Annotated in this window: 97 protein-coding genes, 2 pseudogenes and 3 riboswitches; of the genes and pseudogenes, 76 read left to right on the top strand and 23 right to left on the bottom strand. The window is 27.7% G+C overall.

Features of this window, described 5'->3' with window-relative positions; translation table 11 throughout:
• Positions 1-257 precede the first annotated feature (257 nt).
• Positions 258-1,067, bottom strand: coding sequence for a TPM domain-containing protein (locus EJJ37_RS08225; protein WP_133015122.1), 810 nt, complete (start codon positions 1,065-1,067; stop codon positions 258-260).
• A 5-nt stretch (positions 1,068-1,072) separates the two neighbouring features.
• A complete protein-coding gene (locus EJJ37_RS08220) occupies positions 1,073-1,642 on the bottom strand; it encodes a LemA family protein (protein ID WP_133015121.1) in 570 nt (189 codons plus the stop codon).
• 143 nt (positions 1,643-1,785) lie between these two features.
• Here EJJ37_RS08220 and EJJ37_RS08215 point away from each other — a divergent pair, with 143 nt between their 5' ends.
• From EJJ37_RS08215 to EJJ37_RS08205, 3 genes are all read left to right on the top strand, one after another.
• Positions 1,786-4,341, top strand: coding sequence for a Helicase associated domain protein (locus tag EJJ37_RS08215; RefSeq protein WP_133015120.1), 2,556 nt, complete (start codon positions 1,786-1,788; stop codon positions 4,339-4,341).
• An 81-nt stretch (positions 4,342-4,422) separates the two neighbouring features.
• Positions 4,423-5,253, top strand: coding sequence for an aldo/keto reductase (locus EJJ37_RS08210; RefSeq protein WP_133015119.1), 831 nt, complete (start codon positions 4,423-4,425; stop codon positions 5,251-5,253).
• A gap of 139 nt (positions 5,254-5,392) precedes the next feature.
• Positions 5,393-5,848, top strand: coding sequence for a hypothetical protein (locus EJJ37_RS08205; RefSeq protein ID WP_133015118.1), 456 nt, complete (start codon positions 5,393-5,395; stop codon positions 5,846-5,848).
• A 48-nt stretch (positions 5,849-5,896) separates the two neighbouring features.
• On the opposite strand, the gene EJJ37_RS08200 is transcribed toward EJJ37_RS08205, so the two are convergent.
• The gene (locus EJJ37_RS08200) at positions 5,897-6,130 is read right to left on the bottom strand and encodes a hypothetical protein (protein WP_133015117.1); all 234 of its coding nucleotides are present in this window, start codon (positions 6,128-6,130) and stop codon (positions 5,897-5,899) included.
• A 79-nt stretch (positions 6,131-6,209) separates the two neighbouring features.
• Positions 6,210-7,268 carry a serine hydrolase gene (locus EJJ37_RS08195; protein ID WP_133015116.1) on the bottom strand — a complete coding sequence of 353 codons (1,059 nt, stop codon included), beginning with the start codon at positions 7,266-7,268 and terminating at the stop codon, positions 6,210-6,212.
• Between the two features lie 198 nt (positions 7,269-7,466).
• On the opposite strand from EJJ37_RS08195, the gene EJJ37_RS08190 reads away from it, so the two are divergent.
• Both EJJ37_RS08190 and EJJ37_RS08185 read left to right on the top strand, forming a co-directional pair.
• Complete coding sequence (locus tag EJJ37_RS08190) at positions 7,467-8,135, top strand: response regulator transcription factor (protein ID WP_133015115.1); 669 nt, start codon at positions 7,467-7,469, stop codon at positions 8,133-8,135.
• Positions 8,125-9,639, top strand: a complete 1,515-nt coding sequence (locus EJJ37_RS08185) for a sensor histidine kinase (RefSeq protein WP_166484711.1) — start codon at positions 8,125-8,127, stop codon at positions 9,637-9,639. Before EJJ37_RS08190 ends, EJJ37_RS08185 begins: the two co-directional genes overlap by 11 nt.
• Before the next feature lie 19 nt (positions 9,640-9,658).
• On the opposite strand, the gene EJJ37_RS08180 is transcribed toward EJJ37_RS08185, so the two are convergent.
• Positions 9,659-11,077, bottom strand: a complete 1,419-nt coding sequence (locus EJJ37_RS08180; protein ID WP_133015113.1) for a spore germination protein — start codon at positions 11,075-11,077, stop codon at positions 9,659-9,661.
• A 123-nt stretch (positions 11,078-11,200) separates the two neighbouring features.
• Positions 11,201-12,346, bottom strand: a complete 1,146-nt coding sequence (locus EJJ37_RS08175) for a DEAD/DEAH box helicase (RefSeq protein ID WP_133015112.1) — start codon at positions 12,344-12,346, stop codon at positions 11,201-11,203.
• Positions 12,347-12,715: 369 nt separating this feature from the next.
• On the opposite strand from EJJ37_RS08175, the gene EJJ37_RS08170 reads away from it, so the two are divergent.
• From EJJ37_RS08170 to EJJ37_RS08075, 21 genes are all read left to right on the top strand, one after another.
• A complete protein-coding gene (locus EJJ37_RS08170; RefSeq protein ID WP_133015111.1) occupies positions 12,716-14,863 on the top strand; it encodes a YhgE/Pip domain-containing protein in 2,148 nt (715 codons plus the stop codon).
• A gap of 212 nt (positions 14,864-15,075) precedes the next feature.
• Entirely contained in the window at positions 15,076-15,975 is a 900-nt protein-coding gene (locus EJJ37_RS08165; RefSeq protein ID WP_133015110.1) for a 3'-5' exoribonuclease YhaM family protein, read from the top strand.
• A gap of 12 nt (positions 15,976-15,987) precedes the next feature.
• Positions 15,988-16,908 carry a M15 family metallopeptidase gene (locus EJJ37_RS08160; RefSeq protein ID WP_133015109.1) on the top strand — a complete coding sequence of 307 codons (921 nt, stop codon included), beginning with the start codon at positions 15,988-15,990 and terminating at the stop codon, positions 16,906-16,908.
• Between the two features lie 10 nt (positions 16,909-16,918).
• Complete coding sequence (locus EJJ37_RS20200; protein WP_166484710.1) at positions 16,919-17,089, top strand: hypothetical protein; 171 nt, start codon at positions 16,919-16,921, stop codon at positions 17,087-17,089.
• A gap of 161 nt (positions 17,090-17,250) precedes the next feature.
• Positions 17,251-17,514, top strand: coding sequence for a hypothetical protein (locus tag EJJ37_RS08155; RefSeq protein WP_133015108.1), 264 nt, complete (start codon positions 17,251-17,253; stop codon positions 17,512-17,514).
• Between the two features lie 206 nt (positions 17,515-17,720).
• Positions 17,721-17,858 carry a six-cysteine ranthipeptide SCIFF gene (gene scfA, locus EJJ37_RS08150; protein WP_003371542.1) on the top strand — a complete coding sequence of 46 codons (138 nt, stop codon included), beginning with the start codon at positions 17,721-17,723 and terminating at the stop codon, positions 17,856-17,858.
• 140 nt (positions 17,859-17,998) lie between these two features.
• On the top strand, positions 17,999-19,351 hold the full coding sequence (gene scfB, locus EJJ37_RS08145) for a thioether cross-link-forming SCIFF peptide maturase (protein WP_133015107.1): 1,353 nt from the start codon (positions 17,999-18,001) through the stop codon (positions 19,349-19,351).
• Between the two features lie 197 nt (positions 19,352-19,548).
• Positions 19,549-20,490 carry an IS1 family transposase gene (locus EJJ37_RS08140; protein ID WP_133015106.1) on the top strand — a complete coding sequence of 314 codons (942 nt, stop codon included), beginning with the start codon at positions 19,549-19,551 and terminating at the stop codon, positions 20,488-20,490.
• Between the two features lie 357 nt (positions 20,491-20,847).
• Positions 20,848-22,065: a M16 family metallopeptidase gene (locus EJJ37_RS08135; RefSeq protein WP_133015105.1), complete on the top strand. Its 1,218-nt coding sequence runs from the start codon at positions 20,848-20,850 to the stop codon at positions 22,063-22,065.
• Between the two features lie 50 nt (positions 22,066-22,115).
• The gene (locus tag EJJ37_RS08130; protein WP_133015104.1) at positions 22,116-23,525 is read left to right on the top strand and encodes an aminotransferase class I/II-fold pyridoxal phosphate-dependent enzyme; all 1,410 of its coding nucleotides are present in this window, start codon (positions 22,116-22,118) and stop codon (positions 23,523-23,525) included.
• A 328-nt stretch (positions 23,526-23,853) separates the two neighbouring features.
• Positions 23,854-26,514 (top strand): N-acetylmuramoyl-L-alanine amidase, encoded by a 2,661-nt coding sequence (locus EJJ37_RS08125; protein ID WP_133015103.1) that lies wholly within the window; start codon positions 23,854-23,856, stop codon positions 26,512-26,514.
• A 182-nt stretch (positions 26,515-26,696) separates the two neighbouring features.
• The gene (locus tag EJJ37_RS08120; RefSeq protein ID WP_133015102.1) at positions 26,697-27,524 is read left to right on the top strand and encodes an HAD family hydrolase; all 828 of its coding nucleotides are present in this window, start codon (positions 26,697-26,699) and stop codon (positions 27,522-27,524) included.
• Between the two features lie 377 nt (positions 27,525-27,901).
• Positions 27,902-29,419 carry a sodium-dependent transporter gene (locus tag EJJ37_RS08115; protein ID WP_133015101.1) on the top strand — a complete coding sequence of 506 codons (1,518 nt, stop codon included), beginning with the start codon at positions 27,902-27,904 and terminating at the stop codon, positions 29,417-29,419.
• A gap of 1 nt (position 29,420) precedes the next feature.
• Entirely contained in the window at positions 29,421-29,528 is a 108-nt protein-coding gene (locus EJJ37_RS08110; RefSeq protein WP_133015100.1) for a MetS family NSS transporter small subunit, read from the top strand.
• A 197-nt stretch (positions 29,529-29,725) separates the two neighbouring features.
• The gene (gene asnB, locus EJJ37_RS08105) at positions 29,726-31,567 is read left to right on the top strand and encodes an asparagine synthase (glutamine-hydrolyzing) (RefSeq protein WP_133015099.1); all 1,842 of its coding nucleotides are present in this window, start codon (positions 29,726-29,728) and stop codon (positions 31,565-31,567) included.
• Between the two features lie 169 nt (positions 31,568-31,736).
• A riboswitch (purine riboswitch) is annotated at positions 31,737-31,834 on the top strand.
• A gap of 126 nt (positions 31,835-31,960) precedes the next feature.
• Positions 31,961-33,031, top strand: a complete 1,071-nt coding sequence (locus EJJ37_RS08100; RefSeq protein WP_133015098.1) for a BMP family lipoprotein — start codon at positions 31,961-31,963, stop codon at positions 33,029-33,031.
• Between the two features lie 196 nt (positions 33,032-33,227).
• Positions 33,228-33,325, top strand: a riboswitch (purine riboswitch).
• Positions 33,326-33,459: 134 nt separating this feature from the next.
• Positions 33,460-34,530 (top strand): BMP family lipoprotein, encoded by a 1,071-nt coding sequence (locus tag EJJ37_RS08095; RefSeq protein ID WP_133015097.1) that lies wholly within the window; start codon positions 33,460-33,462, stop codon positions 34,528-34,530.
• 437 nt (positions 34,531-34,967) lie between these two features.
• Positions 34,968-36,488, top strand: coding sequence for an ABC transporter ATP-binding protein (locus EJJ37_RS08090; protein WP_133015096.1), 1,521 nt, complete (start codon positions 34,968-34,970; stop codon positions 36,486-36,488).
• On the top strand, positions 36,488-37,567 hold the full coding sequence (locus EJJ37_RS08085) for an ABC transporter permease (RefSeq protein WP_133015095.1): 1,080 nt from the start codon (positions 36,488-36,490) through the stop codon (positions 37,565-37,567). Before EJJ37_RS08090 ends, EJJ37_RS08085 begins: the two co-directional genes overlap by 1 nt.
• Entirely contained in the window at positions 37,567-38,514 is a 948-nt protein-coding gene (locus EJJ37_RS08080) for an ABC transporter permease (RefSeq protein WP_133015094.1), read from the top strand. The genes EJJ37_RS08085 and EJJ37_RS08080 overlap by 1 nt, the downstream gene beginning before the upstream one ends.
• A 162-nt stretch (positions 38,515-38,676) precedes the next feature.
• Positions 38,677-39,978: a homoserine dehydrogenase gene (locus EJJ37_RS08075; RefSeq protein WP_133015093.1), complete on the top strand. Its 1,302-nt coding sequence runs from the start codon at positions 38,677-38,679 to the stop codon at positions 39,976-39,978.
• A 796-nt stretch (positions 39,979-40,774) separates the two neighbouring features.
• Here the strand turns inward: EJJ37_RS08075 and EJJ37_RS08070 are convergent.
• Both EJJ37_RS08070 and EJJ37_RS08065 read right to left on the bottom strand, forming a co-directional pair.
• On the bottom strand, positions 40,775-41,272 hold the full coding sequence (locus EJJ37_RS08070) for a ferritin-like domain-containing protein (RefSeq protein WP_133015092.1): 498 nt from the start codon (positions 41,270-41,272) through the stop codon (positions 40,775-40,777).
• Positions 41,273-41,385: 113 nt separating this feature from the next.
• Entirely contained in the window at positions 41,386-41,985 is a 600-nt protein-coding gene (locus EJJ37_RS08065) for a hypothetical protein (protein WP_133015091.1), read from the bottom strand.
• 183 nt (positions 41,986-42,168) lie between these two features.
• On the opposite strand from EJJ37_RS08065, the gene EJJ37_RS08060 reads away from it, so the two are divergent.
• From EJJ37_RS08060 to EJJ37_RS08055, 3 genes are all read left to right on the top strand, one after another.
• A complete protein-coding gene (locus EJJ37_RS08060; protein WP_133015090.1) occupies positions 42,169-42,585 on the top strand; it encodes a DUF3785 family protein in 417 nt (138 codons plus the stop codon).
• Between the two features lie 169 nt (positions 42,586-42,754).
• The gene (locus EJJ37_RS21020; protein ID WP_264319222.1) at positions 42,755-42,889 is read left to right on the top strand and encodes a clostri-philic family protein; all 135 of its coding nucleotides are present in this window, start codon (positions 42,755-42,757) and stop codon (positions 42,887-42,889) included.
• Between the two features lie 110 nt (positions 42,890-42,999).
• A complete protein-coding gene (locus tag EJJ37_RS08055) occupies positions 43,000-43,656 on the top strand; it encodes a peptidylprolyl isomerase (protein WP_133015089.1) in 657 nt (218 codons plus the stop codon).
• A 551-nt stretch (positions 43,657-44,207) separates the two neighbouring features.
• On the opposite strand, the gene EJJ37_RS08050 is transcribed toward EJJ37_RS08055, so the two are convergent.
• Positions 44,208-44,720, bottom strand: a complete 513-nt coding sequence (locus EJJ37_RS08050) for a L,D-transpeptidase (protein ID WP_133015088.1) — start codon at positions 44,718-44,720, stop codon at positions 44,208-44,210.
• Between the two features lie 253 nt (positions 44,721-44,973).
• On the opposite strand from EJJ37_RS08050, the gene EJJ37_RS08045 reads away from it, so the two are divergent.
• From EJJ37_RS08045 to yidA, 3 genes are all read left to right on the top strand, one after another.
• Positions 44,974-45,255, top strand: coding sequence for an ATP cone domain-containing protein (locus EJJ37_RS08045; RefSeq protein ID WP_133015087.1), 282 nt, complete (start codon positions 44,974-44,976; stop codon positions 45,253-45,255).
• Between the two features lie 96 nt (positions 45,256-45,351).
• On the top strand, positions 45,352-45,621 hold the full coding sequence (locus EJJ37_RS08040) for an ATP cone domain-containing protein (protein WP_133015086.1): 270 nt from the start codon (positions 45,352-45,354) through the stop codon (positions 45,619-45,621).
• A gap of 162 nt (positions 45,622-45,783) precedes the next feature.
• Positions 45,784-46,590, top strand: a complete 807-nt coding sequence (gene yidA, locus EJJ37_RS08035; protein ID WP_133015085.1) for a sugar-phosphatase — start codon at positions 45,784-45,786, stop codon at positions 46,588-46,590.
• Positions 46,591-46,648: 58 nt separating this feature from the next.
• Here yidA and ade read toward each other — a convergent pair whose 3' ends face one another.
• Entirely contained in the window at positions 46,649-48,388 is a 1,740-nt protein-coding gene (ade, locus tag EJJ37_RS08030) for an adenine deaminase (RefSeq protein ID WP_133015084.1), read from the bottom strand.
• 35 nt (positions 48,389-48,423) lie between these two features.
• A riboswitch (purine riboswitch) is annotated at positions 48,424-48,525 on the bottom strand.
• Positions 48,526-48,652: 127 nt separating this feature from the next.
• On the opposite strand from ade, the gene metA reads away from it, so the two are divergent.
• From metA to EJJ37_RS07970, 11 genes and pseudogenes are all read left to right on the top strand, one after another.
• Entirely contained in the window at positions 48,653-49,567 is a 915-nt protein-coding gene (metA, locus tag EJJ37_RS08025; protein WP_133015083.1) for a homoserine O-acetyltransferase MetA, read from the top strand.
• A 595-nt stretch (positions 49,568-50,162) separates the two neighbouring features.
• On the top strand, positions 50,163-51,035 hold the full coding sequence (gene nrdD / locus EJJ37_RS08020) for an anaerobic ribonucleoside-triphosphate reductase (RefSeq protein ID WP_332841508.1): 873 nt from the start codon (positions 50,163-50,165) through the stop codon (positions 51,033-51,035).
• A gap of 97 nt (positions 51,036-51,132) precedes the next feature.
• A complete protein-coding gene (locus EJJ37_RS08015) occupies positions 51,133-51,864 on the top strand; it encodes a GIY-YIG nuclease family protein (protein ID WP_133015082.1) in 732 nt (243 codons plus the stop codon).
• Positions 51,865-52,053: 189 nt separating this feature from the next.
• Positions 52,054-53,268 (top strand): annotated as a pseudogene (nrdD, locus tag EJJ37_RS08010) (anaerobic ribonucleoside-triphosphate reductase); the annotation flags it as partial.
• A gap of 512 nt (positions 53,269-53,780) precedes the next feature.
• Positions 53,781-54,278 (top strand): anaerobic ribonucleoside-triphosphate reductase activating protein, encoded by a 498-nt coding sequence (nrdG, locus tag EJJ37_RS08000; protein ID WP_133015081.1) that lies wholly within the window; start codon positions 53,781-53,783, stop codon positions 54,276-54,278.
• Between the two features lie 171 nt (positions 54,279-54,449).
• Positions 54,450-55,217, top strand: a complete 768-nt coding sequence (locus EJJ37_RS07995) for a hypothetical protein (RefSeq protein ID WP_133015080.1) — start codon at positions 54,450-54,452, stop codon at positions 55,215-55,217.
• Between the two features lie 339 nt (positions 55,218-55,556).
• Positions 55,557-55,838, top strand: coding sequence for a hypothetical protein (locus EJJ37_RS07990; RefSeq protein ID WP_133015079.1), 282 nt, complete (start codon positions 55,557-55,559; stop codon positions 55,836-55,838).
• Positions 55,839-56,192: 354 nt separating this feature from the next.
• The gene (locus EJJ37_RS07985) at positions 56,193-58,091 is read left to right on the top strand and encodes an FAD-dependent oxidoreductase (RefSeq protein WP_133015078.1); all 1,899 of its coding nucleotides are present in this window, start codon (positions 56,193-56,195) and stop codon (positions 58,089-58,091) included.
• A 156-nt stretch (positions 58,092-58,247) separates the two neighbouring features.
• Entirely contained in the window at positions 58,248-59,213 is a 966-nt protein-coding gene (locus EJJ37_RS07980; RefSeq protein WP_133015077.1) for a polyprenyl synthetase family protein, read from the top strand.
• A gap of 43 nt (positions 59,214-59,256) precedes the next feature.
• A complete protein-coding gene (locus EJJ37_RS07975; protein ID WP_133015076.1) occupies positions 59,257-61,182 on the top strand; it encodes a peptidase U32 family protein in 1,926 nt (641 codons plus the stop codon).
• Positions 61,183-61,195: 13 nt separating this feature from the next.
• On the top strand, positions 61,196-62,470 hold the full coding sequence (locus tag EJJ37_RS07970) for an aspartate aminotransferase family protein (protein WP_133015075.1): 1,275 nt from the start codon (positions 61,196-61,198) through the stop codon (positions 62,468-62,470).
• A gap of 39 nt (positions 62,471-62,509) precedes the next feature.
• Here the strand turns inward: EJJ37_RS07970 and EJJ37_RS07965 are convergent, their stop codons facing one another.
• Entirely contained in the window at positions 62,510-62,890 is a 381-nt protein-coding gene (locus EJJ37_RS07965) for a proteasome assembly chaperone 4 family protein (RefSeq protein ID WP_133015074.1), read from the bottom strand.
• A 134-nt stretch (positions 62,891-63,024) separates the two neighbouring features.
• Between EJJ37_RS07965 and EJJ37_RS07960 the strand changes: the two genes are divergently transcribed.
• The 6 genes from EJJ37_RS07960 to EJJ37_RS07935 are packed head-to-tail and all read left to right on the top strand — an operon-like array spanning position 63,025 to position 68,770.
• A complete protein-coding gene (locus tag EJJ37_RS07960) occupies positions 63,025-64,869 on the top strand; it encodes a menaquinone biosynthesis decarboxylase (protein WP_133015073.1) in 1,845 nt (614 codons plus the stop codon).
• Positions 64,853-65,716: a UbiA-like polyprenyltransferase gene (locus tag EJJ37_RS07955; RefSeq protein WP_133015072.1), complete on the top strand. Its 864-nt coding sequence runs from the start codon at positions 64,853-64,855 to the stop codon at positions 65,714-65,716. The genes EJJ37_RS07960 and EJJ37_RS07955 overlap by 17 nt, the downstream gene beginning before the upstream one ends.
• Before the next feature lie 12 nt (positions 65,717-65,728).
• Positions 65,729-66,319 carry a UbiX family flavin prenyltransferase gene (locus EJJ37_RS07950; protein ID WP_133015071.1) on the top strand — a complete coding sequence of 197 codons (591 nt, stop codon included), beginning with the start codon at positions 65,729-65,731 and terminating at the stop codon, positions 66,317-66,319.
• Positions 66,309-67,256, top strand: a complete 948-nt coding sequence (locus EJJ37_RS07945) for an ABC transporter substrate-binding protein (protein WP_133015070.1) — start codon at positions 66,309-66,311, stop codon at positions 67,254-67,256. Before EJJ37_RS07950 ends, EJJ37_RS07945 begins: the two co-directional genes overlap by 11 nt.
• 15 nt (positions 67,257-67,271) lie before the next feature.
• Complete coding sequence (locus EJJ37_RS07940; RefSeq protein WP_133015069.1) at positions 67,272-68,027, top strand: ABC transporter ATP-binding protein; 756 nt, start codon at positions 67,272-67,274, stop codon at positions 68,025-68,027.
• Positions 68,024-68,770: an ABC transporter permease gene (locus EJJ37_RS07935; RefSeq protein ID WP_133015068.1), complete on the top strand. Its 747-nt coding sequence runs from the start codon at positions 68,024-68,026 to the stop codon at positions 68,768-68,770. The genes EJJ37_RS07940 and EJJ37_RS07935 overlap by 4 nt, the downstream gene beginning before the upstream one ends.
• A gap of 56 nt (positions 68,771-68,826) precedes the next feature.
• On the opposite strand, the gene EJJ37_RS07930 is transcribed toward EJJ37_RS07935, so the two are convergent.
• On the bottom strand, positions 68,827-69,867 hold the full coding sequence (locus tag EJJ37_RS07930) for an FAD:protein FMN transferase (RefSeq protein ID WP_133015067.1): 1,041 nt from the start codon (positions 69,865-69,867) through the stop codon (positions 68,827-68,829).
• 212 nt (positions 69,868-70,079) lie between these two features.
• On the opposite strand from EJJ37_RS07930, the gene EJJ37_RS07925 reads away from it, so the two are divergent.
• The 3 genes from EJJ37_RS07925 to EJJ37_RS07915 all read left to right on the top strand — a co-directional run bounded on the left by EJJ37_RS07925 (position 70,080) and on the right by EJJ37_RS07915 (position 71,849).
• On the top strand, positions 70,080-70,466 hold the full coding sequence (locus EJJ37_RS07925) for a NusG domain II-containing protein (RefSeq protein WP_133015066.1): 387 nt from the start codon (positions 70,080-70,082) through the stop codon (positions 70,464-70,466).
• A gap of 11 nt (positions 70,467-70,477) precedes the next feature.
• Complete coding sequence (locus EJJ37_RS07920; protein WP_133015065.1) at positions 70,478-71,011, top strand: Gx transporter family protein; 534 nt, start codon at positions 70,478-70,480, stop codon at positions 71,009-71,011.
• 373 nt (positions 71,012-71,384) lie between these two features.
• Complete coding sequence (locus EJJ37_RS07915) at positions 71,385-71,849, top strand: hypothetical protein (RefSeq protein ID WP_133015064.1); 465 nt, start codon at positions 71,385-71,387, stop codon at positions 71,847-71,849.
• A gap of 170 nt (positions 71,850-72,019) precedes the next feature.
• Here EJJ37_RS07915 and EJJ37_RS07910 read toward each other — a convergent pair whose 3' ends face one another.
• On the bottom strand, positions 72,020-72,883 hold the full coding sequence (locus EJJ37_RS07910; RefSeq protein WP_133015063.1) for a LysR family transcriptional regulator: 864 nt from the start codon (positions 72,881-72,883) through the stop codon (positions 72,020-72,022).
• A 396-nt stretch (positions 72,884-73,279) separates the two neighbouring features.
• Between EJJ37_RS07910 and hemA the strand changes: the two genes are divergently transcribed.
• The 10 genes from hemA to EJJ37_RS07860 all read left to right on the top strand — a co-directional run bounded on the left by hemA (position 73,280) and on the right by EJJ37_RS07860 (position 82,152).
• Positions 73,280-74,482, top strand: a complete 1,203-nt coding sequence (hemA, locus tag EJJ37_RS07905; RefSeq protein ID WP_133015062.1) for a glutamyl-tRNA reductase — start codon at positions 73,280-73,282, stop codon at positions 74,480-74,482.
• A complete protein-coding gene (locus EJJ37_RS07900; RefSeq protein WP_133015061.1) occupies positions 74,443-75,123 on the top strand; it encodes an NAD(P)-dependent oxidoreductase in 681 nt (226 codons plus the stop codon). Before hemA ends, EJJ37_RS07900 begins: the two co-directional genes overlap by 40 nt.
• Before the next feature lie 3 nt (positions 75,124-75,126).
• Positions 75,127-75,999, top strand: a complete 873-nt coding sequence (gene hemC, locus EJJ37_RS07895; protein ID WP_133015060.1) for a hydroxymethylbilane synthase — start codon at positions 75,127-75,129, stop codon at positions 75,997-75,999.
• 42 nt (positions 76,000-76,041) lie between these two features.
• Positions 76,042-77,520 carry a uroporphyrinogen-III C-methyltransferase gene (gene cobA, locus EJJ37_RS07890; protein WP_133015059.1) on the top strand — a complete coding sequence of 493 codons (1,479 nt, stop codon included), beginning with the start codon at positions 76,042-76,044 and terminating at the stop codon, positions 77,518-77,520.
• Complete coding sequence (hemB, locus tag EJJ37_RS07885; protein ID WP_133015058.1) at positions 77,513-78,484, top strand: porphobilinogen synthase; 972 nt, start codon at positions 77,513-77,515, stop codon at positions 78,482-78,484. The genes cobA and hemB overlap by 8 nt, the downstream gene beginning before the upstream one ends.
• Position 78,485: 1 nt before the next feature.
• Positions 78,486-79,760: a glutamate-1-semialdehyde 2,1-aminomutase gene (hemL, locus tag EJJ37_RS07880; RefSeq protein WP_133015057.1), complete on the top strand. Its 1,275-nt coding sequence runs from the start codon at positions 78,486-78,488 to the stop codon at positions 79,758-79,760.
• 56 nt (positions 79,761-79,816) lie between these two features.
• Complete coding sequence (locus tag EJJ37_RS07875; protein ID WP_133015056.1) at positions 79,817-80,590, top strand: sirohydrochlorin cobaltochelatase; 774 nt, start codon at positions 79,817-79,819, stop codon at positions 80,588-80,590.
• Between the two features lie 207 nt (positions 80,591-80,797).
• Positions 80,798-81,583 (top strand): formate/nitrite transporter family protein, encoded by a 786-nt coding sequence (locus tag EJJ37_RS07870; RefSeq protein ID WP_133015055.1) that lies wholly within the window; start codon positions 80,798-80,800, stop codon positions 81,581-81,583.
• A gap of 174 nt (positions 81,584-81,757) precedes the next feature.
• Entirely contained in the window at positions 81,758-81,943 is a 186-nt protein-coding gene (locus tag EJJ37_RS07865; RefSeq protein ID WP_133015054.1) for a ferredoxin, read from the top strand.
• Positions 81,944-81,978: 35 nt separating this feature from the next.
• Positions 81,979-82,152 carry a (2Fe-2S)-binding protein gene (locus EJJ37_RS07860; RefSeq protein WP_133015053.1) on the top strand — a complete coding sequence of 58 codons (174 nt, stop codon included), beginning with the start codon at positions 81,979-81,981 and terminating at the stop codon, positions 82,150-82,152.
• A 52-nt stretch (positions 82,153-82,204) separates the two neighbouring features.
• Here EJJ37_RS07860 and EJJ37_RS07855 read toward each other — a convergent pair whose 3' ends face one another.
• Positions 82,205-83,140: a DMT family transporter gene (locus EJJ37_RS07855; protein ID WP_133015052.1), complete on the bottom strand. Its 936-nt coding sequence runs from the start codon at positions 83,138-83,140 to the stop codon at positions 82,205-82,207.
• Between the two features lie 111 nt (positions 83,141-83,251).
• Positions 83,252-84,277 carry a branched-chain amino acid aminotransferase gene (locus tag EJJ37_RS07850; protein WP_133015051.1) on the bottom strand — a complete coding sequence of 342 codons (1,026 nt, stop codon included), beginning with the start codon at positions 84,275-84,277 and terminating at the stop codon, positions 83,252-83,254.
• A gap of 284 nt (positions 84,278-84,561) precedes the next feature.
• Between EJJ37_RS07850 and EJJ37_RS07845 the strand changes: the two genes are divergently transcribed.
• The 5 genes from EJJ37_RS07845 to EJJ37_RS07825 all read left to right on the top strand — a co-directional run bounded on the left by EJJ37_RS07845 (position 84,562) and on the right by EJJ37_RS07825 (position 89,986).
• On the top strand, positions 84,562-84,939 hold the full coding sequence (locus EJJ37_RS07845) for a RidA family protein (protein WP_133015050.1): 378 nt from the start codon (positions 84,562-84,564) through the stop codon (positions 84,937-84,939).
• A gap of 170 nt (positions 84,940-85,109) precedes the next feature.
• On the top strand, positions 85,110-86,162 hold the full coding sequence (locus EJJ37_RS07840) for an ABC transporter substrate-binding protein (protein ID WP_133015049.1): 1,053 nt from the start codon (positions 85,110-85,112) through the stop codon (positions 86,160-86,162).
• Positions 86,163-86,292: 130 nt separating this feature from the next.
• Positions 86,293-86,850: a DUF3867 domain-containing protein gene (locus EJJ37_RS07835; protein WP_166484709.1), complete on the top strand. Its 558-nt coding sequence runs from the start codon at positions 86,293-86,295 to the stop codon at positions 86,848-86,850.
• Between the two features lie 102 nt (positions 86,851-86,952).
• On the top strand, positions 86,953-88,509 hold the full coding sequence (locus tag EJJ37_RS07830; protein WP_133015047.1) for an ABC-F family ATP-binding cassette domain-containing protein: 1,557 nt from the start codon (positions 86,953-86,955) through the stop codon (positions 88,507-88,509).
• A gap of 265 nt (positions 88,510-88,774) precedes the next feature.
• A complete protein-coding gene (locus EJJ37_RS07825) occupies positions 88,775-89,986 on the top strand; it encodes an amidohydrolase (RefSeq protein ID WP_133015046.1) in 1,212 nt (403 codons plus the stop codon).
• Between the two features lie 154 nt (positions 89,987-90,140).
• Here EJJ37_RS07825 and EJJ37_RS21125 read toward each other — a convergent pair whose 3' ends face one another.
• The 3 genes and pseudogenes from EJJ37_RS21125 to EJJ37_RS20825 all read right to left on the bottom strand — a co-directional run bounded on the left by EJJ37_RS21125 (position 90,141) and on the right by EJJ37_RS20825 (position 91,745).
• Positions 90,141-91,130 (bottom strand): multicopper oxidase family protein, encoded by a 990-nt coding sequence (locus EJJ37_RS21125; protein WP_338032258.1) that lies wholly within the window; start codon positions 91,128-91,130, stop codon positions 90,141-90,143.
• 30 nt (positions 91,131-91,160) lie between these two features.
• Positions 91,161-91,367: pseudogene (locus tag EJJ37_RS21120) on the bottom strand (multicopper oxidase domain-containing protein); the annotation flags it as partial.
• An 87-nt stretch (positions 91,368-91,454) separates the two neighbouring features.
• Complete coding sequence (locus EJJ37_RS20825; RefSeq protein WP_243124851.1) at positions 91,455-91,745, bottom strand: cupredoxin domain-containing protein; 291 nt, start codon at positions 91,743-91,745, stop codon at positions 91,455-91,457.
• Between the two features lie 220 nt (positions 91,746-91,965).
• Between EJJ37_RS20825 and EJJ37_RS07815 the strand changes: the two genes are divergently transcribed.
• Positions 91,966-92,775, top strand: coding sequence for a dimethylarginine dimethylaminohydrolase family protein (locus tag EJJ37_RS07815; protein ID WP_133015045.1), 810 nt, complete (start codon positions 91,966-91,968; stop codon positions 92,773-92,775).
• Between the two features lie 209 nt (positions 92,776-92,984).
• On the opposite strand, the gene EJJ37_RS07810 is transcribed toward EJJ37_RS07815, so the two are convergent.
• A complete protein-coding gene (locus tag EJJ37_RS07810) occupies positions 92,985-93,566 on the bottom strand; it encodes a hypothetical protein (RefSeq protein WP_133015044.1) in 582 nt (193 codons plus the stop codon).
• A 258-nt stretch (positions 93,567-93,824) separates the two neighbouring features.
• Between EJJ37_RS07810 and EJJ37_RS07805 the strand changes: the two genes are divergently transcribed.
• Positions 93,825-94,739, top strand: a complete 915-nt coding sequence (locus tag EJJ37_RS07805; RefSeq protein ID WP_133015043.1) for a DUF2935 domain-containing protein — start codon at positions 93,825-93,827, stop codon at positions 94,737-94,739.
• A 78-nt stretch (positions 94,740-94,817) separates the two neighbouring features.
• Here EJJ37_RS07805 and EJJ37_RS07800 read toward each other — a convergent pair whose 3' ends face one another.
• Positions 94,818-96,029 (bottom strand): MFS transporter, encoded by a 1,212-nt coding sequence (locus EJJ37_RS07800; RefSeq protein WP_133015042.1) that lies wholly within the window; start codon positions 96,027-96,029, stop codon positions 94,818-94,820.
• A gap of 205 nt (positions 96,030-96,234) precedes the next feature.
• Here EJJ37_RS07800 and EJJ37_RS07795 point away from each other — a divergent pair, with 205 nt between their 5' ends.
• The gene (locus EJJ37_RS07795) at positions 96,235-97,050 is read left to right on the top strand and encodes an alpha/beta fold hydrolase (protein ID WP_133015041.1); all 816 of its coding nucleotides are present in this window, start codon (positions 96,235-96,237) and stop codon (positions 97,048-97,050) included.
• A gap of 138 nt (positions 97,051-97,188) precedes the next feature.
• Here EJJ37_RS07795 and EJJ37_RS07790 read toward each other — a convergent pair whose 3' ends face one another.
• Positions 97,189-97,683, bottom strand: coding sequence for an HdeD family acid-resistance protein (locus tag EJJ37_RS07790; protein WP_133015040.1), 495 nt, complete (start codon positions 97,681-97,683; stop codon positions 97,189-97,191).
• Positions 97,684-97,854: 171 nt separating this feature from the next.
• Between EJJ37_RS07790 and EJJ37_RS07785 the strand changes: the two genes are divergently transcribed.
• From EJJ37_RS07785 to EJJ37_RS07765, 4 genes are all read left to right on the top strand, one after another.
• Positions 97,855-98,472 carry a zinc-ribbon domain containing protein gene (locus EJJ37_RS07785; RefSeq protein ID WP_133015039.1) on the top strand — a complete coding sequence of 206 codons (618 nt, stop codon included), beginning with the start codon at positions 97,855-97,857 and terminating at the stop codon, positions 98,470-98,472.
• Between the two features lie 340 nt (positions 98,473-98,812).
• Positions 98,813-99,583 carry a formate/nitrite transporter family protein gene (locus EJJ37_RS07775; protein WP_133015038.1) on the top strand — a complete coding sequence of 257 codons (771 nt, stop codon included), beginning with the start codon at positions 98,813-98,815 and terminating at the stop codon, positions 99,581-99,583.
• Positions 99,584-99,707: 124 nt separating this feature from the next.
• Positions 99,708-100,328 carry a superoxide dismutase gene (locus tag EJJ37_RS07770; protein WP_133015037.1) on the top strand — a complete coding sequence of 207 codons (621 nt, stop codon included), beginning with the start codon at positions 99,708-99,710 and terminating at the stop codon, positions 100,326-100,328.
• Between the two features lie 198 nt (positions 100,329-100,526).
• Entirely contained in the window at positions 100,527-101,801 is a 1,275-nt protein-coding gene (locus EJJ37_RS07765) for an HAD hydrolase family protein (protein WP_133015036.1), read from the top strand.
• Between the two features lie 48 nt (positions 101,802-101,849).
• Here EJJ37_RS07765 and EJJ37_RS07760 read toward each other — a convergent pair whose 3' ends face one another.
• Entirely contained in the window at positions 101,850-102,287 is a 438-nt protein-coding gene (locus tag EJJ37_RS07760; protein WP_133015035.1) for a hypothetical protein, read from the bottom strand.
• A 192-nt stretch (positions 102,288-102,479) separates the two neighbouring features.
• Here EJJ37_RS07760 and EJJ37_RS07755 point away from each other — a divergent pair, with 192 nt between their 5' ends.
• Both EJJ37_RS07755 and EJJ37_RS07750 read left to right on the top strand, forming a co-directional pair.
• Positions 102,480-102,815 (top strand): hypothetical protein, encoded by a 336-nt coding sequence (locus tag EJJ37_RS07755; protein WP_133015034.1) that lies wholly within the window; start codon positions 102,480-102,482, stop codon positions 102,813-102,815.
• Positions 102,816-103,129: 314 nt separating this feature from the next.
• On the top strand, positions 103,130-103,765 hold the full coding sequence (locus tag EJJ37_RS07750; protein ID WP_226891491.1) for a CAP domain-containing protein: 636 nt from the start codon (positions 103,130-103,132) through the stop codon (positions 103,763-103,765).
• 52 nt (positions 103,766-103,817) lie between these two features.
• On the opposite strand, the gene EJJ37_RS07745 is transcribed toward EJJ37_RS07750, so the two are convergent.
• A complete protein-coding gene (locus EJJ37_RS07745; RefSeq protein WP_133015032.1) occupies positions 103,818-105,044 on the bottom strand; it encodes a helix-turn-helix transcriptional regulator in 1,227 nt (408 codons plus the stop codon).
• Between the last annotated feature and the right edge of the window lie 211 nt (positions 105,045-105,255).

Here is a 105,255-nt window from a genome sequence, read left to right as displayed (position 1 = left end):
AGCTCATAATATAAATAAATTGCATAACAAAATACAGGCTAACCGAACTGGTAAGCATTTATTTGAATTAAAGAAAACTGCATAATTTAATTTTTTAAAGCCTTTTTTCATTAGGCTTATTTAAGTGCGTCTATTTTTATATTCAATTTGATTTTAATCGAAAATGTACAATTATTTTTTTGAAAATATAGAAAAAGAGCTATTGCTAGCGGATTTTTTTACCCGCTATTGCGACAGCTCCTTTATTTTATATTTATCTACCAATTTCCTGATGAGCCACCACCATTAGATGAGCCACCGCCAAATCCACCAAATCCGCCACCAGGGCCAGAACCACCACCAAATCCACCACCACCACGTCTTCCACCATTAAAGAAATTATTCCAAAATAGTAATTGTAATAGTGTTGACATAATACGACCTCTATTAAAAATTAGATCTAAAAATATTAAAATTAGAAATCCAATTCCAATAAAACCTAAATTTTTATTTTTAGAGGTGGTTGACTGTGTTTCAGAGGGTAGTTCAATATTTAATGATTTCTCTAATGTAACTCCATATTCTTCAGCGATATAATCACAAAATTTACTATAGCTATTTAAAAGACCTTCTCCATAATTTCCTTGGGAGAAGAGTGGTTTAGCTAAAGATTCCATAACTCTATTGCTTAAGGCATCAGGAATAGTACCTTCAAGTCCACGACCTACTTCAACTCTATATTGCCTATCATTAATGGCTAATAATATAAGAAGGCCATTGTCTTGTTCACTTTCTCCTATTCCCCAAGTTCTAAAAAGTTTATTGCTATAATCTTCAATAGGAATATTATTAGTGGAATCAATTACTACAATTACAGCTTGAGCGCCTGTTTTATCTTCTAGCTCTTTGCCTATTGAAACAATTTTTTTCTTATAATCATTATTAATTGTGTTAGTATAATCATTAATATATTTTAAATTGGTTGGGGTTGGATAATTACTGCTAGCATTAGGTATGTAATACACACTGCATAATAGTAATAATAAAAATAAAGTAAAAGCTTTAAGTTTACTTTTTAAATTTTTCATAATTTTTAACTTGAGAAGTTAACTTCAGGTACTTGTTGTGCACCTTCAGTAGCCTTATACAAAGGTTTTTCTTGAAAACCAAATAATGATGCAACTATTTTTGTAGGAAAACTTTTAACTTTTGTATTATATGTTGTAGCAGCAGTGTTATAATCTTGCCTTGCTATAGCAATTCTATTTTCAGTACCTTCTAGTTGTATGGAAAGGTCTTGAAAGTTTTGATTTGACTTTAAGTCAGGATAATTTTCAACAACTAATAATAATCTTGAAAGAGCACTACTTAATTCACTATCTGCATTAGCTTGTTCAGTAATATTATTAGCACCAGCTAATTTACTTCTTGCATCAGCAATTTCAGTAAAAATATCTTTTTCTTGAGAGGCATATCCTTTTACTGTATTTACTAAGTTTGGAATTAAATCAGAACGTCTTTGAAGTTGTGTGTCAATATTTGATTCAGCAACATTGACATCTTGTTCTAAGGTAACTAGATTGTTATAGCTTGATATCATAGGAATTGCAATTATTATCAGTATAATAATAACTACTATTAAAGATTTAACCCATGTCTTCATAGTTTCATCTCCTTTCTAATATTTAGTATGCGTATAAATTAAATTTTTAAATCATAGAAAAATGGCTTAAAGGCTATATTTATTAAGAATTATAATTTATATTTAATATATAATTAGCTGCATTTAGGAGTAAGACGTAGAAAATGAAAAATATTAAAAATATATTAAAAGAGTTAAAAGAATTAACATATGAGAAAAAGGTAGATTTAATAAAGAAAAAACTTAATTTTATAGATAAGCTTATAAAGGGAAGGGTATTTGAAGAGTATTTAGCATTTTTATTTGAAGGAAATGGATATATAGCAACTATAAATGGTGGCTCTCATGATGGTGGAGCAGATATAATACTATCTAGACCAGATAATCCTAATAAGACAGTTTGGATAATACAAGCAAAGAATACTATGAGACCTTTAGGTAATCACGATATTGTTGAAGAATTATTAAAATTTGAAAAAGAAAGTGGTAAAAAATATAAATGCAAATACTTTATGATAATTTCTTTAAATGGATATGTAGAAAATGCAAATATGTTTAACAGGACAAGCATGTCATTAGAGGATTTTGATTATGTAAAAGAATTGATAAATAACTATACTGAAAAAAGTAAGACTGGAATACTATTACCTGATTTAAAGCCTCATAATAGATATACCTATAAAGAAGTTAAAGCTATTTTAGAAAATAATAATAGAGTAGCAGTTCCGAATGCAACAGGAACAGGAAAAAGTTTTATTATACTTCAACTTTTATTTGATTATAGAGAGAAAAAATCTATTGTTTTAGCACCTACTAACGAAATATTAGATAGATTAAAATTAATAGCACCATGGAGTATTACTAATTGTAAATTTTATACTTATAGTAAATTTTCTTCTTTATATTCAAAAGGAAAATTAGAAAACTTAGATGTTGATTTAGTTATTTTAGATGAATTACATAGAGCTGGAGCAGTAAGTTGGGGAAAAGCTGTTAAATATGTATTGCATGCAAATAATACTGCTAAGGTTGTAGGGCTCTCAGCAACTCCAATTAGATTCTTAGATAATAATAGAGATATGATTAATGAGTTGTTTTATGGAAATTCAACTACTCCAATAAGTCTTTCTGAAGCAATAGTTAGAAAGATTTTACCTATGCCTATTTATGTTTCGGCAATGTATGATTTAGATAAGGAAATTGATAAAAAGCTTAAATTAATGAAGAAGTTGAACATATCATTGGCAGATAAGAAAAGATATATAGAAGAGCTTAATATATATATAAGTAAATGGGAAAAGGAAAGTAGAGTTGAAAGTATAATAAAAAAACATTTACCTAATAGCAAAAAATTAAAGTTCATAGTTTTTTGCGAAAATAATAAGCATTTGAAAGAAATGAAAGATGAAGTTATTCAGTGGTTTAAAAGTGCATTAAATGAGAACTTCAAAGTAAATGATTTTATTATAACTTCAACTAATACAAAAAATAAAGAAAATTTATCTGCTTTTGAATGTGAAAATAGTGAAAATGAACTTAAGCTCCTTTTTGCTATAAGTAAACTTAATGAGGGTATACACATTAACAATATAACTGGAATAGTTATGCTTAGAAATACTAAATCTCCAAGTGTATATTATCAACAGTTAGGACGTTGTCTTACAGCAGATGCAATAGATAAAAATCCTATTGTATTTGATTTTGTAGACAATATAGATAATTTAGAACTTGTTAACTTTAGAAAGAAGCTAGAAGAAGCAAATGAAAGGAATAATCTTTATAGAAGACAAATAGGATTATATGATGAAGAGATACGTCTTTCATTATATGAAGAGCACGAAGATGTTATTTTACAGTTAAAAAATATAGAAAGAAAAATTACTTATAATTGGGACGAATCCTTTGAAAGTCTATTAAAATTTAAAGAAATTAATGGTCATTTAAATGTTCCTAAAGATGATGAATATTCAAGATTATATAGTTGGGTTAGCCTTCAAAGAACTCTTTATAATAAGAATATATTAAATGAGGAATTCATTAATAAGCTTGATTCTATAGGATTTATTTGGAATATTAATATTTATAAGTATAAAGAAAACTATAGGAAATATGAAAAGTTAATTATTGATTCTCATGAGAAAGAAATAAGTTATTATAAGATTTTAAATGAGAAATATTATATTCCTATATATAAACAAGAGTCATTAATATCAGAATATGAAGATGGATGTATTTTACCAGAAAAAGAATTCATTATGAGATGGTGGGACAAGCAATTAAAAGATTTTCAGAATAATAAATTAGATGATGAAAGAAAATCAATAATAATCAATGAATTTAGAGAAATGTCTAGGTTTCAAGAAAATAAGTGGATGGTTAGCCTATATAAAATAATTAACTTTTATAATAGGATTAAAGAAAATTATGAAATAGATTGTTACTTAAATAGAATAGCTCCAGATAAGAGAAGGTTTATAAGTTTTGTAACCTCAATATATCACAGTAAAAGAATAATAGAAAACACTATAGAAAGAAATTTGCCTAACTCTTGGAAGGATAGAGAGATTAAACTTGATAATGAAGAGTGTAGGTGTAGAGACTTCATAATATCATTATTATTAGAAAATAAATTTATTTTTGACATAGAAGAATTTATAGATGATATAAATTATATTTATTTTGAAGATATGATTAATATTAATAAAAAAAGCATTAAATAATGTTTTAATTAATAAGTATTATAGTAGTAATAGATTATTATATAATAATATCAAAATATTTGGTAAATAGGGAGAGCGTTTATGGATAGCTATAGGGTTTTATTAAATGGTATTACTATACCTAGTATAGGATTTGGGACTTATAAATTGGGAGATGAAAGTGAAACTATAGATGCTATTAAATGTGCATTAAAGATAGGATATAGGTTTATAGATACGGCATCTTTTTATGGAAATGAAGAGGGGATAGGTAAAGGAATTAAAGAAAGTGGAGTTAACAGAGAAGATATATTTTTATCCACAAAAGTTTGGAATGATAGTCATGGATATGATAAAGCAATAAAATCATTTGAGGAGTCCATGAGAAAATTAGATATTGATTATTTAGATTTGCTATTAATACATTGGCCAACAGAATTGAATAGCGAAACTTGGAGAGCATTTGAAGATCTTTATGAATTAGGTAAAATTAGAGCCATTGGAGTAAGTAACTTTAAAATAGGACATTTAGAAGCCTTGAAAAAAACAGCAAGAATAATGCCTATGGTTAATCAAATTGAGATACATCCATGTTTTTCTCAAAAGGAATTAGTTAATTATTGCAATAATTATAAGATACAAGTTATAGGATGGAGTCCAATTATGAAGGGACAATTATTAGAGGTTCCTTTAATGATGGATTTAGCTGAAAAATATAACAAGAGTATTGCTCAAATAGCTTTAAGATGGCATATACAAAAAGGTATTATTCCTATTCCAAAGTCATCACACTGTGGAAGAATGACTGATAATATTGATATTTTTAATTTTGAGTTATCAGAGGAAGATATAAGAAAAATTGATAACTTAGATAGAAATGAAAAAGTATCAGATACTCCTCCAAATACAACATATGATAATTTTAAATGGTAAGCTAGAGTTTTTTGAAATACTTATATTATGTAGAAGGAGATATGAGTTTTAAAGGAGTATTTAAAAATAAAAGTATCACTTCTCAACATAATTGCATTTATTGATAGTATGGAGAGAAGTAGTGGGAGATGATTAATATATGGAAATAACTAATTTTGTAACTGAAAATTTCCTTTCATCATTTGCAGGGACGTTACTGGCTGTAGAGTTAGTAGTATTTACAACAAAGAGTTTACCTTTAATAAAAAGAATACCTACAAAGTTGTATACTTTTATTCTAGCAGTTATACATCTCATTATTGTACAAGTTTCAAGTGGAAAGGCTGATATAACAGTAGAATTTGTGTATATATTATTTATAAATTCATTAATAGTAGAAGTGATTTTATGTGGTGGATATGATACTTTAATGGGTAAATTTAAGAATATAAAAGATACTTTAAATCAAGCATCTGAGGATATCAGTCAGATCAATAATGAAATTAGTAACGGTACTAGTATTAATACTAAAGGTATAGCTTCAAATGCTGCAGCTGAAGTAGAGAAAACTACTAATACTGAAGTTGAGAAAACCGCTAATATAACAAATAAATAGTATATGTAAGTGTAGAAGGTGATTATTTTTAAGTAATCACCTTTTTCATTAAGAATGTTTTTTTGATGATTTTATCTTTTTACTTAGATATGAGCCAATTCCTAAGCCAACAAATAATAATATTATGGGAGCTAATGCCATCCAGAACATATTATCAGTTAATAAGAATGCTATAATTCCAATAACTAGACCAATAACTAAACCAATAAGTGAACCATATGATAAGTATTTTTCAGCTTTTTCATCTGCAAGAGTTTTTTTATTTTTCTTCTTGTTACTCATTTATTAGCCTCCTAATAGAAAGAATTAATGGTTATATATAGAAATTATATAACAAAATTTTACATATTGTAAAGCTGGATTAATTAGCAGTTTCATAAATAGCTTTAGATATTTGAGCAATTTTTTCTTCTGCATTTTCTAAATCATAAGTATAAATTACTAGAATGTATGGAGAATCATCAAGTATTATTCCAACATCATGTATATAGGAGTCATAGCTACCTACTTTATGTGCAACTATTTCTTGGGGAATATATTTATCTAATCTATCGTGAAATTCAGTTTTAGTTAATATATCTATTAAGTGAGAAAAATTAATATCACTTTTATGTTTGTATATGTACTTTAATATTTTGAATTCTAAATCAGCAGTTATATAATTACCTTTTGCAGAAAAATCTATGTCTAATAAATCATAAAGTTTTTGTCTTACAACAGCATGTCCACCTAAGTAGCGTCCAAGCATATTTGTAGCTATATTATCTGAATAAACTATTGATAAATCAAGTAGTTCTTGTATTGTATATGAACCAATAGATGAATAAGTATATAAGATTCCAGTTCCCTCTTCATAGTCAGATGAATTATAAGAAATATATGTATTAAGATCAATCTCACCTTGAGATGCAAGATAGTAAAATAAAAGATTTAATCCAACCTTATATGTACTAGCTGCAGTAAACTCTAAATCTTCATTTATTTTTATTGTTTCATCAGAGGATAAATCATAATATACTAGTCCAACATTGTCTATTTCACTACCTAGAAAAGCAGTAATTCTATCAGATAATGAGTATGAAGTATTAAAAAGAAAGCTTAAACGCTCTTCATAGGATAAGGATGAAAAGTAAGAAAGTTCATCTTCGCTTAATTCAATGGTTTTAATAGTAGCCTTATAAGTAGTAATTTTATTAATGAGCTCTTCTGATGAAGAGGTGAAATAACTTACTGATCTACTATTAGAAGTAGAGATAGAAGTAGGGATTTTTTCTAGAGTGTTAAAATAGATTGAATTCCAGTTATTATAAAATTTCCAAATTAAGAATATTGCTATTAGTATAGTTAGAAAATAAAATAATAAATATTTTTTTAAGAAATTTAATTTGTTATTTTTTCTATTCATAATATTCAATTTCAATAGTTCTCCTTAAGTAGTATAAATATAAAAGTATTCTAATATATAAACCTTAAAATAAACTTAATAGATAAGGTAGGATAGTATATTGTTGTTTTATATAAAAAAATTAAATATAAGAAACTGAAGTTTAAATGAATTCAATATGTAAAAGTAAGTATTATGGTAAAATTAAATATATATAACTTATTGGAGGAAAATATGAATTACAAAATTTTAGTGGTAGAAGATGATAATCAAATACAAGAATTAATAGTAGAGTTTCTATCCTCACAAGATTACATAGTAGATACAGCAAATGATGGGGTAGAAGGATATGAAAAATTTAAATCAGGAGAATATGACTTAGTAATTTTAGATGTAATGATGCCAAGGCTTGATGGACATTCGTTATGCAAAATGATAAAGAGTATAGATAAGGAAGTCTCAGTAATATTTTTAACAGCACTAGGTGATGAAGAAAGTGAAATAAAAGGTTTTGACTTAAAGGCAGATGATTATATTAGTAAGCCATTTTCATTTAACATATTAATTAAAAGGGTAGAGGCTGTTTTAAGAAGAAAGAATAAGGAAAAATCTGAAGATGAAGTTTTAAAGTTTGAGGGACTAAGGCTTGAGTTACAAACATTTAAATCTTATGTTGAGGAAGAGGAAATTGAATTAACTTTAAAGGAGTTTAATATATTAAAGTTAATGATAAGTAGTTATCCAACAGTAGTTTCTAGAGAAAAGTTAATTGAAAAAATATGGGGTTATGATTACTTTGGAGATACTAGAGTTATAGATGCACATATGAAAAATATAAGAAAGAAGATAAAAAAGGATTATATTAAAACTATTAAAGGTGTAGGATATGTTCTTGAAAAATAAATGGAAAAACTTAAGTATAAAGAAAAAGCTATTTATATGGAGTAGTTTAATAATAATATTAGCATTTACACTCCTATACATATGCATATATTTCTTTATGCCAAGAGTCTATGAGATTTATAAGGTTAAGAGCGTTAAATCAGGAATCCAAGAATTAAAGGTTAAGCTAGCAGATGATAAGGATATAGATATAGATGATTTATTAGATGATTTTTCTTATAATAATAATATAGATATTATTTTAGTAAGTAAGGATAAAAATAATTTAATTGATGATATATTATATTCATCATTTAGAGAAGGAGCAAATTCTCCTAACAATATACCATTTTTATATAATAATAAGTATGAAATATTTCAGGAATTTGGCAAATATGGGTTGCAATTTAGGATAGATGGAAGTTTAGATACAGCAAAATTTGTATATCAATTAATTAATAAAACTGGAAGTCTAAATATAGATGAAGCTGTTTATATAAAAAGCTTAAATAAAATATATCATATGATAGTACACTTTCCTATAAGCCCAGAAAATGAAGCGGCAGATAGTATTGTTTTATTTTTCCCATTTGCTATTATAGCAATTATAATTATTGCTTTTACAATAGCTAGTTTTTATGCTCTTTTAATAAGTAGACCATTGATTAAGATTAATAAGGTTGCTAAGAAAATGGCAAATTTAGATTTTGACAATATTATTGAAATAAATGGTGAAGATGAAATAGGTGAATTATCTAATAGTCTAAACTTAATGAATAGGAACTTAAAAGAGTCTTTTGATAAGCTAGAAAGAATGAATTCACAGCTTACAGAAGAAATAGAAATGGAAAGAAAATTGGAAAAGGAAAGAAGAGAATTTATTGCAACAATTTCCCATGAGTTAAAATCACCTATTACTATAATTAATGGACAATTAGAAGGGATGATTTATAATATTGGAAAGTATAAGGATAGGGATAAGTATTTAAAAGAATCCTATGATGTTATACAAAAAATGAGTGAGCTAGTACAGGAAATACTACATTTAAGTGAAAGGGAGAATGGTGAGTTTAAATATAATTTTACAAATGTAAATATAAGTAAAGTTACTAATTGTGTAGTTAAGGAGTTAAGATATTTTATTGATGAAAAGAGTTTAAATTTAGAAACTCATATTAATGAAGAGATTTTTGTAATTGCAGATGAAAAGCTAATAAAAAAAGTAATTACTAATATAGTTAAAAATGCAATTACTCATTCACCTGTTAAGGAGAACATTATTGTAAAGTTAACTAGTGATGAATTAACTGTTGAAAACACAGGTGTATCAATTCCTAATGACCAAATTGACAATATATTTAATGCTTTCTATAGGGTTGATAAATCTAGAAATAGGAAAACAGGAGGGACTGGATTAGGACTTTATATAGTAAGAACTATATTAGATAAGCATGAAAATATTAGTTATAAGATTATATCTAAAGATAATTCAGTAGTATTTAAAATAATATTTGATAAAAAATAGATAATACAAATTGTATTATCTATTTTTTTGAATTTACTTCTTTTCGACATCTAAATATTACATGTTTAAGAGCATTCCAATTAAATGGTATTAAAGGGTAAAGATATTTTTCCCCTGTAATTGTTTTAGTTGTAACTAGAAGAATTAAGTTAATAACTAAACCAAATATAAATCCCCATGTACTAAATAATCCAGTGAAAAATAGCAATATGATACGACAAAACTTTAAAGCAAATCCTAACTCTATGCTAGTTTGAACGAAACTTGATAAAGCTACTATTGACATATAAAGGATTGTTTGGGGAGTAAACCATCCAGTTTGCACAGTATAATCACCTAATATCAAACCGCCTATAATAGAAAGAGATGTTCCTAAGGAGTTAGGCGTATTAAGTGATGCAAGTTTTAATCCATCTATAGCAAATTCAGCTAATATAAATTGAATAAATATAGGCAATATATAAGGATCTTTAGGTAATAAAAAGCTGAGTTTACCTGTTAGCCATTGAGGATTATCTGTTAATAATACATAAACAGGAGTTAAAAACATATTAACAAATAAAACTGCAAATCTTAAAAGCTTTAAGTAGTTACCAGTTAAAAAAGGTAAGTAATAATCATCTATAGATTGAATAAAATCAAATATACTAGATGGTAGTATTAAAACGGATGGAGTATTATCAATTAATATTACTATTTTTCCTTCAATTATTTCAGAGGCTGCTACATCAGGTCTTTCTGTATATCTAGCTTTGGGAAATGGATTAAACTTATCTTTAGGACATAAAGATTCTATAAAGCTTTCATCACCTAATGTTAAAGACTTTAAATCAATATTCTCAATTAGCTCTCTTACTTTATTTAATGTTTTTCTATCAACGGTACTATCTAAATATCCAATAGCTATATCAGTTTGAGAAATAGAGCCTATACTATGCATTTCAAAAACTAATTTTGGATCTCTAATTCTTCTTCTAATAAGGGCAGTGTTAAAAACTATTGTTTCAACAAAACCATCATGAGATCCACGAAGAACTTTTTCCTTATCAGGTTCATCTACACCTCTTGAGGGATAAGTCCTATAGTCAAGTACTATTGCTTCAGGGAATTTTTCACATAACATAATAGATTGACCTGAAAGTACAGCTTTTATGATATTATCTAAATCAGTATCTGTACTAGCTTCTATAGAACTAAGAGCTTTTTCAATAAGATCATTAGCTGAAGTTATTTCTTTAAAATCGTCAGCTTTTAAGTTGTACATATCTCTACGTACATATTCCATGTTTGTATCTTTTACAAAGCCATCCATATAGTAGCAATAAAATTTTGTGTTATGAACATCAATAATTCTTTCAAGTATATCGAAAGTTTTTCCAACATTGAGTTCTTTTCTTATTGTTTCTAAGTTAGTTTTAAAGTCACTTGTTAATTTCATATTTTTCTCCTTAGTAAATAAATAATACCTTTAGTTTTTACATTTTTTTATAAAGTATGCAAAAATTAAAGGTATTAATATTAAGGATAGTTATATGTAATTATAAGAATTAAATATTTTTTATTATTTAACTGGTATTAAGTTACCACCATATAATTTCATTTCAGTAAATTTAATTTTAAAAGCTTTTTGGTATGATTTTATAGACTCTAAATCACGTCTTGTACCTATACAAATTGAAGATCCTGAAAGGTTTCCACGTGCTGTTCTTCCTGCTCTGTGTAAGTATTCATCAGGATTTTCTGGGAAATCCATGCTTATAATATGAGTTACTTCTGGAATATCTAAGCCTCTAGCTGATACGTCAGAAGAAACTAAAACATTAAATTTTCCATTTCTAAAGGCTTCTATTGATCTTTGTCTTTGTTCTTTTGAAGCATTTCCGAAGATAGCTGTAGATTTAACTTTATGATAATCTAATTTTTCATTAATATTTTGAAGTTCTGTACTATTGTTAATAAATACTATAGCTCTTTCAGGGCTTTCAGCTGCTAATAGTTTTCTTAAAGTTTCAAATCTATCTCTAAATTCACAAGTAATAAACATATGAGAAATATTTGGGTTTAGAACTGACTTAGATTCAGATTTTACTATATGAACTTCTTTAACTAATGATTTAGAAATTTCTAAGGCTGTATTATTCATACTTGCAGAGAAGAACATAAGCTGTCTATCTTTCATAGTAGCCTTGATTATATCTTTTATTATTGTAGATTTATTTTTAGCTAATAAACTATCAGCTTCATCCATAACTATAGTTTTTATAGTATGGGCAGATATTTTCTTCTTTTTAATTAAATCAAGAACTCTTCCAGCTGAACCTACTATTATATGAGGTTTTACTTCCTTAAGTTTTTTTATTTGTTTTTCAATATTAGATTCACCCATTATAGTAAGTGAAGTTACATTCATATTTGAGTTCTTTGCAAGCAGTTTTATTTGTGCATCAATTTGCATAACTAACTCGTGAGTTGGAGCAAGTATAATAGCTTGCATTTCTTTTTTTTCTGTATTTATTTTTTGAAAAATAGGACATATGTAAGCTAAAGTTTTTCCACTACCAGTATGTGATTCGGCGATAATATCTAAGTTTTCCAATGCTTTTGGAATAGTTAGGCTTTGTACTTCAGTTGGAGAAGTGATTCCTTGAAGTTTTAAACCTTCTATTATATTTGAATTTAAATTAAGTTCATTAAATGACATATTCATTATTTTCTCCTCGGTATTTTTTAGTATCTATATTAGTATACACTAAAAATAATTTTAGTATAGAAATTTATACATAGAAATTAAAAATTATTGGGAAATTAATAAAATTAATATAGTATATTAATTTAAAAAAAGCAAAAAACAAAAATGAAATATAAAATAGAAAAATGAATAAAATGTTAATAGCATGTTTAAATTTTATTAAAAAAATTTTTTGTTTAAATATAGAAAAAACGTTTAACTATATAGAAAATTAACGATTGACAGGGAAAATAGTAAAAAAATCATAGAAAACTAAAACTTGAATTTTAGTACCAAAGTGCTAAAATGTACTCTATTAGTAAGTAAATATCAAAGGAGTAGGACGAAATGAAAGGCGCATTTGAAATTTTTAGAAGAGATTTAAAAAACATCTTTAAAAATTATGGGGCAATTATTGTTGTTATAGCATTATGTATTTTACCTTCTTTATATGCTTGGTTTAATATCAAGGCATCCTGGGATCCATATGCAGAATCAGCAACAAGTGGTATAAAAATAGGAGTTGTTAATAAGGATGCAGGAACAACTTTAAATGGTAAAGATATTAATTTAGGAAATGATGTTGTAGAGCAGTTAAAAGATAATAAACAAATGGGATGGCAATTTGTTAGTGAAGAGGAAGCAACTCAAATGGTTGAAGAAGGAAAGTATTATGCAATGATAACTATTCCTGAAGATTTCTCTAAAAATTTAACATCTATTATTACACAAGATATTCAAAAGGGAAATATAATTTATACAGTAAATGAGAAAATAAATGCAATAGCACCTAAACTTACAGATAAGGGAGCAAGTGCCATACAAGAAAATGTAAGTAAAGCAGTAGTTTCAACTGTAAGTGATACAATATTTGGATTAGGAAATGAGATTGGGATAGAACTTGAAAATCAAATACCTAAGATTAGTACAATTTACAATTCACTAGTAGAAGTACAAAGTCATTTTGGAAATATAAATGATGTAGTTAATTTAGCAGGAAGTGGTGCTGAACAACTAAAAACATTAGTAGGTGAAGTTCAACAAGATATTCCTAAAATAAAAGAAACTATTGAGAATGCACAAACTTTAAGTGGTGAGGTTAAAGATTTCTTAAATTCTTCAAAAGAAAGTTTAAATAATATAGCACCAGTAATTAAAAATGATATTAAGTTATTAAATGAAATAGCTAATGATGTTTCTAAATATACTAGTGCATTAATAGATGCAATAAATGCTGGTTCAGAAAACGCTCCAGCAATGATAGATAGTTTAATTGATAAATTAAGTAGTATAAATAAGAGTGCTGATTCATTAATAAGTATTCTTGAAACTATGAATAAGTTTAATCCTGGAAAATTTGATGATATAATTAGTAATTTACAAAATGTAAATAATAAGGTGAGTTCTGCTATAACTGCTTTAAACACAGTAAAAGATAATTTAGCAAATGGACAAAAACCAGATTTAAATTTATTAAATAATGTTGTATCTTTTGCAAATGATATTAGTAGTATATCAGGAAACTTATATGATAATTTTGATTCTAATATATCAGCAAAGATAAATAGTATTTTTGATCAGGCATATACTACAGCGGATAACGCAGCATCTGTATTAAGTGCAGCAGAGGAAAAGTTACCACAAGTTTCTGACTTATTAAGTACTGTTTATGAAGGTGCAGATAAAGGTATTGAAGGAATTGAATTTGTCAAGGAAAAGCTTCCAGAAGCTGAAAATATGATTAATGATTTAGTTAGTAAGGTTAGTAGTATTAATAATAGTGCGGACTTACAAGAAATAGTAGATTTATTAAAGAGCGATGTTCAAAAAAGAAGTGACTTTTTAGCCAATCCAGTAAATATAGTAGAAAATAAATTATTCCCAATGGGTAACTATGGTACAGGAATGACACCATTTTATACAGTATTATCATTATGGGTAGGATTATTATTGTTAGCTTCAATGTTAACAGTTGAGGCTGAAGGTGAATATTCAGCTATGTCACAATATTTTGGAAAGATGTTATTATTTATGAGTATAGCAATAATTCAAGCTATAATAGTTGCTGTAGGAGATTTATATATATTAAAGATATATTGTGTAAATCCGTTATTATTCGTATTAGGTAGTGTATTTACAAGTATTATATTTACATTAATTTTATATTCACTTTGCTCTGTGCTTGGAAATATAGGTAAAGTTTTAGGTATTGTATTATTAGTAATACAAATTGGTGGATCAGGAGGAACATTCCCTATTCAATTAACACCAAAGTTCTTCCAAGTTATTAATCCATTTTTACCATTTACTTATGCTATCTCATTTGCAAGAGAAGCAATTGGTGGAGTTGTTCAAAATGTATTAATTAAGGATATAGTAGTACTTTTAATATATGGAGCAATATTTATACTTATCTCATTATTCCTTAAGAAACCAATAAATAAATTAACACATGGTTTCACAGAAAGTTTTGAAAAGAGTGGAATTGGAGAATAGATTAATAATTATTAAATATTAATTTAGTGGAGTATTTAAAGTTTAAAAGATATTTAGGCTTTAAATACTCTTTATTATTTTTATAAATATTTAGGAATATTAATAATAATGAGATGAAAATAGTGATAAATTGAAAGTAATTAAGAAAATATTTTAACATTATTTAGGTTAAACTAAATTATAATATAGTATAGGCTTTGGAGGAAGTATAAATGAAGAAGGATATATTTTTAGCAAATGTTAAAAATGGAAGTGAAATAAAAACCTCACTAATGGTTATGAGAGTCATGTTTAGAGATACTACTAAGGTAGTATGTATATTAGCGGATAAAACTGGAGAAATAAAGGCAACAATACAAAATAAAGCCGGAGATATTCTTGAAGGGAAAGTTATTGAAATAGAGGGTAAAAAAGATACTAATTTAGAAGTGAAAAAATATACTTTTGTAGATGAATATAATTCTATAGATTATTTACCTACAGTCAAAAGAGATATAGAAGATATTATGGAGGAAATTGAATTATATACAGATGAATATATAATATCCAGAGAAGGAAAAGCGTTAAATGATTACTTCTTTAAAGATGAAGATTTTTTAGATAAGTTTAAAAGAGGCATTGGTGGCGTTTCTATGCATCATAATTATATAGGAGGGTTGGCAGAGCATACATTAGGTGTTATGTATTTAACTATTATGCTTTGTGAAAGATATGATTGTAGAAATAAGGAAATTGCAATTCTTGCAGCAAAACTTCATGATATAGGGAAAATATATGAGTTATATTATGATGGGCCTTTTAAGTATACACTTAGAGGTGAAATGGAAGGGCATATAGTAATTGGAACAGAAATGCTTGATAAAGCCTTTAATGATAATCCAGGATTTTATTCAGAAGATTTTATTACAAGAATGAAGGGGTGTATAGTACAACATCATGGAAAACTTGAATATGGTTCACCAAGAGAAATGAGAATGGAGGAAGCATTTATTCTTAATTCGGCAGATTCTATAGATGCAACCATGAATAAAATATCTCAAATAAAAGAAAAAACAGAACCAGGAAGTTGGTCAGAATATGATAGAAGAATTGAAACGAAATTGTATCTATAAGAGGTGAAGCAGATGAAAAATAGAATCAAAATAATATGTTTTGTAATGATACTATTAGTTATACCATATAAGGTTTATGGAATTACTATAGAAGACAGTAATTATATTACTCATGTAAAACAAGATTTATTAGTTCTTATGTTAGCTTATCCTGAGCAAATAATAGATATAGAAAAAGATTCTAATGATTCTATTTATATTGTAATGAAAAATGGTAAGAAAATATTATACGATGATAAAAAAGAAAAAACTTATGATCAAAAGTTTTTTAATGCTGATTTAGAAGATACATTAAGTGATATTTATCCGCTAAATATGATTGATAAAGTAATGGATAATAATTATGATCCAGGTAGAATAAGAAATTATGGATTTTTAGGAGCCATGTATGGAGAAAGTAAAAGTGAAATTGAGAAAAACTTAAGTTCAATATCAACTTATTATGGAACAGTAATGTTTAGTACTGTTAATAAAGCTAGTGAAGAGCTGAAAGCTGCATTAAATGATATTTCAAATACACTTCAAAGAGGGTCAAGAGATGAATCTTATGTAGCTCCATTAAGTGGTGGATATAATTATAGACATATACAAGATACTGGACTTTTAAGTGCACATGCATATGGAATTTCAATTGATTTAAATAGAAATGATTCAGATTATTGGAAGTGGGTATCTAAGGAGGAAGGAAGTAAAAGAATAGCTTCTTATCCACAGGCAATTGTTGAGGCTTTTGAGAATCATGGATTTGTTTGGGGAGGAAAGTGGGCTCATTTTGATATTCTACATTTTGAATATAGACCAGAAATAATACTTAAGGCAAAATATTTTGGGGATAATAAACAGGAGGATTTAGAAAATTGGTATGGTGATATAGAGGTAAATGAAAATATTGAGGGAATTATTAATTTAATAAATAAGAAGTTAGGAGAGTAAGGATAAAATTATGAATAAATTTGAAAATAAATTAACTGAAGAAGATATATTTGTAGAAAGTCAAAGTAGCAATACTTCTATTGTAAATGTTGAAGATATAGTTAAATCTCATAATAAAAGTAATTTTAATTATATAAAAGAGAATATAGATATAGAGAGGGAGAATTTTAGTAAAAAATAATAAGCGGTATTGTAAGAAAAATATAAATAATGTCAATATTAAAAATAGATAAACTTAACTAAAAACTTAAGATTCTAATATGTAATAAAAATTTAACTATTTTGTAAATTGACTAAAATAGTTAATCTGTATATAATTTTTATAACAGCGAGGTGGAGAATATGAGTATTAAAAATAATAAAAAGTTAATTTTTGGAGCATTATCAGCGGTTGTAGCTTCAGTTGCCGCAGGTGTTTTAGTAAAAAATAATATAGATAAAAAAACTAAGAATGTTGAGGAAGAGAATAAAAATAATAAAAAAGAAAAGAAAAGTAAGAATGTATATTATACAGTACATTTAAATGATATCTATAGTCCATATGATGATAAAACTTTATCAGAAGATGATATGATAGAAGAAATAAAAAAAGAGACTTCCTTATAGAAGAAAAACAGTATTTGCTATTAATGTAAATACTGTTTTCTTTTTCTAAAAATAAAATTTTAATGAAAGTAATAATATAAATGTTTTTTTAATATATATTTTACTGTAAAGGTAAGAGAGGACAGTGTTCCAAAATAAATACTTTATTACCATGAAAAACTGTGCTATAATTACCAATGTTATATTTGAAATATGGAGGATTCGACATGAAACACATAAAAACAATCAACAAAACAAACATCAAAAATAGCTTATGCAAACCAGGATGCAAGGAATGTGCAAACTCATGCCAATCAGCTTGCAAAACTTCTTGCACAGTTGCTAACTTAGAGTGTGAAAACTAATTAAAGACAAGCAGTAACTTGAAAAAAGTTGCTGCTTAACTTTATTTGTTAGTAGAAGTTGATTTATCAAATTGACATTAGGATTAAATAAGATATTGTTTCAAGATATAGGGGAAAAATATTACTAGGAGGAAAGTGAAATGGCTTTAATACACAAATTTAAACAAGGAGATAATTTCTTTGTTTTAGACGTTAATACAGGCGCTGTACATATTGTAGATGAATTAGTTTATGATTTAGTAGATGATAATAAACTAAGAGATAAAGAAGAACTTATAAAAGAATTCGGAGCTAAATATGGTGAAGAAACTATATCAGAAGCTTATGAAGAAATATTAGAGCTTATTGATGAAGATATATTATATTCAAGAGATCAATACGAAGATATAGCACATTCATCAATGGATGACAGAGATTATATTAAGGCAGTATGTTTAAATATAATTCATGGATGTAATCTAAGATGTAAATATTGTTTTGCAGATGAAGGTGAATACAATGGACATAAGGGTGTAATGTCTGTTGAAACTGCTAAAAAGGCAATAGATTATGTAGTTAAGAGAAGTGGTCCAAGAAGAAACATTGAAATTGATTTATTTGGTGGAGAACCAACAATGATCATGGACAAGGTTAAAGAAATAATAGCTTATGCTAGAGAAAATGAAAAGGCTTGGAAGAAGAACATTAGATTTACTATGACTACTAATGCTACTCTTTTAACTGAAGAGATGATGGATTTTATGGATAAAGAAATGGGCAACATAATCCTTTCATTAGATGGTAGAAAAGAAGTTAATGATAATGTAAGAATTAAAGTAGATGGAAGTGGTTCTTATGATGATATACTTCCAAACATTAAGAGAATGATTGAAAAGAGAGATAAATCTAAGCATTACTATGTAAGAGGAACATTTACAGGAGCTAATACTGACTTCTATGAAGATGTTAAGGCTATGGTAAATGAAGGATTTAGAGAAATTTCAATTGAACCAGTAGTTTTAGAAAAAGGACATTTCTTAGAACTTAAGGAAGAACACTTACCAGAAATATTTGAAAACTATGATAAATTATATAATGAAATGGTTAGAAGAAAGAAAGAAGGAGATGAATTCAACTTCTATCACTTCAACATTGATTTAAATGGTGGACCATGTGTTTATAAGAGAATTTCAGGATGTGGTGCAGGATTTGAATATGTTGCAATAACTCCACAAGGAGAAGTTTATCCATGTCACCAATTTGTAGGTAAGGAAGAATTTAAACTAGGAAGCATTTATGATGATACATATGATGCTGAATTAGGTAAGAAGTTTAAGAAAGCTCACATCTATAACAAGCCGAAATGTAGAGAATGTTGGGCAAGATTCTACTGTAGTGGTGGATGTCAATCAAATAACTTTGCATTTAATGGAGATATGCATATCCCTTATGAAATAGGATGTAAAATGCAAAAGAAGAGAATTGAATGTGCAATAGCACTTAAAGCTGAATAAATTATTAAATAGCAAGAACACGAGAATATCTCTGTTCTCGCTATTTTTTTATAATTTTAAATGAAATGTATATAAAATAAATTTTTGAATATAAATATGAATATTATAAGTTAAGATTTTAGAAGAAGTTACAAAATGTAAATAAAATAGTTTATTAGTATAGATATAAGTTAAGAATTACAATTGGTGATGTAATTATGATTAATGTCTATAAAATTTTAATGAATAATAAATCTAATGATAAGGATATAAAAAAATATAAAAAATCAAATACTAGTTGTCAAAAGTGTAATAAGAACAAGAAAAATTTATGTCCATATTGTGAGGGAGACAAAGTTATTAAGTATGGTTTTTATAAGGGAATTCAAAGATATAAATGCAAGAATGAAGAATGTGGAAAAACATTCAATAATGATATAAATAATCCCTTTAGATATTGTAAAAAATTTAAAGAGATGTGGAAAAAGTATTTTGAAGTTTTTCTTGAAGGGCGATCTTTAAGGGAATGTGCTCTTAGGATGAATATTACATTGGTAACAGCATTTTTCTGGAGGCATAGATTTTTACATGATTTGTGTGAAAAAAGTTATATTGAAAAAATAGGTTCATACGTTGAATTAACAAAACTAGTTTTGAATGAGAATTTTAAGGGTGATAGAAAATATCATAAAGAAAAAAGAGATAAGATTATAATAGTGAATGCAGTCAATGATTATATAGATATTCTTCCAATCTTTGCTGCTAGAAATTTTATTGGGCTTTTTGATATAAGAGATAATATTATTCCGCGCTTAGATAGGAAAGCTTATGTTGTAGGTCTTTTAGATGGTAGATTAAAAGTTTTTGCAAAAGGGTTTAATGAAATTAATAAAATTAAGTTAAAAGAAAGTAAAATTTCAAATATAGATATATCATATTCCAATAAAATCAAAACATGGCTTACTAAATTTAATGGAGTAGCTAGTAAATATTTAGAACATTACTTAAGCTGGAGAGCTTTTGAGTATAAAAATAGTATAGAATATAATAAAAAAGATAAACCAGTTCTAGAAAAAATAAATTTTAAAGTTAATGCCAAAGCAGAAATAAACACATATATATCTTGGAAGAAAATAAAGGCAAAGGTAATACCAATATAATTGTATAAGAGTGATTAAGAGTTTTACAGATATATAATATTATAAGGCGATTATCAATTTTGATAATGGCTTGTTTTTGTTTAACAAAGTTTAAAATAAGTAAATTTAAGCAGAATAAATTTATTATATAATCGATAAACTGGCTATTTAAATAGTAATATATAATAATAAATATTTAATTATATTCACTAATGTTATATAAAAGTGTTGCTAACAACATTTTTATATAACAAGATACTATATAAAGATAGAGGTTATCATAACTTTAAATTAGATATAAAAGCATAATATTAAAAAAACAGCCAAGAATAATAAAAATCAAAAAAATGATATAATAAAAAAAGAGGTGATACATAAATGAAGGATTTTATTTTTGATAATGGATTAAAATTTATTTATAAAAAGAGTAATAGTGAATTAAGCTCAATATGTATATCATTAGATGCAGGAGCAGCTCGTGATGGGGAAATGTTAGGAGTGGCACATGTAACAGAACATATGGTATATAAAGGAACAGAGACAAGAAGTGAAAAGGAAATAAACACAGAATTAAGCAGTATATTTGGTTTCCAAAATGCCATGACTAATTATCCTTATGTTGTATTCTATGGCACTTTATTAAGCGAGGATTTAAAGCAGGGATTAGATTTATTTTCAGATATTCTTTTAGCTCCAGTATTTACTGAAGAAGGCTTTAAGGAGGAGATGGAAGTAATAAAGCAAGAACTTAAAGAATGGGATGAAGACTTAGAGCAATATACAGAAGATAAGCTTTATTATAATTGTATGGAAAATAGAAGAATTAAGTATCCTATTATAGGTACTGAAGAATCATTAAATAGTATGACAATAGATGATGCAATAGATTTTTTTAATAACTATTATTGTGCCAATAATGCAACTATTACTATTATTTCAGATTTAGAGTTTGAAGAAGTAAGAGATATGGTAGAAGAGTATTTTATAGATTGGAGAAGTGAAAAACTACCTGAAACGGAAAAAGTTATTACTATTCCTAAGAGTGGAGTATTTATAGATAGCAAGGAAGAGATTAATAGTGCTAAAGTTCAAATTATATTCCCTATTGATGAGTTAAATCAGTGGGAAATAAAAGCATTAAGAATTTTTAATCAATATTTTGGAGAAGGAGTAAATTCTGTTCTATTTGATACATTAAGAACAAAAAATGCTTTAGTTTATGATGTATTAACAAGAGTGGCTAATGAAGAACATATAAAGGTTTATAAAATTACTTATAGTACTGCACATGAACATGTAGAAAAGTCCATAGAAATAGTCAATGAATTGATAAAAAATATTAATGGATATAGATTTATATTACAAAAGAATGATATTGAAGCTTTAATAAAGAGTTTTAGGTTAAAAAGATTATTTGCAAATGAGCAAAGTGTAAGATTAGCAATGGGAATATCTACATATGATACTATGTTTGGAGATGGAATGTTATATATTGATGAAACTGAAAATTTAGATAAAATACCTGTAGATTATATTATTGATACAGCTAATAAAGTGTTGAAAAATATGACAGTTCAAGTGATAAGTAATAAATAGTTAAGTTGATTTTCATAAAGATTAAAGCAATTTGTTAAGAAGAGGAAGAGATGAGTAAAAGAATACCGTTACTAGATGAAGTTTTAAAATATAGAAAAGAGAATAACCTTATTCTTTCAATGCCAGGAAATAAAAGTGGGATTGGCTTTTTAAGAGATGATATAGGAAAAGAATTTGTAAATAATATGGGGTTCTTAGATATTACAGAAGTTGATCCATTGGATAATCTTCACTGTCCAGAGGGAGTAATAAAAGAAGCTCAAGAATTATTAGCAAAAACTTATGATGTTAAAAAAGCGTATTTTGTTGTTAATGGTAGTACTGCTGGTAATCTAGCTTCTATTTTTGATGCTTTTAATGAGGGGGATGAAATTTTAGTAGAGCGAAATTGTCATAAATCAGTTTATAATGGACTTATTTTAAGAAAATTAAAGGTTAGATATATTGAACCTGTAATTCATAAAGATAATGGTATATTCCTACCACCTACAGAAAAAGAGATATATAAGGCCTTAGATGAATGTAAAGATGCAAAGGGAATAATATTAACTTATCCAAATTATTTTGGAATTGGTTATGATAGATTTGATACTTTAATAGAATTAAAGAAAAAAGGATTGAAAATAATTATAGATGGAGCCCATGGAGCACATTATGGAATAACTGAAAAATTACCTAAATCTATAGTTAAATATGCAGATTATATAGTTTTAAGTGCACATAAGACATTACCAAGTTTAACTCAGGGTTCATATCTTTTAGTTAACAATGATACTAATGTTGATTTTTATTTAAAAGTATTTATGACTACATCACCATCATATTTAATAATGTCATCATTAGATTATTCTAGATATTATTTAGATAATTATGGAAAAGAAGATTATGATAGATTAATTGATTTAGCAAATAAATGGAGTATTAAAATTAATAAGTTAAATAAAGTAAGTGTTTTAAATGAAGAAAACTTACTGGATGGATATAGTTTAGATTCAAGTAGATATATATTGATATTACCAAAAGGTTATAGTGGACATAAGTTGTTAGATTATTTAAGAAATATGAATATACAATGTGAAATGAGCTTTGCAGGTGGAGTAGTTTTGATTTTATCACCATTTAATTTAGAAAAAGATTTTGAAAAAATATATGATTCACTTGAAAAATTAGATTTATCATTATTAGTAGATGTACAATATCAAAATTATTATAGTGTAATTCCTAAGAAAGTATTAGAGCCGTATGAGGTATTTAATATGGAATTTGAATATGTAGATATTTATGAAAGTATAGGTAGAATTTCCAAGGAAGCATTAACTCCATATCCACCTGGAATTCCATTAATTTGTGCAGGTGAAGTTATATCTAAAGAAGCAATTGAGATTATAAGTGGATATATTAGAAATAATAAGACAGTAATAGGGTTAGATGGAGAGCTAGTTAAAGTAATAAAAATCTAGAAAATATAGCAATGAATTGGAGTGAAAATACTAGAAATAAAATCACAATATAAATCAATATATTGTGATTTTATTTCTTTATATTCCTAAATTTACGAGGATAATGGGAAAAATAATAATATTAATTTAAATTACACCAAAATTTTCATTAAATTTGGTTTATTTTGCCGTAAAATTATGTATAATGTAATATAGGGATCTAATTGAAAAAAATAATGAGTGTAGTATGTGTGACTTAAACTGGATAAATTAAAATTTAGAGTTTAAGTCAAATTTTATTAAGAAAATTAAAATTTTAAATCTCACTTATAAGTAAATAGAAAGCAAGGTGGTTAATATTAATAAGTTAAAGATATTAAGTCTATTAATAATTTCAGGAATGTTAATAACTCCTTCTAGCATAGCGCGAGCAGGAGAAATCTATAATGTCTCAGAAAGTGATTTAATTAAATTATTAGAAAAATATAAAAACGAAGAAGTTGTATTAGAAGACGGATTAGTTTTAACTGTTGGTGAAGCCATAAACTTACCTATAAATGAAGGTTGGACTGTTTATAATGAAAATGTAGCAGAGATAGTTGATGGAGAATTAGTAGGAAAAGCTGTTGGAAGCACATTTGTATCTCAACAAACAGACGATACAGTATATATTTTAGAAGTATGTATAACAGAAAATGGAGTATCTGCAGCTAGTTATTCAAGAAGCATAACTAAAAATGTTGATAGAAATTATTATAAAGTATTCATTGATCCAGGTCATGGGGGATATGATAATGGAGCAGTGCAGAACGGAGTACTTGAAGATGAGATAAACCTACAAATATCTCAAAAGATAGAGGCTAAGTTAAAAGCAAAAGGTGTACAAGTTAAAATGAGTAGATATGATGATACATATTTATCATTGACAGAGCGAACGACAATGGCAAATAGTTGGGGTTCTGATATCTTTGTTTCTATACATCAAAATTCTGCAGCAAGCTCTAGTGGTAATGGAATAGAAACTTACTATCATCCAACAAGACAAGATGGTAGAGAATTAGCAAGTGAAATACAAGAGGATTTAATAAAATCTACTAATGCTGTTAATAGAGGTGTTAAGAGTGCTAATTATGCTGTAATTAGAACTTCAAGTATGTCTTCAAGTTTAGTTGAGTGTGGGTTTGTATCAAATCCAACAGAAGCTAAGAATTTAAGCTCTAGCAGTTATCAAGATAAAGTTGCAGAGGGTATTGTTAATGGAATAATGGATTACTTAGAGTCAAATGTTATATTAAATAACGCTGGAAGTAATAATAGTGGAAGTAGCAATACAACAACACAAAGTGGAACAATAAAAGTAAGCGGTGCACTAAACGTAAGAAGCGGAGCAGGAACAGGCTATTCAGTAATAGGTTCATTAAGTAATGGAGCAAATGTAGAAATAGTAGGAACAAGCGGAAGCTGGTATAAAATAAAATATGGAAGTGGATATGGTTATGTAAGCAAAGATTATGTGACAGTATCAACAAGTAGTAATGGTGGAGGTACTAGTAATAGTGGAAATAGTACAACTACAACAACACAAAGTGGAACAATAAAAGTAAGCGGTGCACTAAACGTAAGAAGCGGAGCAGGAACAGGCTATTCAGTAATAGGCTCATTAAGTAATGGAGCAAAAGTAGAAATAGTAGAAACAAGCGGAAGCTGGTACAAGATAAAATACGGAAGTGGATATGGTTATGTAAGTAAAGATTATGTAACAGTATCATCAAGTAATAATAGTGGAAGCAATAATAGTGGAAGTAGTAATAGCGGAAGCACTAGTAATAGTGGAAGTAGCAATACTGCAACAACACAAAGCGGAACAATAAAAGTAAGCGGAGCATTAAATGTAAGAAGCGGAGCAGGAACAAATTATTCAGTAATAGGTTCATTAAGTAATGGAGCAAAAGTAGAAATAGTAGAAACAAGCGGAAGCTGGTACAAGATAAAATACGGAAGTGGATATGGTTATGTAAGTAAAGATTATGTAACAGTATCATCAAGTAATAATAGTGGAAGCAATAATAGTGGAAGTAGTAATAGCGGAAGCACTAGTAATAGTGGAAGTAGCAATACTGCAACAACACAAAGCGGAACAATAAAAGTAAGTGGTGCACTAAACGTAAGAAGCGGAGCAGGAACAGGCTATTCAGTAATAGGCTCATTAAGTAACGGAGCAAAAGTAGAAATAGTAGAAACAAGCGGAAGCTGGTACAAGATAAAATACGGAAGTGGATATGGTTATGTAAGCAAAGATTATGTAACAGTATCATCAAGTAGCAACAGTAATAATGGAAGCACTAGCAATAGTGGAAGTAGCAATACTACAACAACGCAAAGTGGAACAATAAAAGTAAGCGGTTCACTAAACGTAAGAAGCGGAGCAGGAACAAGCTATTCAGTAATAGGTTCATTAAGTAACGGAGCAAAAGTAGAAATAGTAGAAACAAGCGGAAGCTGGTACAAGATAAAATACGGAAGTGGATACGGTTATGTGAGCAAAGACTATGTAACAGTATCATCAAGTAGTAGCAATAGTGGAAGTAGTAGCTCTACAACACAAAGTGGAACAATAAAAGTAAGTGGTGCACTAAACGTAAGAAGTGGAGCAGGAACGAGCTATTCAGTAATAGGTTCATTAAGTAATGGAGCAAATGTAGAAATAGTAGAAACAAGCGGAAGTTGGTACAAGATAAAATACGGAAGTGGATATGGTTATGTATCAAAAGATTATGTTACAATAAATACAAGAAGTATAGCAGAAAATACAGTTCTAAGAGAGGGGACAGCTGTCACTTTAGCATTAAAAGTAAGAAATGAGTCAAATTATGAATCAACTGTTATGGGAACAATAGCTATGGGAGAAAAAGTTTCTGTATTAGAAGATAATGGTGAATGGAGCAAAATAGAATATAATGGTAAAATGGGCTATATATTAAATGAATATGTAGATTTTAATATAGCATAGTTTAAATTTAATATTTTAATTATTGATTAATTAGTTATGTTAGTTTGATTTATGGATATAGTAAATATATGAATAAAAATCAGATTAACATAACTCTTTTAATTTTTATGTAGCATAAACTAAAGTTATGTGTTAAACTAAATAACCCTATATAAATAATATACAAAAGAGGAGAGTAAAAAATGGAATTATTTGTAACGGATTTAGATGGAACATTAATTAATAGTAAGAGAGAAGTTCCTAAAAGATCTTTAGAAATTTTAAATAAATTAATTGAAAGAGGCGTTAATTTTACAGTAGCTACTGCTAGAACTCCAGCAACAGCAGTTGAAATATTACAAAATTTAAATTTAAAATTACCAGTTGCTTTAATGAATGGAGTATTAATATATGATACTAAAGAATTAAAGTATATAGACATTAAAGGAATAGAGAAAGAAGCAGTAAATAAAGTATTAGATATTTTTAAAACACATAAGAAGAGTCCATTAGTATATGGGGTTAAAGATAATCATTTATGGGTCTATCATAAGGAATTTGAAAATGTTTATGAATATAATTTTTATAAAGAGAGAGTTGATAAAAAGTTAAAAACTTTTGTGAAAGTTGAAGATTATAATGGTTCATTAAGAGACTCTAATATAATTAATTTCGTAGCTTTTGATAATTATGAAAAGATAAAGGCTATTGCTGAAGAAATTAAATCTATTGAAGGAATAACAGTAAATTATTATAAAGATGTATATGAAGATTGTTATTTCCTAGAAGCATATAGTAGTGAAGCATCTAAGGCTAATGGTATAAAATATTTATCAAAATATATAGGATATAGCAAAGTTATTTGTTTTGGAGATAACTTAAATGATATACCTATGTTTGAGTTAGCTGATGAAGCATATGCCACTGCAAATGCAGCAGAAGAAATTAAGAAAATAGCTACTGATGTAATAGGTAGTTGTGAAGAAAATGGAGTTGCGGAGTTTTTAGAAAATAGGTTTAAAAATAAATAATAAATTAAAACAGAAAGCGGTATATTATTGATAAAATGATATAATGTTTTCTGTTTTATTACTTTATTTATAAAAAAAATTAAATATATATCTAAAAGGAATAAATGAAAACGATTCAAAAAGGATATATTAAGAATTTCTCTAAAAAAATTAACAAATTGTAAATTGAATTGAATTAAGATATATCAATAGTTTTAAGTGTATAAAAAATGTAAATATAAAATAAATTATAAAATGGTTAATAAATTAATAAGAAAAACTAGATAAAAATTGATGATTTCCCATAATTTACTTGAAGAGAATAATAAAATCATATACTATGATAATAAGGAATAATTGGAAATACATATAAAGATAATTAAAAAGGGGGAGTAACAATGGATAATAAAAGAGATCAGTGGGGAACAAAAGTTGGTTTTATAGTAGCAGCAATAGGCTCAGCAGTTGGATTAGGAAATATATGGAGGTTTCCGTATTTAGTGTATGAAAATGGAGGGGGAGCATTCTTAGTTCCGTATTTCTTTGCCATATTCACAGCTGGTATACCACTATTAATTTTAGAGTATGGAATGGGACATAAATTTAAAGGGTCTACTCCGTTAGCTATGGCAAGGGCAAATAAAAAATGGGAATGGCTTGGATGGTGGCCAAGTATTACTGCATTTTTTATATTAGGATATTATTCAATGATTTTAAGTTGGGCTATGAAGTACTTTACACTAAGTTTTTCAAAAGGCTGGGGTAGTGATCCAAATTCATATTTCTATAATGATTTCTTAAAACTTACAGACTCACCATTTCAATTTGGAACAGTTGTTTGGTCTATATTAATTGGAATAGTATTAGTTTGGGGAATTAGTTGGTTTATATGTTATAAAGGGGTTAAAGGTGGTATAGAAAAGTTAAATAAAGTTTTATTGCCTGCATTAGTTATTATAATGATAGTAATTGTTTTAAAAGGTATAACTTTAGAAGGTGCTACTTTAGGATTAAATAAATTATTCACTCCTGATTGGAGTAAGGTAATGGAACCAAAGGTTTGGATAGCTGCATATGGACAAGTATTTTATTCTTTAAGTTTAGCTATGGGAATAATGATGACATATTCAAGTTATTTGCCTAAAAAGACAGATATAAATAATAGTGCATTTATGACTGCTTTTGCAAACTGTGGATTTGAGTTCTTATGTTCAATTGGGGTATTTGCAATTTTAGGATTTATGGCAACAAGTCAAGGAGTTGGAATTGAAGAAGTTGTTTCAAGTGGTATTGGGTTAGCCTTTATAGTTTTTCCTAAGGTATTTTCAGTTATGGGATCATGGGGAACTATACTAGGATGTTTATTCTTTGCTTGTTTATTCTTTGCAGGATTGACTTCTTGTGTATCCTTAGTTGAAGCTGTATCATCAGCAATAATTGATAAGACAGGTTGGGAGCGTAAAAAGGTAGTTTCTGGTATAGCTTTATTAGGACTTGTTATGAGTTCAATATTTGCATCAGGAGCGGGATTATATATATTAGATATAATGGATAATTTCATTAATTGTTATGGAATTGTAGTTGTAGGATTATTAGAAGCCATTGTTATAGGATGGATAATCAAGGCTGAAACAATTAGAAATCATACAAATAAAATGTCATATTTTAGAATTGGAAAGTGGTGGAATTTTACTGTTAAATTTATAACACCAATAATGCTGGCAATAATGTTAATTAGTAATTTTGTAACAGAAATAAAAACACCTTATGGTGGTTATAATTTAACAGAATTATTAGCATATGGCTGGTCTGTTGTTGGCTTAGGTATAATAGGAGCCATATTATTTTCAAGAAGACCATGGAAAAATAAAGAAATAGAAAAGTTTGAAGAGGTAAGTAAAGAGGAGGTAGTTTAATATGACAGCAACAGCATTAACTTATTTTGCAATTGGTGCAATAGTGTTATGGGGAGGCTTAATAACCACTTTAGCTATCTCTATTAAAAAAGGAAAAGAAATAAATTAGTTAAATCCAAATTAACAATATAAGACATTTAGCAAGTAAAAGGGAGTACTATAGGGGACTCCCTTTTATATTATCTAAATTATTAAAAAAATTATGATTACCGGAAAACAAATATTTAAATTTTTTCTATTCAATGTGGTGCGCAATATCAAAGTTTGTCATATTCTATACTATGAATTTAATGAGAAGGTGAAATTATGTGTGGAATAGCTGGAATAGTAGACTTTAATAAGAGTTTAAAAGGAAAAAGAGATATACTTTGTAAAATGGTAAAAACATTAGAAAGAAGAGGGCCAGATAGTGAGGGATTATATGACACTAACAACGTATTGTTTGGACATAGAAGATTAATAGTTGTTGATCCTGAAGGTGGTAAGCAACCAATGATTAAAATTGTAGGGGGAAAAAAATACGTTATAGTATATAATGGGGAACTTTATAATACAGAAGACTTAAGAAAAGAGTTGTTAGAGGAAAAATTTACTTTTGACTCTTATTCAGATACAGAAGTATTATTGACATCATATATTGCTTGGGGAATAGATGCTATTAAGAAATTAAATGGAATATTTACATTTGCTATATATGATGAAGATAAGCAACAAGTATTTTTAGCTAGGGATCCTATGGGGGTTAAACCATTATTTTATTCTAAAAAGGGGAGTACACTAATTTTTGGATCTGAAATTAAGACAGTACTTGCACATCCTGAAGTAAAGGCAGAAATTGATAGGGATGGATTAACAGAGCTTTTTGCCTTAGGGCCAGCGGTATCACCAGGAAGTGCAGTATATAAGGGGATAAATGAAATAGCACCAGCAAATTGTATGTTAGTGACAAAAGATAATATGAAGATATGGGAATATTGGAAAGTTGAAGCTAGAGAGCTAAATGAAACAACTGATGAATCAGTAAGTCATGTTAGACAACTATTAATTGATGCTATAAAAAGGCAATTAGTAGGGGATGTACCAGTGTGTACATTCTTATCAGGAGGATTAGATTCATCAGCAATATCAGCAATAGCAGCTGCTGATTTTAAAGAAAAAGGAAAAAGGCTAACAACTTATTCAATAGATTATGAAGGTAATGATAAGTATTTTAAAGCATCATTATTTCAACCAACTTCAGATCAATATTTTGCCGAACGAATGGCAAAATTTATAGATAGCGATCATAGAACTGTTTTATTGAAACAAGAAGATTTGGCTCATGCTTTGAGAGAATCTACTTTTAGTAGAGATTTACCTGGTATGGCAGATGTAGACTCATCACTTCTGTTGTTCTGTAAGGAGATTAGAAAGGATTTTGTTGTTGGATTATCAGGAGAATGTGCTGATGAATTATTTGCTGGATATCCTTGGTTCACAAATGAGGAAATGATAAATGCTAATACTTTTCCATGGTCAAGATCTGTAGGAGAAAGAAAAACAATTTTAAATGATAATCTTAAAAATATAAAGATTGAAGAGCTTACAAATGAAGAGTACTTGAAAACTTTAAAACAAGTACCACATTTAGATAATGAAGATAAAAAAACTTATAGAATGAGAGAGTTATTTTATCTAAATTTAAAATGGTTTATGGTTAATTTGTTAAACAGAAAAGATAGGTCAAGTATGTATAATAGTTTAGAAGTTAGAGTTCCTTTTGCAGATTATAGAATTGTAGATTATGCTTTTAATTTACCAGTAGATGTAAAACTTTTAGATGGAAGAGAAAAGGGATTGTTAAGGAAAGCATTAGTAGGTATACTTCCAGATGAAATAATATATAGAAAAAAGAGTCCATATCCAAAGACTCATAACCCTATATATACTAATATTGTTTGTAGTATGATGAATGAAATATTAAATGATAAAACTTCACCTATACTTCAAATAATAAACAAAGATAAGGTTCAAGAAATAGTGGATACAAAGGGACAATCATATAAGACACCTTGGTTTGGACAACTTATGACAGGACCACAAATGATTGCGTATTTAATTCAAGTTGATACTTGGTTAAGAGAGTACAATGTTAATATATTAGTATAAGTAAATTAGAGTTTTAAATTTATAATATTATAGAAAGAGGGTTGAAACTTAATAGGTTTTAATCTTCTTTTTATTTTAAGCTAATTAAAATAAAAAGAAGATTAAAAATAATGAATTTTTATTACAAAATAAATCAAATATTGACAATGTAAAGTATATAAATTATAATAATACGGATAATTACAGGGCTCATATAAATCTCAGATATGGTGAGATGTTTCTACTGAAAACCTTAAATTTTCAACTATGAGTGAGCTTGATATATTTTAACTCTATACGAATTATATATGAGTTATAGTGTATTAAATTCACTATAGTAATTTATGTGTTTTTGAATATAGAGTAAATATTATAAAGCTTATAAAAAATAGAATACTTAGGAGGCGTCTACTTATGAAGAAAAAAGTTATTGCATTAGCACTTTCAGCGCTAATGGTAACAGGATTAGTTGGTTGTGGAAGCGATAACAACTCATCAACATCAGAAGGAAGTACATTAAAGGTTGGTATGGTTACTGATACAGGAACAATTGATGATAAATCATTCAACCAAGGTACATGGGAAGGAATTGAAAAGGCTGAAAAGGAATTTGGACTTGAAACAACATTTATGCAACCAAATGGAGAGTCAGAATCAAGTTACTTAACAGAAATTCAAAACCTTTATGATTCAGGTTATAAGTTTATAGTAACTCCAGGTTACAAATTTGAAACAGCTATCTATAAAGCTCAAAGTCAATATGAAGATGCAAAATTCGTTTTAATCGATGGAGAACCAAATGATGGTAACGATAATTATGTTGTAGCAGACAATACAGTTGCAATATACTTTGCTGAAGAGCAAAGCGGATTTATAGCAGGTGTTGCAGCAGCAGTTGAATTACAAACTGGTGATTTTGGATTTATTGGCGGAATGGAAGTACCATCAGTTAAGAAGTTTAACTATGGATTCCAACAAGGTGTAGCTTATGCTAATGAGCATTATGGAACAAATATTAGCTTAAAGGCTGAAAATATAGTTTACTCAGGTTCATTCTCTGATACTGCATTAGGACAACAGTTAGCAGCTCAAATGTATGATAGTGGAGTTAAGGCAATATTCACTGCTGCAGCAGGAGTTAATATAGGTGTTATTACAGAAGCTAAGTCAAGAGTTGTTAATGGTGAAGAAGCATGGGTTATAGGTGTTGATTCAGACCAATACGATGATGGTATTTATGAAGGAAATAAATCAGTAGTGTTAACTTCAGCTATTAAAAAGATTCAAGAAGCAGCATATGAAATAATAGAAAATGAAATAAATGGTGAATTCCCAGGTGGACAAGTATTAAGATTTGATGCTACTCATGATGCAGTGGGTATTCCAAGTGAAAATCCAAACTTAAGTGAAGATACAATCACAAAAGTTAATGAAGTTACAGATGCTATTAAATCAGGTGAAATAGAAGTTAAAACTGAATTATAGAATTAATATAAAGTTGGGGCTATGCTAATTGATATTAACATAGTCCCTTTTGAATTTAAATTCTATAAAAAATAGATAATTAGTAAATAACAACCAATAAATTTTATAAAAAGATATAAAATGTAACAAAAAAATAAAAAAATATTATTTAAAATAAAACTTATGTTGACAAGCATAAATGTATAAATTATAATAAAACACGAACAATAGAACAACTCATATAAGTCCCAGATATGGTGGGATGTTTCTACCGGAAGCCACAAATTTCCGACTATGAGTGAACTTAATGTATACTAACTCTATACGAACTATAAAAGAGTTTTTAACGTATTAATTTCACTTTAGGAATTGATACGTTTTTTTGTGTGTATAAGAGTAAGTATTATAAGTTTATCAAAAAAATATAAACCATTTAGGAGGAGATTTTCATGAAAAAAAGAGTTATAGCATTAGCACTTTCAGCACTAATGGTAACAGGATTAGTTAGTTGTGGAACTAACAGTGATTCAGGCAATTCAGCAGAAACAACATTAAAGGTTGGTATGGTTACTGACGCAGGAACAATTGATGATAAGTCATTTAACCAAGGTACGTGGGAAGGAATTCAAGCGGCTGAAAAAGAACTTGGAATTGAAAAGAACTACATGCAACCAGCAGGAGAAACAGAGGCGAATTATTTAACAGAAATACAAAATCTTTATGATGCAGGATATAAATTTATTGTAACTCCAGGTTATAAGTTCGAAAGTGCTATATATAAGGCACAAGATCAATATAAAGATGCAAAATTTGTTATAATTGATGGTGCTCCACATGATGGAAATGATAACTATGTTGTAGGGGAAAATACAGTTGCTATATACTTTGCTGAAGAACAAAGTGGATTTGCAGCAGGTGTTGCAGCAGCAGTTGAGTTACAAACAGGTGAATTAGGATTTATTGGTGGAATGGAAATACCTTCAGTTCAAAAATTCAACTATGGATTCCAACAAGGGGTAGCTTATGCTAATGAAAATTATGGAACAAATGTTAGCTTAAAAGCTGAAAATATAGTTTATTCAGGATCATTCTCTGATTCAGCTTTAGGACAACAATTAGCAGCTCAAATGTATGACAATGGTGTTAAGGCAATATTTGCTGCAGCTGGTGGAGTTGGTACTGGAGTTATAACAGAAGCAAAAACAAGAGTTGTTAATGGAGAAGAAGTATGGGTTATAGGTGTTGACTCAGATCAATATTCTGATGGTATATATGAAGGAAATAAATCTGTAATTTTAACTTCAGCTATTAAGAAGATTGATGAAGCTGCTTATCAAATGATTGAAGATCAATTAAATGATAAATTCCCAGGTGGAGAAACATTAACATTTGATGCATCTAATGATGGTGTTGGTATACCAGCAGAAAATCCAAACTTAAGTGATGATACGGTAAGTAAAGTTAATGAAGTTTTAGAAGCTATTAAGAATGGTGAAATAGAAGTTAAAACTGAATTATAAAATATTATAATAAAAAGGGCTATGCTAAATAATTTACATAGCTCTTTTTATATGAAAAAGTATAATTAAAAATGTTAAATAGTATACACTAATTTAAATTTATACATTTTGTGGAAAAAATAATAACCAATAATTATATTATATGGAAATAAAGGAATAAATATAATTGGGTTAAATAGAAAATAATGTTACATTATTAGGATAAATGCAGATAAAATGTATATATTTTGAAAAAATATATAAATATAATTAATATAGTATACTATATTATAAAAAATAGAGAAAAAAATGTTGAAAATGCGAATTATATAAATTATACTTAGAAGGAAGTTTCGTGCGTAATTATGAAATTACTATATAAGCATATCAATTTATAAGTTGAATAAGTTAATTAGTAATATGTATTAATAAAATAATTATATAAGAGGAGGATATCCATGGAATATGTAGTTGAGATGCTAAATATCCGCAAAGAGTTTCCTGGAATAGTAGCAAATGATAATATTACACTGCAACTAAAAGAGGGAGAAATTCATGCTCTTTTAGGCGAAAATGGTGCAGGAAAATCAACATTAATGGGAATGTTATTTGGAATGTACAAGCCAGATAGAGGTTCCATAAAGGTTAGAGGAAAAGAAGTAAAAATATCTAATCCTAATGTTGCAAATGATTTAGGAATTGGTATGGTTCATCAGCACTTTAAATTAGTAGATAACTTTACAGTTACAGAAAATATAATTTTAGGGTGTGAACCTAGAAAAGGATTGACAGTAGACATTAAAAAAGCTGCAAAAAAAATTGAAGAGTTATCTAAAAAATATGGTTTAAATGTTGACCCTTATGCAAAAATCGAAGATATATCTGTGGGAATGCAACAAAGAGTAGAAATATTAAAAATGCTTTATAGAGATGCCAATGTTTTAATATTTGACGAACCAACAGCTGTATTAACTCCAAACGAAATTGATGAGTTAATTTCAATTATGAAGAACATGACTAAAGAAGGAAAATCTATTATCTTAATTACTCATAAATTAAGAGAAATTAAAGAATCAGCTAATAGATGTACAGTTATTAGAAGAGGGAAATATATAGGAACTGTTGATGTAAAAGACGCTACAGAAGCTGATATGGCTAAAATGATGGTTGGAAGAGAAGTATCATTTAAAGTTGAAAAAGTTGAAGCAAAACCAAAGGATGTAGTTGTAAAAATAGAAAACTTATCTGTTAATAATAATAAAAAAGTACTTGGCTTAAAGAATTTTTCTTTAGATATTAGAGCTGGAGAAATAGTTGGTATTGCTGGTGTTGAAGGTAATGGACAAACTGAATTAGTTGAAGCATTAACTGGTATGAGAAATGTTGAGTCAGGAAACATAATATTTAAAGGGAAAAATATAGTTAAAGAATCAATACGTCAAAGAATAGATGATGGTATGGCACATATTCCAGAAGATAGACATAAAAGAGGGTTAATTCTTGATTATACAATGGAAGATAATATGGTACTTAAAGCCTATAGAAATAAGCCATTTTCTAAGAATGGTTTAATTAATAGAGCAAAGATTTCTGAATATGCAAAAAAAATTATTGAAACATTTGATGTTAGATCAGGTGAAGGTGGAAAATCTATAGCAAGATCATTATCAGGTGGTAACCAACAAAAAGGTGTAATTGGACGTGAAATAGAATCTGATCCAGATTTCTTAATTGCAGTTCAACCAACTAGAGGATTAGATGTTGGATCAATAGAATATATTCATAAAAGATTAGTAGAACAAAGAGATTTAGGAAAAGCAGTTTTATTAGTATCTCTTGAGTTAGATGAAGTTTTAAATGTATCTGATAGAATAGCTGTTGTAAATAACGGTGAATTAATAGGAATAGTAAATGCTAATGAAACAAATGAAAATGAAGTTGGTTTAATGATGGCCGGCATAAAGAAGGAGGAAGCTTAGTGCATAAGAATCAATTATTAAAATCTATTATGGCAGTAGTTTTAGGATTACTTGCTGGATTTTTACTAATGCTAGCAATGGGATTTAATCCAATAGATGGTTATACTTATTTATTTAAGGGCGGATTAATGAATCCTCAAAGAATAGGTAACTCCATTGCAACTGCAACACCATTAATTCTTACTGGATTATCTTTTGCTTTTGCAAATAGAACTGGGTTGTTCAATATAGGTACGCCAGGTCAAATGTTAGCTGGTGGTTTTACTGTAACAGCTATAGGATTATTAGTTGATTTACCATCTCCTATATTAGTACCATTAATGATTATTTGCGGTATTTTAGCAGGGGCTATTTGGGCAGCTGTACCAGGACTTTTAAAAGCATTATTTAATGTTAATGAAGTTGTTTCAGCTATTATGATGAACTGGACTGCATATTGGATAGTTTATTATATGGTTCCACAATATTTAAAAGGAACTACTGAAACAGAATCAGCTAGATTAGCAGATTCAGCAACTTTAAAGGCAGATTGGTTATCAAATATATTTGGTGGTTCGTACATAAACTATGGAATATTCCTAGCTATATTTTCTGTATTAGTTATATGGTTTATTTTAAATAAGACTGTTTTAGGATATGAATTAAAAGCTGTTGGATACAATAGATTTGGTGCTGAATATGCAGGTATGCCTGTAAATAGAAATATAGTAATTTCAATGATGATAGCAGGTGGACTAGCTGGATTAGCTGGTGTTGCTCAATATATGGGTAACTCTGCAGTACTTCAAATTGGTGTAATGCCAGCTCAAGGTTTTGATGGAATAGCTGTTGCTTTATTAGGTAATAACAGTCCATTTGGAGTATTATTATCAGCATTATTCTTTGGTGTATTATATGTTGGTAAAGGATTTATGAATGCCAATGTTAAGGTACCACCAGAATTAGCAGATACAATAATAGCTACAATTATTTATTTTGCTGCAACAAGCGTAGTTATGGACAAGGTAATTAAGAGTATAAAGAAAAAAAGAGCTGATAAAAAATTAGTAACATCTGGTGAAAGGGCGGTGGAAAAATAATGTGGGATATAGTTGTACAAATTTTTCCTTATGCAATAGCGTATACTATACCTATGCTAATTACTGCTTTAGGGGCGCTTTATTGTGAAAGAAGTGGTATTGTAAATATAGGGTTAGATGGATTTATGATAGTAGGTTCTTTTGCTGGAGCATTAACAATATCTCAACTTCAAGCAGCAGGTGTTAGTGGAGCATTATGGATAGGGCTTTTAGTTGCTGCAATAGTTGGAGCTTTATTCTCACTTTTACATGCATTTGCAAGTATTAATTTAAATGCAGATCAGGTTATAAGTGGTACAGCAATTAATATGATGGCTGGAGCTTTAACAGTATTCTTAGCAAGAAACATGACTGGTAGTGGTAATATAAGAATAACTTTAGGATTCTTACCAAAAAGTATTCCAGTATTAAAGGATATTCCAATAATAGGACCATTACTATTTACAAAGACTTATATTACAACATGGTTAGTATTAGCAATATTAATAATAAGTGTATTCTTACTATATAAGACTTCATTTGGATTAAGATTAAGATCTTGTGGAGAAAACCCACAAGCTTCTCAAGCAGCTGGTATTAATGTAATGAGAACTAGATATATTGGTGTTATGATATCAGGTGCATTAGCTGCATTAGGTGGATGTATAATATTAGTAACATATTCTGGTGAGTTTAATGGAAGTGTTGCAGGATTAGGATTCCTTTCATTAGCAGCATTAATATTTGGACAATGGAGACCTTTAGGAATATTAGCATCTACTTTCTTCTTCGGATTTGCATCAACATTAGCAAATGTTGCACAAGTAATTCCAGAGTTAGCAAGTATACCATTAGTAGTATTAAAGGTATTCCCTTATGTAGTTACATTAATTGCATTAATTATATTCTCTAAATCTTCACAAGCACCAAAGGCTGCTGGTGAAATATTTGATGCAGGAAAAAGATAGATTTAAATTAAATAAAAGAGGCTTTTTAAAGCTTCTTTTATTTTTTTACTTATTTTTAAAAAATTATTATATGGAAAATTTAAGAAATGTATTATAATTAATATATTATAATATTTATAATACATATACATTGGGGATATAAATATAAAGGGGGATTACTTAATGAAAAAAGTAAAAATAGCCTTGTTAGGTTTAGGAAATGTAGGTAGAGGTGTATATATAATATTACATCAGAATAAAGAAGAAATTATGAAAAGATCAGGTTATGAAATTGAAATTTCTAAGATCTTAGTGAGAGATTTAAATAAAAATAGGGGAGTTGAAGTACCAGAAGATATTTTAACTACTGATTTTGAAGAGATATTAAATGATGACTCTATAAAACTTGTAGTTGAAGTTATGGGTGGTATAGAACCGGCTAGAGAATATATGTTAAGAGCTATGGAAGCAAAAAAACATATAGTTACTGCTAATAAAATGCTACTTGCAACAGAAGGTGATGAAGTCTTTGAAAAGGCTGAAGAAATGGGAGTTATGTTCCAATATGAAGCAAGTGTTGCTGGGGGAATACCTATAATTAATGGTATAAATGAAAATTTAACTGCAAATAAAGTAAATGAACTATATGGAATAGTTAATGGAACAACAAATTATATATTAAGCAAAATGGAACTAGAGCAACTAGATTTTGATTCAGTATTACAAGAAGCTAAAGAAAAAGGATATGCAGAAGCAGATCCTACATCAGATATTGAAGGATATGATGCTCAATATAAACTTGCCATTCTTGCTTCCTTAGCCTTTGGTACTAAAGTTGATATTAATGATGTATATAGAGAAGGAATAACTAAGATAAAACCAATAGATATGAAATATGCCAGTGATTTTGGAATGTCAATAAAATTACTAGCTATTGCTAAAGATGATAATGGAAGAATAGAGTTAAGGGTACATCCTACTATGATACCAGAGACTCATCCACTTGCTAATGTATATGATTCATTTAATGCAATATTTATAAATGGAAATGCTGTAGGAGATTTAATGTTCTATGGTAGAGGAGCAGGTGATTTGCCTACAGGTAGTGCAGTTGTAAGTGATATAATTGCTATTTTAAGAAAAAATATAGAAGTGGAAAATCAAAATCCAATTATCAGAAATAATTTATGGGAAAAGCAAGTTAAAAATATAGATGAAGTTGAAAGTAGATATTATATAAGAGTAACTGTTGAAGACAAGCCAGGTGTATTAGGACAAATAACTACTATTTTTGGTTCTAATAGAGTAAGTTTAAAATCAGTTATTCAAAAAGGCAGAAAGAATGATGAAAGTCATGAAGTAGCTTTAGTTTTAATAACACATAAAACTAAAGAAGCTTTAATAAATGATTCTATAGAAAAGTTATATGACTTAAGAACAGTAAAAGATATAGAAAACATAATAAGAATAGAAGACTTTAACTAAATTGTTCTTTAGGGCTTGAATGCCGTGATGACGAAAATTAATGATATTATCTCCAGGAATTAGTGTAATTTGCGTTAAGAATTTATATTATTTTTTCCGGAAAAGGGGCTAAAGCTTCGAAAGTCACTTTGTTCCCTCAGCTTCTTAACGCCCCTTTTCCTCCAAAAATAATTAAATTCTAAAACTTAATTACAATATTCCTTCCGATAATATCATTAATTTTTCTCTATCACTGGTTCTTAAGCTAAAAGATATAATTTCCTGCGTAATCACCTTAAGAGTTAACGACTTCTGCTATATTTTATATAATAAATTGTTAACTTATAAATATATATATTTTTAAATAAACTAAGAATATTAATATACAAATTAACTATTTTATCAAAATAATATGTAGCACAAAACATTAACTATAAAGGGAGTGTGTTATAAGCATATACATGAAAAAAGAAAAAATGAAATATTAATTTGGAGGGATGATTGAAATTAAGCCGTAGAATTTAATAATTGATGGAGTAAAGTTGAGTAAAGTGAAGCTCTAAATCTTGATTTAGTTAGCTGAACTTACTCCTCTGAGCGATAGTGAAGAGTGAGTTTCCTTTTAAAAGGAAGCACCTTCTCCTTACGTCGAATGTGTAAGTTCGATTTACAAAATTGAAATTTTGAATCTCACTTAAGTTTAAAAACTTTAGCAAACTTTACGGAATCAATTATATAAATTCTAGGTGAAAATTTCACCATTACCGGAAAATAAATATTTCATTTTTTCGCTTCCATGTGGTGCGTAATATATTTTTTATTTTACGTATTTGGTGTAAAGGTTGACTAGGAGTTGGATGTGGAATTCTTCGTCTAGGATAATTCTTTTAAGTACGGCATTTATATATTTATCATCAATTTGAGTTATAGTTTCTTTATATTGCTTAATAGCTGCTTTTTCATCTTGAATATCAATAGTAAGAATATCTTTAATTGATGATAAATCATAATTTACTAATTTACTGGACCAATAATTTTTCTTTTTATTATTAATCCAGTAACCTGGCTCTCCACCAAGTAGAATTATTATTTTACCAAGCATTTCTAAATGATGCATTTCAACAATAGATATACCGCATAGAGTGTCTGATATTTCTTTATTACTATAGGTTAATGCAATTTGATGATAAGTATATTGTGCTATAGCGTCAAACTCGGAAATAGCACTAGAGTAATTAAGTAAGATTAAGTCAATATATTTTGAATTTTTTTCTTTTACTTTAATTTCTGGATATGGAAGATCAATTGAATACATTTATATACTCCTTAAATTAATTATAGTGTATCAGTATATTTTATGAATAGATATAGATAAATGTTAAGAAATAGAAAAACTCTAAAGTAGACTAAATCTACTTTAGAGTTTTTTTAAGACATTAATCTAGAAATTACTCTAGATATTCTTTGAGAGTTATATAGAATGAAATTATTTCTAATAGCTCTATCTTCATTTATAAATCCTTCATAAAAAAGAGTTTTATTTTCTATTTCTAGTAAATCCATAGGCTTGATTACCTCAGGAAGCTTGTCCGTTTTATAGATACCACTATTGATTAATAGCTCTGCTACAAATTGAGAACAGAAATAATAGTACTCTCTTTTATGAGGTTTATTAAAGTAAGCAGTTACTGTTCCAAGAACACTATATTTATACTCGTCTTTATTTTCAAAAAATTTATTAATTTCATTTTGTAAAAAATTGAATTGCTCAGAAGTAATATTGACTTTATATACTAAGCACCTACTGTTAGGGTACATAGCAAATACACCATCATATAGATTTTCCTCAACAAGGCCAGCTGGTAAAACTCTGCTTGGAATTTTGCGGCCGAAGGAAAACATTTGAGTGAAGGAGCTATCAAGAGATAAAGAAACATGAGAGTATTCTTTTTGTGTAAAAAGAGCAATTATATTAGAAAACATAGTTCCAGTTCTAGACAAAACTATGTATATATCTCTATTATTCAAATTAAATCCCCTCCTTTTATTTTATAGTCTATATTGTACACTAAAAATATGTAACTGTTAATAATTTTTTTACAAAATTCACACAAACTTTTATTAAATAACTTTATTTATGAATACTGGTATGTTATTATGTACAATAAAGTAATGCAAAGAAAACTTAAAAAAGAAAGGAAGGTAATTTAAATGGAATTTAAATTTACTTTTGATGATAAAGAATATATTTTAAATGAAGATAATCTTGAGTATTTTGTAAATGATGAAGAGAATCCAATTAAAGATATAGATGAGAAAAAAATAATAGAGATATTACATAATAGTGAGAATGTTGAATTTACAAAGGCATTTTTTGATTTCCCTTGTGAAAACTGTAATGAAGGAGTTGCTGAGAAAAAGAAGTTTTTTGATTTCTTAGGGTTTAATTTTTATATATATACGAAAAATGAGGAGTATGTAATAAGTACTTTAGATAAAGAGTATGAAGGTTTATCTTTTAAAAGATTAATGAAAAGTGGAAAAGTAGATAATAGTTATATTGTAATGATAAATGTTTGTAAGCATTGTGGAAGTTATTCTATAGAAATTGAAGAGTTTGAAGTTTAGTTTAAAAAGGTTGGTATGTATTATAATTTAATTCATATCAACCTTAAAATTTTTATAAGCTCAAGTAATATAGGTTATTTTTTTTTATTTATATTAAAATTCTTAGTGTTTTTTGAATTATATATAGAAGTTTTGTAGAAAATAATATAGAAGGGAGCGTGTCTTACAAATGAGTACTGATAAATTTAAAGATAAAAAGTATCAAAAGGGAGAAAGAAGACAAAAACTTCATCAAAATCAAAATAATGTAGGAAATGATAAAAATCCTAGTGAATATAAAAGCTTTGATGGAGAACCTCTTTAGTAAATTTTTAGAAAAATAGCATATAGGTCTAGATGAAAAAAGCTTAACTTGAGGGTTAAGCTTTTTTTTGATATCATAAAAAATGACAAAGTTTTTTGTGGAGGGTATTTATGAATAAAGTTATTAAAAAGGGCGTAATTTTAGTAGGAATAAGCGCTATGTTAATTGGATTAGTAGGATGTACAAATAATACTTCAAATCAAAATAATACTGAAGAAAGTGTAGTAACAATTGAATCAACAGGAGAGTTACCAATAGCAATAATTAAAGTTAAAGACTTTGGAACAATAAAAGCAGAATTATATCCAGATAAAGCACCTAATACAGTCAATAATTTTATATCATTAGCTAATTCTGGATTTTACGATGGATTAATATTTCACAGAGTAATTAAAGATTTTATGAATCAAGGTGGAGATCCAGATGGAATTGGTACAGGAGGTCCAGGGTACTCAATTAAAGGAGAATTTAGTAGTAATGGATATACAAATAATGATTTAAAACATACAGCAGGTGTTTTATCAATGGCAAGATCAAATAATCCTGACTCAGCAGGAAGTCAATTTTTTATAATGGCTAAAGAAGCATCACATCTTGATGGTGATTATGCTGCTTTTGGAAAAGTAACTGAGGGAATGGATGTAGTAGAAGCTATTAATTCAGTTGAAACTGATAGAAATGATAAACCATTAAAAGATGTAGTTATTGAAAGTATTACAGTAGATACAAAGGGAATAAATTACAAGGAACCAGAAAAAGTAGAATAATAACTAAATTGTTCGTTACGTGGAAGCGAAAAAATGAAATAGTTATTTTCTACGGCTTAATTTCAATGGCCCTTCCAAATTAATATTTCATTTTTTCTTTTTTCACATAACTACCTATACATAAAACCTTGCAGTTAATTTCTTCTACTACATACTGTATGACAAGTCGTTAACTAAAAGTATTTTAATATCTTGATAAAATAAGGGTCATTAAATTAAAAGATAATTATTCTATCAAAATAATTTATAGCACAAAACATTAACTTTATAGTATTTCTCTTTTAAATTGCAGACCTAGGCTTTAAAGCTAGTGATAGAGAAAAATTAATGATATAACCGGAAGAAAGTATTATATAATAAGCTTTAGAATTTAATTATTATTGTAATAAAATTAGCGTTAAGAAGCTGAGGTAAGCGATAGCGAACTTCGAAGCTTTAGCTAATTTTATGGAAATAATAATATAAATTCTTAGCGAAATTATATGACTTAATGGAGGTTATATCATTAATTTTCGGCATCACGGCATTAATGCTTTAGTTCGCAATATTTTTCAAGTTATATATATAGTTGTTCCGGATGGAACGTTGTAATAAATCCATTTTGCATGCTTAGTAGCAAGTCTTACACAACCGTCTGTTAATTGCATACCTAAACGAGAATCCCTTATGGAGCCATCTAGATTATAGGGGATTGAATGAAATAAATAATTATCTTTTATTTGGGTGTAATATAAGCATCTAAATCCACGTGCTTCACCAAAGGAATAACCTTTAGGTCCTGCATAAAAAGTGCCTTTTATTGTAGGGGAGCTAGGTCTTCCTACAGTGCAAAGAAAGCTATTCTCTAATACCCAATAATGTGTACTTCCTTTAAAGATATTAGTTTTGAAGTTTTTTGTATCTACCCATATAAAGTATTTAGTTTTACTAGAAAAATCGCTTTTATTTATTTTTTCTAAAGCATCATTAGTATAAGAATTTGAATTTTTTAAGGTGTCAGATATAAGTGTTAAGTTTTGACGTGATGAATGATATAAGTTTCTAAATTTAGATATAAACTTCATAAAATTTAACTCCAAAAAAGTTTTATAGTATATTTTACGATTATAAAAAATAAATGTTAAATGTGATATCATTTATTTAATATAAGATTGCTTGTTAAATGTATAATAAAAAAATATACATATATATATCATTTAGTAAAGATAGGATACGACAAACATATAATAAATTAATAGAATTTATTATGAATAAATCATGAAATCGTTTAAAAATATTCTGTAATAGTGTATAATTTTCTTATATGGGGGTGTATTTATGCAAGTAATAAAAAAGGATGGTAGATTACAAAGTTTAGATGTTATTAAAATAAGAAGTAGCATATTAGGTGCATCTATTGATAGTGATACAATTATAAATGAAGCAGATTTAAAGGTGTTAAGTTCTAGAGTACTAAAAGTATTACAAGGTATAAGAGGAGATGACGGGATTGCATCAACTTATGAAATTTTTGCAATAATTATAGAAACTCTCAATAAGGATGGATTTAATGATATAGCAATGTCGTATTTAGGTTATAAGAGCAATAATGATAGATAAAAATAGGTTGTAGCTTAATAATAGTAATTTTTTAATTATTATTATGAGTTACAACCTATTTTTTTGATAATAATAGTATAAGGAGGTGTTAATACAATGAAAGTAGTAAAAAAAGATGGAAGATTACAGGAGTTAGACCAAGGTAAAATTGAAGTAAGTATATTAAATGCAACTAGAGATCAAAAGGCCTTATTAAATGAATCTGATGCAAAGATAATAGCAGAAGATGTGGTAAGTTGCATTAAGGAGTTTAGAGGAGAAGAGTATAATACATCAAGTTATGAGATTACAGGAGTAGTTATAAGTATATTAGATAGAGATGGATTTGATGATGTAATTAGCTCTTATGTTGGATATGATAAGTAATAGAATTAATTTTAGATATAAGAAGTTATATTGGGAATATAGTATTTTCGATAAGTAAAATCAATACTAGCTATAAAATTTATAAATAATATTATGCCGCTATCAGTAAATTATATGTTATAATGAAACAGAATGTTATTATAAGGAATGGTGGAGGAGTTTATGTATAAATTAATAGCAATTGATATGGATGGAACACTTCTTAAAGAAGATAAAACAGTTTCAGAAAGAACGAAGAATGCTATAAAAGCAGCAAAAGAAAAAGGTGTTCAAGTTGTAATTGCAACTGGTAGACCAATAGATGGAGTAACAAGATATCTAGAAGAATTAGATATGTATGATGAAAATGATTGTGTTTTAACTTATAATGGTGGACTAGTTTTAAAAACTAAAAGTAGAGAAGTTATTTCTAAAATAGCATTAACAGGTGCTGATCTACATTATTTACATAATTTAAGTAACGAGTTAGGTGTAAATATTCATGCATTTTCAGATGTACATGGATTAATAACTCCTAAAAATAGCAAATATACAGAAGTTGAAGCAAACATAAATGGTATAGAAATAAATATAAACGATTATTCAGATATTGAAGATGACCACTCTATAATTAAGGTTATGATGATTGATGAACCAGAGATATTACAAAAGGCAGTAGATAACTTACCACAAGAGGTTTATGATAAATATACTGTTGTTAGAAGTACACCATACTTTTTGGAGTTCTTAAATAAAGCTGTAAATAAAGGAACTGGTGTTGAATTATTAGCAAAGCACTTAGGAGTAAAGCAAGAAGAGATAATGACTTTTGGAGATGCTGGAAATGACCTTGATATGATAGTGTATGCTGGTATGGGTGTTGCAATGGCAAATGGATTTGAGGAAGTAAAAGAAGTTGCAAATTATATTACTGATTCAAATGAAAATGATGGAGTTGCAAAAGCTATAGAAAAGTTTGTACTTAAATAATAGAATAAAATTATTCTTAATAAAATAAAGTCTGCTTATAGCAGACTTTATTTTATTATTATTCACACACATCTATGAAATTAAAGTTTTTAACATCAAATAATCCTTTATCTGTAATTTTGATATCTGGTATTACTGGTAATGATAAAAATGATAAAGTTAAAAATGGATTAAAAGTAATATCAGGGGCTATGATTTTTAAAGCATCATGTAATTTATCTAAATCAGAAATAACATCATCAGAATTTCTAGCTGTTATTATTCCACCTATTTCTAAGGATACAGAAGCTAAAACTGTACCATCTTTAACGATAATTATTCCACCATTTATCTTTTTTAACTCTTCAACAGCAAATAGCATATCAGCATCATTAGTACCACAAACAATTAAATTATGAGAATCATGTGCTATAGTCGTAGCAATAGCTCCAGATTTCAAATTCAATCCTTTTAAAACACCAACACCAACATTTCCTTTATTTTTATGACGTTCTATAACTGCAATTTTTAATAAGTTATCAGTTGTTGTCAAACTAATAAACTCATCATCAAAATTTAATTTAGATATATCAAGTTTTAAATGGTTACTTTCTAATTTATTTGGTATTAGTTCTATAACATTTAGTATTGACTTATTTTTCACATCTATTTTAAGAGTATTTTTTGTAAGAGTAGGTAATTTAATAGAATTTGATAAAGATGGATATACATTAGAATATTTTATATCATTTATAAGTATATTATTAGATACTACTAATTTACCATTTTTATAAACAGAATTAATTTTAAATTCCTCAAGGCTATCAAGAATAAGAAAATCAGCAACATATGAAGGGGCTATAGCACCTTTATTTTTTAGGTCATAGCATTCAGCTGCATTTAATGTAGCCATTTGAATTGCAATTTCAGGAGCAAGTCCACCTTTAATACACATTTTAATAGAAGTATCTATACTACCATTATGAGCTAAGTCATCAATATGCTTATCATCTGTACATAAGCAAAGACGTCTACTATTAAATATAGAAGCGCCTTTAATTAGCTCATTTAAATTTTTAGCAACAGTACCTTCTCTCATTAAGACGTATATTCCACGTCTAACTCTATCAATTAATTGTTCATAAGTAGCACATTCATGATCAGTTTTTATATTAGCAGTAGAATAAACGTTAATAGAATGAGAGTTTAATCCAGCACCATGACCATCTATAATTGAGTTATTAGAAATTGCGTCATAAAGTTTATTTATCATATCATCATTGCAGTTTGCAACTGAAGGATAATCCATAACTTCAGCTAGTCCTAAAACTTTAGAATTAGAGTAGAAGTCTTTTAAATCTGAACTAGTTAATACTGCACCTGAGTTTTCAAATGGTGTAGATGGCACACAGGATGGAAGCATAAAATAAAAATCAAAAGGTATGTTTTGTGCAGAATCAATCATAAATTTAATTCCAGCTTGTCCTAAAACATTAGCTATTTCATGAGGATCTGCAATTAATGAAGTTACCCCATGCAATAGAGCTGTTTTATAATACTCATTTGGAGTAAGCATAGAAGATTCTATATGAGCATGAGAATCAATTAGTCCTGGGCATATAAACTTTCCAGTACCATTAACTTCTATATTACCTGAATAATCTCCAAGACCAACGATGAATCCATTTTTTATAGCAACATCGCAAATAAATGAAGAGCATTGAAATACATCAACGACAGAAATGTTTTTAATAACTAAATCACAAGAGATTTCTTTATTAGCTGCTTTAATATTATCGATAAAAATCTTTTTATTCATTTAATTAATCCACCTTTATAAAAATAATACATTAACCTTCGTGGATTTTACTTCATAGTTATATCATTTACGGTGATATAGTAGAGACGCCTAAACCATATTTTTAGGCTTATACGAAGGTTATTTTTATCATTATATGATTATTTATTTTTAGTGTCAAAGAGAAATTGTGGAAATTAAAAACCTACAAAGATTAATATTGTTAATAAATATTCTAAAATTGGAAAAAATATGATTTAATATTGATGTAAGGAGGGGGAGGCTATGCCAATAAAAATTCCAAAAGATTTACCTGCATTTAAGGTTTTATCTGATGAAAATATATTTGTAATGAATAATGAAAGGGCAGTAAATCAAGATATAAGGCCACTTAAAATAGCTATATTAAACTTGATGCCTAAAAAAATTCAAACAGAAAACCAATTACTTAGATATTTATCAAATACACCGCTTCAAGTAGAAATTAAGCTTTTACAGACAGAGAGTTATAAGCCTAAGCATACATCACTTGAACATATGGAAAAGTTCTATAGTGGTTTTAATGATATAAAGGATGAGAGGTTCGATGGATTAGTAATAACGGGGGCGCCAGTGGAACAATTGGAATTTGAAGATGTTATGTATTGGAATGAGTTAAAGGAAATAATGGAGTGGAGCAAAAGTAATGTATACTCAACACTTCATATTTGTTGGGGAGCTCAAGCAGGGTTAAATTATCATTATGGGATTCCAAAATATCAATTAGAGAAAAAAATGTTTGGGGTATTTAAACATTTTATAAATGATAGAAATGCAGATCTTACAAGAGGGCTGGATGATGTTTTTTATGCGCCACATTCTAGGCATACTGAAGTAAGAAGAGAAGATATAGAAAAGGTTGAAGAGTTGGATATATTATCAGAATCTGAAGAGGCTGGAATATTTATTGTTGCTAATAAAAATAGAAGGCAGGTTTTTATATCAGGGCATTTAGAGTATGAAAGAAATACCCTTAGTGATGAGTATTTTAGAGATGTTAAGAAAGGGTTAAATATAGAGGTTCCTAAAAATTATTTTCCAAATGACAACCCTAGTTTAGAGCCAATGGTTACATGGAGAGGAAGTGCAAATGTAGTTTTTAGTAATTGGCTTAATTATTGTGTATATCAAAATACTCCATATAATTTAGAGCATTTATAAGAGCATATTAAATAAAGGTAGGTTTAATCTTACCTTTATTTTTTTGGTATAAAATAATTATGTGAATAAAAAAATAATTATTTTAGTGAAAGTTATATTTTTAAAAAGCATATATTATGTTAAATTTCAAGAGGTGTTTTTTAAAATTTAATGTAGTATAATGAAAAAAGTTGGAATGAAAAATTAGTAAAAAAACTAAAAAGGATAATATAGGAAATTGAGTGAAATATAAAGATAAATAAAGTGTTTGTAAGAAAAATACAGTAAATCTATTTAAAATACGACAGACTATATATTGTGTTTAAGAAGAAAAGGTAGTACAATATGTTGTGTATTTAAGGTTATTAGTATTAATACAAGCACTATTTTTTTATGTTAATTCTAAAAAAATGAATTACATGATATAAATTAAAATGAGTATTATTTTAAAGAAAAAGGTTAAAAAAAGATATATTTGAAAGTTTATTTAATATAATCGACCATATAGTATTATGAAAATAAATATCGATTAGTGTATAATTAGCCTTTAAATTAATAACTTATTTTATTGGTAGTGAGTATTTAAAATATACTGAAGTTTAGGGAGTGGTATTAATTGAAAGTAATTAAAAGGGATGGAAGTACAGTAGAGTTCGACAAGAATAAAATAAGAGAAGCTATAACTAAGTCGATGAAAAATGGTAGTGGAATACTTTTAGCTGATATTGCAAGATTAATAGCAAATGACGCTGAAAAGTATTTTAGTAAACAAGATGAAGTAGCAACTATTTATAAAATAGAAAGTTATGTGTACGATAGATTAGTTCACTACGGACAAGCTGAAACTGCAAGAGCTTATGAAGGTTACAGAGCTGTACAAGAGTTTAAGAGAAATACTAATACTACTGATGATAGCATATTAGAGTTACTAAGCAAAAAGAATGAAGATGTAATGAAGGAAAATTCAAATAAGAATCCTGTAGTATCTGCAACACAAAGAGATTTAATTGCAGGGGAAGTATCTAAGGATATTGCAAGAAGAAAACTTATTCCTGCGCACATAGTTCAAGCTCATGATGAAGGGGCAATTCACTGGCATGATATGGATTATACTATATCTCCAATGTTTAACTGTTGTTTAATAAACTTAGAAGATATGTTTACTAATGGGACTGTAATTAATGAAAAATTAGTTGAAGAGCCTAAGAGTTTTGGAACAGCATGTACAGTAGCAACACAAATAATTGCTCAAGTTTCATCTAATCAATATGGTGGTCAAAGTATTACTATTAAGCATTTAGCTAAATATCTTAAGGTAACAGAAGATAAAGCATATAAGCACTATATGGAAATGCTTAATGATGAAGAACTTGCTACTAAGTTAGCTAAAGACATTAAGATGAAAGAACTTAAAGATGGAGTTCAAACTATAAGATATCAATTATCTACGTTGCAAACAACAAATGGTCAATTAGGCTGTCTATGTTAGAAATATCATAGAGTATAAGGCGGTGAACCTATAAATGTAGGGTGTGCTATGTATATACATAGTGCTATCGGTGAAAGCTAAGTCTTGGGTGATAAGAATGATTATTTATAAGGCAACTAATATTATCAATAATAAAGTATACATTGGACAGACAATACATCCATTAAGTGTGAGAAAAAGTCAACATGAGAGAAGTCATGAATATGGTTATAAAACTGCTTTTTCAAATGCAATAAGGAAATATGGAAAAGAGAACTTTAAATGGGAAGTTATCTACGAAGCAGACGCGATAGAAGAGTTAAATGAAAAAGAATCTTATTATATAGAATATTATAAGTCACTTGTTACTGAAAATGGATATAATCTAAAAGGTGGCGGAGGCAATAATTTTTTAACACAAGAAGTTAAAAATAAGATTGGAGAGGCTCAATTAGGTGAAAAAAATCATATGTTTGGGAAAACAGGAAAATTAAATCCGACTTCTAAAAAAGTAATTAATATTACTACCAATATGATATTTGGAAGTGCAAGTGAGGCAGCAAGATATGATAAAGCTAATTTTTCGCATGTATGTGCTGTTTGTAGAGGTCTTAGAGGATCAACTAAAGGAAATGTATACAGATATTTAGATGAAGATAATAGAATAATAGAGCCAGAAAATGCAGCATCTGTTAAGGCAAAGAAAGTTAAAAATATTGATACTGGAGAGATATTTGAAAATGCAATTATTGCAGAGTTTCACTATCAAGGATATAAGAGTGGAAATCTTTCAAAAGCCTGCACAGGTAAAAATAAAACTTTTGCTGGATTTAGATGGCAATATATATAAATCCAAGATATGTTAATACCGAGCCAAGTTTGAGAAGCAATTCTCTTAAAGGTGTAACGACTAGCTTATACAATCCTTATGGGATTATGAAAAGCGTACTGTATAGGTGAAACTCCTATATGGGAAGTGCCGTCCACCCTAACGAAATAAGACGAGGGTGAAGAGATAGTCTGTAGTATGTGAAAACATACTGGGAGCACGCAAGCTCCATTTAGTACAATTTACTTAGAGATAGAAGAAGGTCACCCATATGAAGAAGAAATGGCAATGATCTGTGAGGAAATGATAAGACAAAGACTTGAAGGAATGAAAAACTATAAAGGTCAAGAAATTGGAGAAGCATTCCCTAAGTTAATTTATGTTCTTGATGAGCATAATTGTCTTGAAGGTGGAAAATATGATTATATAACTAAGCTTGCAGCTAAATGTACAGCTAAGAGATTAGTACCTGATTATCAAAGTGCAAAGATAATGAGAGAAAATTATGAAGGTGAAACATTCCCACCAATGGGTTGTCGTTCACACCTATCTAACTGGAAAGATGAGAATGGAAACTATAAGTGGTATGGAAGATTTAACCAAGGAGTTGTTAGCTTAAATTTACCACAAATAGCTATAATAGCTGATAAAGATATGGAAATGTTCTGGGAAATGCTAGATCAAAGATTAGAACTTTGTAAAGATGCATTATTAACTAGACATAAAATGTTACTTGGAGTAACTTCAGATTCAAGTCCAATACATTGGCAACATGGAGCTATAGCAAGACTTAAGAAAGGTGAAAAAATAGATAAGTTATTGAAAAACGGATACTCTACTCTTTCACTTGGATATGTAGGTATAGCAGAAATGGTTCAAGCAATGTTAGGTGTGAGTCATACTTCAGAAGAGGGAGAAAAATTTGCTCTAGAAGTTATGAGACATATGGATGAGAAATGTAAAGAATGGAAAGAAGAAACAGGTCTTGGATTTGGACTTTATGGAACTCCAGCAGAAAGTTTAATATACAGATTCTGTAGAATAGATAAAGCAAGATTTGGAGAAATACCAAATGTAACTGATAGATTATATTATACTAATTCATATCATGTTCATGTTTGTGAAGAGATAGATGCATTTAGTAAATTAAAATTTGAATCACAATTCCATTCAATAAGTAGTGGAGGATGTATTTCTTATATAGAAGTACCAGATATGAATAAAAATCTTGAAGCTGTTGAAGATATAATTAACTTTATTTATCATAATATTCAATATGCAGAAATCAATACTAAATCCGATCTTTGTTTCAAGTGTGGATTTAATGGTGAAATGCAATTAGATAAGGAAAGCTTAACTTGGCACTGTCCATCATGTGGAAATGATGATGAAAGTGAATTACAAGTTATGAGAAGAACTTGTGGGTTAACTATATAGGCTCACGTAAAATTATCGAAACTGCGGGAAAATCCTTAGAGCTTAATACTACCAATCTATTTAAGAAATTAAATAGTGGCTAAGAGTAATTGCTTAGGTATGGTAAAAAGGTATTTTGATTGGACAATCCGCAACCAAGCTCCTAAGTCGATAGATATGGATAAGGCTCAACGACTATAATGGTAATGCATATATTAGTTATGTAAAGGGATAGTCTACTCCGACCTTTAATTAGGTGTTAAAGTATTGGGAAACCAACGGTATTATGGATATAGGAAGTTCATATTGGAATAAAGGAAGAACTGCTGAAATTGGAGATAGGGTTCTTCATTTATAAAAAATGAGAGGGAATCCTCTCATTTTTTGCATAATAATTAGTATATTCGTCAATACTTAATGCGGTGATTATAATGGAGAAGTATTATGTATATGAATGGATAAGATTAGATATTTATTATATAGATTAGTAAATCTTATTAATGAAATGGGAGGTATTTATCATGAAATATGCTAAGATTAGAAAGTTAGATGTAACAAATGGTCCTGGAGTGCGTACAACACTTTTTGTAAGTGGATGTACACATAACTGTGAAGGATGTTTTAATAAAGAGCAACAAGATTTTAATTATGGAAATGAATTTACCAAAGAAACAGAAGATGAATTCATTGAGTTAACTAAAAGTAGACAAATAAAAGGTGTAAATATATTAGGTGGAGAACCTATGCAGCAAATAATGGATGATACATTATTAAATCTTTTAAGAAGAATAAAAACAGAAACTAATAAACCTATATGGCTATGGTCAGGATATAAATTTGAAGAAATAATATCTAATCCTAAAAGATTAGAGTTATTAAAGGAAGTAGAAGTTCTAATAGATGGCAAATTTCAACTTGATAAAAGAGATATAATGCTTAAGTATAGAGGATCAGCTAACCAAAGAGTTATAGATGTAAAAAAATCATTACAGCAAGGTAGCGTAGTTGAAATATTATAAAAAATAATTAATAAAATTAGTCACAATAACAGCAAATAATAAAAATATTTTATGCTGGTATTGTGATTTTTTTTATAAATATCTAGAAATATTTATAAAATATATTAAAAAAGATAAAAATTAATTATACTAATAATATGGTCACTTTTATAAAGAAAGGAGTTAGGAGATATGAGAAAACTAAAAAAGTATATACTAGTTCTATTTTTAATTATGAGTATGATATTCCTATTAATTGGATGTGGTGAAGCAAAAATAAGTACTGATACTTCTATTAATATAGATGGCACTAGCAATACTAAGATAAAAATATATTATGATGATACTATAAATAAGTTAGTAGATAATGATTTACTATCAAAAGTTATTACTGAGGTTAAGAATAAAATTCCAGATAAAATACATTTTGGAGAAATAATTAAATCAAAGGAAGGAAGCTTAAATACAGAAGAGGTTGATATATCAACTGATAAAGTTAAACTTAATGAAGTATCTAATTTAAGTAGTGATTATTTTAGTATAATTGAAGTTGAAGATAAAGGAATTTTTAAAAATGAATATAAAGTAACATTTAAACTAAAGGATAGTGCAATAGATATTATTAGTGACTATATAAATAATAATATAAATAATAACCTAGGATTAGATTTAGGAACATTGATAAATAAAAATATAGCTAACTTAATAGGTGATATTCCAGTAAACTTATCAATATCTATGCCTGTTAAAATAGTAGATACGAATTCTAAGGAGATAGTTAGTGATAAGACTGTAAAGTATTCATATACTATAAATGATTTAAATGAAAATAATAGTATAATGATAGGATTTAATGTTCCTAATATATCTAATATAGTGATTGTACTAGTAGTAATTATTCTAATAATAGTTATATCTATTATTTATTATGTAAAAAGAAGAAAAAATAAAAATAATTAATTTTTATGCTATATTAATTATATTGAGTAATTAAGAAGTTATTTATAAGAAGTATAAATGACTTCTTTTTATATTAATTTAGTTAGGCATTTTAAAGAAAAGTTATACATAAATAATTAGAAAAGTGAATATAGTATAATATCTTAGTGTAATAAAATTTAATTTATATTGAGAAAGAATATTACATAGTTAATTTTAGAATAATGATAGTAAAAAGAACATTACTTTATTAGGTCTATTTAAATCATTATATTTATTAAAATAGAATAAGTAAAAAGTTAAATATTTTAATTAATATAAATATTGTAAATTCATAATAAGGTATAGGAGGGGATTATTGTGAAAGAATTAGAAGAGATAATTAGGTATGGTTCTTTAAAAAAGGGGAAAATTTATAGAAGAGATTTACTTGAGGAATATGTAGAAACTTATAGATGTATGTTAATAGAATGTGGAGCTAAGAGAGGGATTTTATCAACTGAACATACAGATAATTTTTTAATTAAAGATATTATAGAAAATGCAAGTGGAAATTTTTTTGTTGGAAAAACTGTAGTAACTAATAAATTTTTTGGGCAAGTTATAATAATTGAAAAAGTAGATGGTATACACAGGATTTAAAACGTTTACAATGATAAATTTAAACATATCTAATCAAAAAAAGATTAAGGAATTGCTTCACCTTAATCTTTTTTTTATAATTATTTGAAATAAATTCATTATAAGGGTTAATCTTATATTTAATGTAACATAAGAATTATTAATAGCAAAATGAAGGAAAGGAGTATTGGAAAATAGCTATTATCAGTACAATTAGCGCCTTAAGATATACTTTAAGTTTTAAAAGTTATATTATTCTGAAAATTGATAGTTAAAAATTTCACTATGGACATTATAAATAAATGAATATAAAATGTTATAGGAATTGTAATGACTAAAGTTTATTTTATAAAATCAGAAGGGAAGGAAAAACAAATGTCTAAAAAGATAGTTATTTTAGGGGCTGGATACGCAGGTGTACATGCAGCTAAGAAATTAGCAAAAAAGTACAAGAAAAATAATGATGTAGAAATAACATTAATAGATAAGAACCCGTTCCATACACTAATGACAGAATTACATGAAGTTGCAGGTGGAAGAGTTCCAGAGGAGTCTGTTAAGATTGAGTTAAGCAAGATATTCCACAGAACTAAAGTTAATGTTGTTGTAGACTACATAGAAAATGTTGATACAGATAAAAAGGTAGTAACAACTAAAGATGGTAGCTTTGATTACGATTACTTAATAGTAGGAACTGGTAGTGAGCCAGCATTCTTTGGAGTTCCAGGAGTTAAAGAAAATGGATTTACCTTATGGTCTTTAGAAGATGCTTTAAAAATAAGAGAGCACATTAAATCAAGATTTAAAGCTGCATCTTATGAAAAGAATGATGCTAAGAGAAAAGAAATGCTTACTTTCGTAGTAGCAGGATCAGGATTTACTGGTATAGAAATGGCTGGTGAATTATTAGAATGGAAAACTAAATTAGCTCATGATTATAGAGTAGATGAAAGCGAAGTAAGACTTCTAGTTGTTGAAGCTATGTCTACAATATTAAATATGCTTGACAGAAAGCAAGCTGATAAGGCTGAAAAATATATGGTTAAGCATGGTGTTGAAGTACTTAAGGATTCACCAATAGTTGAAGTATCATCAAATGGTATTACGTTAAAAAATGGACAAACAATACCAACACAAACTTTAATATGGACTTGTGGTGTTCAAGCTAATCAAGAAGCTAAAGAATACGGATTAAAAACAGCTAGAGCTGGAAGATTAGAAGCTAATAAGTACATGGAAGCTATAGGTAAGAAAGATGTATATGTTGTAGGAGATATAGCTTACTATGAAGAAGAAGCTGGTAAACCTAACCCACAAATAGTTGAAGCTGCTGAGCAAACTGCAGTTACAGCTGTTAAAAATATAATAGCTTCAATTGAGAATTCAGATAAGAAAACTGAATTTAAATCAAATTATCATGGATTCATGGTATCAATTGGTGGTAGATATGGTGTTGCTAACTTAATGGGAGTTAAGCTTTCAGGATTTATAGCAATGGTTATGAAACATTTAGTAAATATGTACTATTTATTTGGAGTTAATGATGTAAATGCAGTATATTGCTATTTACAACATGAATTCTTTGGAATGAAAGATAGAAGATCTATAATGAGAGGTCATTTATCATCTAAAGGAAATAGACTTTGGTTAGTACCTTTAAGAGTGTTTATAGGATGCTTATGGTTAATTGAAGGGCTTAAGAAGTTCTTTGGTGAATCTTTATGGGAAGCTAATATTAAAGCTATTTCAAACTTTGATTTTGATAAAGTAAAAATAGCAATTGGTTCAGATAGCTGGTTAAAGGCTGGAAACATAAATATGCCTTTCTCTTGGTTACAAGATGCTACAGCAGGAGCATCAGAAGCAGCGGATACTGCTGTTGAATATGCAACACCAATTTTACAAAAAATGCCTAAGTTCTATGAATCTATAATGCAAGTAATGATTCCAACTCCAGAAATGGCAACATTATTCCAAACAATGGTTGTAATTATGGAAATAGGAATGGGACTAGCTTTAATTGTTGGTTTATTTACTTTCTTAGCAAGTGCAGCATCTGCATTTATGGTTTGTAACTTTGTATTATCTGCAATGGCTGGATGGGATATATTATGGTATTTCTTCGGTTCAATAGCTTTAATGTCAGGTGCAGGTAGAACATTCGGTTTAGACTATTATGTAATGCCTTGGATACATAAGATAGCTAAAGAGTTCTGGATAGGTAAGAGAACACCTATATATATAGAACATGGTACAGAAAAAGTAGCAAAATAATATATATAATAGTTAAAATTAATATTGAGCCAGGCTTTTATAAAGTCTGGCCCAAACTATTATATATTTTTTTTATAGTTAAAAATAAATATATAGAAAAAATCAAAAGATAAAAGTAATAATTATTATTTTAAAGGTGATTATGAGGTTGATAGAATGCATAAATTGTGGAGTAAGTACCCAGAAGTTAATAAAGAGCTTAAAGAAGTTAAACAAATAATAGAAAAAAATGCTAAGTGTAGAGATAAGGTTGTAGAAGGATCTATATTAGAATTACTTAATTCTGGTGGAAAGATGCTTAGACCTGCCTTTGTAATATTATCATCAAAGTTTGGAAATTATGAAGAAAAAAAAGCCAGAGCTTTAGCCTCTGTAGTTGAGATGTTTCATATGGCAACATTAGTTCATGATGATATAATAGATGAAGCAACATTAAGAAGAGGGAAAGAAACAGTACAATCTAAATATGGAAAGAATTATGCTGTCTATATAGGAGATTATCTTTTCTGTGTCTGCTTTAAAGTATTAGCAGGTGTAGGGTCATTAGATAGTGTACAAATAGATACTATGACAATGTCAAGAATATGTATGAGTGAAATAGATCAGCTAAATTCTAGATTCGATAAAAATGTATCAGTTAAAAAGTATTTAAAAAGAGCATCTGGAAAAACAGCTGAGTTATTTTCATTAAGCTTATTTTTAGGGGCATCTGAAAGTGGATGTTCTAGAAAATTATCTAGAGCTTTTTGGGAGATAGGGCATAATATTGGAATGGCATTTCAAATAATAGATGATATATTAGATTATACTGGTAGTGATGAAAGTATAGGTAAAAATTCAGCTAATGATTTAAAACAAGGAATATATACTTTACCTTTAATCATAGCTCTTGAAAATAAGCCAAGTGAATTAGTTAATATATTAGAAAAAAGTGATTATACAGAAGATGATGTAGTAGAAATAATAAAGTTAGTAAACAAATATGATGGTGTAAATAAAGCAAGAGAAATTGCTAAAAAATATACAAATAAAGCATATAAACAAATAAAGGCTTTACCAGAAAATGAGTACAGAGAAATTTTATTAGAAATAACAAAAGGTTTATTAGATAGAATTTATTAATTTATGGATATTATGCCTTTAGATAATATATAAGGAGGGCAATATGAGTAGATTTTTTAATGGGCAAGAAGTTGAGTTATTAGCTCCAGTAGGTAATTTTGATATATTTAAGAAGGTAATACATAGTGGTGCAGATGCTGTTTATTTAGGTGGAAAAATATTTAATATGCGTATGCACAGAAAAGATTTTAATTTCACAAATGAAGAGTTAGAAGAGGCTATAGACATAGCACATTCATTAGGTAAGAAAATATACATAACAGTTAATAATTTATTAAGTTCAGATGATTTAAAGCAAGCTGAAGAATATTTAAGATATTTAGAGAAGATAGGTCCAGATGCTCTAATAATACAAGATATGAGTGTTATTAAAGTAATTAGAGAGTTAGGATTAAAACTTAATATTCACTCATCAGTAATGATGAATGTACATAATTTTGAAACTATTAAAGTATTAGAAAAATTAGGAGTAACAAGAGTAGTTGCTTCTAGGGACATAGATTTAAAAACTATAAAACAATTTTCTGTAAGAACAAATATGGAATTTGAATATTTTGTTCATGGAGATATGTGTGTAGCTCACGGAGCTCAATGTATGTATAGTGGAATGTTATTTGGGAAAAGTGGAAGCAGAGGTTTATGTATGAAGCCTTGTAGATGGGGATATAAAATTAATAAAGAAGGTCAAGAATACAATACTACTTTCCCACTAGCTGTCAAAGATATGTATATGTATGAAAATATTCCAGAATTAATTGAAGCAGGTGTAGTTTCATTTAAAATTGAAGGTAGAATGAGAGATGCAGAGTATTTAGTAGATTTAATTAACTATTACAGCGATGCAATTGATAGATATATAGATGATCCGATTTTATATAATAGAAGAAAACATGCAAAAGAATTATTTGAAAATAGAAAAAGAGATTTTTCAACAGCATATGCTTTTGGAAATCCAGGTTTATCAAATATAAATGAGAGATATGAAGGTACAGGAAAATTCTATAGTACAGGAAAAGTATTTAGTAAACCAGTAGATGAATTTGATATAAATAATGATAGAGTAACTGAAATTAAGGAATTATTAAAAGTTGAAAGTAAAATAGATAATAAGCCAGAAATATCAGTTAAAGTAAATAATTATGAAGCAGCGCTAATTGCAATTGAAGAAGGAGTAGAAAGAATATATCTTTCAGGAGAGGTATTTGAACCAAATCTTCCTTTTAGTAAAGAAGAGATAATTAGCATTACAAGCAAAAAGAAGCAATCTAAAATATACTTAGGGCTTCCAAGAATGATGTATGAAGATGATTTTTCTAAATATAATCATTTATTAAGAAATAATAATTTAGGTATAGATGGATTATTAGTTACAAACTTAGGAGCAATAAATAAGTTTAAAGATTTAGGATTAGAATTAATAGGTGATTATTCATTAAACATATATAATGCAATTTCAGCAGATTTTTATAAGAGTCAAGGATTAAGTATAGGTGCATTATCATGTGAATCACCAGTTAATAATACTAAAGAAGCATTATTAAAATCAGTATTACCATTAGAAATAATTGTACATGGTTCACCGGTAGTTATGTATATGAGCCATGATTTATATGAAAATACAAAAGTTAAAGAGCCAGTTAAAGAAGCTAATAGAAAATATAATGATAAAAATGTTTTATTACTTATAGATGATAAAGGAAATGAACATCCTATTTACAGAGATAATAACGGAAATAATCATATGTTATTATCAAAAGAATTATGCTATATGCCAATTTTAAAAGAATTAAGTAATCTAGGTGCATCAATTTTTAGAATAGAAGGATGTCATTATGAAAATGAAACATTAAGAAAAGTAATAATAGCATATAAGGAAGCTATTGAAAATTTAGAGCAATGTAATTATATTTTTGATAGCTTAAAATATGACTGTTTAGGATTTACTTTAGGAGCAATGCAATTTAACTAAGGAGGCTATAAATATGATAGGTGCAAATAAGATAATAGAAAAAAAGAGAGAATATTTATTTCCTTCATCTTGGGGAAATCACTTTTACAAAAATCCTCCAGAAATAGTTAAGGGAGATATGCAATATTTATATGATAGTGATGGAAAAGAATATGTAGATTTCTTCGCTGGAGTATCTGTAATGAATTGTGGACATTGTAATAAAGAAATATTAGATGTAACAATTAAGCAAATGCAAACTCTTCAACATACTACTATTATATATTTAACTGAACAAATGGTAAATTTAGCAGAAAGAATGTCTAAAATTTTACCAGGAGATTTAAAAAGAGTATTTTTCTATTGTACTGGATCAGAAGCAAATGAAGGAGCAATGTTATTAGCTAGATTATATACGGGAAAAAATGAGTTTATTGCTCTTAATAATGGATTACATGGTAGAACATATTTAACAATGAGTGCAACTGGAATTCCTATGTGGAGAGCTGATCCAGACTTATCTCAAGCAATACATTTTGCAAAAAATACTTGGGATTGTAATGGTGATATAGAAACAGCAGCAAGAGAATCATTAAAAGATATTGAGAAAATTATTAATGATAGAGGTGCTAATAATATTGCAGCCTTAATAGCTGAACCAATACAAGGTAATGGTGGTATAATAACTCCTCCGCTATGGTACTTCAAAGAATTAAAAAATCTTTTAGAAAAGAATGAGATATTATTAATAATTGATGAAGTTCAAACAGGATTTGCAAGAACAGGTAAAATGTTTGCTATAGAAAATTATGATATTGTACCTGATATTATGACTGTAGCAAAAGCATTAGGAAATGGAATGCCTATATCAGCGTTTTGTACTAATGATAAAATATCAGAAAAGTTTACTAAACCATCAGCATCTACATTAGGTGGAAATCCGGTTTCATCAGCAACGGCAATGGCAGTTTTAGATTATATTGAAAAATATAATTTATGTGAAAACTCTAAAAAGCTAGGTGATATTTTAAAGAGTGAATTAGAGAAATTAAAATCTAAATATCCTTTAATAAAAGATGTAAGAGGAATTGGATTAATGTTAGGAGCCGAGTTGGTTAAAGAAAACGGCGAGCAAGCTTCAGAGGAAACTGATATTATATTAGAAAAAATGAAAGATAAAGGATTTATAATAGGTAAAAATGGAATTGGAAGAAATGTATTAGCCTTCCAACCACCTTTAGTAATAAATGAGCAAAATATTAAAGATATGATAAATGCATTAGATGAAGTATTAAGTGAACTTAAATAAAAGAAATAAGCTGTTACTAGTTGTAGCAGCTGTATTTTCTTAAATTTTATAGCTTTTTATATTAATAGATAATTTAGTAATTAAGTTATCTATAATATTATTTAATATATTGATTTCATCAAAAGTAATATTTTTTATATGTATACCACAAGATACAACCACAGTTGTATTAAGTTGCTTTGCTAATAATTTTGCAGATTTATTTACTATTTCATCTTCTTTATGACCAGGTACTGTTATTAATGATGAAGATGAGGTTAATTTATTTATATCGTGAGGTAAAGCTACAGGAATACCAACTGCAACGGCACCTATATGTGGAATATCACCACCATATATAGTTATATTCCAATCATTACCTATATTAATAGCTTTACAATTAATCTCATGATTTTTAAATTTTTCTGATATATGTAACATATAAATCTCCTTTAATATTATGTTTTCTAATAATTATAATATTAAAGACAATAAAAATACATATGTAAACTAAATATTTAAAGATAAAATAAATTATCAGATTAATATATTATGATTTAACTAAGGAGGAAAATATGCCTTTTAAAGATATACAAGCCTTTATGAAGGTGCTAGAAAGTAAAGGACAATTAAAGCGTATAACAGCTGAAGTTGATTCAGATTTAGAGATAACAGAAATAACTGATAGAATCTCTAAAGAAGTTGGACCGGCATTGTTATTTGAAAATGTTAAAGGCTCTAAATATCCTGTATTAATTAATGCTATGGGAAGTTACGAACGTATGAGTTTAGCCCTTGGTGTAGATAAATTAGAAGAAGTTGAAGAAGATATAGCTAATTTAATTAATATGCAAAATTATATAAAAATACCTAAGTTAATTAAGTCTATACCAAGTTTGACAAGATTATTAGCGGTATTACCATGGAGACTTCCTATAAAAGGTGCTTGTCAGGAAGTAATAGAGCATGATCCGGATTTATCTACTATACCAGTTTTAAAATGTTGGCCAGATGATGGAGGAAAGTTTATTACATTACCATTAGTAATGACTAAAGACCCAGATACAGGGGTACAAAATACTGGTATGTATCGTATGCAAATATATGATAAGAATACTACAGGAATGCATTGGCATTGGCATAAAGATGGAAGAGAGATATATGATAAGTATCGTAAATTAGGTGGTAAGATGCCAGTTTCAGTGGCTATAGGCTGTGATCCTGCAATTACATTTTCAGCCATTGCACCATTACCTAAAATGATTGATGAAATGATGTTTGCTGGATATTTAAGAAAATGGCCAGTAAAAATGGTTAAGTCAATAACTAATGATATATATGTTCCAGCTGATGCAGAGTTTGTACTAGAGGGATATGTAGATGTAAATGAACCTTTGAGATTAGAAGGACCATTTGGAGATCATACAGGGTATTATTCTTTAGCTGATATGTATCCAGTATTTCATGTAACATGTATAACTCATAAAAAGAATGCAGTTTATCCAACGACTATAGTAGGTAGACCGCCTATGGAAGATTGTTATATGAGTAAGGCTACAGAGCGTGCATTTTTACCATTATTAAAAATGATTTATCCTGAGATAGTGGATTACTCATTACCATTTGAAGGAGTATTTCATAACTGTGTAATAGTTTCTATTAAGAAGAGATTCCCAGGTCACGGGAAGAAGGTTATGAACTCACTATGGGGAATGGGTCAAATGATGTATGCAAAAATGATAATAGTAGTAGATGAGACAATTAATCCTCATGATATAAAGGCTGTTACAAAACAGGTCTTTGAATCAATAGATATGGAGAAGGATTTAGTGTTTTCAGAAGGACCACTAGATGCTTTAGATCATGCATCAGCAAATGATCATTATGGATATAGATTAGGAATAGATGCTACTAAGAAATTTAAAGCTGAAGGTAATGATATTAGATGGAATTGCCAAGTTAAAAGCTCATTAGAGTTAGATAAGTATCTAGAAAGTCATGAAAAAATAACTAGTTTTAATTATCCTATAAGTGGAGCTATGCAAGGAGCATTAATTGTATCAATAAATAAAAGTGAGCCAAATGACGCCAAAAAGTTAATTAAAGAGCTATGGAACCATGAAGATATGAAATATAATAAGTTCTTAATCGTCGTGGATAAAGATGTTGATGCAAATGATATTTCAACAGTAGCTTGGAAAGTATTTAATAACATAGATGCTAAAAGAGATTTGTTAATTGAAGAAGTTAATTTTGATAATGAGGATTGTTTTGGTCATCGTTTAGGAATTGATGCAACGAAGAAGTTCAAAGAAGAAGGACATAATAGAGAATGGCCTGATGATATAGTTATGTCTGAAGATATAAAGAAAAAGGTAACTAAGAGATGGAGTGAATACGGATTTGAGAAAAATATTTAAAAAGATAAATGATTATGGAGTATTAGTAATGTTTTCTCACACTATATTTTCATTATCATTTGCTTTAATATCAATGTTATTGGCTGGAGAAGGTAAATTAAAGCCTATGGTTATATTTTGGATATTAGTTGCTTTTATGGGAGCAAGAACTGGAGCTAATGCTTTAAATAGAGTAATTGATGCTGAAATTGATGCAAGAAATCCTAGAACAGCAACTAGGCAATTACCACAAGGTTTAATGAATAAGAAAGAAATATTAATATTTGTTGCTATATGTTTTGGAATTATGGTTTTTGCTGCATGGAAACTAAATACTATTTGCTTAATATTATCTCCAATAGCCTTATTTTTAATGATTATATATTCTTATACGAAAAGATTTACTTGGATGTGTCATTTAGTATTAGGTGTAACTTCAGCAGCGGCACCGGTAGGAGCTTGGCTTGCGGTTACAGGGAAAGTATCATTAATTCCTTTAGTTATGGGAGCGGCTAACACATTGTGGGTAGCTGGCTTTGATATAATTTATGGAGCTCAAGACTATGATTTTGATACTAAGAACGGAATACATTCAATTCCAGCTAGATTTGGAGTTGAAAATGCGTTAAAAATATCATCTGTGTTTCATATATTAGCAGTAATATTTTTATTTATTGTAGGAGTATTATCACCTGAGTTAGGAATTATATACTATATAGGTTTAAGTATTAATATAGTTTTATTTATAATACAACATAAAATGATTAGTGCAGATAATTTAAAAAATGTTAAGATAGCATCTTATAGTATAAACCAAGTAATAAGCATAGTATTCTTACTAAGTGGATTAATTGATTGTTTAATTTAGGAGAGTAGTATTATGAAAAAAATAGTAGTTGGAATTACTGGAGCAAGTGGAAGTATTTACGCTAAAAGACTTATAGAAGTTTTAGTAAGTAAGGGAATACAAACTAATATAATTGCTACGGATAAAGGTAAACAGGTCTTTAATTATGAACTTTCTTTAGATTTAAAAAAGTGGGTTGAAAAACTTAAAAATACATATAGTAATGTAAAACTTGAAGATAATAATAATTTATTTTCAGGAGTAGCTAGTGGGTCGCATGGATTTGATGCTGTTATTATAGTTCCATGTTCTATGGGAACATTGGCGGAGGTAAGTCATGGATTATCTAAAAATTTATTATGTAGAGCTGCAGATGTAGCTTTAAAGGAAGGAAGAAAATTAGTAATAGTTCCAAGAGAAACTCCATTTAATGCAATACATTTAGAAAATATGTATAAATTATCAAGAATAGGTGCGACTATTATACCTGCTATGCCAGGATTTTATAATCATCCACAAACAATTGATGATTTAGTTAATTTCATGGTAGGAAAAATACTAAATTATCTTAATATAGATAATAATTTATTTAACAAATGGGAGGATACAGAGTATGAAACTTAAGAAAATAATTGCGCTAGCTATGACAGCTGTTATGACAGCATCTATGGTTGCATGCGGAAATAAAAAAGAAGAAGTACAAACAGAAAAAACAAAATTAACAGTAGGAGTAATGGGATCAATTGATGCAGTTCCATTAGTAATAGCTGAACAAAATGGATATTTTGAAGAAGAAGGAGTAGATTTAGATCTTCAAATATTTAAGGCAGCTAACGATAGAGATGCTGCACTTCAAGCTGGAGAATTAGATGGAGTACTATGTGATGAAACTGCTATTTCTATTTATCAAAATTCAGGTATAGATATGAAAATTACTGGAACTACAAATGGTTCATGGACATTAGTTGCAGGAAAAGACTCTGGAATAACTAGTTTAAGCGATTTAAAAGGCAAAAAAGTAGGTATATCAAAAAATACAATGATAGAATATTTAGCAGATGATATAGCGTTATCAAATGGACTAGAAGTATCTGATATAGAAAAAGTTGCAATACCAGCAATGCCAGCTAGACTTGAAGCTTTAAAAAATAATCAAATAGATGCTGCTATATTACCAGCACCTTTTAATGATACAGCAGTTGCAGATGGTGGTGTAGAAATTACTAAAATATATAATAAAGATATAATGATTTCAGTAACAGCATTCTTACAAGAAGTAATTGATAAAGATGCTAATGCTATTAAAGGGTTCTACAATGCTTATAATAAAGCTATAGAGTTCATAAACTCTAATGATATAAGTGAGTATGAAGATATAATAATATCAACTGTAGGATATTCAGAAGATATGAGAGGAAATATTGTATTACCTGAGTTTAAAACAAATTATTTACCAGCAGAAGAAAATGTTCAAAATGTATTAGATTGGTCTAAAGAAAAAGGATTATTAACTAAAGATATCACAGCTAAAGATGTAATGAGTGATGTAGGTATAAAATAGTTTAAGGAGATATATATGATACAGATAAAAAATTTATCTGTTTTCTATAAGTCTAAAAGAGAAAATATAAAAGCATTAAATAAAATAAATCTTAATGTACATAATAGCGATATATGTGCAATAATAGGGCCATCAGGCTGTGGAAAGTCTACCCTATTAAATGTACTATCGGGAATAATAACTGAGTATGAGGGTGAAGTTCTTTTAGATTCAAAGGGCTTAAGCCCTCATATTCATAAGATAGGATTGATTCCGCAAAATTTTGGACTTTTACCATGGAAAACAGTAGAGGAAAATTGTCTTTTATCTTTTAAAATAAAAAAGGAAAAAATAAATGATGATATTTTAATAAAAATGGATACTCTTATGAAAAAGTTAAATATATATCATTTGAAAAAAAGATATCCTAGTGAGTTAAGTGGTGGACAGAAGCAGCGTGTAGCTATTGTAAGAAGTTTTTTGATGAAGCCAGATATTTTGCTATTAGATGAGGCTTTTTCTGCCTTAGATGCAATTATTAAAGAAGAAGCTCAAGAATTATTTTTAAATATTTGGAGTGAAAATAAAATAAATACTTTTTTTGTTACACATAGTATTGATGAAGCAATATATATGGGGAAGAAAATAATTATAATGAGTAACACACCAGGTGAGATAATAGAAGTAATAGATAATCCTATGTTCAATAATAAGAAGTATAGAGAAGAAAAAAATTATTTAGAGTTGTATCTTCATATAAAGAATTTAATTAAAAAGGGGTGGGATAATTGACTGCCTTAAAGAAAACATGGAGTTTTATAAAGGGATTTATAATATTAAATATATTATGGTATATTTGTGCTATTGTTATGAACTCAAGAATTTTGCCTACTCCAGATAAGATATATTTACATTTGCCTGAGCTATTTAAAAATGGTTTTTATGTTCACATTGTAGCCAGTCTATACAGAATATTTATTGGATTATTATTAGCCTTTTTTATAGGAAGTATAATTGGATTAATAATGGGATATTCAGAAAAATTTAATAAGATATTAAATCCATTAGTATATTTTGCATATCCAATTCCTAAAACGGCATTATTGCCCGTAGTAATGACTTTGTATGGTCTTGGGGATGGTTCTAAAATAACAATTGTTGTTTTAATAACTGTATTCCAAGTTATAGTTTCAGTAAGAGATTCAGTTATAAATGTTGAAAAGGTGAATTATAATCCATTAATTAGTTTAGGGGCATCAAGAATTCAAAAATTTTATCATGTTACTTTGCCTGCCATATTACCAGAAGTTTTAACTAATATAAGATTATCTATAGGAACTGCATTTTCAGTATTATTTTTTGCAGAGGCTTATGGAACTAGTATGGGAATTGGATATTTTATTCAAGATGCATGGACAAGAATAAATTATATAGATATGTATTCTGGAATTGTAATATTAAGTATTTTAGGGTTAATATTATTTATAATTTTAGATTATATTGAAGCTGTTGTTTGTAAGTGGAAGAGAAATTAAATATAATAAAGAGCAAATAGTAAACCAACCTATTTGCTCTTTATTTTTGCTAAGTATTAATTTTCTAAAGTAAAATCTTCATTTTCTAGTGTAAAAGAATCTCTTATACCATTAGTAATATAAACCTTATTATCTTTAGTTATAAATATAGCATCAACATTAGGTAAGGTTTCAACAAACTTTAATCCTTCTTCTAATCCCTTTGCAAATACAGTAGTAGAAAGTGCATCGGCATCAATAGATTTATCAGTTATTATACTTACTCCAGCTATATTGTTTTCAAAAGGATATCCAGTATTTGGATTAAGTAAATGATGATATTTTACTCCATCTTTTTCAATGTATCTCTCATATATACCAGATGTAACTACAGTTTTATTTTTTACTTTTAAGACACCTATAATATCTCCTCTAGTACTAAAAGGATTTTGAATACCTATGTTCCAATCCTGTCCTGATGGTTTTATACCATGAGCATAAATATTTCCACCTAAATCGATTATAGCACTATTTACATTATTTTCTGTTAATATACGAGAGATTTCATCAGCAGCATATCCTTTTGCTATAGAACCTAAATCTATCATCATACCTTTATTTTTTAGAAATATAGTATGATTTTCCTCATTAAGTTCTAAAAGATTATAATCTATTAAAGGTAATACTGAATCGATTTCTTCCTGCGTAGGGACTTTTGCATCATCTAAGCCTATATTCCAAAGCTTAACTAATGGACCTATAGTTATATCAAAATCCCCATTAGAAAGTTTTGAATATTCAAGTCCTTTTTCTACTATTTCATATGTAGTAGATGTAACTTCAACAGGAGAAATTCCAGCGAAATCATTTACTTTATCAAGTTCGGTTCCGGCTTCATTAATACTAACTAGTGATTCAATTTCAGCTACTCTATCAAAAGCTTTATCTAATATAGCTGAATCATTACTATCATATAGGGTTATTTTAACTACTGTTCCCATAAACAACTCTGTTCTTGAAAGCACTTCAGAAGTTGATGTTGTATTTTTGTTGCATCCTATCAGTGTAGTAACAAAAATTAGTAGTAGTGGAAAAAATAAATTTTTAATTTTTAACATATATACCTCCATAAAGAAATTATTAGTGAAAATAAGGTCTTTAAATATAGTATTATAATAATAAAAAAAATTAAAGAGAAAAAGAGAAAAAATGTTACAACAAAGCGAAAAAAACTGAAATATGTAGAAAAAAACCTCTCGAAAGTATATAATAATTCTTGGCTATGTATAAAAATATTTAATCTTATAATTAAGAATTTGGAGGTGAGTTCTTGTTTAAAAAGTTAGACATAGTAATAATAATAGCATTAATAATAATCTCATTTATTCCAGAGATAGTTTTTGGTACTGTTATGGGATATAAGTATGATATGACTTATGCAGAAATAACAGTAGGGGGAGAAGTTTATTCTAAGATTCCACTATCAGCTCATAAAGGAGAAGAGATTATTGATATAAACCTAGATGGACATGAAAATAAAATAGTTATAAAAGATGATACTATAAGAATGATAGATGCAGATTGCCCAGATTCTTTATGTATTTATCAAGGAAAAATAAGTAGAGTTGGACAATCGTTAGTTTGTTTACCTAATAAAGTTATGATAGAGATAAAAGGTAGTTTTGTAGATGACGACGATGTTATATTATCCCATTAGGAGTGATTAAGATGAAGAAGACAAGCAAAATGGTATATATATCTTTATTAGTTGCACAGGCTTTAGTACTGTCTTTGTTTGAAAGAATGATACCAGTTCCTTTTATAACGCCAGGAGCAAAATTAGGACTAGCTAATATAATTATTGTAATAGGATTGTATACATTGGATAGTTATAAGGAAACATTTTTAGTAATAATTTTAAGAAATATTTTATCAACTATTTTTGGTGGAAATTTATCTTCATTTATGTTTAGTTTTGTTGGATCTATTTTTAGTTTTCTAATAATGGTGGCAATTAAGGAATTATTTAAAGAAAAAGTTTCAATTATTGGGGTAAGTGCTGCAGGTGGTGTATTTCATAATATAGGACAACTTGTAGTTGCATCTTTTATAGTAAAAAATATAGGGGTTACATTATATTTACCAGTATTATCTATGGCAGGGATAGTAACAGGTATATTTGTAGGATTAACGGGAAATATTGTGGTTAGACATTTAAAGAAGTTACCGCAGTTTAAAGAAAGGCAACTTATTAAAAATTAGATATATTTTTAGATGAATTAGTATAATAATTAACAATTAAAAATAAAAAAAAGAAATAAAATGAAATTGTTAAGTTATAAACTTAACAAAAATAATAAAAATACAACCTATTTAATGTAAAAAGAGATATATAATACCAAAAAGTTGATAAAATTTTTTGATTAAAAATTAATATAATTCAAATAAAATGTTAAAAATAAAAAATAAAAGATAATTAAATATAAAAAAACAAGCGTATAAAATGATGAAATAGCAATAAAAATAGATATTTTTTTTATAATAATAAGTAAAGGTTTTTAAAATAAAGTGTTGCTTTTACAAAAAGAATATTGTAGAATAAATACGAATTATTTATTAATAGGGGGATAAACGAATGATAAATAAAAAACTAGTTGCATTAGCAGCGGCTACTATGGTAGTTAGTACTTTATTTGTAGGATGTGGAGGAAGCAAGACAGAAGACGCAGCTACAGAAGGAACATCTACAGAAAATGCTACTGTAAAAACAGTTGAAATACCAGGTGAAGAAGATACTACAATTGTAGAATTAACTTTAGAAAATGGAACTCCAGTAGCTGTAAATATCGATACTAAAAATGCTGATGGAACAATGAAATCAGAAGCTTCAGCTTCAGGTGCATATGACATGAAAAATGACGGTAAGAAATGGCATGAACAAATCGATTTATTAGAAGAAGCAATTGTTGAAAATAATTTCGATTTAAGCAAAATCAACATAACTGATGAAGCTGGACACACAGATGCAGTATCAGGTGTTTCAATAAAAGTTAAAGGATATGTTGATGCAGTTCAAGAAGCTTTAGATCAAGTTAAATAATTAAATTTATTATTTTAAGATTTAAAGGTTTTATGAAGGTGAATTCATTAATTTGAATTCACCTTTTATTATTAATGAGAAGATATAAGTAATAAATACATAAAGTATAAAAGCTATACTATTATAGAAGAAATAGTATAGCTTTTATGTTAAGCATAGATTATGATAAGTTAATTATCACCTAAAAATGGAGTTTTAAAATTACGAATTAATGTTAACAGTTTACCTTTTAAAACTTTATTAATATCATTTTTATAAGTTAAATATAAGTTATAAGTAATATTATCTAATTCAGGTAGAGGTATTTCCTTTAAAATACCTTGTTTTAATTCGTTTTCAACACATATTTTAGGTAAAATAGATATAGATGGACCTATTAGTAAACAGCTTAAAATAGTATGAAGTGAATCTGTTTTTATTATTACATTATTTAAATCAATAAAATCATTAATTTTATTTTCTATATCAATATCATCCTTTAGTAATAAAAAAGGTAACTTATTAAAATTAGTTGATTTACATGATGGATTGCAGACGCAAACTAATTTATCAGTACCTAATAAATATGAAGTACAATCAGGATCGGTTAATTTTGTTGATGTAATTGAAATATCACAAATATTATTAATTAAATTACTATGTATTTTTTTTTGTGTTTGATAATTAATATCATAAAAAAAGTTATTAGTTTTTCCAGATGATTTAGATAAAAATTTAGATAAAATATAATAACCTGATAAACAAGTTGTTTCAATAATTAAACTATTTTTTTGAGAATGAATTTTATCTAACTCTTCTATAAGTCTATTGTAAGTAGATAATATTTCATTTGCATAATCATTTATTATTTTTCCTTCTTCTGTTAACTCAACACCTTTATTACTTCTAATTAGAGCAGTAACACCTAATTTTTCCTCCATTTTAGATAGTTGTTGGCTTAATGCAGATTGAGATATATGAGAAGCAGCAGCAACTTTAGATATACTTTTTAATGTTGCTACATTATGAAATAGTCTCAAAGATTCTAGATTCATATAAATACCTCCAGTAATAGATATATATAGTAAAATAACGTTTATGAGTCTATATAAAAATATATAATTATTTATATAAGGGCGAAATTATATTTTAACATAAATTATACAATAATAAATAGTATAATTAAATATCTATATATAAAATATATTTGCAAATGTTAAAAAGATGAAATAAAATGTAGAAAAAAGAAAAAGATACTAATTAAATTGGTAAAATTATATATAAATTAAAAAATATTATATTAATCATTAAAAATTTTAATGATGTAAAAATAATGATTAAAACCGTATTTAGTATTATAATAAAAAAGTTAAGAAGCCTTGTTTTCTTAATTTTTTTGTTAAGATAATTAGTATATTATAAAAATAATATCTTAGAAATGTGGTGATTAAGTGTTAGGTCTTATAGGAATAAGAAAAAATGTTGATATAAAAATAAGAGAAAGACTAGCTATTACATTAAGTAGACAATCTAAGGCAATAAAAGAATTAAATAAAGTATACGAAGAAGTAGTAATAATAAGTACATGTAATAGAACAGAGATTTATCTTTCGGGTTGCTTAGGAAGTGAAGATGAAATAAGAATGATATTCGAAATATTAGATTGGGATATTTCACTTTTAGAGTATACTTTTTATCTTGGAGGAGCAGATGTAGCTAAGCATTTATTAGAAGTAGTTTGTGGTTTTCATTCTAAGATATTAGGAGAAGATCAAATATTAGGTCAAGTTAAATTAGCATATGAATTAAGTTTAGAACATAAGACTATACATACAAAGCTTTTAAGGTTATTTGAAGAAGCGATAAGTTGTGGTAAAAAGTTTAGAACAGAAAGTAAATTATATGAAATACCAGTATCAGCATCATCAATTGCAGTAAATAAAGTTGAAGAGTTTGGTGCAAAGAGTGTTATGGTAGTAGGATATGGAGCAATAGGTAGCTTAGTTGTTAAGTATGCGTTAGGTAGTAAGTTTAACAAAGTATTTATTGTTGTAAGAAATAAGGCAAAGGTATCAGATTTAAAGGATGAAAGAGTTGAGGTCTTAGATTTTAATGAATATAAAGAGATTATTAATGATGTAGATGCAGTTATAAGTTGTACGGCATCGCCACATATTGTTATAAAAGGTGACTATATAAATAATGAAGGAAAAGAAATTATTCTAATTGACTTAGCACTTCCTAGAGATATTGATGAAGGATTATCTGAAAATAAAAGAGTAACTTTATTAGATATAGATACTATAAGTAAGTTAGATGATAACAATAAGAAGTTAAGAAATGAAAAAATGAATGAGTATAAGTTTTTAGTTGATGAATACTTAAATGAATACAAAAATTGGTTAAATATTAGAGAAGTTACATATTATATACATGAAATGAAAACTAAGGGGAATAGTGTTGTAGAAAGTAGGGTTAAATCTTTTGAACACAAATGTAAAGATAAAAGAGATATTGATTTAGCTACAACTTTAATAAAAAGTACATCAGATTATTATATAAACAGAGCTATAAAGTTATTAAAAGAAGAAAAGTTAAAAGGACGTGAAGAGGAATGTCTGAATATTCTAAAGCAAATCTTCATGGAGAATTAAGTTATGCACCTATAACTCTTTTTGGAGAAAAACTTAAAATTGGAGTAATAGGGGCAGGGCGAGGTGCATTAATTAAAGTAAGAAACTTTTATAATAAAGGTAGTGAAATAGAAGTTTTAGCATTAAATTTTTTAGAAGATTTTTATAAATTTAATGGGGATAAAGTAAAGCTAATAAAGGGAAATTATAATAAGGATTTTATATTAGATAAGCATTTGATAATAATTGCTATTGATGATGAGGTTGTAATTAATGAAATAAAAAATGATTGTGAAAAATTATGTAAAATTTATATAAATTCATCAAAGTTTAAGGAAGGAATGGGAGTAATACCTGTTACAAGAGAAAGTAAGTTTATTACTGTAGCAGTTAATACTAAAGTAGGGAATCCTAGAGGATCAGTAATGGTTGCGGAATCTATTACTGAATCTTTGCAAGAATTTGATGAATATATAAGATTAACAGGACAAATAAGAAATTCTTTAATTTTAGATAAAGAAATTAAGGATAATTTATTAAAATTTATAAACACAAGTGATTGTAAATTTTTTTATACTAAAAATAAAATTTTTCAAGTATTTAAATTATTTTATGATGAAGATTTAGTTAGGAAGATAAAATCTCTAAGGAAGGAAGAGTAATATATGGAATTAGTTTTAGCAACTAGAAAAAGTTTACTAGCTCAAACTCAGACTGAAACAGTTATGAAGTTATTAAAAGATAAAGTTAATATGGATAGTAAAAAACTATTAGTAGTAACTGAGGGAGATAAGAGGTTAGATGTAACACTAGATAAAATAGGTGGTAAAGGTCTATTTACAAAGGATATAGAAATAGCTTTACTAGATGGTAGAGCACACGCTGCAGTACATTCAATGAAAGACGTTCCATATGAAATGGGAGAAGAATTTGAATTAATAGCAATGCCAGAGAGAGAGGATGTAAGGGATGTACTTGTCTGTCAGAATGGAGAAACATTAGGTGAGTTAAGAAAGGGAGCAATAATAGGAACTAGTAGTATAAGAAGAGCAGCTCAGTTAAAAGCTTTAAGAGAAGATATAAATATTGTTCCTATTAGAGGAAATGTTGGTACAAGACTTGAAAAAATGAAAAATGAGGGTATGGATGGAATTATATTAGCTGCTGCAGGATTAAAAAGGTTGGGGATGGAGGATATAATTAGTGATTACTTAAATCCAGATATATTTGTGCCAGCTGTATCTCAAGGAGCATTAGGAATAGAATGTTTAAAAGATGGGGCATATAATAATTATTTTAAGAGTTTGGATAATATAGATGTAAGAATAGCTGTAGAAGCTGAAAGAAGCTTTATGAGGGAATTAAATGGTGGTTGTCATAGCTTAATTGGAGCGTATGCAAGACTTCAAGGAAGTGATATATATATAGTAGGAACTTATGAAGTTAATGGTATAATAGTAAAAAAAGATATTTTAGGAAATAAAGAAGAGTACGTTGAATTAGGTAAAAAACTAGCTCAAAAAATTTTGAAAGCTTAAAGAAAAAGTACATAAGGAGTATGAAGAAGGTAGGCGTTAATTATGAATGGAAAAGCTTATATAATAGGAACTGGACCAGGTGATGAAGAATTATTAACAGTTAAGGCTGTTAAAGTATTAGAAAAGTGTACAGCAGTACTTTATGATAGATTAGTTTCTAACAATATTTTAAATTATTTAAATGAAGATTGCTTAGTGTATTATTGTGGAAAAGAGCCTGGAGCTCACTATAAAACACAAGAAGAAATAAATAATATGTTAGTTAAATTAGTTAAAGAAGGACATATAGTTGGGAGAGTAAAAGGGGGAGACCCTTATGTTTTTGGAAGAGGTGGAGAAGAAGTATTATCACTTGTTGAAGAAAATTTAGACTTTGAGGTAATACCAGGAGTAACTTCCCCAATATCTGTATTAAATTATGCGGGTATTCCAATAACTCAAAGAGCTATAGCACAAAGTTTTCATATTGTAACTGGAATGACAAGTGCAAGTGAAAAAATAAATTGGGAGGCCTTAGCAAAAGAAAATGGAACTCTTGTTTTCATGATGGGACTTGAAAATATAGAGAGAATAGTAACTAATTTAATTACTAATGGAAAAGAAAAATCAACACCAGCAGCAGTAGTAATGAGAGGAACTTCATCTAAACAAAGAAAAGTAATTGGAACTTTAGAAAATATTTCAGAAAAGGTAAGAGAAGCAGGACTTAAATCACCATGCATAATTGTTGTGGGTGAAGTTGTAGAATTAAATGATAAGCTATCATGGTATGAAAAGAAACCACTATTTGGAACTAATATATGTATAACTAGATCAAGAGAACAAAGTTCTAGTTTGAAGAGTTCTTTAAAGGATTTAGGTGCAGAAGTAACAGAAATAAATTCAATAAAAATTAGGCCAACTAAAGAAAATTTAAAACCGTATTTAGAGAAACTTTCTAATTATGATCATATTCTTTTAACATCGGTAAATGGAGTAAATAATTTCTTTGATTATTTAATAGAAGAAAATTATGATATTAGAAATTTAAAAGCTAAATTTTCTGTAATTGGAAAAGCTACTAAAAAGGCATTAGTTAAAAGAGGAATAGTTCCTTTTATAATGGCAAGAGAATTTGTTGGAGAAGGATTATTTAAAGTTTTAGCGCCTCATTTAGTTAAAGGAGAAAAAGTTTTAATTCCTTGTTCATCAAGTAGCAGAAGTTATTTAGTTGATGAAATAAGCAAATTAGGGTTATATGTAGATAGAGTACATACTTATGATACTATATGTGGAACATTAAAAAATAAAAGAGTATTTGATGAAGTTGATTATGTATTATTTACAAGTCCAAGTACTGTAATCAATATGATTGATATGTTAGGTTTAGAAGCTATAAAAGAAAAGAAGCTTATTGCTATAGGACCACAAACAGCCAAGGCTATAAAGGAAAGAAATATGGAATGTTTTATTTGTAAAAAGCATTCTGAAGAGGGATTCCTTAAGGAAATAATTGAGTTTAAGGAGGCAGAAAATGTTTAGAAGAGGTAGAAGATTAAGAGCAAATTCAGCAATAAGAAGCTTAGTAAGAGAAAATTCTTTAAGTGTAGATGATTTTATTTATCCTGTATTTGTAGTTGAAGGTAAAGATATAAAAAGAGAGATTAGTTCTTTAAAAGGGAATTATCACTGGTCAGTTGATAGATTAGAAGAGTTAGTTGATGAATTAAATGAAGCCAAAATTAAATCAGTAATATTATTTGGAATTCCTGAACATAAAGATTGCGTAGGAAGCGAAGCTTATAATGAAAATGGAATAGTTCAAAAAGCAATAAGAAGACTAAGGGAATTAAGTCCAGAATTATATATAATAACTGATGTCTGTATGTGTGAGTATACAGATCATGGACATTGTGGAATATTAAATGATCATGATGTAAATAATGATAAGACTTTAGTATATTTAGGAGAAATAGCTTTATCACATGCTAAGGCAGGAGCTGATATGGTTGCTCCTTCAGATATGATGGATGGAAGAATAGCGTATATAAGAAATGTTTTAGATGAAAATGGATATGAAAACTTACCTATAATGAGTTATGCTGCTAAGTATTCATCAGCATTTTATGGACCATTTAGAGAAGCAGCAGGTTCAGCACCGAGCTTTGGGGATAGAAAAAGCTATCAAATGGATCCAGCAAACTCTAGAGAAGCAATGGCTGAAATAGAAGCCGATTTAAATGAAGGTGCAGATATAATAATGGTTAAACCTGCAATGTCTTATCTTGATATAGTAAGAGAGGCTAGAGATAAAATAAATGTACCTATATGTGTATATAATGTTAGTGGAGAATACGCTATGGTAAAAAATGCAGGAGAAGCAGGATTAATAAATGAAAAATTAGTAGCCCTTGAAATGCTTCTATCAATGAAAAGAGCTGGTGCTAAAATGATAATAACTTATTATGCATTAGAAGCAGCAAAGTGGCTTAAGGAGGAAGAGTAATATGTCTAATCAAGAAATTTTTGATGAATCTAAAAAATACATGCCAGGTGGAGTTAATTCACCAGTAAGAGCTTATAGAGATATGGGTATAGATCCTCCAGTTATGAAGTCAGGAAAAGGCGTAATAATAAAAGATGAAGATGGAAATGAGTATATAGATTTTGTTTTAGCATGGGGACCAATGTTATTAGGGCATTGTAATGAAGAAGTTGTAACTGCTATTAAAGAGATTTCTGAAAGTGCTATAGCTTTTGGGGCACCAACAGAATTAGAATTACAAATGAGTAGATTCTTATGTGAGGAAATGGATAACGTTGAAATGGTTAGATTTGTTAACTCAGGTACAGAAGCTACAATGAGTGCAATAAAGCTTGCTAGAGGATATACAGGAAAAAATAAAATAATAAAATTTGCCGGATGTTATCATGGACATTTTGATGGTTTCTTAGTTGAGGCAGGATCAGGAGTATTAACTGAAGGGATAGCTGGATGTTTAGGAATACCTAATGATAGTATAAAAAATACTTTAGTTGGTGTTTATAATGATATGGAGCAAGTAAGAAGATTATTCGAAGCTTATGGTGATGATATTGCAGCTGTTATAATTGAGCCAGTAGCTGGTAATATGGGAGTTGTAAAAGCAGAAGATCAGTTTATGGAAACTCTAAGAGTATTATGTGATGAGTATGGTTCATTATTAATATTTGATGAGGTTATGAGTGGTTTCAGAGTTGCATATAAGGGAGCTCAAAGTTTATTTAATGTAAAACCAGATTTAATTACTTATGCCAAAATAATAGGTGGAGGACTTCCATGTGGAGTATATGGTGGAAGACGTGAGATAATGGAAAAATTATCACCACTAGGTGGAGTATATCAAGCAGGAACTATGTCAGGAAATCCAGTAGTAATGGCTGCAGGAATATCAACACTTAATATAATTAAAGAAAATCAAGAAATATATGATCATATAAATAAAATAGGTGAAAAACTGCAAAAGGGAATTGAAGAAATTGCTAGAGAAAAAGGAATAAATTTAACAGTAAATAGAGTTGGTGGAATGATGACAGTATTCTTTACTGATAGAAATCCAGTAAGAAGCTATGATGATGCAAAAAGTTGCGATCTAGAAATGTTTAAAAAATACTTCTTGCATATGCTAAATAACGGATTTAACATACCACAATCTCAATTTGAATCAATGTTTTTAAGTGCCGTTCATACAGAGGAGCATATTGATAAATTCTTAGAAGCATTTAGAAAGTTTGAAGCTTAGTGAATAAAGACTACACTTGTTACTTGAAACTTGTCACTAAATATCGGGGGTGTTTTATGAGTAAAGCAATAGTTTTGGCGGCCTTTGGTAGTGCAGATTTAGATGGTATTAAAAAAAGTATAGGCCTTTTAGAAAAAGATTTAAATAGTTATTTTGGCAAAGAATATATAGTAGTTAAATCTTTTACATCTAATAAAATCATTGATCTTCTAAAGGAAAGACATGATTATGTTGTGCCTCATTTAAGTAAAGTACTTTTTAATTTAGTTAATCAAGGTTATGAAGAGGTAATTATACAACCTCTTCATATAATGAGTGGAAGAGATAAAAAGCAAATTGAAGAAATAGTAGATGAGTATAAATATTCAATGGAAAAGTTAGTAATTAGTAAATCACTATTTACTGATGATGATAACTTAAATAAAGAAAGTTATGAGATTGGAAATGTAATTTGTAAAAACATAGGAAACAACGATATTTTATTAATAGGTCACGGATCAAAAAGAAGCTCTAATAAGCTATATGATGTAATAGAAGAGGCTGTTAGAGATATTACTCATAAAAATGTTTATATGGCAACTCTAGAAGGTGAAAAAACGATAGATGCTGTTATTGAGAACTTAGTTAATGATAAAGTTAAGAATTTAATAGTAAAACCATTATTTATAATTCCAGGTAAACATGTTATTTCTGATATATCTACTGGAGATGGATCTTGGATGAATATGTTAAGAGAAAAAAATATTAATGTTACTATCAATGAAAATTCTCTTTTGCAATATGAAGGTATAAGAAAACTATATATAAAAAATATTAATAATGTTATTTAAAAAATAAACAGTAGTTAATATAATTATTAAATTTAAGGATTCTTTTTAGAATCCTTTTATTTATTTAAAAAGTAAACCTTTATTATTGATACTTTGATGTAATTTTAAATAATTGGATTTTTTGTTTGAAAAATGTATATAAAAGTTGTATTATATATAATTGTGATAAAAAAAATACAAAGATTAATATTAGGTAGAGGTGTAGGTATGTACAAGAGAGAAATTGATAATTTAACACACTCTGCAGAAGTTAAAATTGGGTTATTTAACAAAAGTATAGCTAAATATTTAACATCTGCATTCCTAGGAAGCTTTTTTGTAAGCTTAGGAATTATGTTAATTTATACAATAGGTGGAACAATGCATCATGCAGGCGTTGAAACGTACAAAATATTAATGGGAGCAAGTTTTGGTGTTGCTTTAACATTAGTATTTATGTGTGGTGGTGATTTATTTACTAGTAATGCAATGATAATGACTATAGGAGCTTTAGAAAAGAAAGTAACTTGGTTAGATGCAATTAAAATATGGGTTGCAGTTTGGATTGGTAACTTAATAGGTGGTGTTGTAGGGGCATTCCTATATGTACAAGCTGGTCTTGCAAGTGGTAAGAGTGAATATATTGGAGAATTTATAGTAAATAATGTTGCTACGAAGATGAATACACCAGCAATGGAGTTATTCTTAAGAGGTTTATTATGTAATGTTTTAGTTTGTCTTGCTACTTGGATGGCATATAAATTAAAAGAAGAAACTGCTAAGATCTTAATGATATGGTGGTGTTTATTTACATTTATAACTGCTGGATTTGAACATAGTGTTGCTAATATGGGATTCCTTACTATGGGATTATTATTACCTCACGGAGCTGATGTTACTATTATGGGAATGGCTCATAATTTACTTTGGGTTTCACTAGGAAACTTTATAGGTGGAGTATTATTCGTTGGTTTACCATATTACTTCATAACAAAAGAAAAGAAAAATGCTTAATATATATAAGGGAACTGCTTAATTGTAGTTCCTTTTTTATATATTTAATAAAAAAAATTTTATTTAAAATTTAAAGTTGAGTAAAATAGTATGAAATAAATATTGACAAATAATCATTATTAGAAGATAATAGTTGTAGGAAAATAATATCATTTAAACGGAGGATGAGATAAGATGAAAGCATTTGTTGATGAAAATGTATGTATAAGCTGTGGATTATGTGAAGGAGTATGTCCAGACGTATTTTCACTTGATACAGGAGTTGCAGTTGCTACTGAAGAAGTTGCAGCAGAATTCGAAGATGGTGCAAGAGAAGCTTGCGATGGATGTCCTGTACAAGCTATTTCTATAGAAGAATAATTAATCTAGAGCACTAAAACAAAGGAGATAAAGTTATGTCAAAAGTATGTTTATGTAGAGGAATAACAGAAGAGCAAATTGTTGAAGCTGTAAAAAATGGAGCAACTTCTTTTGAAGAAGTTAAGGAAGAAACTGGTGCAGGTGCTGGTGGATGCCGTGGTGGAAGATGTAAGTGCAACATCGAAATGATAATAGAAAAAAATAAATAATTTAAAAATAATAAGGTAGAAGTATAATATTTTATGCTTCTACCTTATTTTATTACTCAGAAAATAAGCTATTTAATATCATACCAACAATAACTAATATAACACCAATATATCCAATGAATGTTGGAAAAGTTGTTTTCAATATTAAAATTTCACCAAGAAGTGTAAAAATAACTTCGCCAGATTGAGTTGCTTCAATGACAGCTAGCTGATGAGGATTACCTTTAACAATTTCTGTTGCTTTGAAGAATAAAGTTGTGGCTATTACTCCGGAAAATAATGCTACTAAAAATGATTGAAGTACTTGAGAATCAGAAGGTAAACCAACAGTTGTTATTCCAAAGATAGATAAGAAAATCCAAAAAGGTAGGCTACATAAAGTCATACCAAAGACCCTTTGGAAAGTATTTAATTCATTATTACAAACTTCCATCATTTTACGATTACCTAATGGATATGCGAAAGCTGCAATTATTACTGGTATTATTCCAAGTAAAACTTGGGAAATAGAAATAGTAGTTGCTTGTTGAAGTTGAATTAAAAATACACCTATTAATATTATTATTGAGAAATACAAGGCTTTTTTAGGTATTGAATTTCTTTTGTGCGCTATATAGTTTGTCCCTTTAGTTACGGTAAAAAATAATGGAGATAAAAGAGCACCAGCTATAATAGTTATTTGCCATGTACTTGCAACCATCCAAGAAGCTCCATAGGTTGAGGCAAAGCTAAGGGGTGCATAAAATAATCCAAAACCAATAGTGCTCCAAAGGAACCAAGATGAAGGATCATTTTTGATTGCAAGAAAAACAGGTTTAACTTCTTTTTTCAATGCAACTATTATAAATAAAATAGGAAACATAAATAAGTATCTAAGGGATGCGCTCCATATCCAGCTACCACCAGAAATATTCATTTGGCTATTTAGTATAAAAGTAAATGAAAAGAAAAATGCAGCTAATAAGCCAAGTGAAAAAGCTTTTTTCATAGTAAGTCCTCCTAAAAATTTCATTTGTTAATATGAGTTTATTGTATAGATACAAATATATTAATTAAAAAATGGACAAATTCTATTAGAAAATGTCCATTTAAAATTCAATTATTTAACTTTATAAATCCATCCTTCTGGAGCTTCAATATCTCCAAATTGAATTCCACAAAGAATTCTATAAAGTTCTTTAGTGATTGGTCCAACTTCTGTTTCGCTATAGAATACATGAAGCTCTCCTTTATACTCAATACCACCAATAGGAGTAATAACAGCAGCAGTACCACAAGCACCAGCTTCTTTAAATTCATCAAGAGAATCTATTGGAACTTTTCTTTCATATACTGGCATATTTAAATATTTTTCTGCAATTTCCATTAATGAATATTTAGTTATACTTGGTAATACTGATGGAGACTTAGGAGTAACAAACTCATTGTTCTTTGTAATTCCAAAGAAGTTTGCAGCACCAACTTCCTCAATATATGTTCTAGTAGCTGGATCTAAGTATATACAATCAGCAAAACCTCTATCTGCAGCTATTTTATGCGGTTGCATTGAAGCTGCATAGTTACCACCAACTTTTTGTCCACCAGTTCCATGAGGAGCTGCTCTATCATAATCTGCAATCATAAAGTTGCAAGGTTCCATTCCATTTTTAAAGTATGCTCCAACAGGAACGCAAAATACACAGAATATATATTCTGGTGCAGGTTTAACACCTATATTATCACCAACTCCAATAACAAATGGTCTTAAATATAAAGTACCACCTGTACCATATGGAGGTACATAATGTTCATTTGCTTTAACAACTTGCATACAAGCATCTATAAATTTTTCTTCAGGAATTTCAGGCATAAGTAGCTTATTAAGACTATCATTAAGTCTTGAAGCATTTCTATTAGGCCTAAAAAGTTGAATATCTCCATTTTTAGTTCTGTAAGCTTTTAAGCCTTCAAAGCATTGTTGACCGTAGTGAAGAGCACAAGAAGCTTCGCTTATGCTAAGCATATTATCTTCAGTTAAGTGTCCTTCATCCCAACTTCCATTCTTCCAAGTAGAGATATAACGAAAATCTGTTTTAATGTAACTAAACCCCAAGTTACTCCAATCGATGTTTACTTTTTTAGTCATTTAAATCGCCCCTTTAAATTTAAAATTAAGATTTAAGATTAGCTTTATTAAAAAATATACTTATGATATAGTTAATAATAAATATTTAATATGTAAGCTAAAAATTTAAGCTTAGTTTCTTAATTATTTATTTTACCACTAATAATAAGAATCTTAAATAAGAAAAATGAAAAATATAACAAAAAAATATATAAGGTACAAAAAAATTCCAAAGTATAGTATAATATTTATTAAATGGTAAAAACCATTGGTATATTATATTTATTTTTTTAGGAGGTAAAAAAATGAAAAGAGAGGTTATTAACACTAAAAATGCGCCAGGAGCAATAGGACCATATTCACAAGGAATTATAGTTGGAGATTTTGTTTATACATCAGGACAACTTCCAATAAATCCTGCTACTGGAGTTCTGGAGACAGATATAAAGGTTGCAACTAAACAATCAATGGAAAATGTTAAAGCAATTTTAGAAGAAGCAGGAACATCTTTAGAAAATGTAGTTAAGACAAGCATTTTCTTAAAGGATTTAAATGATTTTGCTGCTGTTAATGAAGTTTATGGAACATATTTCACTGAGAACCCACCAGCAAGAAGTTGTGTTCAAGTGGCAAAATTACCTAAGGATGCAGTTATAGAAATAGAAGTTATAGCTACTAAATAGTATTAAAAAATAATAATTATTAATAAAAAAGCCGAAAAGGCTTTTTTATTTTCTCAAAATATAGTAAATTATATATTTGTAGGATAGAATTATGGGCTAAATATTGCTATATATGTATTAATATGATTGCAAATGTGCAATTATAACATTTAATGAAAGGAGACTACTTTATGAAAAAAAATAAGTTAAGGTTAATAGCTGTAGCTTTATCTACTTTATTTATTGCAAATACATTTGTTTCTTGTAATAAAAAAAAGTATGATGTAACTATTAATTTTTTAAATTGGGGAGAAAATATAGCTGAAGGACTTATAGATGAGTTTGAAGAGAAATATAATATAGGTGTTAATGAAATCTTTGTTGATGATAATGAAGCTATGTATCAAGAACTTATTTCAGGAAAGACACAATATGATGTAGCTGTACCAGGAGATTATATGGTTGAAAGACTTATAGCTGAAGATAGATTAGAAAAGCTAGATAAGGACAAGATACCTAATTGGACTCAACTTTCAGAAGATAATTTAAATAGACCATTTGATCCAGGAAATGTTTATTCACTTCCATACATGAATGGAACTATAGGAATTGTATATAATACAGATATAATAAAAGAAGATATAGATAGTTGGAAGGCAATGTGGAATCCAGAATATAAAGATGAAATATTTGTTCTTGATTCACAAAGAGATGCTATAGGAATGGCACTTAAAATGTTAGGATATCCTTTGAATAGTACAGATACAGCGCAGCTTGAAGAAGCAAAGCAAGCATTAATAGAACAGAAAGAATTAGGAACTATTTATGGTGCAGATAATGTTAAGGATTTAATGATATCAGGAGAGAGGGCTATAGCTATGATATGGTCAGGGGAAGGGCTTAACTTAGCTGATGAATATGACTATTTAGAATATGTTGTACCAAAAGAAGGAGCAAACTTCTGGATAGATTCATTAGTAATACCTAAAGGAACTGAAAATAAGGAAGCGGCAGAAACATTTATTAATTTCTTGTGTGATAAAGATAGTGCATATAGAATAGCCGAGGAAATAGGATATACAACACCTAACAAAGAAGCTATGGAGGAGCAACCAGCTGATGTTAGAAATAACCCTGGAGCTTATATGCCAGAAGAAATAATGGATAAATGTGAGGGCTATAAATATTTAACTCAAGATCAACTTAAATTATATGATGATATTTGGATGCAAGTAAAAGGATAATGATAATTATAGTTGATATTGTTATATAAATTGTTATATGGTAGAAGAATTGTAATAATACTTTAGTAGAAAAACAAAAAGTTTTAGTATATAATACTTATAAAAGGAAATGAGCTTAGGAGGAGAGAATATGGATAAAATAATTGACTTTAATGAGCTTAAAAATAGAGTTAATGATAAAGATGTAGATCAATTTGAATCATATATTTATTCTTTATATTATAAGATGGCTGAAGGCAAGATAAATATGTCTGAGTTTTCTAAAGAGTTAGGTGAATATATGGAGAAAAACAACCTTTCTCCAGATAAATTCTTAAAGATGCAAACAAAGCTTATGGAGAGATATGGAATAGATGCTTCTGGTTTTGAAGAGCAATTAAAGTCATTAGGATTAGAAAATATATCGACAAATCCAGCAGATTATGAAAAAGCACGTAGAACTCTAAGTTTTCAAGAAAAATATAAAAGCAGACTTAAAGTTAAGGGTGCAACTGAATATAGTATAAATAATGACAAGAATAATCTTACTATTTTATTAGATGCCCATAATGTTATTCTAAAAAGTGAGGGATCAATTGATCTTACAGATAACGAGTTAAATGAATTTTTATGTTCATATAAAAAGACTGTAGACAATGATTTACTTAAGATTTCAATTTGTGAAAATGTAAAGGAATATGATTACTAAAAATAGAAACAAATTTCTATTTATTTTGACTTAAATTAATGTATAATAAATAAGGTGTGATGTATTAATCACTCCTTATTTTTTTGCTAACGGAGGATAATAATGAGCGTTTTAACAGTTAAAAATATAAGCCATGGATTTGGTGACAGAGCAATATTTGAAGATGTATCATTTAGATTACTTAAGGGAGAACATGTAGGTTTAATTGGAGCTAATGGTGAAGGTAAATCTACATTTATGAATATAATAACAAGTAAGTTAATGCCTGATGAAGGAAAGGTTATTTGGAGTAATAAAGTTAGAGTTGGTTATATGGATCAACATGCTGAACTTGAAAAAGGATTAACTATAAGAGATGCACTTAGAAGTGCATTTAAATACCTATTTGACATGGAAGCTGAGATGAATGAGCTTTATGGAAGAATGGGTGAAATGAATGAAGATGAAATGAATAAAGCGTTAGAAAGAACAGCTGTTATTCAAGATATGTTAGATAATAATGGATTTTATGTTATAGATGCTAAGGCTGAAGAAGTTGCTAAGGGGTTAGGACTTTTAGATGTAGGTTTAGATAGAGATGTTACTGAACTAAGTGGTGGTCAAAGAACAAAAGTTTTATTAGGTAAGCTTTTACTTGAAAATCCTGATATTCTTTTATTAGACGAGCCTACTAACTATTTAGATGAAGCTCATATTGAATGGTTAAAGAGATTCTTACAATCTTATGAAAATGCATTTATTTTAATTTCACATGATATTCCATTCTTAAACTCAGTTATTAACTTAATTTATCATGTGGAAAATAAAAAGCTTACTAGATATGTTGGAGATTATTATGAATTCCAAAGAATCTATGAGGCTAATAAGGCTCAATTAGAAGCAGCATATGAAAGACAACAACAAGAAGTTGCTCAACTTAAAGATTTCGTTGCTAGAAATAAAGCAAGAGTTGCAACTAGTGGTATGGCAAAGGCTAGACAAAAGAAGCTAGATAAGATGGAAATGATTGAACTTGCTGCAGAAAAACCAAAGCCAGAGTTTAATTTCTTAAAGGGAAGAACTTCAGGTAAGGTTATATTTGAAACTAAGGATTTAGTAATTGGATATAATGAGCCATTAACTAAGCCACTTAATCTTTATATGGAAAGAGGGCAAAAAATTGCTTTAGTTGGAGCTAATGGTCTTGGTAAGACTACACTTCTTAAGAGTTTAATGGGATTAATTCCTTCATTAGGTGGAGAAGTTAGCTTAGGAGAATATCAACAAATTGGTTATTTTGAGCAAGAAATTAAGGAAGCTAATTATAATACTTGTATTGAAGAGGTTTGGGAAAAGTTCCCTTCTAAGACTCAATATGAAGTAAGATCAGCTCTTGCTAAATGTGGTTTAACAACTAAGCATATTGAAAGTAAGGTATGCGTATTAAGTGGGGGAGAGCAAGCTAAGGTTAGATTATGTAAGCTTATTAATGAAGAAACAAATATTTTAATCCTAGATGAGCCTACTAACCATTTAGATGTTGAAGCTAAGGATGAGCTTAAGAGAGCTTTAAAAGAGTATAAGGGAAGTATATTGCTTGTTTGCCATGAGCCTGAGTTCTATAAGGATGTTGTAACAGATATTTGGAATTGTGAGGATTGGACAACAAAAGTTGTATAGTGAAATTTTAAAAGAGTTAGTTATTATACTAACTCTTTTTTTAGTATAAATAAGAAAATGATAAAGGTAGCTATCAGAAAATATTGATGTGATTTAATACAGAAGATTGTATTTAATAAATTAAATACAAATATATAATTAATTCTATAGCTATATTATGTTTTGTATAATTATGGTAAGCTAGTATTAGTGTTTTATAATTAAAGCAAATCTAAACTATATAAAATTAGTTTGATAATAATAAAATAAAAAGGGGCAGATACAAATGAGTTGGATAAAAAATATATTACTTGAAGTGGGTAGAGAAGAGATTTCTAAAAATGATATTATAACAAAAACAAAGAAGGTTTCTTTATGTATAGAAGATGGAATTATAAAAGAAATTGCAGATGATGTTCCAGAAAATGCTGAAGAGGTTATAGATGCAAAAGGATATTTAGCAGTGCCATCTTTGGTAGATAATCATATTCATTTAGATAAAGGGCACTATGGTGGAAAGTGGAAAGCGGTTGTCCCTATGAATAATGTAGCTGAAAGAATTGTAGAAGAGCAAGGATTTTTAAAAGATTTTTTATTAGAAACACCAAAAAAGGCACAAGCTTTAATTGACTTAATTACAAGTAATGGAGCAACTTTTTTACGTGTTCATGTAAATGTTGATCCTACTATTGAGTTAGATAATCTTAATATCATAAAAGAAGTTCTAGAAAACAATAAACATAAGCTAGATTATGAAATTGTGGTTTTCCCACAACATGGAACACTTACTACTGAATATAAAGGCTTATTAACGAAAGCATTAGAAGATGATAAGGTTAAAGTTATAGGAGCTTTAGATCCAGCAACCATTGATTATGATATTGAAAAATCTTTAAAAACTACTTTTGATTTAGCTAAAAAATATAATAAAGAAATAGATATTCATTTACATGATAGAGGTACTTTAGGTATTTATGAAATTAATCGTATAATTGATTATACAGTAAGTTCAAATTTACAAGGAAAAGTGCAGATCAGTCATGGACTAGCATTAGGAGATATTTCTAATAATGAATTAGACACTATTGCTAAAAGGTTAAAGGAAGCAAAGATTACTATTAATACAACTGCTCCAATTGATACAAAAGCATTGTCTATTCCAATATTACAAAGCCATGGCATAAGTGTAAATGTTGTAAATGACAATATAAATGATCACTGGAGTCCTTTTGGTACAGGTGACTTAATTCAACGTGTAAGTCGTGCAGCAGAAATATTTTCTATGTGTGATGAAGTGTCACTATCAGAAGCTTTGGGATTAGTGACAAATGGTATAACTCCACTTGACAAAGAAGGTAAGCAAGTGTGGCCAAAGGTTGGAGATAAAGCAAATATATTATTTGTAAAAGCAGAATCATCTGCTCATTTAGTAGCAAGAGTTTGTCCTGAGAGAGTTATTTTATTTAAAGGTAGATTTGTTTCAGGAGAATTTAGATAAAATATAAAAAATCAAATTCAAGAAGATTTAGCTTATGAACAAATGAGTTAGCAAACCGTTTGACGTGCGAGTAGCACAGCCAGCAACAGAGCTTTATAGACGTAGAGCAAACCACCCGTTTGACGGGTGGTCCTGATTTATATCACATTTCAAATTATTTAGCGATAAAGGAATTATCTACAACTTTCATAGGTCTCATCATATCATGATCTTCATGTTCAAGAAAGTGGCAGTGCCATACATATTCACCAGGGAAACCAGTAAAATGAACAATAAATTTTGTTACTTTTCCAGCTTCAGCATTAACTGTATCTTTAAATCCCCTTTCATAATCTTTGGGTTCTTCAATATCTCCAGTTGGTACAATTATACCAGTCTTATTATAAATATCTACATCAAAAGGTGTTCTGCTTATTAATTTAAATTGAATTAGGTGAAGGTGTATAGGATGATCAATATTTAGATCGCTAAAAGTGTTGATTATATTCCAAACTTCAATAGTATCAAGTTCAGGCTTTTCAGAAACTGGGTCAGACCACATTTTATTATCTATCATAAGCATTGGTCTTCCGAAGTGGTCTAAAGCAGGGATTAAAGGTATAAATCTTTCAATTTTAGCTGCTGATTCATCTAATTCTGGAACATGACGAAGAGTTTTTGGAATAGTGCTTGTATCTTCACATTTTAAAGCTTTAGTAACTCTAAATTGCATAATAACTCCGGTATTGGAGTCTGCATCGACGTTTGTATTTACTAAGTTAAAAGTAGAACCTTCATACTTAGAAAAGTCTACAATTACATCTATTCTTTCAGCAGGATCAAGAACAAAGGAACTTAAAGTTACAGGAGCTTCAATAAAACCACCATCAGTGCCTATTTGAGAAAATTCTGCATTATTATCAAAGCTAAAGTTATATACTCGTCTATTAGAACCATTTAAAATTCTAAATCTATATTTACGTGGTTCAACTTCAAGATAAGGCCAGACTTTTCCGTTAACTACAATGGTATTCCCTAAAAATGCTAGAGGAATAGAAGGGGTGAAATCTACAAAAGGTGAAGAATCAGGATAAAATAAAGAACCATCACTATTGAAAGATTTATCTTGTATTAATAGTGGAATTTCATAATCACCCTTTGGCAAATTTAATCTTTCTTCTAAGGAATCTCTTAGTATATAAAATCCAGCCAGTCCAGCGTAAACATTTAATCTTGTTACTCCCATAGCATGGTCATGGTACCACATAGTTAATCCAGGCTGATGATTAGTATATTCATATATTTTTCTTGTAAATTTAGAACCAGTTATTTTGTAATCAGCAGTATACCATGCTTCTGGATGACCATCACTTTCCCATGCAACTTTTGCACCATGAAGATGAACTACTGTTCTTACTTCAGGATCATCTTGGGTTCCGTGAAGAGTAGTATCAAAAGGTAAAAAGTGCTTGTCAGGAAGATTGTTAGCCTATTCAACATATACAGGAATATCTTTGAAAGCTTCAATAGTTGGACCTGGATATAATCCATTGTATCCCCAAATATAAGTCTCAGGGAAATCAGAATGAAATTTGTGATAGCTTTCTTTCATTGTTATTTTATAATGATTTGATTTATTTTTACAATTTAGATTATCACAGCCGCAATTATTAATAGGCTTAGCTGTTACTGGAATTGGAAGTTCATCTGCAAATTTTTTAATACTGTCAGCATTAGATGGATCTACTTTAGTTTTAGAACAGTCATTATCATATAACATAGTTTTCCCTCCTAAAATGTTTTTATAAGATAATATATGTAAAGCATTTTCTACTTGTGATAAAAGAAAAATACAATATTACATAATAAGTAGGTATATTATCAAGAGATTGGTAGGAAGTATATTAACAAGGTGGGTAGTTATTTTTTAATTTTAAGAATACATTTTTTATATGATATAAGAAAAACTAAAATATAAATATATAAAAGGAGCATGATGAATGAAAATACATATAAATAATGGATGTGATAAATTAAAATCTTGTTTACTATGTTATCCAGCTAATTATAGAATAACTAATAAATCAAATAAACATTATAATAAAGTAGATTATAATTTAGCACTTAATCAATATAATAAATACATAAATTATTTAATTGAAAATAATGTAAAAGTTATATTTATCGATATTACCAAATCTTCAAAACAAGTGTATATAAAAGATGTAGCCTTTGTAATAGAAAATGTTTTATTTATAAGTAAAATGTCATTAAAGGAAAGGAAAGTGGAGATTGAGCCTATAAAAAAATTAGCTTTAGAAGAAAAGCTTGATTATTACATTATGCAAAATAATATAGAAGGTGGAGATGTAGTTGTTGGAGATAAAATTATTTTTGTAGGAGTAAGTAGTAGAACAAATTTAAATGCTATTGAAGAATTGAAAAAAGTATTAATTTTTAAGGGAATAAAAAAAGAAGTTATATCAATTAATTTTGATAATAGTATGTTACATTTAGATTGTGTTTTTAGTTTAATAGGGAAAGAATCTGCCTTAGTATCTCCATATGTTTATGATAAAGAAGTTGTTGAAAAATATATAAAAAATATAATAGATGTAACTAAAGAAGAAGCTGATAATTTTGCTACTAATATTGTTTATTTAGGAGATAAAAAGTTGGTTACAAGTAATATAAGTATAGGTAATAAGTTAAAGAGATTAGGGTATGATGTTAAAATTTTAGATTATACAGAAATAGTTAAAGGTGAGGGGAGTGTTGATTGCAGTACATTAGATTTGTTGAGAGAATAATTATTTTAGAATAATTACATAAGTAATGTTTTAATTTCTATTATAATTTTATATAATCAGAAATAAATTGTTAAAATATATGTGTAAGATCTTGGGGATTAAGAGAAAGAGTTGTATTAGAGTTAATATTAAATCTGATACAACTCCTCTTTTAAAATCTATAAATCACAAAATAATCAAATTTATTTTATGAAAATTTTACTTTAAACTTAATAACAATTTACACTTTTAGGTTTATCACAGTTTGGAAGTTTAAACTTACCTGTAAAAACTACTGCGCAGTTAGGTTTACATTGAGTTTCACATCTGTTAGCCATTAAATTCTCTACAGTTACACAACTACAGCTTTTTAATTTTAACTCTAAAAATGCACAAGCTTCAATAGCAGCTTCATAGCTACATACATTACAAACAACCTTGTCTACAGGCACTACACATGCGCAAGATATCTTTATAGGACAATCTGTTTCAGCAGTACTGCATTGATTTTTTTCCTTAGTAACAATTGCATTTACGATAAATGGAATAGAACCTACAATTCTTATATCAAATCTTTTACAACAACTTGGACCTTCAGAGCATTTAGGTTCAATCTTACAAAATAAATTATCTAAATCATATAGAATTGTAGGTTTAGGCATTGCAGCAAGTTTAAAGTTATTTGGTAAATTTGCAGCACAGCAAAAATCAACAGTATTATTAGGTTTGCTTGGTGGACGAGTAGCTGAAGCAGTATCAACAGCAATTAAATCCATGCATGAATCATTTAATATTTCAAAGTTATTTTCCATAATTAATTCTCCCTTTGTTAATTACTTATTTAAACTTTCGTTTATAGTATATATATATGAAATAGTATAAAAAATGTTCCAACAGTTCTAATAATATGTAAATATATTTATAAATATAATTTAATAGTTTTGTAGCTATACTCTTATAGTTTTTAATTGAATTTAAATATTAATTATATAGAAGTATAAATTCATATAAAGTAAGAACATAATTCTTTAAAAAGGAGTATAATATAGAAAAATTAAATGGAGGAAACTATGATAAGTAAAGAAGAATATATTACTTCATCTCTAGAATTACATCTTTTTTTTGGACGAATTATGAAGGAACATTCATTATTTTTAGAGGCGGGATTTACACCGAAAAATACAAAACTCTCTAAAGAGGCAGAACATTATAAAGTAAGTTTTGAAAAGCTTTTATTAGATACAGTTAAATTGAGTAATGGAAGGATTAGAGAATCAGTAATAGATTCTGGAGAAATTTTTACAGAGTATACATTAGAAGCAGAGAAGAAGACAAAATACTATACAGGAATAGATATTAATCATAAAATAACACGGATGGAAGAAACTTTAGATTGTAAAACTATCAATAGTATTGATAGTAAGATAGTGAATAGTGTAAAGAATTTAAATATTAGAGCTATAAAATTATTAGACTGCCTAATAGATTTTAAAATGAGAATTTTAGATGGTATGTTATGTTGTAAATTATTTACTGTGAATTACCCATTACTTATAGAACATATAATACGGGAGGGTAAATTATATCGTTCATATATAAAGGAGCTTGAATTAAATAAAGATATAAATAAAGAAAATATTAAGAAAACTGAGCTATTTTGGGATCGAATTATGATGGAGCATTCTTTTTTTATTAGAGGATTACTTGACCCTAGTGAAAATGAATTAATAAGTACTTCAAATAAATTTGCAAATGAGTTTAGTGAATTAATTCAAAAGGCTGATGATGCTACTGAGCTCACAATGCCTAGCGTTACAAGTGACACATTAATGGAAACTATTAAGTTAAGAGATTTTAAGCAAGCAGGTACAAAGGGGATAGTTGACTGTAAGATAAAATCTATAATACTACCACTACTTGCTGACCATGTATTAAGAGAAGCTAATCATTATATACGATTACTAAATGAGTGTAAAGATGTGTAATAATTTTAATAAGAAGAGTTAGTGTAAAAACTAACTCTTCTTATTAATAAAAAACTTAAATATGAATAAATATTCATATTATTTAACTGACTTAATAAATAATGCATAGCATATTACATTTAGAACAAAATATATTATCCAAGCAGCTGGGTATCCATATGATGTATCAGCAATAATACCTGATAAAAATGGGCCTATTGATGCTCCTATAGTATTAAACATACTAGAGATACCAAATATTACGGAGTAATTTTCATTGGAAAATATCTTGCTTACACCAATTGATGGCCAAACTGAAGCCATACACATTGTCATTCCATATAATATTATAAATAGATATACAAAGATACTTGTTTTTGAAAGCAATAAGAATATTATACTTGCACAAGTAATGATGCCAAAGAGAGTTAATATATTTTTAAGTTTAAATTTATCAAATAAAAATCCTCCAATAATATTTGTAAATACACCTATTAGTGCTAAAATAGATCCCATATTTGCATTAAAACTAAGAGGATAGCCCAAAAAAGATAAATATGTTTGATAATGCTGTTTGATTCCAGCAAAGCTTATTCCAAACAAAAAAAGTCCAATAGAAAAATACCAAAAGCTTGTAGAAGCGGAAATCGTGCTAAAATTTAAAGATTTTTTATTTGATGAAGCATCTTTATTATTTTCAACAAGTTCTTTTGATTTTTTGTAGGATTGTAGTGGTCTTTTGGCAATAAATAAGCTTATAGTAAGAGAGAATACAAGAACAATACTACCTAATAATAGATATACAATCTTATAACTATGTGTTTCTAAAATTTTAGAAACTAATTGCATCCAGAAAAAAGTACCTGTACCTATCCCAGCAAAAACTATACCCATAACAGAACCTTTTTTTTCAGGTTCAAACCAATCTGAAATCATTGTTGATATTGGAATTGTAGTTAATCCACATATGCCAATAGAGACTATTATTCCTATTCCATAAAATTGGAATATGCTATTAGCAAAACCATATAGTATAAATCCTACACCAGCAAGAATAGAGCTTATTGACATTATGATCTTTATATTAATTTTATTAAGTAAAGTACCAACTAGAGGCGAAAATATAGAGATAGTTATTGCATTTATTGTGAATAAAAAAGAATATTCACTTAAAGAAAAATTATTTGCTATAGTAATTGGAGCTATAAGTATAGTGCTTACACTATTAATTATACTAAAGGATGTAGCCATTAATATAAAACTTGATATTGCAATTACATATTTATAGTTACTAGTATTATTTTTGTTCATAAATATTATCCTTTCTAAAAATACTATTAAATTATAAATTTAGATTTCCCTAGTAATCTTAAAAGATGTAAATATAGTTCATATTTAAAGAATAAATTTATTTAAAAATCAGTTCGTATTATTTGTAGAATCTTTGTTTCATAAGAACAATTAAATATTTTTTAGAATAATCTATAATAAATATTTAATTTAATGGAGTAAAAGAATGGGATATTATGTTAAGGGTGAATCAAATGTAAAAATATATGTAGAAGATCTTAATGAAAAAGCAGATAAGACTATTGTTTTTTTACATGGATGGCCAGGAAGCCATGATTTATTTGAATATCAATATGATTATTTAATTGACAAAGGATATAGGTGTATTGGAATAGATCAAAGGGGATTTGGAAGTTCTGATAGACCGGTATGTGGATATGATTATGATACATTAAGTGATGATATAAAGACAGTAGTAGATACATTATGTTTAGATAATTTTATATTATTAGGGCATTCTACAGGAGGTGCTATAGCTATAAGATATATGGCAAGACATAAGGGCAAAGGAGTAGATAAGCTAATTCTTTGTGGAGCAGCTGCTCCAAGTCTTATTAAGCGTTCATATTTTCCATATGGAATAAGTAGAAAGGCTGTTGAAGAAATAATAGAGGGAACATATAGTGATAGGCCTAAGATGTTAAGAAATTTTGGAGATATGTTTTTTTACAAAAAAGTTAGTAAACCTTTTATGGAATGGTTTTTTCAACTAGGACTACAAGCTGCTGGATGGTCAACAGCAAAAATTGCACAAACTTGGTTAGATGAAGAATCTTTATTTGATGATATGAAAAAAATAAAGGTTGAAACTTTAATTATACATGGTATTCATGATAAAGTTTGTTTATTTCCTTTAGCAGAAGAGCAGAAAAAACTAATAAAGAACAGTAAATTAGTGAAATTTTTAAATAGCGGGCATGCTACCTTTTATGATGAAAGAGATAAGTTTAATAAGGAGATAACCAAGTTTATTGATGAATGAATTGTTAAAATTATAAAGAAATAAAAAGTTATTGAAAATAACATATTAAACTATTTATAATATATTATATAGAAAATTATTAGAGTAAATATAAAAAGTGCTTTATCAAAATATGATAAAACACTTTTTATAATATATCTAAATTTTAAAGCCTAAATATATTTCACATACTGCTGAAATTATAAAGAAAGTACCTATAATATAAGGTGTTGTCAATACCGTGATTAAAGGATTAAATAATATTAATAATCCTAAAATAAATAAAAGAAGAATATAAACAGTGTGAAAATTAAAACCTAAATTTTTATATTTAATTGCCATTATAAATAAGTAAATTCCTCTAATAATTACCCATGCACCAAAGAATAGAGCAAGGCTATTAATTGTTGCTATAGGGGAGAAACATAAAAGTAAACCGAATAAAATTGAAATTATACCATTTACTATTAAAAAAACATTATTAGCAGAAGTAAGAGATCTAATAATACTAAATATACCAGCAAGAATTATTAACACTCCACAAATATTAATAAAACTTGCTAAAGTACTAAAAGGATTTATAAAGAATAATACGCCTATTATTCCAAATAATATTCCTTCAATAATGAATAGATACTCTAAAAATTTTTTCAAAAATATCACCACCTAAATAGATTTAATAAAGAGATATACATTTAGTTTGTGATAAATTTATAATATTATAAATTTATTAAAGAACTTTTTTAGATTATATGATAACATATTAATTATATTTTAAAGTTAAATAATTTTATAATATTAAAATAAGCTAATGGGAGGTTAAAAGTGATAAAAAGAAAGTGTAAGCAATGTGGTAAAGAATTTGTATTATCGGATTCAGAGATTAAATTCTTTAATGATAAAAATTTAGAACTACCTAAAAGATGTAGTGAATGTAGAAAGGAAAATAAAAACAATAATAAAGAATATAACATAGAGAATAGTAAAAGTGAAAAGATAAATAATAATAAAGATAATATCCATAAGGATTATAAAAGTGACAGCAAGAAAAAAACATTTAGAAATATTATAGCTGCAGGATTAGTTCTTATAGTTTTACTTTTGGGTAAATTATTTAATATAGATATTAATTGGCAAGAAATTAGGACAAACTTTGGAACCCAAGAAAACAATGTTTCACTAGAGTTCCGTAATGAAATATTGTGGGAAGATCATTTCGAGAAACATGGAAGTGAATTTGGTTATAAATCAAAAGAAGAATATCTAAAAGGTGCTAATGAAGTTATTAATTCATCTACTTCAAAACATAAAACAGAAGCAGAAGATGGTGATGAGATATACTATGATGAGGAAAAAAATGAGATAGTATTTGTATCAACAGATGGATATATTAGAACATATTTTAAGCCTAATGATGGAATAAACTATTATAATAGGCAGTAATAAAATTATATAATAATAAAAATATCTCCTATAACTTGTTTATTATAGGAGATATTTTTATTATATTATTTAAAAACATAGAATGATAAAATAATATCAATATTAAGGGCGGAATAGAGAATTAGAGTTATAAGAAATAGTGAGATATATTTAAAAAATTTTTAAAATCACAATATATAGAGAAAAATTAATACAAAAAGGAATGAAAATGTAAAAGTATAAGTAAAAATTACTAAAAATAATAGAATTTCGTGATTTTAATCACTGTATATTTTTTATAAAGAATATATAATAACCTTATAAATTGTTATTTAAATAACAATGATATAGGGGGAATAATATGTTTAATGAAGAAATTAATAAAGTTGCAGTAGCAGCTAAAGCAAAAAGTGATTTATTAAAAAATAATAAGTTAGGATATTTTGTTTCAGCAATGTTAGCAGGAATTTTTGTAGGTATGGCCATAATGCTTATATTTACAATTGGAGGATTGTTAACAGCGGCATCATCTCCAGCAACTAAGATTGTTATGGGAATTGCATTTGGTGGAGCTTTAAGTTTAGTTGTTTTTGCAGGTTCAGAATTATTTACTGGAAATAATTTTATAATGGCAGTAGGCTCATTAAATAAAAGCTTATCTTGGATAGATACTATAAAAGTATGGATAGTTAGTTTTATTGGTAACTTAGTTGGATCAATATTAGCAGGATATATGTTTTATTTAACAGGACTTGCAAAAGGGCCAGTTGGAGAATTTATAGCAAATACTTCAGCTACGAAAATGAGTTTACCAGTTCAAGAATTATTCTTTAGAGGGTTATTCTGTAATATGCTAGTTTGCTTAGCTGTATGGTGTACTTTTAGATGTAAAGATGATGTTTCAAAATTAATAATGATATTCTGGTGTCTATTTATATTTATTACAGCTGGATTTGAACATAGTGTTGCTAATATGACATTACTTACAATTGGACTTTTATCTCCAGGCACAGCAGCTGTAAGTATTGCAGGTTATGCATATAATATAGGAATCGTAACTTTAGGAAATATGATTGGTGGAATATTCTTTGTTGCAGTACCTTATTATTTAATATCAAGAAAAAATAAATAATGTTATTATTATGAGAGTTAGTACAAATACTAGCTCTTTTTTTTATATATTTAAAAAAATAATAATATTTATGAATATAAAAATCATAAATAAAATATTAGTAAAATAAGAAGGAGGAGAGTGTATGAAATATGATAAGTGGCCATTACAATATAAATATAAGGATTTAGAGCCTTATATTGATACAGAAACAGTATGTATACATTATACAAAGCATTTACAAGGATATGTAGATAAGCTAAATAAAGTCCTTGAGGGATATGAAAAATTTACTGAAGGAAAAACATTAGAAGAAATACTTTATAATGTTGAAAAAGTTCCTAAAGAAATAAGAAAGGATGTAATTAATCAAGGAGGAGGTGTAGCTAATCATAATTTATATTTTTCTATTTTATCACAAAGACCTAAGAAATATCCAAGTGGTAAGTTATCAATGGAAATTAATAAGAAATATGGTAATATAGAAAATTTAAAAGATGAAATATCAAAGAGAGCCATAAATCAATTTGGATCAGGATATTCGTGGCTCGTAGTTAATGAAAAGGGTGAGCTTGATGTAATTTCAACATCAAATCAAGATTCACCATTAATTTTTAAGATGAAGCCCATATTAACAATTGATGTATGGGAGCATGCATATTATTTAAAATATAAAAATTTGAGAGCTAATTATGTAAAAAATATTTGGAATATACTAGATTGGTCAAAAGTTGAAGAAAATTATCTGCGAGAGTGTTCTAAGTAAAAATTGAAGCATGTGGATATTCAAATAGTGGCAATATAATGTATTGTCACTATTTGTAGTAGAGAAGTAAATGTAGAAGAAGTATTTACTATTGTTAACCATACATAAGACTTTTATTGCATAAAATAATTGATGATGATATATTAACTTTGTGTTAAATTATAATTTAATAAAATAAAAAAGATATGGAGGATATTAATGAGGTTTAAATCAGCAGCACTTCCACCAATAGGAATGCGTATTATTAAATCATCAGTTGGGGTACTGTTAGGATTTATTATTTATTTACTTAGAGGAAGACAAGGGGCACCATTTTATACTGCATTGTCAGTTTTATGGTGTATGCAACCATATTCTAGTAATGCAAAGGCGAATGCAATACAAAGAACTATAGGAACTATGATAGGAGCATTTTATGGGTTATTAATGATATTAATAGAGTATTATTTCTTACCATTTGAAAATGATTTTATTAGGTATGTAATAATATCAATATTAATAATACCTGTTATATATACAACGGTAATAATAAATAAAAAAAATTCATCATATTTTTCTTGTGTAGTTTTTTTAAGTATAGTTGTTAACCATCTTACTGATAGAAATCCGTATTTCTTTGTTTTTAATAGAGTTATAGATACAATGATTGGTATAATTTTAGCTTTAATAATAAATACTGCAAGAATTCCTAGAAAGAAAAGAGATAACATATTATTTGTTTCTGAACTAGATAAAGTTTTATTAAATATGAATGATACACTAACGCCTTATAGTAAAATTGAGCTAAATAAGATGTTAGATGATGGACTTAAATTTACTATTGCAACCATGAGAACCCCAGCTGCACTGTTAGAAGCCTTAAAGGATATTAGAATAAAACTTCCTGTTATTGCTATGGATGGAGCTATATTATTTGATGTAAAAGATAATAGATATCTAAAAGTATATGAGATGACACATTCAGAGACAAAAGAGTTTTTACAGTTATTTAAAAAGAATAATTTTCATTGTTTTGTTAATGTAGTAGTTGAAGATTCCGTAATGATTTATTATGGTGATTTTAAAAATTCTGCAGAAAAAAGAATTTATAATGCTCTTAGATCATCTCCTTATAGAAATTATATTAAAGAAGAGTTGCCAGAAAGATATGGAGCAGTTTATTTGATGCTAATAGATAAAAATGATAAGATAAAAAATTTATACTTAGAAATGGAGAAGCTTAAATATACAGAGAAGTTTAAAATTTTAAAATATAGTTCTGATGATTTTCCAGGATATTCTTATATAAAAATATATAATAAGCAAGCAATTAAAGAGAATATGATTAATTATATTAAAGAACTAACTAAATCTGATAACATAATAACTTTTGAAAGTATTGAAGAAGGAAAAAATTTAAAGGTAAATAAAAACGAATCTAATGAAATAGTTAAAAAGCTAAAAAGAATATATGAACCTTATTTTTGGAGATAAACATAATGTCTTACTTTTTTTTGAAAAGTAAGACATTATGTTTATCTTTTAATGTTTATGACCACTTCCAGCGCCAGTTTTAGCTTTTATTTCATGTAAATTTAAATCACCATCATGTTCTTCAATAACATCTTTAATTTTATCGCTTTTATAAGTTTTATTAAATATATTTACTTCTTTTTCAGTTTCTACGTCATTATCATTAGGATGATGATGTTTATGACCACTTCCAGCACCAGTTTTAGCTTTTATTTCATGTAAATTTAAATTGCCATCATGTTCGTTAATAACATTTGTTATTTTATGGCTTTTATGAATTGGATCAGAATCACTTATTTCTTTTGCAGTTTCTACATGATGATTATTAGGGGTATGATGTTTATATCCATTTCCAGCACCTGTTCTAGCTTTTATTTCATGTAGATTAAGATCTTCGTCACTTTGGTGAATTACTTCTTTAATTTTTTGGCTTTTGTGCTTTTTCATTTTAACCTCCTATAAGATAAGAATAAAAATATACTTTCTATTATTGTTTTATGTTAATTATAAATAATGATACATTGTTATTATTACCATTTTATAATTAAAATAAAAAAATATTGTTAGTATTATTTAAAAAATAATTGAATATATATTAATAATGTAAAGGTATACAAGAGGATTTAGGAGGGATAATTTATGAGAATAAAAATTAAATCACTTTTGGCTGTAAAGGATACAGATATAGCTAAAAAAATAGAAAACAATAAATTTTTCAGAGTAAATCATATAATAGTAAACACTGATTCTGAAAGCTTAAAAAACTATGGAGAAGAATCAGATATATTAAGATGTTTAAAACAATGTATAAAGGATAATGGGAACACAATAGATTATAATGAAATAAGTGAATTAATCAATTCTAGTAATATAATAGGAAATAATTTCTGGAATGAGAATGAATTTGAAGGTATATGCAGATTTGAGTATAGAGATTATTTTGATTTTTCAGAGTGTAAGTTCAATTACGTGTAAAATAAAAGAATTAAATAAAAATCGACTAAAGATATGATATATTTATGATAAAATTAATTAATATATTATTATAAAAGTACCATATCAACAGGTCGACTTTTTATAAAATTATGAGATAAATTAGTATCATTATTTAACCATATATGATAATTGTTTTTTTTACAGGATATATAATATATTTTAACCAACAATCTACTATTATAAAATTTAAATTGTTGTGTTATTATCAAGTGGACAAGTTGTTAAAGACGTAAAAGTACATAACGACTAAAAATGAATTATGGATAATAGTTCAAATTATAGGAGGAATGGAAATGAAATCGAAAATAATTTCATTAGTATTATTAGGAAGTATATTTGTTGGTGGGGTGCAAGCGAATGCAGCTACAATTGATAGTAGTAATAACGCTAGAAGAGTAACTGTATCTAGACCTAATAGACCAAGTAGACCGGTAAATGGATCTACTTCAACAGTAACAAAACCATCAACTGGAGAAAGTACAGACAATAATAGTACTGTAGATAATAATGCAACTGTTAATGAGAAATTTATGGCAGAAGTTGAACAAGCTATATATAATAAAGTAAATGAAGAAAGAGCAAAGGCTGGAGTTCCAGCATTAAGTTATAATACAACTATGGAGAAGTATGCGAGAATTAAATCTCAAGATATGGGGGATAAAAATTATTTTAGTCATACAGATCTAAATGGTAATTATATAACTACACAGATGAAGGCTGATGGAGTTACATATAATGCGTGGGGAGAAAATATTGCATACATAGGTGGAATTACTGACCCAACAGCATTAGCAAATCAATTTATGACAAACTGGATGAACTCTGAAGGGCATAAGAAAAATATATTATCTACGAATTTTGATAGTATAGGTGTAGGTGTATATAAAATAGGAAATAAGGTATATGCAACACAAGAGTTTTATAAATAGAATTAGATTTACATAAAAATAGAGAGGGTGTCGTTGGACAACCTCTCTATTTTTATAAAAACAAAGCATCTTTATAGCGTCTATTAATTATATAATAATCTTTTAATAAAGTGGTAAAAACCTTTTTTAGCTCTACTAACTTTTTAATGTTATTAATGATTTTAATTAATATTTCTTCCCAATGAGGGTTTTTAATATAATTATCATCACTAATAAATATATTAAATAATTCATAAATTAAAATTGACAACTCTGAGCTAACATGTTGTAATGTATATTCAGTATTTAAATGATTAATAATAGCATTTAAGGATGTTTTATCTCCTAATGAAAAATAAATTAAAGATTTAATAATAGTATCTGGAATTATTATGCGGTGATCTATTAAACCTGTATTATAATTTAAGTATTCTAATGACTTTTCATAATCATTTAATCTATAATAAGACCAGGATAAAATAGAATTAATATGCTCAATAAAATAGATATTTTTAAATTTTTTAGCCATATTTAAGGAAATTTCCAAATAATGAATAGCATCACTATAATTATCTAACATGAAATAAACTTCTGCTAATTTTTCATAAGTATCCATGATACTTATTATATTTCCTTCAGCAACATATAAATTTAATGCTTTTTGAATTGAATCATAAGCTTTTATAGGGTTATTTTCTATTCTGTAAGAATATGATAACCAAAAATAACAATGTCCACTTTCTTTATAGCTTAAGGCTTCTTGAAGTAAAGTTTTTCCTAATTGTTTATTATCAGATAATAGTAATATGTCAATTGCAGCATAAAAATTATATATAAATTTTTGTTTATTTGATAGCAAATGAAATGACGATAAAATAAGATTTTTAGAATCTTCGAACTTATCTCTAGAAGAGGTAGAAGAATATCGTGCAAGCTTTGCTAACAGATAGTCAATAATTAAGGGAGAAGCTATATATTTATCTTCCTCTTTTTCTAGTATATCAAACAACTTATTTGTATAATCAAATTCATTAAAGTTTAGACTATTAAAAAAATCTTTTAAATAGCGTGTACCTTTATTTATAAAGTCTGGAGAATCATTAAACTCAAGGCCAAGTCTATTAAAAATTATAGATAAGACATCCTCGCTAGGCAATAATTCACCATTTTCAATACGACTTAAATATGATGGTACACATATCCCCTTTGATAATTGTTTTTGACTAATATTATTATTTATTCTATTAAATTTTATTATTGATCCAATTATTTTTTTATTATTATTGTAGATATCAATCATATATTAACCTTTAATTAACCCTTTCATATTATACCCATACATTAAATATTATTAATAATAACAAAAAACATAAATTATATCAAATGACAATATAATATATTAGAAAGAAAAAGTTAAATGATTACAATAAGATATTCTTAAAATAATATATAATAATATTTATATACAGTAAATTATTAAGAAAATAAAATATTTTTTTAATAAGTAATAA

It is taken from the genome of Clostridium cuniculi (assembly GCF_004353185.1).
GTDB classification, from domain to species: domain Bacteria; phylum Bacillota; class Clostridia; order Clostridiales; family Clostridiaceae; genus Clostridium; species Clostridium cuniculi.
This window is presented reverse-complemented; position numbering and strand designations above follow the sequence as displayed.

Bases quoted from the DNA above. Each gene is read 5' to 3' on its own strand.
- EJJ37_RS07850 (WP_133015051.1), bottom strand. From the start codon at position 84,277: ATGACTAAAAAAGTAAACATCGATTGGAGTAACTTGGGGTTTAGTTAC.
- EJJ37_RS08210 (WP_133015119.1), top strand. From the start codon at position 4,423: ATGGATAGCTATAGGGTTTTATTAAATGGTATTACTATACCTAGTATA.
- EJJ37_RS07805 (WP_133015043.1), top strand. From the start codon at position 93,825: ATGATAAGTAAAGAAGAATATATTACTTCATCTCTAGAATTACATCTT.
- EJJ37_RS07995 (WP_133015080.1), top strand. From the start codon at position 54,450: ATGAGAAAACTAAAAAAGTATATACTAGTTCTATTTTTAATTATGAGT.
- EJJ37_RS08095 (WP_133015097.1), top strand. From the start codon at position 33,460: ATGAAAAAAAGAGTTATAGCATTAGCACTTTCAGCACTAATGGTAACA.
- EJJ37_RS07950 (WP_133015071.1), top strand. From the start codon at position 65,729: ATGAAAAAAATAGTAGTTGGAATTACTGGAGCAAGTGGAAGTATTTAC.
- EJJ37_RS07870 (WP_133015055.1), top strand. From the start codon at position 80,798: ATGTACAAGAGAGAAATTGATAATTTAACACACTCTGCAGAAGTTAAA.
- EJJ37_RS20200 (WP_166484710.1), top strand. From the start codon at position 16,919: ATGAATAAATTTGAAAATAAATTAACTGAAGAAGATATATTTGTAGAA.
- EJJ37_RS07940 (WP_133015069.1), top strand. From the start codon at position 67,272: ATGATACAGATAAAAAATTTATCTGTTTTCTATAAGTCTAAAAGAGAA.
- EJJ37_RS07775 (WP_133015038.1), top strand. From the start codon at position 98,813: ATGTTTAATGAAGAAATTAATAAAGTTGCAGTAGCAGCTAAAGCAAAA.
- EJJ37_RS07975 (WP_133015076.1), top strand. From the start codon at position 59,257: ATGAGTAGATTTTTTAATGGGCAAGAAGTTGAGTTATTAGCTCCAGTA.
- EJJ37_RS07810 (WP_133015044.1), bottom strand. From the start codon at position 93,566: ATGGAAAATAACTTTGAAATATTAAATGATTCATGCATGGATTTAATT.
- EJJ37_RS07960 (WP_133015073.1), top strand. From the start codon at position 63,025: ATGCCTTTTAAAGATATACAAGCCTTTATGAAGGTGCTAGAAAGTAAA.
- EJJ37_RS08170 (WP_133015111.1), top strand. From the start codon at position 12,716: ATGAAAGGCGCATTTGAAATTTTTAGAAGAGATTTAAAAAACATCTTT.
- EJJ37_RS08110 (WP_133015100.1), top strand. From the start codon at position 29,421: ATGACAGCAACAGCATTAACTTATTTTGCAATTGGTGCAATAGTGTTA.
- EJJ37_RS07875 (WP_133015056.1), top strand. From the start codon at position 79,817: ATGAGTAAAGCAATAGTTTTGGCGGCCTTTGGTAGTGCAGATTTAGAT.
- EJJ37_RS07795 (WP_133015041.1), top strand. From the start codon at position 96,235: ATGGGATATTATGTTAAGGGTGAATCAAATGTAAAAATATATGTAGAA.
- EJJ37_RS07840 (WP_133015049.1), top strand. From the start codon at position 85,110: ATGAAAAAAAATAAGTTAAGGTTAATAGCTGTAGCTTTATCTACTTTA.
- ade (WP_133015084.1), bottom strand. From the start codon at position 48,388: ATGAATAAAAAGATTTTTATCGATAATATTAAAGCAGCTAATAAAGAA.
- EJJ37_RS08075 (WP_133015093.1), top strand. From the start codon at position 38,677: ATGAAAAAAGTAAAAATAGCCTTGTTAGGTTTAGGAAATGTAGGTAGA.
- EJJ37_RS07965 (WP_133015074.1), bottom strand. From the start codon at position 62,890: ATGTTACATATATCAGAAAAATTTAAAAATCATGAGATTAATTGTAAA.
- EJJ37_RS07920 (WP_133015065.1), top strand. From the start codon at position 70,478: ATGAAGAAGACAAGCAAAATGGTATATATATCTTTATTAGTTGCACAG.
- metA (WP_133015083.1), top strand. From the start codon at position 48,653: ATGCCAATAAAAATTCCAAAAGATTTACCTGCATTTAAGGTTTTATCT.
- hemB (WP_133015058.1), top strand. From the start codon at position 77,513: ATGTTTAGAAGAGGTAGAAGATTAAGAGCAAATTCAGCAATAAGAAGC.
- EJJ37_RS08135 (WP_133015105.1), top strand. From the start codon at position 20,848: ATGAAGGATTTTATTTTTGATAATGGATTAAAATTTATTTATAAAAAG.
- EJJ37_RS07855 (WP_133015052.1), bottom strand. From the start codon at position 83,140: ATGAAAAAAGCTTTTTCACTTGGCTTATTAGCTGCATTTTTCTTTTCA.
- EJJ37_RS08060 (WP_133015090.1), top strand. From the start codon at position 42,169: ATGGAATTTAAATTTACTTTTGATGATAAAGAATATATTTTAAATGAA.
- EJJ37_RS08120 (WP_133015102.1), top strand. From the start codon at position 26,697: ATGGAATTATTTGTAACGGATTTAGATGGAACATTAATTAATAGTAAG.
- EJJ37_RS07915 (WP_133015064.1), top strand. From the start codon at position 71,385: ATGATAAATAAAAAACTAGTTGCATTAGCAGCGGCTACTATGGTAGTT.
- EJJ37_RS08180 (WP_133015113.1), bottom strand. From the start codon at position 11,077: ATGAAATTAACAAGTGACTTTAAAACTAACTTAGAAACAATAAGAAAA.
- EJJ37_RS08115 (WP_133015101.1), top strand. From the start codon at position 27,902: ATGGATAATAAAAGAGATCAGTGGGGAACAAAAGTTGGTTTTATAGTA.
- EJJ37_RS07815 (WP_133015045.1), top strand. From the start codon at position 91,966: ATGAAAATACATATAAATAATGGATGTGATAAATTAAAATCTTGTTTA.
- EJJ37_RS08155 (WP_133015108.1), top strand. From the start codon at position 17,251: ATGAGTATTAAAAATAATAAAAAGTTAATTTTTGGAGCATTATCAGCG.
- EJJ37_RS08160 (WP_133015109.1), top strand. From the start codon at position 15,988: ATGAAAAATAGAATCAAAATAATATGTTTTGTAATGATACTATTAGTT.
- scfB (WP_133015107.1), top strand. From the start codon at position 17,999: ATGGCTTTAATACACAAATTTAAACAAGGAGATAATTTCTTTGTTTTA.
- EJJ37_RS07800 (WP_133015042.1), bottom strand. From the start codon at position 96,029: ATGAACAAAAATAATACTAGTAACTATAAATATGTAATTGCAATATCA.
- yidA (WP_133015085.1), top strand. From the start codon at position 45,784: ATGTATAAATTAATAGCAATTGATATGGATGGAACACTTCTTAAAGAA.
- hemL (WP_133015057.1), top strand. From the start codon at position 78,486: ATGTCTAATCAAGAAATTTTTGATGAATCTAAAAAATACATGCCAGGT.
- EJJ37_RS08040 (WP_133015086.1), top strand. From the start codon at position 45,352: ATGAAAGTAGTAAAAAAAGATGGAAGATTACAGGAGTTAGACCAAGGT.
- EJJ37_RS07750 (WP_226891491.1), top strand. From the start codon at position 103,130: ATGAAATCGAAAATAATTTCATTAGTATTATTAGGAAGTATATTTGTT.
- EJJ37_RS08070 (WP_133015092.1), bottom strand. From the start codon at position 41,272: ATGTATTCAATTGATCTTCCATATCCAGAAATTAAAGTAAAAGAAAAA.
- EJJ37_RS20825 (WP_243124851.1), bottom strand. From the start codon at position 91,745: ATGTTATATGATAATGACTGTTCTAAAACTAAAGTAGATCCATCTAAT.
- EJJ37_RS08140 (WP_133015106.1), top strand. From the start codon at position 19,549: ATGATTAATGTCTATAAAATTTTAATGAATAATAAATCTAATGATAAG.
- EJJ37_RS07755 (WP_133015034.1), top strand. From the start codon at position 102,480: ATGAGAATAAAAATTAAATCACTTTTGGCTGTAAAGGATACAGATATA.
- EJJ37_RS07760 (WP_133015035.1), bottom strand. From the start codon at position 102,287: ATGAAAAAGCACAAAAGCCAAAAAATTAAAGAAGTAATTCACCAAAGT.
- EJJ37_RS07900 (WP_133015061.1), top strand. From the start codon at position 74,443: ATGTCTGAATATTCTAAAGCAAATCTTCATGGAGAATTAAGTTATGCA.
- EJJ37_RS08205 (WP_133015118.1), top strand. From the start codon at position 5,393: ATGGAAATAACTAATTTTGTAACTGAAAATTTCCTTTCATCATTTGCA.
- asnB (WP_133015099.1), top strand. From the start codon at position 29,726: ATGTGTGGAATAGCTGGAATAGTAGACTTTAATAAGAGTTTAAAAGGA.
- EJJ37_RS08050 (WP_133015088.1), bottom strand. From the start codon at position 44,720: ATGAAGTTTATATCTAAATTTAGAAACTTATATCATTCATCACGTCAA.
- EJJ37_RS08175 (WP_133015112.1), bottom strand. From the start codon at position 12,346: ATGAATATGTCATTTAATGAACTTAATTTAAATTCAAATATAATAGAA.
- EJJ37_RS08130 (WP_133015104.1), top strand. From the start codon at position 22,116: ATGAGTAAAAGAATACCGTTACTAGATGAAGTTTTAAAATATAGAAAA.
- EJJ37_RS08200 (WP_133015117.1), bottom strand. From the start codon at position 6,130: ATGAGTAACAAGAAGAAAAATAAAAAAACTCTTGCAGATGAAAAAGCT.
- EJJ37_RS21020 (WP_264319222.1), top strand. From the start codon at position 42,755: ATGAGTACTGATAAATTTAAAGATAAAAAGTATCAAAAGGGAGAAAGA.
- EJJ37_RS08190 (WP_133015115.1), top strand. From the start codon at position 7,467: ATGAATTACAAAATTTTAGTGGTAGAAGATGATAATCAAATACAAGAA.
- EJJ37_RS07980 (WP_133015077.1), top strand. From the start codon at position 58,248: ATGCATAAATTGTGGAGTAAGTACCCAGAAGTTAATAAAGAGCTTAAA.
- EJJ37_RS07825 (WP_133015046.1), top strand. From the start codon at position 88,775: ATGAGTTGGATAAAAAATATATTACTTGAAGTGGGTAGAGAAGAGATT.
- EJJ37_RS07985 (WP_133015078.1), top strand. From the start codon at position 56,193: ATGTCTAAAAAGATAGTTATTTTAGGGGCTGGATACGCAGGTGTACAT.
- EJJ37_RS07945 (WP_133015070.1), top strand. From the start codon at position 66,309: ATGAAACTTAAGAAAATAATTGCGCTAGCTATGACAGCTGTTATGACA.
- EJJ37_RS08220 (WP_133015121.1), bottom strand. From the start codon at position 1,642: ATGAAGACATGGGTTAAATCTTTAATAGTAGTTATTATTATACTGATA.
- hemC (WP_133015060.1), top strand. From the start codon at position 75,127: ATGGAATTAGTTTTAGCAACTAGAAAAAGTTTACTAGCTCAAACTCAG.
- EJJ37_RS08165 (WP_133015110.1), top strand. From the start codon at position 15,076: ATGAAGAAGGATATATTTTTAGCAAATGTTAAAAATGGAAGTGAAATA.
- EJJ37_RS08225 (WP_133015122.1), bottom strand. From the start codon at position 1,067: ATGAAAAATTTAAAAAGTAAACTTAAAGCTTTTACTTTATTTTTATTA.
- EJJ37_RS08080 (WP_133015094.1), top strand. From the start codon at position 37,567: ATGTGGGATATAGTTGTACAAATTTTTCCTTATGCAATAGCGTATACT.
- EJJ37_RS07910 (WP_133015063.1), bottom strand. From the start codon at position 72,883: ATGAATCTAGAATCTTTGAGACTATTTCATAATGTAGCAACATTAAAA.
- EJJ37_RS08215 (WP_133015120.1), top strand. From the start codon at position 1,786: ATGAAAAATATTAAAAATATATTAAAAGAGTTAAAAGAATTAACATAT.
- EJJ37_RS07765 (WP_133015036.1), top strand. From the start codon at position 100,527: ATGAGGTTTAAATCAGCAGCACTTCCACCAATAGGAATGCGTATTATT.
- EJJ37_RS08015 (WP_133015082.1), top strand. From the start codon at position 51,133: ATGATTATTTATAAGGCAACTAATATTATCAATAATAAAGTATACATT.
- EJJ37_RS08090 (WP_133015096.1), top strand. From the start codon at position 34,968: ATGGAATATGTAGTTGAGATGCTAAATATCCGCAAAGAGTTTCCTGGA.
- EJJ37_RS07865 (WP_133015054.1), top strand. From the start codon at position 81,758: ATGAAAGCATTTGTTGATGAAAATGTATGTATAAGCTGTGGATTATGT.
- EJJ37_RS07860 (WP_133015053.1), top strand. From the start codon at position 81,979: ATGTCAAAAGTATGTTTATGTAGAGGAATAACAGAAGAGCAAATTGTT.
- nrdG (WP_133015081.1), top strand. From the start codon at position 53,781: ATGAAATATGCTAAGATTAGAAAGTTAGATGTAACAAATGGTCCTGGA.
- EJJ37_RS08100 (WP_133015098.1), top strand. From the start codon at position 31,961: ATGAAGAAAAAAGTTATTGCATTAGCACTTTCAGCGCTAATGGTAACA.
- EJJ37_RS08045 (WP_133015087.1), top strand. From the start codon at position 44,974: ATGCAAGTAATAAAAAAGGATGGTAGATTACAAAGTTTAGATGTTATT.
- EJJ37_RS08055 (WP_133015089.1), top strand. From the start codon at position 43,000: ATGAATAAAGTTATTAAAAAGGGCGTAATTTTAGTAGGAATAAGCGCT.
- EJJ37_RS07830 (WP_133015047.1), top strand. From the start codon at position 86,953: ATGAGCGTTTTAACAGTTAAAAATATAAGCCATGGATTTGGTGACAGA.
- EJJ37_RS07745 (WP_133015032.1), bottom strand. From the start codon at position 105,044: ATGATTGATATCTACAATAATAATAAAAAAATAATTGGATCAATAATA.
- cobA (WP_133015059.1), top strand. From the start codon at position 76,042: ATGAATGGAAAAGCTTATATAATAGGAACTGGACCAGGTGATGAAGAA.
- EJJ37_RS07970 (WP_133015075.1), top strand. From the start codon at position 61,196: ATGATAGGTGCAAATAAGATAATAGAAAAAAAGAGAGAATATTTATTT.
- scfA (WP_003371542.1), top strand. From the start codon at position 17,721: ATGAAACACATAAAAACAATCAACAAAACAAACATCAAAAATAGCTTA.
- EJJ37_RS07835 (WP_166484709.1), top strand. From the start codon at position 86,293: ATGGATAAAATAATTGACTTTAATGAGCTTAAAAATAGAGTTAATGAT.
- EJJ37_RS07930 (WP_133015067.1), bottom strand. From the start codon at position 69,867: ATGTTAAAAATTAAAAATTTATTTTTTCCACTACTACTAATTTTTGTT.
- EJJ37_RS07845 (WP_133015050.1), top strand. From the start codon at position 84,562: ATGAAAAGAGAGGTTATTAACACTAAAAATGCGCCAGGAGCAATAGGA.
- EJJ37_RS07770 (WP_133015037.1), top strand. From the start codon at position 99,708: ATGAAATATGATAAGTGGCCATTACAATATAAATATAAGGATTTAGAG.